The 112,398-nt window shown below is 71.2% G+C and carries 107 protein-coding genes and 1 tRNA gene (2 of these 108 cut by a window edge); 56 read left to right on the top strand and 52 right to left on the bottom strand.

Annotated elements, in window-relative coordinates; all coding sequences use genetic code 11:
- From KZC56_RS04165 to KZC56_RS04145, 5 genes are all read left to right on the top strand, one after another.
- Positions 1-460 carry the 3' end of a sugar ABC transporter ATP-binding protein gene (locus tag KZC56_RS04165; RefSeq protein ID WP_136029713.1) on the top strand. 1,040 nt of this gene lie to the left of the window's left edge, so only the last 460 of its 1,500 coding nucleotides appear in the window; its start codon lies off the left edge, out of view; it ends in the stop codon at positions 458-460.
- Positions 457-1,500 (top strand): ABC transporter permease, encoded by a 1,044-nt coding sequence (locus tag KZC56_RS04160; RefSeq protein ID WP_240744513.1) that lies wholly within the window; start codon positions 457-459, stop codon positions 1,498-1,500. Before KZC56_RS04165 ends, KZC56_RS04160 begins: the two co-directional genes overlap by 4 nt.
- A 47-nt stretch (positions 1,501-1,547) precedes the next feature.
- The gene (locus KZC56_RS04155) at positions 1,548-2,558 is read left to right on the top strand and encodes a sugar ABC transporter substrate-binding protein (protein ID WP_136029715.1); all 1,011 of its coding nucleotides are present in this window, start codon (positions 1,548-1,550) and stop codon (positions 2,556-2,558) included.
- Between the two features lie 76 nt (positions 2,559-2,634).
- Entirely contained in the window at positions 2,635-3,249 is a 615-nt protein-coding gene (locus KZC56_RS04150; protein WP_136037151.1) for a nucleoside/nucleotide kinase family protein, read from the top strand.
- Positions 3,246-4,016 (top strand): SDR family NAD(P)-dependent oxidoreductase, encoded by a 771-nt coding sequence (locus KZC56_RS04145; protein WP_136037150.1) that lies wholly within the window; start codon positions 3,246-3,248, stop codon positions 4,014-4,016. Before KZC56_RS04150 ends, KZC56_RS04145 begins: the two co-directional genes overlap by 4 nt.
- A gap of 62 nt (positions 4,017-4,078) precedes the next feature.
- Here KZC56_RS04145 and KZC56_RS04140 read toward each other — a convergent pair whose 3' ends face one another.
- Complete coding sequence (locus tag KZC56_RS04140) at positions 4,079-4,300, bottom strand: multidrug transporter (protein WP_247637942.1); 222 nt, start codon at positions 4,298-4,300, stop codon at positions 4,079-4,081.
- Positions 4,287-5,642, bottom strand: a complete 1,356-nt coding sequence (locus KZC56_RS04135; RefSeq protein WP_136037149.1) for an APC family permease — start codon at positions 5,640-5,642, stop codon at positions 4,287-4,289. Before KZC56_RS04135 ends, KZC56_RS04140 begins: the two co-directional genes overlap by 14 nt.
- A 254-nt stretch (positions 5,643-5,896) precedes the next feature.
- Here KZC56_RS04135 and KZC56_RS04130 point away from each other — a divergent pair, with 254 nt between their 5' ends.
- Together KZC56_RS04130 and KZC56_RS04125 are read left to right on the top strand one after the other, a co-directional pair.
- Positions 5,897-6,547 (top strand): MIP/aquaporin family protein, encoded by a 651-nt coding sequence (locus KZC56_RS04130; RefSeq protein WP_136037148.1) that lies wholly within the window; start codon positions 5,897-5,899, stop codon positions 6,545-6,547.
- A gap of 195 nt (positions 6,548-6,742) precedes the next feature.
- Positions 6,743-8,062 carry a hypothetical protein gene (locus KZC56_RS04125; RefSeq protein ID WP_247637941.1) on the top strand — a complete coding sequence of 440 codons (1,320 nt, stop codon included), beginning with the start codon at positions 6,743-6,745 and terminating at the stop codon, positions 8,060-8,062.
- A gap of 59 nt (positions 8,063-8,121) precedes the next feature.
- Here KZC56_RS04125 and KZC56_RS04120 read toward each other — a convergent pair whose 3' ends face one another.
- Entirely contained in the window at positions 8,122-9,159 is a 1,038-nt protein-coding gene (locus KZC56_RS04120) for an FUSC family protein (protein WP_247637940.1), read from the bottom strand.
- Between the two features lie 53 nt (positions 9,160-9,212).
- Here KZC56_RS04120 and KZC56_RS04115 point away from each other — a divergent pair, with 53 nt between their 5' ends.
- The 7 genes from KZC56_RS04115 (at position 9,213) to KZC56_RS04085 (ending at position 16,143) form a co-directional block, all read left to right on the top strand.
- Positions 9,213-10,025, top strand: coding sequence for a sugar nucleotide-binding protein (locus tag KZC56_RS04115; RefSeq protein ID WP_136036552.1), 813 nt, complete (start codon positions 9,213-9,215; stop codon positions 10,023-10,025).
- 203 nt (positions 10,026-10,228) lie between these two features.
- Positions 10,229-11,608, top strand: coding sequence for an ABC transporter substrate-binding protein (locus tag KZC56_RS04110; protein ID WP_205814372.1), 1,380 nt, complete (start codon positions 10,229-10,231; stop codon positions 11,606-11,608).
- 55 nt (positions 11,609-11,663) lie between these two features.
- Positions 11,664-12,551: a carbohydrate ABC transporter permease gene (locus KZC56_RS04105; protein WP_136036553.1), complete on the top strand. Its 888-nt coding sequence runs from the start codon at positions 11,664-11,666 to the stop codon at positions 12,549-12,551.
- Entirely contained in the window at positions 12,551-13,387 is an 837-nt protein-coding gene (locus KZC56_RS04100; RefSeq protein ID WP_247637939.1) for a carbohydrate ABC transporter permease, read from the top strand. The genes KZC56_RS04105 and KZC56_RS04100 overlap by 1 nt, the downstream gene beginning before the upstream one ends.
- Entirely contained in the window at positions 13,384-14,550 is a 1,167-nt protein-coding gene (locus KZC56_RS04095; protein ID WP_247637938.1) for a Gfo/Idh/MocA family protein, read from the top strand. The genes KZC56_RS04100 and KZC56_RS04095 overlap by 4 nt, the downstream gene beginning before the upstream one ends.
- 45 nt (positions 14,551-14,595) lie before the next feature.
- Positions 14,596-15,480: a helix-turn-helix transcriptional regulator gene (locus KZC56_RS04090; RefSeq protein ID WP_247637937.1), complete on the top strand. Its 885-nt coding sequence runs from the start codon at positions 14,596-14,598 to the stop codon at positions 15,478-15,480.
- Between the two features lie 33 nt (positions 15,481-15,513).
- Positions 15,514-16,143: a DUF1684 domain-containing protein gene (locus KZC56_RS04085; RefSeq protein WP_247637936.1), complete on the top strand. Its 630-nt coding sequence runs from the start codon at positions 15,514-15,516 to the stop codon at positions 16,141-16,143.
- Positions 16,144-16,155: 12 nt separating this feature from the next.
- Here KZC56_RS04085 and KZC56_RS04080 read toward each other — a convergent pair whose 3' ends face one another.
- From KZC56_RS04080 to KZC56_RS04065, 4 genes are all read right to left on the bottom strand, one after another.
- A complete protein-coding gene (locus KZC56_RS04080) occupies positions 16,156-16,548 on the bottom strand; it encodes a hypothetical protein (protein WP_136028765.1) in 393 nt (130 codons plus the stop codon).
- 46 nt (positions 16,549-16,594) lie between these two features.
- The gene (locus KZC56_RS17775; protein ID WP_247637935.1) at positions 16,595-17,791 is read right to left on the bottom strand and encodes a M23 family metallopeptidase; all 1,197 of its coding nucleotides are present in this window, start codon (positions 17,789-17,791) and stop codon (positions 16,595-16,597) included.
- A 402-nt stretch (positions 17,792-18,193) separates the two neighbouring features.
- Positions 18,194-18,267, bottom strand: a tRNA-Gly gene (locus KZC56_RS04070).
- 72 nt (positions 18,268-18,339) lie between these two features.
- Complete coding sequence (locus KZC56_RS04065) at positions 18,340-18,717, bottom strand: winged helix-turn-helix transcriptional regulator (protein WP_136037273.1); 378 nt, start codon at positions 18,715-18,717, stop codon at positions 18,340-18,342.
- A gap of 85 nt (positions 18,718-18,802) precedes the next feature.
- On the opposite strand from KZC56_RS04065, the gene KZC56_RS04060 reads away from it, so the two are divergent.
- Genes KZC56_RS04060 through KZC56_RS04050 form a run of 3 tightly spaced genes read left to right on the top strand, consistent with a single transcriptional unit; the run spans position 18,803 to position 21,384 of the window.
- Entirely contained in the window at positions 18,803-20,155 is a 1,353-nt protein-coding gene (locus KZC56_RS04060) for an MFS transporter (RefSeq protein WP_247637934.1), read from the top strand.
- Between the two features lie 55 nt (positions 20,156-20,210).
- Complete coding sequence (gene dcd, locus KZC56_RS04055) at positions 20,211-20,816, top strand: dCTP deaminase (RefSeq protein ID WP_136028727.1); 606 nt, start codon at positions 20,211-20,213, stop codon at positions 20,814-20,816.
- Between the two features lies 1 nt (position 20,817).
- Positions 20,818-21,384 carry a hypothetical protein gene (locus KZC56_RS04050; RefSeq protein WP_247637933.1) on the top strand — a complete coding sequence of 189 codons (567 nt, stop codon included), beginning with the start codon at positions 20,818-20,820 and terminating at the stop codon, positions 21,382-21,384.
- A gap of 93 nt (positions 21,385-21,477) precedes the next feature.
- Here the strand turns inward: KZC56_RS04050 and KZC56_RS04045 are convergent, their stop codons facing one another.
- On the bottom strand, positions 21,478-22,539 hold the full coding sequence (locus KZC56_RS04045) for an alpha/beta fold hydrolase (RefSeq protein WP_247637932.1): 1,062 nt from the start codon (positions 22,537-22,539) through the stop codon (positions 21,478-21,480).
- 73 nt (positions 22,540-22,612) lie between these two features.
- Between KZC56_RS04045 and KZC56_RS04040 the strand changes: the two genes are divergently transcribed.
- Positions 22,613-23,266 (top strand): TetR family transcriptional regulator C-terminal domain-containing protein, encoded by a 654-nt coding sequence (locus KZC56_RS04040; protein WP_136036424.1) that lies wholly within the window; start codon positions 22,613-22,615, stop codon positions 23,264-23,266.
- Between the two features lie 58 nt (positions 23,267-23,324).
- On the opposite strand, the gene KZC56_RS04035 is transcribed toward KZC56_RS04040, so the two are convergent.
- Positions 23,325-24,083, bottom strand: coding sequence for a winged helix DNA-binding protein (locus tag KZC56_RS04035; protein WP_247637931.1), 759 nt, complete (start codon positions 24,081-24,083; stop codon positions 23,325-23,327).
- A gap of 142 nt (positions 24,084-24,225) precedes the next feature.
- Between KZC56_RS04035 and KZC56_RS04030 the strand changes: the two genes are divergently transcribed.
- Positions 24,226-24,807, top strand: a complete 582-nt coding sequence (locus KZC56_RS04030; protein WP_240745364.1) for a MarR family winged helix-turn-helix transcriptional regulator — start codon at positions 24,226-24,228, stop codon at positions 24,805-24,807.
- Between the two features lie 96 nt (positions 24,808-24,903).
- On the opposite strand, the gene KZC56_RS04025 is transcribed toward KZC56_RS04030, so the two are convergent.
- The 3 genes from KZC56_RS04025 to KZC56_RS04015 all read right to left on the bottom strand — a co-directional run bounded on the left by KZC56_RS04025 (position 24,904) and on the right by KZC56_RS04015 (position 27,864).
- Positions 24,904-25,821: a cation diffusion facilitator family transporter gene (locus tag KZC56_RS04025; RefSeq protein WP_136028733.1), complete on the bottom strand. Its 918-nt coding sequence runs from the start codon at positions 25,819-25,821 to the stop codon at positions 24,904-24,906.
- 39 nt (positions 25,822-25,860) lie between these two features.
- Positions 25,861-27,267, bottom strand: coding sequence for an MFS transporter (locus KZC56_RS04020; RefSeq protein WP_247637930.1), 1,407 nt, complete (start codon positions 27,265-27,267; stop codon positions 25,861-25,863).
- An 87-nt stretch (positions 27,268-27,354) separates the two neighbouring features.
- A complete protein-coding gene (locus KZC56_RS04015; RefSeq protein ID WP_136044336.1) occupies positions 27,355-27,864 on the bottom strand; it encodes a DUF3253 domain-containing protein in 510 nt (169 codons plus the stop codon).
- 108 nt (positions 27,865-27,972) lie between these two features.
- On the opposite strand from KZC56_RS04015, the gene KZC56_RS04010 reads away from it, so the two are divergent.
- Positions 27,973-28,548 carry an ATP-dependent endonuclease gene (locus KZC56_RS04010; protein ID WP_247637929.1) on the top strand — a complete coding sequence of 192 codons (576 nt, stop codon included), beginning with the start codon at positions 27,973-27,975 and terminating at the stop codon, positions 28,546-28,548.
- 54 nt (positions 28,549-28,602) lie between these two features.
- On the opposite strand, the gene KZC56_RS04005 is transcribed toward KZC56_RS04010, so the two are convergent.
- Positions 28,603-29,499 (bottom strand): Lrp/AsnC family transcriptional regulator, encoded by an 897-nt coding sequence (locus KZC56_RS04005; protein WP_136028719.1) that lies wholly within the window; start codon positions 29,497-29,499, stop codon positions 28,603-28,605.
- A 219-nt stretch (positions 29,500-29,718) separates the two neighbouring features.
- Here KZC56_RS04005 and KZC56_RS04000 point away from each other — a divergent pair, with 219 nt between their 5' ends.
- From KZC56_RS04000 to speB, 4 genes are all read left to right on the top strand, one after another.
- On the top strand, positions 29,719-31,062 hold the full coding sequence (locus tag KZC56_RS04000) for an MFS transporter (RefSeq protein ID WP_136028718.1): 1,344 nt from the start codon (positions 29,719-29,721) through the stop codon (positions 31,060-31,062).
- 62 nt (positions 31,063-31,124) lie between these two features.
- Positions 31,125-32,813, top strand: coding sequence for an amidohydrolase (locus tag KZC56_RS03995; protein ID WP_247637928.1), 1,689 nt, complete (start codon positions 31,125-31,127; stop codon positions 32,811-32,813).
- 14 nt (positions 32,814-32,827) lie between these two features.
- Positions 32,828-34,444, top strand: a complete 1,617-nt coding sequence (locus tag KZC56_RS03990) for a thiamine pyrophosphate-binding protein (protein WP_247637927.1) — start codon at positions 32,828-32,830, stop codon at positions 34,442-34,444.
- 34 nt (positions 34,445-34,478) lie between these two features.
- Positions 34,479-35,426, top strand: coding sequence for an agmatinase (gene speB, locus KZC56_RS03985; RefSeq protein WP_136028715.1), 948 nt, complete (start codon positions 34,479-34,481; stop codon positions 35,424-35,426).
- Between the two features lie 9 nt (positions 35,427-35,435).
- Here speB and KZC56_RS03980 read toward each other — a convergent pair whose 3' ends face one another.
- Entirely contained in the window at positions 35,436-36,308 is an 873-nt protein-coding gene (locus KZC56_RS03980) for a serine protein kinase RIO (RefSeq protein WP_247637926.1), read from the bottom strand.
- Between the two features lie 251 nt (positions 36,309-36,559).
- Here KZC56_RS03980 and KZC56_RS03975 point away from each other — a divergent pair, with 251 nt between their 5' ends.
- On the top strand, positions 36,560-37,756 hold the full coding sequence (locus KZC56_RS03975; protein WP_247637925.1) for an MFS transporter: 1,197 nt from the start codon (positions 36,560-36,562) through the stop codon (positions 37,754-37,756).
- A 187-nt stretch (positions 37,757-37,943) separates the two neighbouring features.
- Here the strand turns inward: KZC56_RS03975 and KZC56_RS03970 are convergent, their stop codons facing one another.
- Positions 37,944-38,861 (bottom strand): helix-turn-helix domain-containing protein, encoded by a 918-nt coding sequence (locus KZC56_RS03970; RefSeq protein ID WP_247637924.1) that lies wholly within the window; start codon positions 38,859-38,861, stop codon positions 37,944-37,946.
- Positions 38,862-38,976: 115 nt separating this feature from the next.
- Between KZC56_RS03970 and KZC56_RS03965 the strand changes: the two genes are divergently transcribed.
- From KZC56_RS03965 to KZC56_RS03940, 6 genes are all read left to right on the top strand, one after another.
- The gene (locus tag KZC56_RS03965; protein ID WP_247637923.1) at positions 38,977-39,438 is read left to right on the top strand and encodes a DUF3817 domain-containing protein; all 462 of its coding nucleotides are present in this window, start codon (positions 38,977-38,979) and stop codon (positions 39,436-39,438) included.
- A gap of 215 nt (positions 39,439-39,653) precedes the next feature.
- Positions 39,654-41,519: a molecular chaperone DnaK gene (dnaK, locus tag KZC56_RS03960; RefSeq protein WP_247637922.1), complete on the top strand. Its 1,866-nt coding sequence runs from the start codon at positions 39,654-39,656 to the stop codon at positions 41,517-41,519.
- Positions 41,520-41,521: 2 nt separating this feature from the next.
- Positions 41,522-42,178: a nucleotide exchange factor GrpE gene (locus tag KZC56_RS03955; RefSeq protein WP_247637921.1), complete on the top strand. Its 657-nt coding sequence runs from the start codon at positions 41,522-41,524 to the stop codon at positions 42,176-42,178.
- Between the two features lie 7 nt (positions 42,179-42,185).
- A complete protein-coding gene (locus KZC56_RS03950) occupies positions 42,186-43,169 on the top strand; it encodes a DnaJ C-terminal domain-containing protein (protein ID WP_136028705.1) in 984 nt (327 codons plus the stop codon).
- Between the two features lie 34 nt (positions 43,170-43,203).
- Entirely contained in the window at positions 43,204-43,617 is a 414-nt protein-coding gene (locus KZC56_RS03945; protein ID WP_136028704.1) for a heat shock protein transcriptional repressor HspR, read from the top strand.
- Between the two features lie 111 nt (positions 43,618-43,728).
- A complete protein-coding gene (locus KZC56_RS03940; RefSeq protein ID WP_136035959.1) occupies positions 43,729-44,169 on the top strand; it encodes a DoxX family protein in 441 nt (146 codons plus the stop codon).
- Positions 44,170-44,173: 4 nt separating this feature from the next.
- Here the strand turns inward: KZC56_RS03940 and KZC56_RS03935 are convergent, their stop codons facing one another.
- Genes KZC56_RS03935 through KZC56_RS03920 form a run of 4 tightly spaced genes read right to left on the bottom strand, consistent with a single transcriptional unit; the run spans position 44,174 to position 48,026 of the window.
- Positions 44,174-44,602, bottom strand: coding sequence for an ATP-binding protein (locus KZC56_RS03935; RefSeq protein ID WP_136028702.1), 429 nt, complete (start codon positions 44,600-44,602; stop codon positions 44,174-44,176).
- Complete coding sequence (locus tag KZC56_RS03930) at positions 44,592-44,924, bottom strand: STAS domain-containing protein (RefSeq protein ID WP_025102664.1); 333 nt, start codon at positions 44,922-44,924, stop codon at positions 44,592-44,594. Before KZC56_RS03930 ends, KZC56_RS03935 begins: the two co-directional genes overlap by 11 nt.
- Positions 44,908-46,872 carry a glycosyltransferase family 2 protein gene (locus KZC56_RS03925; RefSeq protein WP_206252372.1) on the bottom strand — a complete coding sequence of 655 codons (1,965 nt, stop codon included), beginning with the start codon at positions 46,870-46,872 and terminating at the stop codon, positions 44,908-44,910. Before KZC56_RS03925 ends, KZC56_RS03930 begins: the two co-directional genes overlap by 17 nt.
- A complete protein-coding gene (locus tag KZC56_RS03920) occupies positions 46,869-48,026 on the bottom strand; it encodes a PP2C family protein-serine/threonine phosphatase (protein WP_136028700.1) in 1,158 nt (385 codons plus the stop codon). The genes KZC56_RS03925 and KZC56_RS03920 overlap by 4 nt, the downstream gene beginning before the upstream one ends.
- Positions 48,027-48,321: 295 nt before the next feature.
- Here KZC56_RS03920 and KZC56_RS03915 point away from each other — a divergent pair, with 295 nt between their 5' ends.
- The 3 genes from KZC56_RS03915 to KZC56_RS03905 are packed head-to-tail and all read left to right on the top strand — an operon-like array spanning position 48,322 to position 51,590.
- Positions 48,322-49,242, top strand: a complete 921-nt coding sequence (locus KZC56_RS03915; RefSeq protein WP_136028699.1) for a carbohydrate ABC transporter permease — start codon at positions 48,322-48,324, stop codon at positions 49,240-49,242.
- A complete protein-coding gene (locus KZC56_RS03910) occupies positions 49,242-50,195 on the top strand; it encodes a carbohydrate ABC transporter permease (protein ID WP_136028698.1) in 954 nt (317 codons plus the stop codon). The genes KZC56_RS03915 and KZC56_RS03910 overlap by 1 nt, the downstream gene beginning before the upstream one ends.
- A gap of 30 nt (positions 50,196-50,225) precedes the next feature.
- Positions 50,226-51,590: a type 2 periplasmic-binding domain-containing protein gene (locus KZC56_RS03905; RefSeq protein WP_247637920.1), complete on the top strand. Its 1,365-nt coding sequence runs from the start codon at positions 50,226-50,228 to the stop codon at positions 51,588-51,590.
- A 61-nt stretch (positions 51,591-51,651) separates the two neighbouring features.
- Here KZC56_RS03905 and KZC56_RS03900 read toward each other — a convergent pair whose 3' ends face one another.
- The 10 genes from KZC56_RS03900 to KZC56_RS03855 form a co-directional block, all read right to left on the bottom strand.
- The gene (locus KZC56_RS03900; protein ID WP_247637919.1) at positions 51,652-51,882 is read right to left on the bottom strand and encodes a hypothetical protein; all 231 of its coding nucleotides are present in this window, start codon (positions 51,880-51,882) and stop codon (positions 51,652-51,654) included.
- A gap of 20 nt (positions 51,883-51,902) precedes the next feature.
- Positions 51,903-52,487 (bottom strand): hypothetical protein, encoded by a 585-nt coding sequence (locus KZC56_RS03895; protein ID WP_247637918.1) that lies wholly within the window; start codon positions 52,485-52,487, stop codon positions 51,903-51,905.
- Positions 52,488-52,521: 34 nt separating this feature from the next.
- The gene (locus KZC56_RS03890; protein WP_247637917.1) at positions 52,522-53,037 is read right to left on the bottom strand and encodes a hypothetical protein; all 516 of its coding nucleotides are present in this window, start codon (positions 53,035-53,037) and stop codon (positions 52,522-52,524) included.
- The gene (locus tag KZC56_RS03885) at positions 53,022-53,423 is read right to left on the bottom strand and encodes a hypothetical protein (RefSeq protein ID WP_247637916.1); all 402 of its coding nucleotides are present in this window, start codon (positions 53,421-53,423) and stop codon (positions 53,022-53,024) included. The genes KZC56_RS03890 and KZC56_RS03885 overlap by 16 nt, the downstream gene beginning before the upstream one ends.
- Before the next feature lie 121 nt (positions 53,424-53,544).
- Complete coding sequence (locus KZC56_RS03880) at positions 53,545-54,126, bottom strand: hypothetical protein (RefSeq protein ID WP_136035968.1); 582 nt, start codon at positions 54,124-54,126, stop codon at positions 53,545-53,547.
- Positions 54,098-54,796: a hypothetical protein gene (locus KZC56_RS03875; protein ID WP_247637915.1), complete on the bottom strand. Its 699-nt coding sequence runs from the start codon at positions 54,794-54,796 to the stop codon at positions 54,098-54,100. The genes KZC56_RS03880 and KZC56_RS03875 overlap by 29 nt, the downstream gene beginning before the upstream one ends.
- 11 nt (positions 54,797-54,807) lie before the next feature.
- Positions 54,808-55,080: a hypothetical protein gene (locus KZC56_RS03870; protein ID WP_247637914.1), complete on the bottom strand. Its 273-nt coding sequence runs from the start codon at positions 55,078-55,080 to the stop codon at positions 54,808-54,810.
- A 55-nt stretch (positions 55,081-55,135) separates the two neighbouring features.
- Positions 55,136-55,699, bottom strand: a complete 564-nt coding sequence (locus KZC56_RS03865; RefSeq protein ID WP_136028688.1) for a DUF2247 family protein — start codon at positions 55,697-55,699, stop codon at positions 55,136-55,138.
- Between the two features lie 258 nt (positions 55,700-55,957).
- Positions 55,958-56,200, bottom strand: a complete 243-nt coding sequence (locus tag KZC56_RS03860) for a hypothetical protein (protein ID WP_206252394.1) — start codon at positions 56,198-56,200, stop codon at positions 55,958-55,960.
- A 190-nt stretch (positions 56,201-56,390) separates the two neighbouring features.
- The gene (locus KZC56_RS03855; protein WP_136035974.1) at positions 56,391-56,909 is read right to left on the bottom strand and encodes a hypothetical protein; all 519 of its coding nucleotides are present in this window, start codon (positions 56,907-56,909) and stop codon (positions 56,391-56,393) included.
- Between the two features lie 337 nt (positions 56,910-57,246).
- Here KZC56_RS03855 and KZC56_RS03850 point away from each other — a divergent pair, with 337 nt between their 5' ends.
- From KZC56_RS03850 to KZC56_RS03825, 6 genes are all read left to right on the top strand, one after another.
- Positions 57,247-58,398 carry a glycoside hydrolase family 183 protein gene (locus tag KZC56_RS03850; RefSeq protein WP_247637913.1) on the top strand — a complete coding sequence of 384 codons (1,152 nt, stop codon included), beginning with the start codon at positions 57,247-57,249 and terminating at the stop codon, positions 58,396-58,398.
- 155 nt (positions 58,399-58,553) lie between these two features.
- Positions 58,554-59,876 carry an ABC transporter substrate-binding protein gene (locus tag KZC56_RS03845; protein ID WP_205812626.1) on the top strand — a complete coding sequence of 441 codons (1,323 nt, stop codon included), beginning with the start codon at positions 58,554-58,556 and terminating at the stop codon, positions 59,874-59,876.
- The gene (locus KZC56_RS03840; protein WP_205828199.1) at positions 59,869-60,795 is read left to right on the top strand and encodes a carbohydrate ABC transporter permease; all 927 of its coding nucleotides are present in this window, start codon (positions 59,869-59,871) and stop codon (positions 60,793-60,795) included. The genes KZC56_RS03845 and KZC56_RS03840 overlap by 8 nt, the downstream gene beginning before the upstream one ends.
- Positions 60,792-61,694: a carbohydrate ABC transporter permease gene (locus KZC56_RS03835; RefSeq protein WP_206252399.1), complete on the top strand. Its 903-nt coding sequence runs from the start codon at positions 60,792-60,794 to the stop codon at positions 61,692-61,694. Before KZC56_RS03840 ends, KZC56_RS03835 begins: the two co-directional genes overlap by 4 nt.
- On the top strand, positions 61,691-62,476 hold the full coding sequence (locus KZC56_RS03830; protein ID WP_247637912.1) for a hypothetical protein: 786 nt from the start codon (positions 61,691-61,693) through the stop codon (positions 62,474-62,476). Before KZC56_RS03835 ends, KZC56_RS03830 begins: the two co-directional genes overlap by 4 nt.
- Complete coding sequence (locus KZC56_RS03825) at positions 62,473-64,959, top strand: GH116 family glycosyl-hydrolase (RefSeq protein WP_247637911.1); 2,487 nt, start codon at positions 62,473-62,475, stop codon at positions 64,957-64,959. The genes KZC56_RS03830 and KZC56_RS03825 overlap by 4 nt, the downstream gene beginning before the upstream one ends.
- A 51-nt stretch (positions 64,960-65,010) precedes the next feature.
- On the opposite strand, the gene KZC56_RS03820 is transcribed toward KZC56_RS03825, so the two are convergent.
- Entirely contained in the window at positions 65,011-66,144 is a 1,134-nt protein-coding gene (locus tag KZC56_RS03820) for a glycoside hydrolase family 172 protein (RefSeq protein ID WP_247637910.1), read from the bottom strand.
- A gap of 102 nt (positions 66,145-66,246) precedes the next feature.
- Between KZC56_RS03820 and KZC56_RS03815 the strand changes: the two genes are divergently transcribed.
- From KZC56_RS03815 to KZC56_RS03805, 3 genes are all read left to right on the top strand, one after another.
- Positions 66,247-67,233: a LacI family DNA-binding transcriptional regulator gene (locus KZC56_RS03815; protein WP_136036300.1), complete on the top strand. Its 987-nt coding sequence runs from the start codon at positions 66,247-66,249 to the stop codon at positions 67,231-67,233.
- A 122-nt stretch (positions 67,234-67,355) separates the two neighbouring features.
- Complete coding sequence (locus tag KZC56_RS03810) at positions 67,356-68,873, top strand: FGGY-family carbohydrate kinase (protein WP_247637909.1); 1,518 nt, start codon at positions 67,356-67,358, stop codon at positions 68,871-68,873.
- Entirely contained in the window at positions 68,870-70,504 is a 1,635-nt protein-coding gene (locus KZC56_RS03805) for a fucose isomerase (RefSeq protein ID WP_247637908.1), read from the top strand. Before KZC56_RS03810 ends, KZC56_RS03805 begins: the two co-directional genes overlap by 4 nt.
- Positions 70,505-70,519: 15 nt before the next feature.
- On the opposite strand, the gene KZC56_RS03800 is transcribed toward KZC56_RS03805, so the two are convergent.
- Together KZC56_RS03800 and KZC56_RS03795 are read right to left on the bottom strand one after the other, a co-directional pair.
- A complete protein-coding gene (locus KZC56_RS03800) occupies positions 70,520-70,798 on the bottom strand; it encodes a hypothetical protein (protein ID WP_136036303.1) in 279 nt (92 codons plus the stop codon).
- Between the two features lie 123 nt (positions 70,799-70,921).
- Positions 70,922-72,841 (bottom strand): heavy metal translocating P-type ATPase, encoded by a 1,920-nt coding sequence (locus tag KZC56_RS03795; RefSeq protein ID WP_247637907.1) that lies wholly within the window; start codon positions 72,839-72,841, stop codon positions 70,922-70,924.
- Between the two features lie 144 nt (positions 72,842-72,985).
- Here KZC56_RS03795 and KZC56_RS03790 point away from each other — a divergent pair, with 144 nt between their 5' ends.
- Complete coding sequence (locus KZC56_RS03790) at positions 72,986-74,191, top strand: endo-beta-N-acetylglucosaminidase H (RefSeq protein WP_247637906.1); 1,206 nt, start codon at positions 72,986-72,988, stop codon at positions 74,189-74,191.
- Here KZC56_RS03790 and KZC56_RS03785 read toward each other — a convergent pair.
- From KZC56_RS03785 to KZC56_RS03770, 4 genes are read right to left on the bottom strand one after another with little or no spacing between them, the layout of a single operon-like run.
- Entirely contained in the window at positions 74,175-77,408 is a 3,234-nt protein-coding gene (locus tag KZC56_RS03785) for a GH92 family glycosyl hydrolase (RefSeq protein WP_247637905.1), read from the bottom strand. The two genes, KZC56_RS03790 and KZC56_RS03785, sit on opposite strands and share 17 nt — an antisense overlap.
- Complete coding sequence (locus tag KZC56_RS03780) at positions 77,405-78,334, bottom strand: carbohydrate ABC transporter permease (protein ID WP_136036573.1); 930 nt, start codon at positions 78,332-78,334, stop codon at positions 77,405-77,407. Before KZC56_RS03780 ends, KZC56_RS03785 begins: the two co-directional genes overlap by 4 nt.
- Entirely contained in the window at positions 78,331-79,218 is an 888-nt protein-coding gene (locus KZC56_RS03775; RefSeq protein ID WP_136035139.1) for a carbohydrate ABC transporter permease, read from the bottom strand. The genes KZC56_RS03780 and KZC56_RS03775 overlap by 4 nt, the downstream gene beginning before the upstream one ends.
- A 41-nt stretch (positions 79,219-79,259) precedes the next feature.
- The gene (locus KZC56_RS03770; RefSeq protein ID WP_168387281.1) at positions 79,260-80,543 is read right to left on the bottom strand and encodes an ABC transporter substrate-binding protein; all 1,284 of its coding nucleotides are present in this window, start codon (positions 80,541-80,543) and stop codon (positions 79,260-79,262) included.
- Positions 80,544-80,776: 233 nt separating this feature from the next.
- Here KZC56_RS03770 and KZC56_RS03765 point away from each other — a divergent pair, with 233 nt between their 5' ends.
- The gene (locus KZC56_RS03765) at positions 80,777-82,087 is read left to right on the top strand and encodes a glycoside hydrolase 5 family protein (RefSeq protein WP_247637904.1); all 1,311 of its coding nucleotides are present in this window, start codon (positions 80,777-80,779) and stop codon (positions 82,085-82,087) included.
- 19 nt (positions 82,088-82,106) lie between these two features.
- Here KZC56_RS03765 and KZC56_RS03760 read toward each other — a convergent pair whose 3' ends face one another.
- Positions 82,107-83,132, bottom strand: coding sequence for a LacI family DNA-binding transcriptional regulator (locus KZC56_RS03760; RefSeq protein WP_136035143.1), 1,026 nt, complete (start codon positions 83,130-83,132; stop codon positions 82,107-82,109).
- A gap of 133 nt (positions 83,133-83,265) precedes the next feature.
- Here KZC56_RS03760 and KZC56_RS03755 point away from each other — a divergent pair, with 133 nt between their 5' ends.
- Positions 83,266-86,259 carry an alpha-mannosidase gene (locus tag KZC56_RS03755; protein WP_206252419.1) on the top strand — a complete coding sequence of 998 codons (2,994 nt, stop codon included), beginning with the start codon at positions 83,266-83,268 and terminating at the stop codon, positions 86,257-86,259.
- A gap of 55 nt (positions 86,260-86,314) precedes the next feature.
- Positions 86,315-86,725, top strand: a complete 411-nt coding sequence (locus KZC56_RS03750; protein ID WP_247637903.1) for an MmcQ/YjbR family DNA-binding protein — start codon at positions 86,315-86,317, stop codon at positions 86,723-86,725.
- A gap of 35 nt (positions 86,726-86,760) precedes the next feature.
- Here the strand turns inward: KZC56_RS03750 and KZC56_RS03745 are convergent, their stop codons facing one another.
- Positions 86,761-87,348, bottom strand: coding sequence for a hypothetical protein (locus KZC56_RS03745; protein ID WP_206252422.1), 588 nt, complete (start codon positions 87,346-87,348; stop codon positions 86,761-86,763).
- Positions 87,349-87,473: 125 nt separating this feature from the next.
- On the opposite strand from KZC56_RS03745, the gene KZC56_RS03740 reads away from it, so the two are divergent.
- Together KZC56_RS03740 and KZC56_RS03735 are read left to right on the top strand one after the other, a co-directional pair.
- Entirely contained in the window at positions 87,474-88,700 is a 1,227-nt protein-coding gene (locus tag KZC56_RS03740; RefSeq protein ID WP_247637902.1) for a glycosyltransferase, read from the top strand.
- 4 nt (positions 88,701-88,704) lie between these two features.
- Entirely contained in the window at positions 88,705-89,937 is a 1,233-nt protein-coding gene (locus tag KZC56_RS03735; protein WP_247637901.1) for a glycosyltransferase, read from the top strand.
- 19 nt (positions 89,938-89,956) lie between these two features.
- Here KZC56_RS03735 and KZC56_RS03730 read toward each other — a convergent pair whose 3' ends face one another.
- Entirely contained in the window at positions 89,957-90,598 is a 642-nt protein-coding gene (locus KZC56_RS03730) for a hypothetical protein (RefSeq protein WP_247637900.1), read from the bottom strand.
- A 51-nt stretch (positions 90,599-90,649) separates the two neighbouring features.
- Complete coding sequence (locus KZC56_RS03725; RefSeq protein WP_168387248.1) at positions 90,650-90,811, bottom strand: hypothetical protein; 162 nt, start codon at positions 90,809-90,811, stop codon at positions 90,650-90,652.
- An 85-nt stretch (positions 90,812-90,896) separates the two neighbouring features.
- Here KZC56_RS03725 and KZC56_RS03720 point away from each other — a divergent pair, with 85 nt between their 5' ends.
- Positions 90,897-91,868 carry a GlxA family transcriptional regulator gene (locus KZC56_RS03720; protein ID WP_247637899.1) on the top strand — a complete coding sequence of 324 codons (972 nt, stop codon included), beginning with the start codon at positions 90,897-90,899 and terminating at the stop codon, positions 91,866-91,868.
- A 117-nt stretch (positions 91,869-91,985) separates the two neighbouring features.
- On the opposite strand, the gene KZC56_RS03715 is transcribed toward KZC56_RS03720, so the two are convergent.
- Positions 91,986-92,684, bottom strand: coding sequence for an NRDE family protein (locus tag KZC56_RS03715; RefSeq protein WP_247637898.1), 699 nt, complete (start codon positions 92,682-92,684; stop codon positions 91,986-91,988).
- Positions 92,685-92,820: 136 nt separating this feature from the next.
- On the opposite strand from KZC56_RS03715, the gene coaBC reads away from it, so the two are divergent.
- Together coaBC and KZC56_RS03705 are read left to right on the top strand one after the other, a co-directional pair.
- Entirely contained in the window at positions 92,821-94,020 is a 1,200-nt protein-coding gene (gene coaBC, locus KZC56_RS03710) for a bifunctional phosphopantothenoylcysteine decarboxylase/phosphopantothenate--cysteine ligase CoaBC (protein ID WP_206252432.1), read from the top strand.
- Between the two features lie 121 nt (positions 94,021-94,141).
- Positions 94,142-96,358, top strand: coding sequence for an ATP-dependent Clp protease ATP-binding subunit (locus KZC56_RS03705; protein ID WP_136035153.1), 2,217 nt, complete (start codon positions 94,142-94,144; stop codon positions 96,356-96,358).
- A gap of 57 nt (positions 96,359-96,415) precedes the next feature.
- Here the strand turns inward: KZC56_RS03705 and KZC56_RS03700 are convergent, their stop codons facing one another.
- The 4 genes from KZC56_RS03700 to KZC56_RS03685 form a co-directional block, all read right to left on the bottom strand.
- A complete protein-coding gene (locus KZC56_RS03700; RefSeq protein ID WP_136045401.1) occupies positions 96,416-97,927 on the bottom strand; it encodes an APC family permease in 1,512 nt (503 codons plus the stop codon).
- 124 nt (positions 97,928-98,051) lie between these two features.
- Positions 98,052-98,639, bottom strand: a complete 588-nt coding sequence (locus tag KZC56_RS03695; RefSeq protein WP_206252433.1) for a nitroreductase family protein — start codon at positions 98,637-98,639, stop codon at positions 98,052-98,054.
- 106 nt (positions 98,640-98,745) lie between these two features.
- Complete coding sequence (locus KZC56_RS03690) at positions 98,746-100,233, bottom strand: glycosyltransferase (RefSeq protein ID WP_247637897.1); 1,488 nt, start codon at positions 100,231-100,233, stop codon at positions 98,746-98,748.
- A gap of 60 nt (positions 100,234-100,293) precedes the next feature.
- A complete protein-coding gene (locus KZC56_RS03685) occupies positions 100,294-101,202 on the bottom strand; it encodes a LysR family transcriptional regulator (protein ID WP_247637896.1) in 909 nt (302 codons plus the stop codon).
- A gap of 138 nt (positions 101,203-101,340) precedes the next feature.
- On the opposite strand from KZC56_RS03685, the gene KZC56_RS03680 reads away from it, so the two are divergent.
- The gene (locus tag KZC56_RS03680) at positions 101,341-104,802 is read left to right on the top strand and encodes a proline dehydrogenase family protein (RefSeq protein ID WP_247637895.1); all 3,462 of its coding nucleotides are present in this window, start codon (positions 101,341-101,343) and stop codon (positions 104,800-104,802) included.
- A gap of 66 nt (positions 104,803-104,868) precedes the next feature.
- Here KZC56_RS03680 and KZC56_RS03675 read toward each other — a convergent pair whose 3' ends face one another.
- The 5 genes from KZC56_RS03675 to KZC56_RS03655 all read right to left on the bottom strand — a co-directional run bounded on the left by KZC56_RS03675 (position 104,869) and on the right by KZC56_RS03655 (position 110,098).
- On the bottom strand, positions 104,869-105,972 hold the full coding sequence (locus KZC56_RS03675) for an ABC transporter permease (protein ID WP_136044416.1): 1,104 nt from the start codon (positions 105,970-105,972) through the stop codon (positions 104,869-104,871).
- On the bottom strand, positions 105,969-106,853 hold the full coding sequence (locus KZC56_RS03670) for an ABC transporter ATP-binding protein (protein WP_247638853.1): 885 nt from the start codon (positions 106,851-106,853) through the stop codon (positions 105,969-105,971). Before KZC56_RS03670 ends, KZC56_RS03675 begins: the two co-directional genes overlap by 4 nt.
- Positions 106,854-106,944: 91 nt before the next feature.
- On the bottom strand, positions 106,945-108,117 hold the full coding sequence (locus KZC56_RS03665) for a benzoate/H(+) symporter BenE family transporter (RefSeq protein ID WP_136028484.1): 1,173 nt from the start codon (positions 108,115-108,117) through the stop codon (positions 106,945-106,947).
- 38 nt (positions 108,118-108,155) lie between these two features.
- Positions 108,156-108,848: a response regulator gene (locus tag KZC56_RS03660; RefSeq protein ID WP_247637894.1), complete on the bottom strand. Its 693-nt coding sequence runs from the start codon at positions 108,846-108,848 to the stop codon at positions 108,156-108,158.
- On the bottom strand, positions 108,845-110,098 hold the full coding sequence (locus KZC56_RS03655; protein WP_206252442.1) for a sensor histidine kinase: 1,254 nt from the start codon (positions 110,096-110,098) through the stop codon (positions 108,845-108,847). Before KZC56_RS03655 ends, KZC56_RS03660 begins: the two co-directional genes overlap by 4 nt.
- Before the next feature lie 103 nt (positions 110,099-110,201).
- Here KZC56_RS03655 and KZC56_RS03650 point away from each other — a divergent pair, with 103 nt between their 5' ends.
- Genes KZC56_RS03650 through KZC56_RS03640 form a run of 3 tightly spaced genes read left to right on the top strand, consistent with a single transcriptional unit; the run spans position 110,202 to position 111,554 of the window.
- Positions 110,202-110,606 (top strand): VOC family protein, encoded by a 405-nt coding sequence (locus KZC56_RS03650; protein ID WP_247637893.1) that lies wholly within the window; start codon positions 110,202-110,204, stop codon positions 110,604-110,606.
- Positions 110,603-110,914, top strand: a complete 312-nt coding sequence (locus tag KZC56_RS03645; RefSeq protein ID WP_247637892.1) for a winged helix-turn-helix transcriptional regulator — start codon at positions 110,603-110,605, stop codon at positions 110,912-110,914. Before KZC56_RS03650 ends, KZC56_RS03645 begins: the two co-directional genes overlap by 4 nt.
- A 1-nt stretch (position 110,915) precedes the next feature.
- Entirely contained in the window at positions 110,916-111,554 is a 639-nt protein-coding gene (locus KZC56_RS03640; RefSeq protein WP_136028511.1) for a dihydrofolate reductase family protein, read from the top strand.
- Positions 111,555-111,560: 6 nt separating this feature from the next.
- On the opposite strand, the gene KZC56_RS03635 is transcribed toward KZC56_RS03640, so the two are convergent.
- Positions 111,561-112,364 (bottom strand): HAD family hydrolase, encoded by an 804-nt coding sequence (locus KZC56_RS03635; protein WP_247637891.1) that lies wholly within the window; start codon positions 112,362-112,364, stop codon positions 111,561-111,563.
- A gap of 14 nt (positions 112,365-112,378) precedes the next feature.
- On the bottom strand, positions 112,379-112,398 hold the 3' portion of the coding sequence (locus tag KZC56_RS03630) for an exodeoxyribonuclease III (RefSeq protein WP_136036466.1). 826 nt of this gene lie beyond the right edge of the window; 20 of the gene's 846 nt are visible here — the last part of the coding sequence; the start codon falls outside the window, past its right edge; its stop codon occupies positions 112,379-112,381.

Below are 112,398 nucleotides of genomic sequence, written 5' to 3'. Positions count from 1 at the left end.
GAGCATCATGAAGAACGCCACGCTGGCGAGCCTGCGCAAGGTCATCCGCGGGGGCTTCGCGCGGCGCCGCGAGGAGGAGAAGCTCGTCACCGAGTACTTCCAGAAGATGAACGTCAAGGCGCCCAGCCTGCAGACGCGCATCGCGAACCTCAGCGGCGGCAACCAGCAGAAGGTGCTCCTCGCCCGCTGGCTGATCGCCGACCCGAAGGTGCTGCTGCTCGACGAGCCCACCCGCGGCATCGACGTCGGCGCGAAGTTCGAGATCTACAAGATCATGACCGAGCTCGCCCGCCAGGGCCGCGGCATCCTCATGATCTCCTCCGAGCTGCCCGAGCTCATCGGGATGTGCGACCGCATCTACGTGATGTCGGCCGGACGCCTCACCGCGGAGCTGACGCCCGATCAGTTCTCGCAGGAAACCATCCTCACCTACGCCATGAATGAAATCGAGGTGGCATGACAATGCTCCAGAACCTGAAGAGACTCGAGGTGAACCGCTTCTCGATCTACATCATCCTGCTGGTGGTGATCGTCGCGGCGAGCTTCCTGAGCCCGAACTTCCTGAGCTCCGACAACATCTTCAACGTGCTCCGCCAGGTCGCCGTGATCACGATCCTCGCGTTCGGCGCGATGACGCTCATCATCGGCGGCATGATCGACCTGTCGGCCGGTGCCGTCATGGCGTTCGCGGGCGTCGTGTCGGTGCTGGTCTACAAGTCGACGGGCAACCTGCTGCTCGCGATCCTCGCCGGCATCCTCATCGGCATGCTCTGCAACCTCGTCAACGCGTTCCTCGTGGCGACGCTGAAGACCCCCGCGTTCATCGTGACCCTCGGCATGATGCTGATGGCGCGCGGCGCGGTGCTCGAGCTCACGCAGGGGCAGAACGTGCTGCAGCTGGGCGACTTCATCCTCATCGGCCAGGGCAACCTCGGCTGGCTGCCCATCCCGGTGCTGGTGCTCATCGGCGTCACCATCGTGATCTGGTACCTGATGAACCAGACGCGCTACGGCCGCTCCGTCTACGCGGTCGGCGGCAACGAGGAGGCGGCTCGCGCTGCCGGCATCTCGGTCGAGCGGGTGAAGTACCAGGCGTTCCTCGTCAACGGCGCCCTGGTCGGCATCGCGGGCGTGATCTTCATGTCGCGCGTCAACGCCGGGCTCCCCAACGCGGGCGTCGGCTACGAGCTGCAGGCCATCACCGCCCCGATCATCGGCGGCACCAGCTTCTCGGGCGGCGTCGGCACGGTCATGGGCACCCTCGCGGGCGCGCTGATCGTCGGCATCCTCGGCAACATCATGAACCTCATCGGGATCGGCTCGTACATCCAGCAGATCGTGATGGGCGCCATCATCGTCGTCGCCGTCGCCTACGACGTCTTCAGCAAGCGCGGCAAGGCGAAGACCACCATCCTCAAGTCCGACGCGAAGGGCGACCCCTTCCCCGTCGGAGCCTCCTCGTCCGCATCCGATCCGGGAGGCGGCAGGACCTCGTCCTGACCCCTCCGTCCATCGCTTCACCCACCCACAGAAAACAGGAGAAGACAATGAAGAGTCTTACCCGCAGGATCATCGCGCTCGGCGCCGCTGCCGCCGCGGCGATCAGCCTCGCCGGCTGCGCCGTCACCACCGGGAACCCGGCCGGGAACGGCGGCGGAGGCGCCTCCGAGGACAAGGACGAGTACCGCGTCGCGTACATCGCCCGCGCCCAGGCCGACTCGTTCGCCGCGTGGCTCGCGAACGAGATGAAGCAGGAAGCCGGCAACTACGACGACATCACTCTCGAGGTGTTCGACGGCCAGGCCGACGACGAGATCGAGAACAAGATGATCGAGAACGCGATCGCCAACCGGTTCGACGCGATCATCATCCAGGCGAACAACGCCGACGCGCAGCTGCCGTACATCCAGCAGTCCATCGACGCGGGCATCGTGACCATCACCACGAACCCGCGCGTCGAGGGCCTGAGCGGCGGCAACTCGGTCGACGCCGATCCGTACAAGCAGGGCGCCGTGGTCGCCGAGCTCGCGGTCGAGCAGATCCCCGACGGCGCCAACGTCGTGGTGCTGAACGGCCCGGCGGGCAACTTCCACAGCACGGCCCGCCGTGACGCGTGGCAGAAGGAGTTCTTCGAGAAGCGCACCGACGTGAACATCGTCGCGGAGGACATCGCGAACTGGAACAAGGACGAGGCCATGACCCTCATGGAGGACTGGTCGCTCGCGAACCCGCAGATCGACGCGATCATCTCGATGAACGACAACATGGCGTCGGGCGCGCTCGAGGCCGTGAAGGGCAAGAGCGGCTTCGACGGCATCCTCGCGTTCGGCGTGGACGGCACCCCCGAGGCCACGCTGCTCATCGAGGCGGGGACCATGACGGCGACCTCGCTGCAGAACGCCCGCGAGCTGGCGCAGCTGAACCTCAAGGCCGTGCACGACCTGCTCACGGGCGCCGAGGACGAGGTCAACGTCGACATCGGCAACCCGCTGATCACGAAGGACAACGTGCAGGAATACATCGACCTGTACAAGGAGGCCGGTCTGCTGGACCAGTGACACCGCGTCGGGGGAGCGGGCGACCGCCCGTTCCCCCGGCCCGTGCCCCCGCCCGTCCCCTCCCCGAAAGACCCCGATGCGCGCACTGACCGCCGCCGACGCTCCCGTCCGGGTGCGCGAGCTCTCCCGCGACGCACGTCCGTTCCTGCTCGGCGTCGTCGGGCCGCCCGGCGCCGGCAAGTCCACGCTCGCCGCCGCCCTGGGGCAGCCGGTGCTGCCGATGGACGGGTTCCACCTCGCCAACGAGCACCTCGACCGTCTCGGACTGCGCGACCGCAAGGGCGCCCCGGAGACCTTCGACGTGCACGGCTTCGCCGCCCTGCTCACCCGACTCCGCGCGGGCGAGGCCGTGCTCGCCCCGCGCTTCGACCGCGACCTCGACGCCGCGGTCGCCGGCGCCCTCCCGCTCTCGCCCTCCGACCGCGTGATCGTGGTGGAGGGCAACTACCTGCTGCACGACGCGGGCGGCTGGGAGCGCGTGCGCCCGCTGCTCGACGAGGTCTGGTACCTCGACGTGCCCGACGGACTGCGCGTGCGCCGCCTCGTCGCCCGTCACGAGGCCCACGGCCGCTCCCACGACGACGCCGTCGCCTGGGCGACCCACGTCGACGGCCCCAACGCCGACCTCATCCGCGCGACCCGCCACCGGGCCGACGCGATCCTCACCCCGACCGAAGGAGACGACGCATGAGCGTCATGGACACATTCGCCCTCACCGACCGCACCGCCCTCGTCACGGGCGCCACGCGCGGCCTCGGACGGGAGTTCGCCCGCGCGCTCGCCGAGGCTGGAGCCGACGTGGTCGTGCACGGCCGCGACGAAGCGGCGGCACGCGAGACCGCGGCGGAGATCGAGGCCGTGGGGCGCCGGGCCTGGGTGGTGCTGGGCGACCTGACCGACCGTGCGTCGGTCGACCGCATCGCCGCCGAGGCCATCGACGCCGCGGGCGGACGCCTCGACATCCTCATCAACAACGCCGGGGCGTGCATCCACCGTCCGGCGCTCGAGGTGACCGACGACGAGTGGTCGCACGTGATCGACACGAACCTCACGGCCCTGTGGCGGATGTCGCAGACCGTCGGCGCGCACATGGTCGCCCGCGGCTCCGGGTCGATCGTGAACGTGGGCTCGATCTCGGCGCAGATCGTGAACCGTCCGCAGTTCCAGCCGGCGTACAACGCCTCCAAGGCCGCGGTGCACCACCTCACCAAGTCGCTCGCGGCGGAGTGGGCCCCGTCCGGCGTGCGGGTCAACGCCGTCGCGCCCGGATACATCAAGACCGACATGTCGCCGGTGGACGAGCCGCGCTTCCGCCGCTTCTGGATCGAGGACTCGGCTCAGCAGCGCTACGCCACGCCGAGTGAGGTCAGCCCGTCCGTCGTGTTCCTCGCCTCCGACGCGGCGAGCTTCATGTCGGGCACCGTGCTCGTGGTCGACGGCGGCTACACGCTGTTCTGATCGCGGCGCACACGCGAACGCCCGCTCCCGGGGGAGGAGAGCGGGCGTTCGTGCGTGCGGGGTCAGTCCTCGCCGTCGGCCTCGGGCATGCCGGGGCCGGGGCCCGGGCGCACTTCGGCGTCGTCGCGGATGTCGACGCGCGTGGTGCCGTCGTGCTCGCTCACGTCGATGCGGGGGGCGGCGTCGGCCTCGGTCGCGTCGGGAGCCGCGGTGAGCTGGTCGTGCCGGTTCTCCTCGAAGCTCTCGCGGTCGTCGCCGGTGCGGTCGTGGTCAGGCGTGCTCATGATGCTCCTTCTGGTCGTCGGTCGTCGAACGGGAACGCGTCCAGCGTGCCACGGCGTACAGCACCCCGCCCACCGCGAGCAGGATCGCGCCGAACAGCCACACCTGCGGACGCTGCTGGGTGAGCAGCAGGATGCACGACCCGACGCCCAGCACGGGCACGAAGGTCCACACGCGGAAGTGGTCGTGCTCCACGCGGTCGCGCCGCAGCACCAGCACCGACACGTTCACGCTGAGGAACACGACGAGCAGCAGCAGCACCACGGTCTCGGCCAGAGTGGCCAGGTCGCCGACGAGCGTGAGGCCCATCGCGACGAGGGTCGTGGTGAGGATCGCGACCCACGGGGTCTTCCGCTTCGGCAGCACGCGTCCGAGCACGGACGGCAACAGGTTCTGCTCGGCCATGCCGTACGTGAGGCGGCTGACCATGATCATGGTCAACAGGGCGCCGTTGGCCACGGCGATGAGGGCGATGAGGCTAAACAGCCACGACGGCACGTTCACCCCGGTGGCCTCCACCACGGCGAGCAGCGGGCCGCTGGACTCCTGCAGTTCGGACGACGGGAGGGCGATCGCGCTCGCGAGCCCCACGAGCACGTACACGACGCCGGCGGTGATCAGGGCGGCGAAGAGCGCCCGCGGGTACGTGCGGCGCGGGTCCTTCACCTCTTCGATCATGTTCGCCGAGGTCTCGAACCCGACGAACGAGTAGTACGCGATCACGGCTCCGGAGAGCACGGCGATCGCCACGTTCGACCCCTCGGGCGCGGCCATCGCGCGCGACACGTCGCCACCGCCGCCGCCCACGAAGATCGCGACGACGACGATCACGATCACCAGACCGCTGAGCTCGATCGCGGTCATCACGAGGTTCGCGCCCATCGACTCGCGGATCCCCCGGGCGTTCAGCAGGCCGACGAGTGCGAGGAAGGCGATCGCGACGGGGATGGTCGGCAGGTCGACGAAGGTGCTGAGGTAGTCGCCGGCGAAGGCGATCGCGAGCCCGGCGGCACTGGTCACCCCGGCCGCGAGCATGCTGAAGCCCACCAGGAACGACACCAGCGGGCTGTGGAAGGCACGCTCCGCGAACACCGCGGCGCCGCCCGCGCGCGGGTATTTCGTGACGAGCTCGGCGTAGGAGCCCGCCGTGAGCAGCGCGAGCAGCAGCGCCAGCACCAGGGGTGCCCACAGCAGGCCGCCGACCTTGCCCGACAGCACGCCCATGAGCGCGTAGATGCCCGCGCCCAGCACGTCGCCGAGGATGAAGGCGTAGAGCAGGGGCCCGGTGATGGCGCGCCGCAGCTTGGTGGGCGCCTCGGTCGCGGGCGCAGTCTGGGAGGTCATGCTCGCACGCTAGGGGTGCGGGCGGCGACGGGCGACGGGCTTGACAGGGGTGCGGAACATGCGCGAAGACCGCGGACGGGCACCGTCCTCGGGTGTGACAGCGCCCCGTCCAGCGTTTTCCCAGAAAAGACCGCGCGGCTCCGCCTCCCGGCCCACCGCGGCCGCTATCCTCAGTGCCGCAAGGCGGGTCGTCGGCTACGAATTGCCGAGCGGACGGGGTGGCCGCCTTCGGTTCCACAGAAAAGGGCACACTCATGACCGGTACACCGCGGAAGGCCATCGCCGAAGCGATCGCCACCTTCCTCTTCGTCCTCGCGATCATCGCGGCCATCAACAGCGGCAGCCCGCTGACGCCGCTCGCGATCGGCTTCACACTGATGGTGCTCGTGTACTCCACGGGCCACATCTCCGGCGCTCACCTGAACCCCGCCGTCTCGCTCGGCGTCTTCCTCCGCGGCGGCCTGAGCGTCGCCGACTTCATCGCCTACCTGATCGCCCAGTTCGTGGGTGGCGCGCTCGCCGCCCTCGCCGCGCTCGCCGTCTGGCCCGCGGGCGACAAGGCCATGGTGATCGAGGTCGGCCCGGCGTTCCTGGTCGAGGCGCTGTTCACGCTCATCCTCGTGTGGGTCGTGCTGAACTCGGCCACGTCGAAGGACACCGCGGGCAACTCGTTCTACGGCCTCGCGATCGGCGCCACCGTGTTCATCGGCGCCGCGACCGTCGGCTCCATCTCGGGCGGCGGCTTCAACCCCGCCGTGGCCCTCGGCCTCTCGGTCAGCGGCCACTTCGCGTGGAGCTCGCTGTGGCTCTACATCGTGGCCCCGGCCGTCGGCGCGATCATCGCCGCGGTGCTGTTCCGCGTGCTCAACACCGACGACGCGAAGAAGATCGCCGCCGCCGAGTGACACCGTGACACCGGAGCGCCGCATCCCCTCGGGGGTGCGGCGCTTCTGTGTGTCAGGGGTCAGGGGGCGACCGTCCGGAGAATAATCAGCGAGCGATCAGGTGGGCTCTCTAACGCCGTGGCATCCTGCGGAGGCCGAGCGGGGGCCGGTCGAACGCGACCGGCGAAGATCGACCCGAGATAGGGGGACCCTCGCATGGGAACCGAAGGAATCAGCAGACGGACTTTCGCCAAGAGCGCGGCCTGGGTGGCCATGGCGGCGCTCGCCTCCACCGCCGCACCGGTCTCCGCGGCCGCGGACTCCGTCCCGGATGGAGTGACCGTGTCGTTCGTCGGCTTCGACTCGCCTCCGGCGGGGAGCGATCGCGATACCGGCGATCCGACATGGCCGGAGAACTACCTGCTGGAGGCGCGCTTCCGTCTGCAGCTGGCGCCCGGGGTCTCGCTTCCTGCGGGATCCCGCCTGTTCATCGGCGCGGACGCCGGGATCTTCCCGTCGGGCTTCGCCTTCTTCCGCGGTCCGGCCGCCGGAGCGAGCACCTCGGACGGCCTCTGGGTGCGAGACCCCGACGAGTACTACACGGAGAACTACAACCCGAACACCGGCTCGCGGAAGTTCGCGTACGCGGTCTACCGCCTCGCGCGCGACCTCGCAGCGCCGGCGGACCTGACGTTCTCGGTGGCGGGGGTGAGCAACGCCGCCCTCCCGACGGGATGGAACGCGCAGACGGTGCTCGTGGCCGACCTGGTGTCGGCCAGCTCGTTCAGCGCCGGTCCCGCGCATCACCGGGCGCTCTCATCGCCCTTCCGGATCGTGGACGTGCCCCCGGACCCGAAGGCCGACACGAACGGAACCGGAGTGCCCGGGCTGTACGCGTACCCCCGCGCGACGGCCGCGGGCCGAGTCGCCGAGTTCAGCACGCTGCTGCGGGTGATGCCGACGATGACCGCGAACATCTTCTGGAGCCACCAGTTCGGGATCTCTGGAACGTCGGGCGGCTACACCGGCGTGCAGACCTACGGGAACACGAACGGAAGGCAGTGGCTGTTCTCCCTCTGGGGGGCGACCGATGCCGAGGTCAATCCGAGCCTGCACGGGGTGATGGCCGGCGACACCGACGGTGCGCCCGGCCGATCCGTCCGGGTGTTCCGTCCGTGGACCACCGGTCGGACGTATGTCTTCCGCGTCGCGGAGATCCCCGGACGCCCCGGCTGGTGGAACTCGACGGTGACCGACACGGCCGACGGCACGAGCTTCTCGATCGGCAACCTGTTCGTGCCGCAGCAGGGTGCGCTCATCTCACCCCAGGCGTCGTGGGTCGAGTACTGGAACTGGAACGATTCCACAGCCCAGTGTCTCGATCAGGAGAACAGCGACGCCGTGTATGCACCGCTGAGGCTCGATGGCCTGCTCGTGCCGTACGTGGTGGGCAAGTCCAATCCGCCGTGCTCGGGCGGCTCGGTGACGATCGCCCCCGATGGGTCCGCTCGCCTGCGGGCCTACCCCGGCACCTGACGGCACCGACACCGGAGCGCCGCATCCCCTCGGGGTGCGGCGCTTCTGTGTGTCAGGGGTCAGGGGCGGGTGAGGCGGCGGCCGAGGCGGCGGCGCAGCGCGGCGGACACCACGGCGACCACGGTGCCGCCCGCGACGCCGATGAGGGTCTCGAGCACGCGGTCGGTCAACAGCGCGTCGACCGGGGTGGGGGCCGCGAGGTGCACCATCAGCAGCGCGAGCGGGGTGACGAACACCATCGCGATGCCGTAGTTGCGGCCGATGAACAGCTCCGCGACTCCCTGCAGCACCACGACCAGGGCGATCACGGCGATCGGCGGAAGGTCGAGCGCCAGCACCCCGGCGGCGACGAGCACCCCGAGCAGTGTGCCGACCAGGCGCTGGATGCCGCGGATGATCCGGGCGTTGAGCTGTGCGCCGCTCACGGCCGCGACCGCACCGACCGCCGCCCAGTACCAGTGCGTGCCGCCGAGCAGCAGCCCCGCGATCCCGGCGCCCACGATGGCGACGGCGACCGAGACCGCCATCTCGACCGCGACGGGACCCACGGTGGGGCGCACCTTCGGCGCTCCCTCTCCCGTGGTCCGCGTGGCGACGGCGACGAGCGCGGTGAGGGCCAGGCCGAACAGCACGCTCGCCCCGCCCACCAGCAGCACGGAGCCGAACGAGCCGGCGGTGGCGGGGATGGTCGCGCACGCCCCGGTCGCGAACACCGTGAACAGCGGCCCTGGTGGGTGCCACTGCATCGTGTACGCCAGCAGGGTGACGGCGGCGGCGACGAGCGCGACCACGACCACGCTGACGACCGTCGGGGCGGCCAGGACCGACAGCGCCGTGCCGATCAGCATCGCCGCGAGCAGCACCCCGCCCGCGCTGGCCTGCATGCGGATGCGGTCGCGGAACCCGTCGTGGCGGCCGTAGAGCGCGGCGAAGGCGCCGAAGCTCGCGTAGATGCTGAGGTCGAGCCGGCCGAGCGCCCAGAGCACGAGCAGCGGGACGGCGACGCTCACGGCGGCTCGGATCGCGACGCGATGGTCGCCGCGGTGCGGGCCGACGCGCAGGACCCCCGTCCACACCCGCCCCTGCGATTCCGCCACCGATCCAGCCTACGTCCGCGCCCGCGGCCCCCGCGCCGTGGGAGGCTGGACGGGTGACCGCCCCGCAACCTCCTCACCGCACGCTGCTCGTCGGTTTCGGCAAGCTCGGCGCGCGGCTCGCCCCGCGGCTGGTGGCGGACGGGGGAGAGGTCGTCGCCCTCCGCCGCAGCGACGGGCCCCTGCCCCAGGGGGTGACCGGCGTCGCGGGTGATCTCGCCGCCCCGCTGCCCGAGCCCCTGCCCGCGGTCGATGCCGTGGTGGTCACGCTGCCGCCGGGCACGGGCGCCTCCGCGTACCCGTCCGTGCTCGCGCACCTCGCCGCGGCCCTGCTCTCCCGGCCCGCGCGCACGGTCTTCGTCTCGTCCACCGGGGTGTTCGACGGTGCGGGCAGCCCGACCCCGCTCACCGAGCGCGACGCCCCGGAGCCGGTCACCGACCGCGGTCGCGGGCTGCGGGAGGGTGAGCGCGCTGCGGTCGACCTCTTCGGCGCCGTGGTCGTGCGGCCCGCGGGCATCTACGGTCCGGGGCGCGACTTCCTGGTGCGCCGCGTGCGTGAGGGGGCACCCGTGAACCCCCGGCGCCGCACGAACCGCATCCACGAGACCGACCTCGTCCGCACGCTCGACCTGCTGCTGCGGATGCCCGAGCCGCCGTCGCTCGTGCACGCGGTGGACGCGGCTCCCGCCCCGCTGGGCGACGTCGTGGCGTTCCTCGCCGCGCGCCTCGGGCTGCCGGTGCCGCCCGACGACGGCGGCAGCGTGAACGGTTTCGTCTACGACGGCGCTCTGCTTCGTTCGCTGCTCGGCCACCTGGACTACCCGTCGTTCGAGGACGGCTACGCCGACATGCTCGAGCGCGGCGCCTGACCCCCGCCAGATCGGGGCTCTGGGGTGTGGACCGGCCGGGAGGCCGACCCCAGGACGCGCCAGGGTGACCGTCTGGTGCTAGCACAGAACGGTCACCACCCGCCGTGATCGAGCGATCTCCGTGCGCTCGGATTGACTTGTCTGACGTCTGATATCTAGCGTCGGAGTGTCCGAGCTATGCACCAGCAACAAAGGAGTTCCTCATGGCTTTCCCCTACCCCGATAAGGGAACGCGCGCCCGCCTGCGCACCATGACCCTCGCCGCGGCCACCGCGGTGAGCGTCATGACTCTCGCCTCCTGCGCCGGCACGAGCCCCGACTCCGATGCATCAGCAGGAGACGGCGAGCTCAGCGGCGACGTGGTCTTCTGGCACAGCTTCACGCAGGGCCCGCGCGCCGAGTACATGGAGCGGATGGCCGAGGAGTTCGAGGCCGAGCACCCCGACGTCGACATCACCATCGAGACCTTCAGCTGGGGCGAGTTCCAGACCAAGTGGACCACCGGCCTCGCGGCCGGGCAGGTGCCCGACCTGTCGACCGCCCAGCCCAACCAGGTCGTGCAGATGATCGACGTGGGCGCTCTCGCCCCGGTCGACGACGTGATCGACGCGATCGGGCGCGACCGGTTCACCGAGGCGGCGCTCGGCGAAGGCACCCTCGACGGTGTCTCCTACTCGCTGCCGATCTACTCGCACGCCCAGGTCATGTGGTACCGCGCCGACCTGCTCGAAGCGGCTGGCCTCGACGTCCCGGAGACCTGGGACGAGCTGAAGGAGGCGGCCGTCGCGCTCACCACCGGTCCCGACCAGTACGGGCTCGCGGTCCCGATGGGCACGAACGACCTGATGGGCACGCGCTTCCTCAACTTCTACCTGCAGTCGGCGGGCGAGAGCCTGCTGAACGAGGACGGCCGCGCCAACCTCACCTCCGACGCGGCCATCGACGGCATCGAGTACTGGGTCGACATGTACGAGAAGACCTCGCCGGAGGGCAGCGTCAACTACAACGTGCTCGACCAGGCGACGCTGTTCTACCAGGGCAAGACCGCGTTCGACTTCAACTCCGGGTTCCAGATCTCCGGCGTCGTCGGCACCTCGCCGCAGCTGGAGTCGGTGATCAAGGCCGCGCCCCTGCCGCGCCTGAAGGCCGGTGACGAGGTGTACGGCGGAGAGACCTCCAACATCGCCACCGTCGTCTGGGAGAAGAGCGACGTGCAGGAGGAGGCGAAGGCGTTCCTGGAGTTCCTCTACCGCGACGAGGACTACATCGACTTCCTCCACTCGGTGCCGGGCGGCATGCTGCCGTCCCTGCAGGACATCGCGGAGAACGAGGCCTACCTCGACGACGAGACCCTGCAGCGGCACGCCGACAGCGTCGCCGTGATCAGCGAGGCCGTGCCGGCCGGGACCGCCATCGGCATGGAGACGGGTCCGCTCGTGCAGTCCGGCATCCTCACCAGCCAGGCCGTCATCGAGAAGATGCTGCAGGACATCGTCCTCAACGGCACCGACGTCGAGACCGCGGCGAAGGCGGCGGAGGATCAGCTCAACCAGCTGTTCGTCTCGTCCGGTGTTTCGTTCTGAGCCCCGCCCCGGGTCCGGTCGCCCCGCGCGACCGGACCCCGGGTCCTCCGTGATCATGCGCTCCCGCCGCACCGTCCATCTCACCGGCGTGCTGTTCGTCGCGCCGTCGCTGCTGATCGTCGTCCTGCTGCTCTTCTACCCGGTGGTGTCGAGCGTCGTCTACAGCTTCACCAACCGCCACCTGCTGCGCCCCGCCGTCGACTTCGTCGGCATCGACAACTTCGTCGCCGTGCTGCAGAGCGAGCAGTTCTGGAACGCCTTCCGGGTGTCGTTGCTGTGGACCGTCGCGTCGATCGCCGGGCAACTCCTCGTGGGGTTCGTCGCCGCGATCGCCCTCAACCGCATCCGCCACCTCACCGGCCTGTTCCGCACGCTGCTGATCATCCCGTGGGCGTTCCCGGCCATCGTGATCGCGTTCGGCTGGCGCTGGATCCTCAACGACGTGTACGGCTTCCTGCCCAACCTGCTCACGCGGCTCGGCCTCACCGCGCAGAACGTGAGCTTCCTGTCCAACCCCGACGCGGTGATGCTGACCGTGCTCGCCATCAACATCTGGTTCGGGGCGCCCCTGTTCATGGTGAACATCCTCGCGGCGCTCAAGACCGTCCCGGCGGAGCAGTTCGAGGCCGCCACCGTCGACGGCGCGAACGCCTGGCAGCGGTTCGCGTTCATCACCCTCCCGCACGTGAAAAAGGTGGTCGGACTGCTCGTGATCCTCCGCAGCATCTGGGTGTTCAACAACTTCGAGCTGCTGTTCCTGCTCACCGGCGGCGGCCCCGCCGGGCTCACCGAGACCCTGCCGATCTTCGCGTACCGCACCGGCTGGGGGCTGCAGCAGCTCGGCGTCGCCTCGGCCATCACCGTGCTGCTGCTCGTGTTCCTGCTGCTCCTCGGAGGCCTGGCCTTCCGACTGCTCAACCGCTGGGACCGGAAGGACGCCTGATGTCGACGAGAACCCTGCGGCGCCTGTCCGCCGCCCCCGCCTATCTGTTCCTCACCGTGCTCGCGGTCGTGTCGGTGTTCCCGCTCGTGTGGATCATCACATCGAGCTTCAAGAGCTCGGGGGAGCTGGCCACCGACCCGATCGGCTTCTGGCCCGACTCGTTCACGATCGACCACTACACCCGCGTGCTGTTCGACCTGGGCATCCTGAACAACCTCGGCAACAGCCTGTTCATCGCCCTGTCGACCACCGTCGTCACGATCGCGGTGAGCTCGACGTGCGCCTACGGCATCGTGCGCTTCTTCCCGCGCGTCGGGCAGAGGCTCACGCAGATCCTCATCAGCACCTACATGTTCCCGCCGATCCTGCTCGCGGTGCCGTACACGCTGATCATGATCTCGCTCGGCCTGATCAACACCTATGCCGGGCTCGTGCTCGCCTACCTCTCCTTCTCGATCCCGTACGCGGTGTGGATGCTGACCGCGTTCTACCAGACCGTCCCGGTCGAGATCGAGGAGGCCGCGCAGGTCGACGGCGCCGGAAGGTTCCGCGTGTTCGCGACCATCGCCACGCCCATCGTCGCGCCCGGCATCGTCGCCACCGCGATCTACACGTTCATCAACTCGTTCAACGAGTTCCTGTTCGCGCTGCTGTTCATCAACAGCAGCGACCGCATGCCCATCACGGTCGCCCTGTACTCCCTCAGCGGCTCCGAGGTGCTCGACTGGGGCGCCATGCTCGCGGCGTCCGTGGTCGTGGTCGTGCCGTCCGTCGTCTTCTTCCTCGTCATCCAACGCCACATCGCCGCCGGGCTCTCGGAGGGGTCCGTCAAATGAACACATCCGTCGCATCGTCAACCGCCCGCCCCGAGCCCCGCGAGGAGGTGCGCTACGGCCTGGTCGGGTCCGGCTACTTCGGGCTCGCGCTCGGCCGTGGCTTCGACCGCCTCCCGGGCGCCTCGATCACCCGCGTCTTCGACCCGGAGAACGCCGCCGGGGCCGTGCGGGCGTTCGGCGCGGTCGCCACCGCGAGCATCGAGGAGCTGTGCCGCAGCGACGACGTGGACGCGGTGATCGTCGCGTCGCCGAACTGGGCGCACCGCGAGGCCGTGGTCGCGGCGGCGGAGGCCGGCAAGCCGATCTTCTGCGAGAAGCCGATGGCGCTGTCGTTCGAGGACTGCTCGGCGATGGTCGACGCGGCGGACGCGGCCGGCGTGCTGCTCATGTCGGGCCACGTGATGAACTTCATGAACGGCGTGCGCCGGGTCAAGCGGCTCGTCGCCGACGGGGTGCTGGGGGACATCGTGTACTGCCGCGCCGCGCGCAACGGGTGGGAGGAGCCGCAGCCGTCCATCTCGTGGAAGAAGCGGCGCGAGCTGTCGGGCGGACACCTCTACCACCACATCCATGAGCTAGACGTGGTGCAGTTCCTCCTGGGTGTCCCTGAGACGGCGACCATGGTGGGCGGCAACGTGGCGCACCGCGGCGAGCAGTTCGGCGACGAGGACGATCTGCTCCTCATCACGCTCGAGTTCCCCGGCGGGGCGTTCGCCACGCTGGAGTACGGCTCCGCGTTCCGCTGGCCCGAGCACTACCTGCTGGTGCAGGGCACGCTTGGCGCCGCCCGCATCGACATGACCGACACGGGTGTGACGGTGCGGCACTCCGGCCGGGAGGAGCGCTTCCTGCTGCACCGCAGCGAGGAGGAGGACGCACAGCGCACGGCGATCTACGCCTCCAGCTCGACCGACGGCGGCATCATGTACGGCAACCCGGAGACCACGCCGCCGCTGTGGCTGAGCGGCATCGTCGAGGAGGAGACCGCGTACTTCCACGGGCTGCTCACCGGTGCCGCGCCGGAGCCCGAGTTCGCCGCGCTCACCGACGGCTCCGCGGCGCGGTCGTCGATCGCCACCGCCGACGCCCTCACGCTGTCGCTCGCCCAGGACCGCAAGGTGCGCATCGCCGAGATCCTGGAGGGCGCCCGTGCGCACGCGTGACCTGCCGGCCCGATACGATCGCGACATCGAGGTGGGGTCGGCGGCGTGACGGAGTCGGCCTGGTCGTCGCTCGGAGCGGCTGCCGCGGAAAGGGTGACGGTGGGAGCGATCCGGCTCAGCGTGCTGCACGCCGAGGCGTTCCGTTTCCCCGCTCCCTGGACGTTCCCGCCGTCGGAGCTGCCGTACTCGATCCTGCGGCTGGTCCACTCCGGCACGGGGGAGATCGCGTTCGACGGGGCGCGGCACAGCGTGTCCGCCGGTGATCTGGTGTTCATCCACGAGGGCGCCGTGCTGAGCTGCCGTGCCACGTCGTCGGACTTCGCGTTCGGCTCGATCCGGTTCTCCGCCTCGCTCGACGCGCAGGGCAGCGTCGCGGTCGGCATCGCGGTGCCGGCGGTGTCGGACGCAGGGGCGCACCCCGTCGTGCGCGCGAACTTCGACGCCGTGATCGACGCGTGGGAGGGGGCGTCCGCGGGCCGGGCGCTGCTCGCGTCGGGTCACCTGGCCGTCGTGCTCGGCACCACGGCCGAGTTGATGGCCGACCGGGGGGTGACGGTCGCGCCCCCGTCGCGTCGCCGCGGGGTGCGGGCGCCCGTCCGCGCCAGGGATCCGCGCATCGCCCGCGTGGTCGACCACCTGCTGCTGGACGTGCGCCGCACGCCCGACGTCGCGACCCTGTGCGCGCTGGCCCACATGAGCGAGTCCACGCTGCGCCGCACGTTCAAGGAGCAGACCGGGAAGACGATCGTCGCGTTCCTGCGCGAGGCGCGCATCTCGATCGCCGCGCGGCGGCTCGCGTTCGGCGACGACCCCATCGCGCGCATCGCGGAAGACGTCGGCCTGCCCGACGCGAACTACTTCTCCCGCAGTTTCCGCGAGGTGCTGCGGGTCACCCCGACCGAGTATCGCCGCCTGACCGCGCAGACCTGATCCCGCCCGCGCGACGCGAACTAGCCTGGGGTGATGACGAGCTCGAGCGCCCGTGCGGCGGTGGACGTGGTCGACTGGCGGCGGCGGGTGTTCGCCCTGTACGAGGCCGTGCGCCGCGCGGACTCCCCGGAGGAGGCGCACGAGCTGTGGCGCATCGAACGCGATGAGCTGATGCTGCACCACCCGGCCACCCCGCTGCTGCCGGAGGATCGGGTGCTGTTCGAGGGGCTGCCGATCGCGCCGTACGACCCGCAGTGGCGGTTCGCACTGCCGATCCTGGAGGCGGAGCCGGCGGCGTTCGAGTTCGCGACGGGTACCGACGGCCTGGTGCCGTTCGAGCGCGTCGGTGTGGTCGAGGTCCCCGACGCCGGAACCCTCGACGTGTGGCGGCTGCGCTCGTACGGCGGCGGGCTGTTCGTGCCGGTGCGCGATGCATCAGCCGGGCATCCGGGCGGCACGTACGGCGGTGGGCGCTACCTGCTCGACACGATCAAGGGTGCCGACCTGGGCGGGGATGCCGCGAGCGGCACGATCGTGCTCGACTTCAACTTCGCGTACAACCCCTCGTGCGCGTACGACCCGGCGTGGGCCTGCCCGCTCGCACCTCCGGGGAACGTGCTGCCCGTGGCCGTTCCGGTGGGGGAGCGGTACGACGGGGCGTAGACCGCGCCCGCGTCAGCCGAGGAACAGCGGCACGAACGAGCCGATCAGCCCGAGCACCCCGACCGCGCTGAACACGATCCCGAGCGTGCGCACGACGCGCCGGGCGTGCGGCGGTTCGCCCACCCGTGCCCTGGCGGGGTTGTGGCTGCTGACGACGCCCGTGGTGAAGCCGTCGTCCGCGGTCGACGATTCGCCGTGGCGCAGTGGTCGCTCGTGGAAGTCGCCGCCCGCGAACCACCGGGCGATCGTGGTGCCGTCGCGTTCGATGATCGCGATGTCGACCGGGAGCCACGGGCCCTCGGCCAGCCGCATGAGCAGGGCGATCAGCAGCAGCGGCACTCCCACGCCGAGCCCGATCCAGGACAGCACCTCGCCGACGAGGGCGAGGGTGTCGACGGGCGGCATGATCCCATCGTAGGGACGCCGGACCGCGCGAGCGTGCGCGCCGCGGTCAGCTCACGTTGTCCCTGAGCCACGGCAGCGGGTCGATCGCGACCGTGTTGATGTGCACCTCGAAGTGCAGGCACGAGCCGAACACGTAGCCGGTCGAGCCGACGTCGCCGAGGTACTGGCCGGCCTCGACGCAGTCACCGACCTCGACGGCGCGCGTGCCGTTCTTCATGTGCGAGTACACGGTGCTCACGGCCTGGCCGTTCACGATGCTCTCGACCTGGATCGTGACGCCGTAGCCCTGGTAGCTCTCCGTGGAGCGCGAGACGCAGCCCTTCATGGCGGCGTTGATGGGGGTGCCGATGCCGGCGGCGAAGTCCTGACCCAGATGCGACCGGCCCGGTCGGGCGGCCCCGAAGCCATCGGTGAACGAGTACGAGCCGTCGGCCATCGGCATCACGACCCGGTCGGCGATCGGGATGTCCATCGCGCTGCTGAGCGGCATGCCCGCGGCGATGGCGGCTGCGGCCGCGCGGGCGTGGGTCTCCTTGATCTCCTCCGGCGTGGTCGCCGCGAAGGAGCCGCGCGCGGAGATGGTGGCGCGGATGGCATCGGTGGCCGTGTACGACTGGGCGGCGTCCTTCAGCGCTGCCGCACCGGCGACGGTCGCCACGGCGTGGTCGCCCCCGGGGGCGAGCACCGGGAGGGCGGCCCCGGTGACCATGACGCCGACGGCGAGGACGGCACCGAGCGCCTTGATCTTCGATGCGCCCCGGCCCCGCGGGCGGTCGGTCCGCCGCGGACGCCGCGAGACCCGCGGGATCCGTGGGGTGCGGGCGGTGCGGGATCCGGTCGGTGAGGGGGTGGTCGGCTCGGCGGTGGTGTCAGGCTCGGCGGTGGTGTCAGGCTCGGCGGCCGTGTCAGGCTCGGCGGTCGTGTCAGGCTCGGCGGCGGCGGCGGCGGCGGCGGCGGTCGGCTCGGCGGCGATGGCAGGCTCGGTGGTAGCGGTCGGCTCGGCGGCGGTGGTCGGCTCGCTGGCGACGGAAGTCTCTGCGGGGGAGGCGGGCGCGTCGGCTGCGGCGAGGGTCGGCTCTGCTCCGGCGGCGACCGGAGTCGCTGCTGCGGCGCGGGTGGGGTCTGCGGCAGCAACGGTCCGCGCGGCGGCGGTGGCAACGGTCGGTGCACCCTGCGGCTCGGGACGGAGGGCCCGGGAGCGGATGGCGGCCCGAGTGGCGGGCGGGGACGGGGTCGGCGTCACGGTCGCCGCGGGGGTCGGCTCCTCCGGCGGGGTCGGAGCGGACGTGCGACGTCGGTCGCGGCGCAGCAGGGGCCGGGGGTCGATCGCGGATGCTGCGGGGTCGAGCGGGGCGTTCTCGAGCGAACGTCCGGAGGGCAGAGCAGTCGTGACGGGGTCCTTCCGCGAGCAGATGATCTCGGGTCACGGCCCCTTCGGGAGGACCGTTACCGTCCCGTAACCTACGTTGCCGTTCGGGGAGGCGTCAAATCCTCCGTGCCGGAATTCCTGCTGCGCAGGCTCCCGATGTCGTTGCGCCGCCTGGGCCCGTGGACGAGGGCGGAGTCGTCGCGGAGCATCAGAGTGGCATCGACGAGATCGCACCGGAGGGCGACACCGTGCCGGTGCCGATCGTGCGAAGGGTGGTGGAGGGGCTGACGGGAATCGAACCCGCGCTGTCTGCTTGGGAAGCAGAAGTTCTACCATTGAACTACAGCCCCGAACCCGCCCGAGAGCAGGTGAGGGCAAGCCTACCCGTCTCCGGGGCGATGGCCAAAGCGTGAACCGCGGCGTCAGGCCGTGGCGTCCGCCGTCGCGGGGGTGTCGCGCTGCTGCCCCGCGTACATCGTGCCCCACCGCGTGAGCGCGTCGACGAGCGGGGTCGCGGTCGCACCCAGCTCGCTCAGCCGGTACTCCACCTTGGGCGGGACCTCGCGGTAGACCGTGCGGGTGATCAGGCCGTCCGCCTCCAGCTCGCGCAGCTGCCGGGTGAGCACGCGCGACGTGGGGTCCTGCAGCAGGCGCCCGAGCTCACCGAAGCGCAGCACGCCGTGCTCGGCGAGCAGCGACAGGATGCTCGGCTTCCACGCGCCGCCGAGCACGGCGATCGAAACCTCCGCGTCGCAGGTCTCGGTCCACTCGCGGACGATCCTGGCCGTCTTCTCGCGCATCGTGCCTCCACAGTATCCAAACGGTAAGTACGTGACGACAATGTCGGTACTTGTGGCCTTTGCCTGTACTTTACAGACTGAGTCCGTGACCACCAGCCCCGTCGTCGTCCCCGTCCGCTCCTCTCTCCGGCTCTGGATGGCGATGGTGCCGCTCCTGCTCGGCGTGCTCATCGGCGCCCTCGCCATCAGCAGCGTGTCCACGGCGCTGCCCGCGATCCGCGACGACCTCGCGCTGACTGACACCGAGGGTCTCTGGCTCGTCGACGTCTACGCGCTGTCGCTCGCGGCGACGCTGATCCTGGCGGCGCGGATCGGCGACGCGTTCGGGCGCAAGACCATCGTCGTGATCGGGCTCGTCGGATTCGCGGTGCTCAACGGCATCGGCGGCGTCGCCACCAGTGGCCTGCTGCTCATCGTGATCCGGGCTCTGCTCGGCGTTGCGGAGGCCTTCGTGGTCGCGGGTGTCGTGGCCACGATCGGTGCGACCTTCCAGGCGAGGGAGCGCGTGCTCGCGTACGGGCTCTGGACTGCCACCTTCGGCACGGGCAGCGCCCTCGGACCCGTGCTCGGCGGGCTCCTCGCGGAGGGGCCCGGCTGGCGATGGTTGCTGCTGGGCAGTGTGCCGCTCGCGGTGGCCGCCGCCCTGCTCGCCCTGTGGCTCGTGCCGGACTCGCGCAGCACGCAGCCGCCGTCGTGGGACGTGCCGAGCATCCTGTCGTCGATCGTCGCGCTCGGCGCCCTCGTTTTCGCGCTGCACGAGGTGCTGGCCGCTCCCGTGTCGGCCGCGGTGGCCGCGGTCGTGTCGGTCGCCAGCCTCGTGTTCTTCGTGCGGCGGCAGCGTCGGCTGCCCCTCCCGCTGCTCGACCTGGCGCTGTTCCGGGTGCCGGGATTCAGCCCGGCGATCGTGCGCATCATCGTCAGCAGCGGGGCGTCGTCGGCGTCGGTGCTCCTGGTGAGCCTGCACCTGCAGGATGCGCGGGGACAGAGTGCCGCCGAGGCGGGCATCGCGCTGCTGCCGCAGGCCGCGGCGATCGCGATCGGCGGGGTGCTGGCGCCGCTCGCGCTGCGCTGGCTGTCGGCGAACGCACTCACCGTGCTGGTGCTGCTGCTGCAGGCGCTCGGGCTCGTGTGGCTCGCGTTCGACCCCGGCATCGTGGCGCTGCCCCTCGTGCTGGTCGGGCTCGGGTTCGGCATCGCGGGGACCCTCGCCGCCGCGACGCTGTTCGAGGTGACGACCGAGGATCAGGCGGGACAGGTCGGGGCGGTGCAGGAGGTGGGCTTCGCCCTGGGCGGCGGACTCGGCATCGCGGTGTTCGGCACGATCGCGGCCGTGCTCGTGACGGGCGGCTTCCCGGTGGCGGTGGTCGCGGCGGCGGTGACCGTGACGGCGGCCGCGCTGCTCCCGTTGCTCTCGCGTCGCAGTGCCCCGGCCCTGTGACGCGGATGCCGCAGGTCGCGTGAGGCGCGACCCGTGCGGTGACTAGGCTGAGGCCGTGCTTCTCAGCGATCGCGACATCAGGGCAGAACTCGCGTCGGGCCGTGTCGGCCTGGCTCCGCACGAGCCGGAGATGATCCAGCCGTCCAGCATCGACGTGCGCCTGGACCGCTACTTCCGCCTCTTCGACAACCACAAGTACCCCTTCATCGATCCGTCGGTGGATCAGCCCGAGCTCACCCGGCTCATCGAGGTCGATCCCGACGAGCCGTTCATCCTCCACCCCGGCGAGTTCGCGCTCGGGGCGACGTTCGAGCAGGTGACGCTGCCGGACGACATCGCCGCGCGTCTCGAGGGCAAGTCCTCGCTCGGGCGCCTCGGCCTGATCACGCACTCCACGGCCGGGTTCATCGACCCCGGGTTCACGGGTCATGTGACGCTGGAGCTGGCGAACGTCGCGACCCTGCCGATCAAGCTGTGGCCGGGGATGAAGATCGGGCAGCTGTGCTTCTTCCGGCTCACCTCGCCCGCCGAGAACCCCTACGGCTCCGGCCCCTACGGCAACCGGTACCAGGGGCAGCGCGGGCCCACCGCGTCGCGGTCGTTCCAGAACTTCCACCGCACCGACGTGGGCGTGACCGATGTGGGAGCGATCGGAGGCTGACATGAGCGACGGCGACGGGCGGACCCCGGAGGAGCCCGGAACCCCGGGTGGACCTGTGGCCGCGGACGGCCCGGTGCCGCCCGAGCCCCTGCTGCCTCATGAGCCCGCGGCCCCGGACGAGCCGGTGGCCCCGGATGACCCGGGTGCCGCCGGTGCGGCCGTCCCGACGGAGTCCGCGGCGATCCGCCCGGCCGACGACGTGATCCCCCCGGCCCCGCCGGAGACCCCGATCCCGGACGGCCTGCTCGACCCGCCGCCCGCCGACATCCCGCCCGCGAACGCCGTGCTCCCGCCGCCTCCGCCGCCCACGCGCCGCTCGGAGCGCGAGCGCCCGACGCCCGCGATCCTCGAGGGGGAGCCGCCCGCTGCGGCGGCCGACGACTGGTCGCAGCCGTCGCTCGCTCCGGAGGTGCCGGAGGGCGGCAGCTACCGCGTGCTCGCCGGCCTCATCTTCGTGTTCCTGTTCCTGCTGCTCGTCGCCGCCGTGGTCGCGCTCGTGGTCCTGGTGAATGCCGGGTTCCCGACCCTCGCCGACGCGGCGGCCGCGCTGACTCCGCTGCGGGTCTGACGCCGGATCTTCGGGCTCGCCGCACTCCGGCGCCATCGGATCGGTGTCCCGGTCTGCGTGCGGTCGCCCGCGGTGTCGGTCGAGGGCCTGGACTCAGGCGCGGGCGGCGGACTCCGCGGTCGAGTGTGCGGCGTGCGACGGCTCGGAGGTCGGGTGTGCGGCGTGAGCTGACCCGGGGGTGGGATGTGCGGCGTGCGTGGACTGCGCCGTGGGGCCCGGGGCGTGCGCGGGCTCTGCGTCATCGGCCACGTGCGACCGCGTCGGCGGCGTCGCTGCCGTGGCGGTGCCGAGGGCATCGACCGCGGGCAGCCCGCCCGTGACGAGAGCCACGACCGCGTCGAGGGTGGGGTCGGCCGAGAGCACCTTCGTGTGACCGAGGCCCACCGTGCGCAGCATCCGCGAGCGGCCGGGGTGCGCGGCGTGCAGGCGCAGGGCGTCACGGTCGGGCAGGCGGCGGTCGCCGCGGTCGTGCACCACGAGCAGCGCGGTGCCGTCGGGCAACGGGTGTCGTCCGGCGTCGAAGCGCTCGGCCGCCGTGGCCTCGTCGATCGCGAGGCGGCGGTGGAACCGCTCGCGGAGGTTCTGCGCGGTGGGCTCGTCGAGGCGCAGGTCGCTGGCGAACTGGGCGAGGAAGGCCTCGGGCGCCGCGGCACCGGCGAGCACGGCCACAGCGGGCACCGGCACGGTCGTGCGGGCGGCGGTGAGGGCGCCCAGCGCGCCGAAGGAGTGGCCGATCAGCGCCTCGAACGGGCCGTGCTCGGCCTGCAGTCGCTCGGCGACCGTCACCCAGTCGCGCACGTCGGTCGCGCGGCCGCCGGACGATCCGTGTGCCGGCCCGTCGAAGGCGAGCACGCGGAACCCCTCGGCCACCAGCTCGCGCACGAGCGGCGCGAACTGCGACGCCCGGCCGCGCCAGCCGTGCAGGAGCAGCAGGGTGCGCGGCCCGCGACCCCACTCGTACGTGGTGACCTCGATGCCGCGCACCGTGACGGTGCCGCGGCGGGCGTCGCTGTGGGTCGGCGCATCGGCGGGGCGCACGCGCATGCGGGGCCCGGTGGTGAAGAACAGGCGGAGCGCCACGGCGCCCGCCAGCCGTGGCGAGACGCGGGCGAGCAGGGGGACGGTGCGGGCGAGCAGGACGGGCAGGGACGGCATCGTGACTCCTTCGCCGGAACAATACGAACGATCATACGTATACTAGGCGAACGATCGTTCGTATACTAGGGGGATGTCCGAGAGCCCGATCCTGGACGGCCGACGGGTACGGGGTGATGCCTCCCGCCGCGTCGTGCTCCACAGCGCCACGAACCTGGCGTCGGTCGAGGGTCTCGACGGCCTGACGATCGGTCGGCTCGCCGCGGCGTCCGGATCGAGCAAGAGCAGCATCGCCACGCTCTTCCGCAGCAAAGAGGGGTTGCAGCTCGCCACGATCGAAGCCGCCAGGGAGATCTTCCTCGCACGGATCGTCGAGCCCGCCCGTGCCGAGCCCCGCGGCGTGCGACGCCTCGCGGCGCTGCTGCGCCACTCGCTGCTCTATTCGAAGGACCGCGTGTTCACCGGAGGCTGCTTCTTCGCCGCGACCTCCGCCGACGTCGACTCCAAGACCGGGCCGGTGACCGACGCCGTGCGCGCGGCCCTGACCGACTGGCACGGATACATCGAGGCCCAGCTGCGTCACGCCATCGCGGTCGGAGAGATCGCGGTCGACGACGTGGACGTGCTGGCGTTCGAACTCGTCGCGCTGAACGAGGAAGCCAACTCGCGCTCGCTGCTCCTCGACGACGAACGGCCCTATGCCCTCGCCGCGGCGGCGATGCGCGGACGCCTCCGTGCTGTCGGCGCCCCCGACGACGCCGTGGCGCTCCTCGACCTCGAGATGTAGAGCCCCGGCGCGCGACAGGGCGCCTTCCCAGACGGGAAGGCGCCCTGTGGTGCGGCGGTCAGGCGGCGCGACCGCGGCGGAACCCGGCGTCGTAGCCGCGCTCGAACGCGTGACGTGCGCGGCGCTCACCCGGGTGGCCGTGACCGCACGGCCCCTCCGGCATCGCGTGGCCGTCGTGGCCGTGGCCGTGCCCACGGCTGTGGAAGCCGTGGCGGCCGTCGGCCTCGTGACGGTCGTCGAACGCGTGGCGTTCGCGTTCGCCGAAGCCGTTGCCGCGCTCGAACCCACGGGGACCGAAGCCCCGTGGCCCGTAGAAGCCGTGGCGACCGAAGCCGTGGTGGCCGAACGGGGCGCGGAAACCGTGACCGTGCCGGTGGCCCCGCGGGCCGCGGTGCGTGCGGGGGAGGGGCGTGCCCTCCTCCCACCCGAACGCGCGGGCGATGGCCTCGAGCGATGCGAGCGTCGTGGCGAGGTCGTCCGTGGGGACGGCGTCGACGACCTTGGCGCGGATGCCGTCGACCAGGGCGCCGAGGCGCTCCTTCGCGGCGCGGCCGTCGTCGGTGAGGGACCAGCCCTCGCCGTCTGTGACGACCCACCCGCGGTCGATCAGGCGGCGCAGCTTGTGCGCACGGAGCGGGCGTTCGCGTTCGACCGAACCGTCGACGACGTTGAGCAGGCGCCACTCGCGCCGGGTGATGCCCTCGTCGTCGAACGCGGCGGCGAACTCGGCCGCCATGAGGCGGTCGACGGCCTTGAGCCAGTAGCCGAAGGGGCGCGGCGGCTGCGGAGTCTCTGTGGTGTCTGTGGTGGTGTTCATGGGGTTGTCCTCTGTTCAGGGGCGGCTGGTGGGCCGCGGTGGTGGCCGGTGGATGTCAGGTGACATATCCATGTGATCCGGCATGTACATGTAGTGTGACATGCAGATCTAAAGCATGTCAAGTCGCATGTAAAATCGAGGTATGGCCACCCGTTCCCGCGACTCCGAACCGCACGACCCCGCCGAGGCGATCGCCCAGGCGCTGTCTCGTCTCCGCGGGCGTCGGCCCGGTCAGCGCGAGCACGGACCGCGCGGACGCGGCGGACCCCACGGCTGGCCCGGCGGAGGTCACGACGGCCCGCACGCCGACGGTGCCCACGAGCACTTCGGCCATCACCGCGGGCACCCCGGGATGCCGCCGTGGATGGCCGACCCCTCCGGACGCCTCGGCGGCCCCGCCCGTATGCGGATGCTCGAGGCACTGGCCTCGGCGCCCGAACCGCTGAGCGTGAGCGCGCTCGGCCAGGCGATCGGCGTGGATCAGCCCCGCGCGTCGCGCCTCGTGCAGCAGGGCGTGCAGGGCGGCTTCGTGCGTCGTGAGGCCGACCCGGACGACGCGCGCCGCACCCGGATCGCGCTGACCGACGAGGGCCGCCGGCTCGCGCGCGGTCTGCGCGGGGAGAGGAGGGAGCTGCTCACCCAGGCGCTCGCGCCCTTCACCGACGACGAGCGCACCGAACTCGCGCGTCTGCTCACCAAGCTCGCCGACAACTGGCCGCGCTGACGCCGCGACGATTCCTGCTCCGCCGGTCTCGCTCCGCCGGCCTCGCGCCTCCGACCTCGCTCCGCGGGTCTCGCTCCGCGGGTCTCGCTCCGCGACTCAGGCGCGCGCGAAGTCGAGCGAGGGCTCGTCGTCCACCGAGAGGGACAGCACGACCGCCTCGATCGCGTCGTGCGCCTCGATCCGCCGCTCCACCTCGCGCAGCCGACGCGCCACGTCGTGCTCGCGCGCGTCGCCCGACAGGTCGACCTCGGCCACGAGGAACAGCCGGTTCGGCCCCACGTACTCGATGTGCAGGTAGGTCACCCGTTCGATGTCGTCCAGCCCCAGCAGAGCCGTGCCGACCCGCGAGCGCAGGGTGGGGGAGACGCTCGTGCCGACGAGGAATGCGATGTTGCGTCCGATCAGGATCACCGCGACCACCCCGAGCAGCACGCCCACCAGGATCGAGCCGATCGCGTCCCAGGCGGCCACGCCGGTGAGCTGGTGCAGCAGGATCGAGCCGCCCGCGAGGACCAGGCCGACGAGGGCTGCCGAGTCCTCGAAGAACACGGCGCGGAGGGTCGTGTCGCTCGTCTCCAGCACGAAGTCCCACGTGGAGCTGCCGCGCTCGCGCGCCAGGCGGCGGGAGCGGATCATCGCCTGCGTGAACGACGCCCCCTCGAGCACGAACGCGATGCCGAGGACGACGTAGGCGACGACCGGGCTCTCCACCGGCCCGGTGTCGGACAGCTCCTGGATGCCGTGCATGATCGACACGATCGAGCCCGCGGTGAAGATGCCGAACGCGGCGATCAGCGACCACACGAAGGCGTTGCGGCCGTAGCCGAGCGGATGCCGCGCGTCTTTCGTCTTCGCGCCGCGCCGGTCGGCGATCAGCAGGAACACCTCGTTGCCCGCGTCCGCCCAGGAGTGCGCGGCCTCGGCGACCATCGACGCGGACGAGGTGATGACCGCGGCCACCGTCTTCGCGATCGCGACGAGCACGTTGGCGAGGAAGGCGAGCAGCACGGTCACCCCGGTCACGCTACTCCTGCCCCGCGGGGCGGTCGCGTCCTAGCGTGGAGCCTTCACCGGCAGCAGCAGGAGGAACCCGGCGATCAGCACGATCACGATGCCGAGGATGCCGAACGCCGTCTGCGCGGTCAGGGCGATGAGCACGGTCCAGGCGGCAGAGGCCATCCAGCTCGCCGCCCGTCCCGTCGTCGCGTACAGGCCGAAGATCTCGCCCTCGCGGCCGGCCGGGGTGACGCGGGCCAGGAAGGACCGCGCGGCGGCCTGCGCCGGTCCGACGAACGCGCACAGGATGAGTCCGCCCACCCAGAACACGATCGCGCCGGCGTCGCGCAGCAGGAAGACCGCGAGCCCCGCGACGATCATGGCCGCGATCGAGCCGAGGATGATGCGCTTCGGGCCGAGGCGGTCGTCGAGTCGTCCGGCCAGGATCGTCGACACCCCCGCGACGAGGTTCGCCGCGATGCCGAACACGATGATGTCCTGCGTGCCGAACCGGAACACGGCCGTGCCGATGATCGCGCCGAACGCGAAGACGCCGCCCAGGCCGTCGCGGAACACCGCGCTGGCGAGCAGGTACCAGAAGGTCGAGCGGGTCTCCGGGTCGCGGTACAGCCCCACGACGTCCTGCACCAGCAGCAGGTACGACCGGAAGAAGCCAACCTTCCGCTCCGGGCGGCCGAGCGACGGTTCCGGCACGTTGAGGAAGATCGGGATGGCGAACACGATCGCCCAGACCGCGCAGCCGACCGCGATCAGGCGGTACGCGAGTCCGTTGTCGGTCGGCATCCCGAACCAGTCGAAGGTGTCGAGCACCACCACGATCACGAGTGCGATGATGCCGCCGAGGTACCCGAAGCCCCAGCCGAGGCCCGAGATGCGTCCGACGTTCTTGGGGTTCGCGATGCCGATCAGCATGGCGTTGGAGTTGACCGCTGCGATCTCGCCGAACACCGACCCGGCGGAGATCAGCGCCACGCCCACCCAGAACAGGGCGGGGACCGGCTCGACGAACCACAGCCCGAACATGCAGAGGATCAGTGCGCCCGTGCCGATGCCCAGCCACAGCTTCTGGCGTCCGGCGGCATCCGCCCGCTGACCGAGCACCGGGGCGAGCAGGAGGATGCCGAAGGCGGCGACCGTGAGGCCGAGACCGAGGCCGGACGCGAGGTCGGCCTCCGCGGCGATCCGTACCGGGTCGTTCTCGTCGAGCGCGGCGACCTCGGGCGGCAGGAACGAGGGGCTGACGAGGTAGAGCGCCGTGAACACGAACGTGAGGATCACCGTGTTGAACGGCTGGGTCGCCCAGTCCCACAGGGCCCACGAGTACACCTGCTTCTTCGGGGCGGGGGTCTCGCCGCGCAGGTCGAGGCCGACCACGGCGACGGCTCCGCTGTTCGCGGTCGCTGCGGGCTCCGGTGCGCCGCTGCGGGATTCGGGTTCGCTCATGCTCGCAGTCTGGCGGGGCCCGGTGAACGCCCGGTGACGGCGCGCCGTGTCCCGCGCGGCACCCCGCCTCGACGCACTCCGCCCGGGTCAGAGGGCGGGGCCGCGGCGGATGCGCACCGGGCCGCGCGCGGAGGCGATGTCGACCGGCTCGCCCTTCTGGGTCACCACGACCTCGTCCCGGTCGGCGAGCGCGGCGGTCACGCGGCGCACCTCGTCCATCCGGTTGCGCCAGGCCTCCCCGCCGACGGCTCTGGCGACGTCGCTCGGGCAGATCGACGACCCCTCCCTCTTGCGGGTGAGGGTGCGGATGGCGGCCGCGATGCGCTCCGCGGACTCCTCGGGCGTCGGCTGCTCCCACCACGGGGCGCCGCGTTCGCCGAGGGCGGTCTTCGCATCGTGCACGCGGCGCCGCGCCTCGGGCTCCGCCGCCTTGACGGCGCGCCGCGCGGCCATCAGCTCGTCGACCAGCTCCTGGCGCAGTTTCTCCGGGATGGCCGGGTCGGTCGCCCGCCACCGGCGTCCGTTCACGACGATGTGGTGGCCATCGGGCGTGCGCTCCGGTGCCGTGGCCGCGTCCGGCTCGTCGGGCTGCTCCATGTCGGCAGTGTGCCGCGGCGGGCCCTCCAACGGCAGACCCTTGACGTGCGGCCCTCCGCGTCGGGTGCGGTCGAAGCGCGACGGACACCGGGTGCGTAGGGTCGAGGGATGGCGGCGAGTGCGGGGCGAGGAGGCGGCACGGTCGTGCTGTTCGAGGGGGCGAGCGACCGGCTCGCGTTCCTCGCCGCGGCGCAGCGCCTCGGCGAGACGCTCGACGACCTCGACCTGGTCGACCTCGACGGCATCACGAACCTCCGTTCCCGGCTCGCGGCCCTCCGCGCGGTCGAGCCTGCCGTGCGGGTGCTCGGCCTCTACGACGCGGCGGAGGGCGCGTACGTGACCCGGGTCCTGCGCGACGACGGCGCGATCGACGCCACGGGCGTGCCCGCCGATGCGGGGTTCTTCGGCTGTGAGCGCGACCTCGAAGACGAGGTGATCCGTGCCGCCGGGGTTCCGTTGGTGGAGCAGGCGCTGGCGGCGCGGGGCGAGCTCGGGCGGTTCCGCGTGTTCCAGGGGCAGCCGGCGCAGCGGGGCAGGGTCGTGGAGGATCAGCTGCATCGCTTCGCCGGGACGGCCGCGGGCCGCAAGGCGCGGTTCGCCGCGGACATCGTCGGCCTGCTCCCGCTCGACCGGATGCCGCCCGCGCTGTCGGCCCTGCTCGACGCGGTCCACCCCGCCGCCTGACCCGGGCTCGACGCGGTGCATGCCGCGTGACCCCCGACCCGGGCGACTTCGCGCTCACTCCGTGCGGAGCGGGCGGAGCGTGCGGGCGTAGTCCTCCTTGAGCACCGCGAGGTGGAGCCAGGCCTCGATCCGGGTCACTCCGGGCAGCGCGCGCAGGCGCTCCAGGCTCGCGTACAGGGCGCCGGCCGAGGGCTCAACGAGTGTCGCGACCGCGTCGAAGCGGCCGAGCGTGCGGGCGGCGAAGTCGACACCGCGACCGCGGCGCAGCTCCTCGATCACGGCCTCGTCGTCGTCGCCGAGGGTCATGCCCACGCCCATCGACAGCTGCCGGTGCGCGAGGCCGCGTGCCTCGACCGCGCTGATCTTGATGACGCCCGCGTCGATGAGCCGCTGCACCCGGGTCGCGACGGCGCTGGGGGAGAGGCGCACCTCTTCGCCGAGCGCGCGGAAGCTCATGCGGCCATCGGCCTGCAGGTGCTCCACGAGGGCTTCGTCGATCGCGTCGAGCGTGACCCCGCCGTGGTACTCCGACACGAAGAACCCCTTGATCACGGTCGAGTAGATGATGGTGTTGATGTCGAGCACGCCTGCGCTGCCGCGGATGCGGGCGAGCAGGTCGTGCAGTTCCGACATCGACCCCACGCGCACCTCGGTCACGATGTCGTGCGCGCCGCCGACGGCCGACACGAGCACGGTCTCGCTCATGTCGCGCAGGTGCTCGGCCACGACCTCGACGGCGCCGTCGGTGCGGATCGACACGTGCGCGAGGACGTGCTGGCCGAGGAAGACCGGGTCCACCGCGGCGACCACGCGCACGGTGCGGTCGGCCAGCAGCGTGCGCAGTCGTGCGGCCACCGCGGCCCTGGACTGCCCGAGCCGCTCGGCCAGGGCGCGGATGCTCGCGCGCCCGTCCTCCTGGAGCGCGCGGATGAGTTCGGCGTCGAAATCCATGGCTGCGTCCCGATCCGTCAGTTTCCCCGGTCTGCACGACGACGCGCGCAGAACCTCAGCGTAACCCCGTATGCGACCGGCGGGAAGGCCCGCTTTGCGTGCCCGAGGGACCAGAAGTCCAGTGAATCCCCGTTCTCGCTGGAGTTCTGCCCTTGCCGCCGGGTCGTCACGTCCCTAGCATCGATCGCTATCCGACACCATCCGCGAAGGAGCGGGTCCATGACCACCACCCCCACCCCCCGAAGCGGCGTCCACAGCCGCGCACGCCGCGCCGGCATCGCCGCCTTCGTCGGCACCACGATCGAGTGGTACGACTTCTACGTCTACGCCACGGCCGCCGCCCTCGTCTTCGGCCCGCTGTTCTTCCCGAGCGACGACCCCCTCGCCGAGACCGCCGCGGCGTTCGCGACGTTCGCGGTCGCCTTCCTCGTCCGTCCCCTCGGCGGCATCGTCTTCGGCCACATCGGCGACAAGCTCGGCCGCCGCGTCTCGCTCGTCATCACCCTGCTGCTGATGGGCGCCGCGACCGTCCTCGTCGGCTGCCTCCCCACCTACGAGAACATCGGCATCCTCGCGCCGATCCTCCTGATCCTGCTGCGCGCCATCCAGGGCCTCGCGGTCGGTGGCGAGTGGGGTGGCGCCGTGCTCATGAGCGTCGAGCACGCCCCGGAGAAGTCGAAGACGTTCTACGGCGGCTTCACCCAGCTCGGCAACCCCGCCGGTGCGCTGCTCGCCTCGGGCATCTTCGCGATCATGGCCCGCGGCGGCGACACGTTCATCATCGACGGCGGCTGGCGCATCCCGTTCCTGCTGTCGATCGTGCTGATCGCCGTCGGCCTGTGGGTCCGCTACCGCGTGGAGGAGTCGCCGGTCTTCGAGGAGAAGATCGAGGGCCGCAAGCAGTCCATGCCCCTCGCCTTCGCGCTGCGCGTCAACTGGAAGCCGATCCTGCTCGGCATCGGCATCCTGCCCATCTCCACGGGCGGCTACTACCTGGCCACGACCTTCGCCACCGCCTACGCGACCGGCGAGCCCATCGCGATCAGCGAGCAGGTGATCCTCGACGCCATGACGATCGCCTCGTTCGTGGAGTTCGTGGTCACGCTGCCGGTCGCCTGGCTCGGCGACAAGTGGGGCCGCAAGAACGTGATGTACATCGGCCTGATCACCTCGGTGCTGACGTTCGCGCCGTTCCTGCTGGTGATGCCGGGACGGGTCGAGCCGCTCATCTTCCTGCTCGCCTCGCTGGTGCGCATCGCGATGAGCGCGACCTACGCCCCGATCGCCGCGATCCTCGCGCAGATGTTCCGCCCGCAGGCGCGGTACACCTCGATCGCCCTCTCCTACGGCGTGGGCGCCGCGATCTGGGCCGGCTTCTCGCCCTGGTTCGCGACGCAGCTGATCGCCTGGACCGGCAGCGTCTGGTCGGTGATCGCGATGTTCGTCGGCATGGCCGTGATCGCCGGGATCTGCACGCGCCTCGCGCCGCAGCACTCCGACGAGGCACCGGTCACGGCCTCGTTCACCGCCCGGACCGACACCACGGCGAACCGCCTGCCCTGATCGGCTCCGCCTCCCCACCCGCACGACCCCACCCGCACGACCCCACCGCGAACAGGCTCCTCATGCGCAAGCTCACCCCCTTCGACCGCTCGGCCCAGGCCGCCCCCGCCCTCGTCACCGCCCGCGCCATCCACACCGCGGACGCGGCGGACACCACCGCGACCGCGATGCTCACCGACCGGGGGCGCATCGTCGCCCTCGGCACGGTCGCGGAGTGCGAGGACGTGGCGGCCAGGGCCGGGCTGACCCCGGAGCGCGTCGAACTCGGCGACGCGGTCGTGGTGCCCGGGTTCGTCGACGCGCACGCGCACCCGCTCATGTTCGGGCAGATGATGACGTGGGTGGACTGCGGGCCGGAGAAGGCGGGCAGCATCCCCGAGATCGTCGCCCTGCTGAAGGCCGCGGCGGCCGGGCTCCCCGCCGGTCGCCCGGTGCGCGGCTACGGCTACGAGCAGCGCAACCTCGCCGAGAAGCGCCACCCCACCCGGTTCGAGCTCGACGAGGTCGCGTCCGACCGGGAGGTGTACCTCATGAACGCCTCGGGTCACGGCGGCGTCGTGAACTCGTACACGCTCGACATCAACGGCGTGGACCGCGACACCCCGAACCCGGACGGCGGCGAGTTCTTCCGCGACGCCGACGGCGAGCTCACCGGGGAGCTGTCCGACGCGGCGTGCAACATCCTGACGGGCGTGCACGGGGTGAAGATCGGTCACCACGGCCCGAACTTCCACCTGGCCGATGAGCCGGAGGAGCACCTGCGGCAGCTCGACGCCGCGACGCAGCGGTTCCTTGCGGGCGGTGTCACCTCGATCGGCGACTGCCAGGTCACGCGCCGCGAGTTCGACATGTACCTGCGGCTCGCGGAGGCCGGGCGGCTCGAGCTGCGCGTGTCGATGTACCTGCTGTCGCATCTGCTCGACGAGGCGCTCGAGATGGGGCTCGTCGGACAGTTCGGCAACGCGCACCTGAGCTTCGCCGGCATCAAGTTCTACGCCGACGGCACCCTCGGCGGCTGGACCGCGTACTTCCCCGACGGCTACGTGGGCGACCCGTGCCGCACGGGCCAGCTGTACCACGAGCCCGCCGACTACGCCGAGCTGATCCGCAAGGCGCACGCCGCGGGGCTCCAGACGGCGACGCACGCGCAGTCGCCCACCGCGATCGAGATGGTCGTGTCGGCGATCGAGGCCGCGCTCGCCGAACGTCCAGATGCCGACGCCCGGCACCGCATCGAGCACTGCGGCCTGCCCACGCCCGGGCAGATCGCGCGCATGGCGACCGCGGGCATCCGTCCCGTCAACCAGACCCAGCACTACTTCAACTGGGGCGAGGGCGTGGAGGAGGCCATCGGCACGCCGGGCGAGCGGTTCAACCCGCTCGGCGAGTTCGAGCGGGCGGGCGTGCCTATGACGATCTCCTCCGACGCCCCGGTCGCCGAGCCGATCCCGCTGGAGGCCATCCAGACGGCGGTCACCCGCGTCACCCGCCGCGGCCACCGGCTCGGGCCCGACGACCTGCGCATCTCTGCGCTCGCCGCACTGCGCGCCCACACGATCGAGGGGGCCGTGTCGATCGGGCGGGAAGACGACCTGGGCTCGCTGGAAGTGGGCAAGCTCGCCGACTTCGCGGTGCTCTCGGACGACCCGCTGGCCGTGCCCGCCGAGGAGATCGCGGCCATCGAGGTGCGCGAGACCTGGGTCGACGGCGTGCGCCGCCACGTCGCCGCCCGCACCACGGCCGGCGTCTGAACGAGGATACGAGCATGAGCGCCGACGCGAACCCCGCCGCCCCGTACGCCGACACGGCGGGCCGCGCGGTGCTGGAGACCATCCGTGGCTACGGGGTGACGGCGGTGTTCGGCATCCCCGGCACCCACAACCTGGAGCTGTACCGCCCCCTGGCCGACCTCGGCATCCGCGCCGTCACCAACCGGCACGAGCAGGGCTCCGGCTACGGCGCCGACGGCTGGGCGCAGCAGACCGGGCTCCCCGGCGTCGTGATCACCACGTCGGGCCCCGGGCTGCAGAACGCCCTGAGCGCGATCGGCACCGCGTTCTGCGAGTCGCGTCCGCTGATCGTGCTGTCGCCCGGGGTGCCGCTCGGCGCGGAGTTCGCCGACGTGGGCACCCTGCACGAGACGAAGGACGCCACGGCCATGGTCGGCGCGATCGCGGAGTGGTCGCGCCGGGTGACCACGGCGGCCGAGGGGGTGGAGGCCGTGCACGACGCCTTCCACCTCTTCCGCACCGGTCGCCCGCGCCCCGTGCACATCGAGATCCCGCTCGACGTGCTGGAGGCCCCGGCCGACGTGCCCGCCGCCGCCCGGGCGCCCCGTCCGATGCCCGAGCGCGTGGCCGGTGACCCGGTCGCGCTCGCCGAGGCCGGGCGACTGCTCTCTGCCGCCGAACGTCCGGTGATCGTCGCCGGCGGGGGAGCCGTGGACGCGGTGCATCAGGTGACCGCGATCGCCGAGCGCCTGGGCGCCCCGGTCCTCACCACCCTGAACGGCAAGGGCGTGCTCGACGAGGGCCACCCGCTGTCGCTCGGCTCGAACCTGCGCCTCGCGGCGGCCCGTGCGGTGGCCGAGGCCGCGGACGTGCTGCTCGTGGTCGGCTCGAAGCTCGGGGAGGCGGAGCTGTGGGCCCCGCGCCTCGAGGCCCGCGGAGCCGTGATCCGCATCGACATCTCCCCGGCGCAGCGCGACAAGAACCTCACCGCGACCGTCGGGATCACGGGTGACGCGGCCGCGGTGACCGATGCCCTGCTGCCGCTGCTGCCCGACACGGCCCCGACACCGCGCGACCTGTCGGCCGAACGGGCCGCGATCGAGGACGAGTCCCGCGCCACGGCCCCCGAGACGGTGGCGCTCGCGGAGGTGATCGCCGCGGCACTGCCCGACGACGCGATCGTGGCGGGCGACTCGTCGCAGATCGTGTACATGGCGCTGGGCAGCGTGCTGCGACAGGAGCATCCGCACTCCCTGCTCTACACGCCCACCTATGCCACGCTCGGCTACGGGCTGCCCGCCGCGATCGGCGCCGCGGTCGCGCAGACCGAGCGCCCCGTGGTCACGGTGATCGGCGACGGCGCGCTCATGTTCTGCGTGAACGAGCTCGTCACCGCGGTCGAGCAGCGCCTCGACCTCACGGTCGTGTGCGTCGACAACGGCGGCTACGCCGAGATCCGCCAGAACGAGGTCGACCGCGGCATGACCCCGATCGGCGTGGATCTGGTGCAGCCCGACTGGGCCGCGCTCGCCACCGCGTTCGGCGCGACCGGGCATCGCGTCGAGAGACGCGACGACATCGCCCCGAGCATCCGCGCCGCCATCGCCGCGGGCGGCGTGCAGCTCGTGCACCTGCCGCAGCACGCCCTCTGAGCCCTTCGACACCCCGAACGAACAGGAACGAGAAATGACCGACACCATCGGCCCCGTCGACGCCTCCGTGAACCCGCGGTACTCCGGCATCGCCACCTTCGCCCGCCTGCCCCGCATCGAAGACGTGCCGCGCGCCGACATCGCCGTGGTGGGCATCCCGTTCGACTCCGGTGTGAGCTACCGCCCCGGCACGCGGTTCGGTCCGTCGCACGTGCGGGAGTCGTCGCGTCTGCTGCGCCCGTACAACCCGGCGCAGGACGTGTCGCCCTTCCAGCTCGCGCAGGTCGTCGACGCGGGCGACATCCCCGTGAACCCCTTCGACCTCACCGAGGCCGTGACCGAGGTCGAGCGCGCGGCGACGGCGCTCGGCGAGCAGGTGCAGCGCATCGTGACGATCGGCGGCGACCACACCGTGGCCCTGCCGCTGCTGCGCGCCGTGGCCGCGAAGCACGGGCCGGTCGCGGTGCTGCACTTCGACGCGCACCTCGACACGTGGGACACCTACTTCGGTGCGCCCATCACGCACGGCACGCCCTTCCGCCGCGCGAGCGAGGAGGGGCTGATCGACCTCACCGCCAGCTGCCACGTGGGCACGCGCGGACCCCTCTACTCCAAGCAGGACCTGGAGGACGACGAGCGCCTGGGGTTCTCGATCGTGTCGAGCGAGTACATCGAGGAGCACGGCGTCGAAGCCGCGATCGACCGGATCCTCACGCGCATCGGCGACAAGCCGCTGTACGTGTCGATCGACATCGACGTGCTCGACCCCGCGCACGCCCCCGGCACCGGGACCCCCGAGGCGGGAGGACTCACGAGCCGTGAGCTGCTGCGCATCCTCCGCGCGCTGCGCGACCGTGACATCGTGGGCGCCGACGTCGTGGAGGTGTCGCCCGCCTACGACCACGCGCAGATGACCGGGATCGCCGCGAGCCACGTGGTGTACGAGCTCGTGACGCTGCTGGCCGCCCGCCTGGCCTCCTGACACGACGGGTCAGTACAGCGCCGCGAGCAGGTCGGCGAACAGCTCCTCGGCGTCGCACTCCACGCGGCGCCGCGCGAACCAGTCGCACACGTTCACGCAGTCGCGGTGCAGCAGGTCGAGCCCCTGCGGGTTCGCGATCACGTCCACGATCTGCGGCAGGTCGATCACCCGCACCCGCCCCTGGTGCACGAGCAGGTTGTACGCGGACAGGTCGCCGTGCGCGAAACCCGCCGCGGCGAACACCCGCATGAGGTCGACCACCTGCGCGTAGTGCTCCTGCAGGGTGTCGCGGTCGGCGCGCACCTGCGCGAGGCGCGGGGCTGCGGTGCCGTCGTCATCGCCGAGGAACTCCATGAGCACCTCGGTCCCGCTCACCTGCACGGGGTAGGGCACCGGGGCGCCGAGCTGCCACAGGCGGCACAGCGCCTCGAACTCCGCGAACGACCACTGCGCCGCAGCCACCGCGCGACCGTGCTCCGACTTGCGGGCCAGGGCCCTGGTGTCGCGGGTGTTCCGGGTGCTGCGGCCCTCCGTGTACACGGCGGAGCGGTGGAAGCTCCGGTTCTCCTCGCCGCGGTAGCGCTTCGCCGCCAGCAGCGTGCGCTGCGCGGGGTCGTCGGGAACGGCGCGTTCGAGCAGGAACACGTCGGCCTCCTTGCCCGTCTTGAGGATGCCGAGCTCGGTGTCGAGCGCGCCCGCCGAGGTCACGACCCACGCGGGCCGCGGCTCGGGGCCGCGCTCGGTCGGGGTGGCGGACGGCCAGGTGGTCCAGCGCTGCCCGTCACCGGGTTCGACGTCGGCGAAGGACAGGGAGGTCTCGAGGGAATCGAAGGGGGAGGCGTCGAAGGACGCGGCTTCCGGGGAAGCGGAGGGATCGGTCACGGTGTGGCTCCGGGAAGGGAGGCCGCACGGCGATCAGGAGCGGGCGGCCTCGAGGGGAAGGTGGTCGGCGAAGGGCGCGACGACGACGGTGTTCATCTCATCGCCTCCTTCCGCTCGGGCTTCCCGGGCGACTCCCGGTGCGACGACGAGCCTACGGGGGTGCGCGGGCGCGTGTCCAGGGTCGGACGATCGGTCGGACGCGGCGGACGACCGGTCGGGCGCGGACGCACGGGCGCCGGAAGGGTGGAAGCATGACCACGACTGCCCCCGTCCCCACCGCGGCGCCCACCCGGGCCGACCGCATCCGCTACGGCGGACTCATCGCGCTCATGATCATGGGCTTCCTGCTCGTGACCGCCGAGTTCCTCCCCAACGGCGTCCTCACCGAGATGGCCGAGGGCCTCGGGGTCACCCCGGGTCAGGCGGGGCAGACGGTCACGGTCACGGCGCTGGTGGGACTCGTCGTCGCGCCCACGATCGGGCTGATCTTCCCGCGCCTCGACCGCCGGTCGCTGCTGGTGTGGATGGCGCTCGCCGCGGCCGTGTCGAACCTCGTGGTCGCGATCGCGCCGAACCTGCTGCTCGTGCTCGCCGCCCGGTTCCTGCTGGGCGCGGCGATCAGCGCCTACTGGACCATGTCGATCACGGTCGCCGCACGGCTCGCGGGGCCGGAGCACCTGGGCCGCGGGGTCATGTTCACCTCGGCCGGGGTGTCGCTGGCCACGGTCGCCGGGGTGCCGATCGGCGTGATGCTCAGCGAGGTCGTCGACTGGCGGATGGTGTTCGCGCTCGCCGGCGTGCTGATGGTGGTGCTGGCGGTCGCGCTGCGCTGGGCGCTGCCGTCGGTGCCGGCCGAGCGGGCGTCGAGCCTGCGGCTGCTCGTCGACACGGTCCGCCGCCCCGGTATCGGGCTGGGCATGGTCGGGCACGTCCTCGTGGTGCTCGGGCACTTCCTCGCCTACACGTACGTGCGGCTGGCGCTCGAGCGCATCCCCGACGTCGACGCCTCGACCATCGTGGTGCTGCTGGCGCTGTTCGGCGTCGGCGGTCTCCTCGGCAACATCTCGATCGGGCTGGTGATCGACCGGTCGTTCGCGTTCTTCGCCGTGTTCGCGCCGCTCGTGATCGCCGCCGCGGTCATCTCGATGATCCTCTTCTCCGGGTCGATCATCGGCGTCGGCGTGGTCGTGCTCGTCTGGGGCTTCGTCTTCTCGTCGTGGCTGATCGTGATCAACACGTGGGTCGGGCACCGCATGCCGGATCGCCTGGAGGCGGGCGGCAGCCTCGTGGTCGTCGGGTTCCAGGGGGCGATCACCCTCGCCGCGGGTCTGGGCGGGCTGCTCGTCGACACGCTGAGCGTGGAGCTCGCCTACGTGATCGGCGCGGTGTCGCTGCTCGCGGGTGCGGTGCTGTTCGGCCTGTCGAACCGGCTGAGCACGCGGGGCTGACGGAGCACAGGGCGGCGCCGCCTCCCGCGGTCCCGGTTCACAACTCCGCGGTTTCCCGGCGATGTGTCGCCTGCCCGTAGCCCGAGCAGTCGCATCGCCGCGGATCTGCGGAGTCGTGGGCGGCACGCCATCGAGATCGGGCTGAGACGCGATCGGTCACCGGGACGTCGGCGGCGGGGGTCGGCGCTCAGACCAGGGCGGGAGTGCGGGCGGCGGAACGCCAGGACGACGGGGTCATACCCGTGCGGCGGCGGAACGCGCGACTGAAGCCCTCGTCGGACGCGTAGCCGAGCTCGCGCGACACGTCCGACACGGAGCGCCCGGCGTCGAGCAGGCGCTTGGCCGCGTCGATGCGCACCTCCGTGACGTAGTCGGCGGGGGAGCGGCCGACCGCGACGCGGAACCGCTCGGCGAAGGTGGAGCGCGACATGGCGCCGATGGCCGCGAGGCGCTCGACCGTCCAGTCGCGTCCTGGCTCCTGGTGGATGGCGTCGACCACGCGGTCGAGGAACGGGTCGTTCGACAGCGAGGGCCAGCCCGCGGGTGCGCAGCCGTTGGCGGCCCAGGCGCGGATGACCGACATCAGCACGGTCTTCGCCATCATGCGGCAGATCACGGGGTCGCCCTGCCGGGCGGGGGAGGCCGCGGGGTCGACGAGGCCCATGTTCTCGGCGAGCGCGGCGGCCGCGGGCTCGAGCGCGTCGAATCCGGTGACGGTGAGAAACGGCGGCAGGAGGGCGGGCAGCGGTGAGGTCGCGTCGGCGAACTCGAGGTCGACCACCATGAGCGTGGTGTCGCGGTCGGCTTCCAGCACGAACGCGGTGCGGCCGAGGGTGAGGAACGCGTCACCGGCGACCAGGTGGTCGCGGCGCTCGCGGGTCTCGAGGGTGAGGCGGCGGGAGTCGGGGTCGACGCCGAGGCGGCAGCCATCGCCGAGGGGCGGATGCCCCTGCACGCTGCCGGATGCGAGGTAGACGAGCGTCGTGGGCCCGGCCGGGATCGGGAGCAGCCCTCCGGCGGCGAGCGGGATGCGCCGCGCCACGCCGACCCGAAGCTCCGCGGCGTCGAGCACGTGCGAGAGCGCGTCCGGGTCCACTGTCACCATGCCTTCGGCAACGCCCCTCCCTCGTCCGGTATTCCGGTGGGAACGGCGGGTGCTGCGATTCGGCGCCCGCGGACGGCGCGGATACTCTGGAGGGGTACCCCACCCGAGGAGTCCCGTGTTCCGCACCCCTGGCCGTCTGTACCGTGTCCTGGCGATCGCGGAGGCGATCACCTGGACGATCCTGATCGCCGCGATCATCGCCAGGGCGGTCGGCGCCCCCGGGGTCGTGGTCACGGTCGGCGGCGGCATCCACGGCTTCGTGTTCCTCGCCTATGCCGCCACCGCCGTCCTGGTCGCGCTCAATCAGCGCTGGCACCCGGGCGTCGGCGTACTGGCGGTGGCGAGCGCCGTGATCCCCTACGCCACCATCCCGATGGAGATCTGGCTGCACCGCTCCGATCGGCTGCGCGGCGACTGGCGGCTCGACCCCACCGACGACCCCCGCGACCGCCGCTGGTACGACCGGCTGATGCGCTGGTTCCTCCGCCGCCCGTGGGTGCTCGCGGTGCTGCTGGTCGTGGGCATCGTCGCGCTCTACGTGATCCTGCTGCTGATCGGTCCTCCCGGCGGCAAGTGAGCCGGATCCGGACTGGTTCCGGATCCTCTCCCTCCGGCCCCATGGGGGTCCGGACACTCCGTCGACCCCGGCGATACAAAGTTGAGCCGAGCCATATCAAGTTTGTTTGACACGGTCGTGCGCCGGGAGTACACTTGAGCCATCGCGACTCAGGTTTCCCTGATCGCCGCAGGTTTTCCGAACCACAACAGACTTCCCAACAAAGGAGAGAACACATGGCACGTGCTGTCGGTATCGACCTCGGAACCACCAACTCCGTCGTCAGCGTCCTCGAGGGCGGCGAGCCCAAGGTCATCGCCAATGCCGAAGGCTTCCGCACGACCCCCTCGGTCGTGGCCTTCACCAAGGACGGGGAGGTGCTCGTCGGCGAGACCGCGAAGCGCCAGGCCGTCACCAACGTCGACCGGACCATCGCCTCGGTCAAGCGCCACATGGGCACCGACTGGACCTTCGAGGTCGACGGCAAGAAGTGGACGCCGCAGGAGATCTCCGCGCGCATCCTCCAGAAGCTCAAGCGCGACGCCGAGTCGTACCTGGGCGACACCGTGACCGACGCGGTCATCACCGTCCCCGCGTACTTCAACGACGCCGAGCGCCAGGCCACCAAGGAGGCCGGTGAGATCGCGGGCCTCAACGTGCTCCGCATCATCAACGAGCCGACCGCGGCGGCCCTCGCCTACGGCCTCGACAAGGGTAAGGAAGACGAGCTCATCCTCGTCTTCGACCTCGGTGGCGGAACGTTCGACGTCTCCCTCCTCGAGGTGGGCAAGGACGACGACTTCTCCACCATCCAGGTGCGCGCCACCGCCGGTGACAACCGCCTCGGTGGAGACGACTGGGACCAGCGCCTCGTCGACTACCTGATCAAGCAGTTCAAGGAGACCACGGGCGTCGACGTCTCGGGCGACAAGATCGCGCTGCAGCGCCTCAAGGAGGCCGCGGAGCAGGCCAAGAAGGAACTCTCCAGCTCCACCTCGACCAGCATCAACCTGCCGTACCTGTCGCTGACCGAGTCCGGTCCGGTGTCGCTGAGCGAGACCATCACCCGCGCGAAGTTCGAGGACCTCACGAAGGACCTGCTCGACCGCACCAAGAAGCCGTTCGAGGACGTGATCCGCGAGGCCGGCATCAAGGTGTCCGACATCGACCACATCGTGCTCGTGGGTGGATCGACCCGCATGCCCGCCGTCGCCGAGCTCGTCAAGCGCGAGACCGGCAAGGAGGCCAACAAGGGCGTGAACCCCGACGAGGTCGTCGCCGTCGGTGCCGCACTGCAGGCCGGTGTGCTGAAGGGCGAGCGCAAGGACGTCCTGCTCATCGACGTCACCCCGCTCTCCCTCGGCATCGAGACCAAGGGCGGCATGATGACCAAGCTCATCGAGCGCAACACGGCCATCCCGACCAAGCGCAGCGAGACCTTCACCACGGCCGACGACAACCAGCCGTCCGTCGCGATCCAGGTCTTCCAGGGCGAGCGCGACTTCACGCGCGACAACAAGCCGCTCGGCACGTTCGAGCTGACCGGCATCGCCCCGGCGCCCCGCGGCATCCCGCAGATCGAGGTCACGTTCGACATCGACGCCAACGGCATCGTGCACGTGTCCGCGAAGGACAAGGGCACCGGCACCGAGAAGTCGATCGTCATCTCCGGCGGCTCGTCGCTGTCGAAGGAAGACATCGAGCGCATGGTGCGCGAGGCCGAGGAGCACGCCGCCGAGGACAAGGCGCGCCGTGAGGCCGCCGAGACCCGCAACCAGGCCGAGACCCTGGCGTACTCCATCGAGAAGCTGATCTCCGAGAACGAGGACAAGCTCCCCGACGACGTCAAGACCGAGGTCAAGGGCGATGTCGATGCCCTCAAGACGGCCCTGGCCGGCGACGACGACGAGGCCGTGAAGACCGCGTTCGAGAAGCTCAACCAGTCGCAGTCCAAGCTCGGCGAGGCGATCTACGCCTCCTCGCAGGCGGATGCCGCCGCCGGCGCTTCGGCTGACGGCGAGACCCCGGCCGGTGACGCCCCCTCCTCCGAGGAAGACGTCATCGACGCCGAGGTCGTCGACGACGAGGACGAGAAGAAGTAACCATGACCGACAAGAACTTCGACGAGAACCAGAATCCTGAGTCCGCCGAAGGTCGCAGCGAGGGGTCGGACGCTCAGGCGTCCGGCCCCGCGCCGCAGAACCCGGACTCCCGCGAGGCGCAGGCCGCCGAAGGGTCGGACGAGACGCCGGTCGACGGTGCCCCCGACGACCTGACGGTGAACGACATCCTGGGCGCGACGCAGACCGGCGAGGCCGCGGCGGAAGACGCCGTGCTCGCCGACCTCGAGTCGACGCTGCTGAACGACCTCAAGCGCCTGCAGGCCGAGTACGCCAACTACCGCCGCCGCACCGAGGAACAGCGCCAGATCGAGATCGAGCGCGCCAAGGGCGAGGCCGCCAAGGGCCTCATCCCGGTGCTCGACGACCTGGGCCGCGCCGAACAGCACGGCGACCTGGTGGAGGGCACCCCCTTCGCCGTGATCGCCGACAAGGTGCGCGCCGTGGTGGAGCGTCTCGGAGTCGTGGCCTACGGCGACAAGGGCGAGGAATTCGACCCGCAGCGCCACGAGGCCATCTTCCAGCAGCCGACCCCCGGCGTCGAGAAGGCCACGGTGCTCGAGGTCGTCGAGGTGGGGTACCGCCTGGGCGACGTCGAGCTGCGTCCCGCGAAGGTCGTCGTCGCCGTCCCTGCGGAGTAGGTGATCGATGGCCAGCCAGGATTGGTTCGACAAGGACTTCTACAAGACCCTCGGGGTCACGAAGGACGTCAGCGACGCTGACCTCAAGAAGACGTACCGCAAGCTCGCGCGCAAGTATCACCCCGACTCCAATCAGGGCGATGCGAAGGCCGAGGCCAAGTTCAAGGAGATCAGCGAGGCCTACTCGGTGCTCTCCGACCCCGAGCAGCGCAAGGAGTACGACGAGATCCGCGCCATGGGCTCGGGCGCCCGCTTCACGGCCAGCGGTTCCGGGGCGGGCGGGTTCGAAGACGTCTTCAGCCGGTTCGGACAGCAGGGGCGAGGCCAGAGCGCCGACTTCGAGGACATCTTCGCGATGTTCAACCAGGGGCAGGGCAGCGGCTTCGGCGGCGGCCGGTTCGGTCAGCCGAGCGGCGGGTTCCGCGGCTTCGGCGGACCGCAGCGCGGCGCCGACGTGACCGCCCGCACCACGCTCGACTTCACCACCGCCGTGCAGGGTGAGACCATCACGCTGCAGGGCGAGGACGGCAAGCCGTTCAAGGTGAAGATCCCCGCGGGCGTCGCCGACGGGCAGAAGATCCGGCTGCGCGGCCGGGGTCGTCCGTCGCCGGACGGCGGAGAGAGCGGTGACATCGTGGTGCAGATCACGGTGCGACCGCACCCCGTGTTCACGCGCGACGGCCTCAACCTCCGCGTGGTCGTGCCGGTCACATTCACCGAGGCCACGCTCGGTGCCACCATCGAGGTGCCGACGCTCGGCGGCGACGTGGTCAAGCTGCGCGTCGCCCCTGGCACTCCGTCCGGGCGCGTGCTGCGCGTCAAGGGCCGCGGTGTCGCGACCTCCAAGGGCACGGGCGACCTGCTCGCCGAGCTCCAGGTCGCGGTGCCGACGCACCTCGACGACGCCGCGCGTGAGGCGCTGGAGAAGTTCCAGCAGCTGGAGCCGCAGGAGAACCCGCGGGCGGAGTTGATGGCGAAGGCCCGCCGATGAGTGCGAACGCCGAGGGACGGGGGTGGAGTGCGTGATGGACGCCGACACCCCCGTCTTCGCGATCGCCGCGGCCGCCGAGCTGTCGGGCCTGCACCCGCAGACCCTCCGCCAGTACGACCGCATCGGGCTCGTGGTGCCCGGCCGCACGCCGGGCGGCTCCCGGCGGTATTCGTCGCGGAACATCGAGCAGCTGCGGGAGGTCGCGCAGCTCTCCTCCGAGGGGATGAGCCTGCCCGCGATCGCCAAGCTCCTCGACCTGGAGGACGAGAACCGGATGCTGCGCGGGCGCGTCGTCGCGCTCGAGGCCGCGCTGCGCGCCGAGCGGGAGAACCGCCCGGGCGTGCGGGTGTTCGCGGCCGGCTCGTCCGGCGTGGTCCCGATGCCCGGTGGACGACGGCTGCGTCGCTCGACCGAGCTGGTGCTGTGGCACCCGCGCGGCTCGGCGTGACCTGCGCCCGACACGTTCAGGGGATGGAAAGCCGCTCTTCCTAGCGTGGAGGCAGGGAACCCCCTGGTCCGCGCCGCGCGCGGGTGTCCTGCCACGACGGAAGAACTCCTCATGACGAACACCACTGCCCACCGCCCCGCCCCCTCGCTGGGACTCCTGATCCTCCGGGTCGTCACCGGTGCGATCTTCGCCGCCCACGGCGCCCAGAAGATCTTCGAGTACACGATCCCCGGAACCATCGGCAGCTTCGCCGGCATGGGTGTGCCGTTCGCGGAGATCGCCGCGCCCGTGGTCGCCTTCGTCGAGCTGATCGGCGGCATCCTGCTGATGCTCGGGCTGTTCACCCGCCCGGTCGGCGTGGTGCTCGCGATCGACATGCTGGTCGCGCTCGTGCTCGTGCACCTGCCCGCCGGTCTCTGGGTGGGCGAGGGCGGCTACGAGTTCGTGGCCGTGCTGGGCGCGGCCGCTCTGGCCCTCGCGCTCACCGGTGCCGGGCGCTTCTCGATCGACGGGGCCGTGCTGCGGGGCCGAGCTCCCGCCTGGCTCGCCTGACCGCTCAGCCCTCGCCCCGGTCGACGCCGACCCGCCGCACCAGCACCCACGTGTTTCCGGCGTCGCCCGGCACGTGCCGGAACTCGTCGAGCGCGGCCTGCGACAGCGCCAGGCCGCGCCCGCTCTCGCTGTCCTCGCCCGGCATGGACACGGTGTCCCAGTCGATCGGGGCGGGCGGCGCGGTGTCGCGGATGTAGGCGCGCAGCTCGTCCGCCGAGACACGCACGTCGACGCTGAACACCACGTCGGTGCGCTCGTTGTGCTGCGCGATGTTGGTGGTCACTTCGCTGACGGCCAGCGCGAACAGCACCTGGTCCTCGGCGGGGATCTCCGGACCATCGGCCCAGAGCCGGTCGAGCGCGTCGAGCGCGCTGTCGACCAGGGCGAGCCCGGCGGGCCCGTCGACGTGGAACGCCCGGACCTCAGCGGCCATCGAACGCCGATTCCGGCGTCGGGTAGTCGCGCAGCACGCGATCCAGGTTGGTCAGGTGGAGCACCGTGCGCACGGCCTCCGGCACGGCCGCGATCCGCAGGTCGCCCCCGGCCACGCGGGCGCTCTTGAGCCCGCCGACGAGGGCGCCGAGGCCCGAGGAGTCGACGAACTCGGTGCCGCTGAGGTCGATCGCGATGCGCGGCTGCCCCGCGGCGACGAGGTCGCTCACGGCGTTGCGCAGCAGGGGTGCGCCAGACGCGGTGAGGCGCCCCGTGATGGCGACGACGGCGTAGCCGTCCCTGGTGTCAGTGCTGACGTTCATTCGACTCCTTCTCGAGGATGGCCGCGGCGGGACCGCGGTACCGGGCGGCCTGGATGATGACGCTGAGCACGACGAGGTCGTACAGCACCCAGGCGGTGTTGACGAGGGTGCCCGTGCCGTCGGCCGTGCCGAGGAACACCCGCACCACCCCGATCACGAGCGCGACGGCGAGCACGATCATGGCGGTGAGCTGCGGCCAGATCTCGCCCCACGGCACGCCGCGCGGGTCGCGGCCGTCCTTGCGGGTGACGGCGAACGACAGCGGCCGGCCGAGAACGACGTTCGCGAAGGCCGTCCAGCAGGCACGGATCCACACCGGGAACAGGGCGAGCGAGTACTGCTGGCCGCGCCAGGTCTTCACGCCCTTCGCGACCACGAGGAACAGCGCCTGGTTGATGAGGAAGTACGGCAGGAACCGCGCGAAGAAGTCCACCGACCACGCGGTCACCGGGAGCACCCCGAACACCAGGTAGATCACGGGCGCGGCGAGGTAGACGATCGCCGCGAAGCCCGACAGGTAGCTCCACATCGTGGCGAAGTACATCAGCCGCTGCCCGACCGAGAGGCCGCGCTTGGCGAGCGGGTTGTCGCGCAGCATCACCTGCAACGTGCCCTGTGCCCACCGCAGGCGCTGCGTGAGCATGGTGCGCAGGTCTTCCGGGGCGAGCCCGTGGGCCAGGATCTCGTGGTGGTAGACGCTGCGCCAGCCGAGGGCGTGCAGCTGCATCGCGGTCGCCATGTCTTCCGTGACCGAGATCGTGGCGAGCGGGAGGATCGGCTGCGCCTCGTCGCCGCGGTCGAGCCGCAGCGTGTCAAGCAGTCCGCGCACGGCCTCCACCGCGGTGATGGGCGACAGGTCCGACGCCGCCAGGGCGTCGAGCCCGGCCTCGTCGACCACGACGAGTCCGAGCTCGGCGTCGTGCTGCATCGGCAGCGCGCCGATCTCGGCCAGGTCGGCGCGGATGCCGTCCAGGTCGTGCGCGACCAGGATGCGGGAGGCGTTGTCGACGGCGTCGCCCACGCGTGCCGCCACCTCGGCGACCGACTCCCCGGCGGCGAGGTCTTTCCGGCCGCGCGAGATCGCGATGCGCAGCGCCCCGAGCTCGGTCGCCAGGGCGGGGTCGGTCGCGGCCTCCGCCTCCTTCGCGATCAGGGTCTCGGAGGTCTTGAGCGCCTTCGCGGCCGACTCCGTCACCTCGCGCACGTAGCCGACGATGCCGAGCTGCATGAGCGCCTCACGTCGCAGCACGGCGTTGGAGCCGCAGAAGAACGCGGCGTTCCAGCCGTCCTTGCCCTGCTGGATGGGGCCGTAGAACAGCGGTGCCTGACTGCCGAGCGGGTCGGCCTCGTCGACGTTCACGAACCACTGCGGCGTCTGCACGAGCGCGACCTCGGGGTCGTCGGCGAAGTAGCCGAGCGTGCGGTGCAGGATCAGCGGGTCGGGCACCTGGTCGGCGTCGAGGATGAGCAGGAACTCGCCGTCGGTCTGGAACAGGGCGCTGTTGAGGTTGCCGGCCTTGGCGTGCCGGGGCTTTCCCGTCCAGTCCTCCGAGCGGGTGAGGTAGGCGACACCGGCGGCGCGGGCCTCGGCTTCGAGCTCGGGGCGCGCCCCGTCGTCGAGGATCCACGTCGTGTGCGGGTAGGCGATGCGCTTCGCCGCCCGCGCGGTGGTCATGACGAGCTCGATCGGCTCGTCGTACGTGGTGATGAACACGTCGACCGTGCCCTGCGGCGGCGACACCGGGGCCGGGCGCTCCTTGGCGCGCCACATCGTCAGGCAGAACAGGAACGTGTCGATGAGGCTGTAGGTCTCGGCGATCACGAGCGGCACGGCGATCCACCATGCCGACCAGTTCACCGACTCCAGCCAGCGCCAGGCGACGTAGTTGACGCCGAGCAGCACCGACAGCAGCGCGAGGATGCGGATGGTCGCGAACCGGGCGGTCACGAGTCCCTCCGCACCACCACGACGGTGATGTCGTCGGTGGCGCGCTCGTCCGAGTTCGCCAGCCGCAGCGCCTCCTGCACCGCGCCGTCGGGGCCGAGTGCGGCGAGCACGCGGTCGACGTGTGCGAAGGGGTCGTCCTCGTCGAGCACGTCGAGCAGGCCGTCGCTGCAGCAGATGAAGGTGTCGCCCGCCTCCAGCGTCGTCGTGATCGGCTCCCGCGGGTCGGCGACGCCCATGCCCATGCCCAGCGGCAGGTTGGTGGAGCGCAGCGGGGTCCAGGAGCGGTCGGCGCGGATCACGAACGCGAGACTGTGCCCCGCATCGATCACCTGCAGCTCACCGGTCGAGGGCTGCAGCTCGGCGACCACCGCGGTGACGAACATCGAGGTGTCGGCGAGGTCGTCCTCCAGGAGCCGGTCGACGTCGGCGACGGCCGTGGTGAGCGGACGCTCCGGGGCCGTGCGCAACGACGCGCGCACCGTGGCCGCCACGAGCGCGGGACCGGTGCCCTTGCCCATCGCATCGGCCAGGGTCACGCGCAGGGCGTCGCCGTGCCGCGAGAAGTCGAAGTAGTCGCCGGCGAGCATGCCCCGCGGGGCCGCGCCGGCCGCGATCGTGTAGCCCTCGACCTCGGGCAGTACGCGGGGCCGCAACGCCTGCTGCACGACCGCGGCGTGGTCGATGTCGGCGTCCTGCGCGAGCTCCGTCTGCACCCAGAACGCGAGGTCGCGGAGCAGATCCTGCTGCGAGTCGGTGAGCACGTGCGGCTCGGTGTCGAGCACGCACAGGGTGCCGATGGGCTCTCCGCCCGGGGCGTGCAGCGGGTGCCCGGCGTAGAACCGCAGGTGCGGGTCGCCCGTGACGAACGGGTTCTCGGCGAACAGGTCGGTGGCGCTCGCGTCTTCCACCACCACCGTTCGATCCTGCGACACGGTGTAGTCGCAGAACGAGTCCTCGCGCGGGGCCTCGTTCCCCCCGAGGCCGATCTGCGCCTTGCGCCATTGCCGGTCCCGGTCGATCAGCGAGACGCTGACCATCGGTACCCCGAACATCTCTTTCGCCAGTCGCGCCACCCGGTCCACTCGCTCGTCCGGTGGTGTGTCAAGGATCCCCAGTTCCTCGAGCGCTGCCTGGCGCCGTCGCTCGTCGAACATCGCCCGCCCCTCCTACGGTCACTTCCGGTCATCCTAGGCGGAATATCGGCGGCGTGGTGCGGCCGTCGAAGGCGCGTCCAGGTGAACCACAGGAAACGGTTCTGCGCAAGCCCCGTGGCGAAACGCTTCTCCGGTCCTACTGTCCGATTCAAGGCTCGGACCGCTGACTGCGCCTCCCCCCGTCGCGCAGCACGGGCGGCCCCGATCCGGCATCGCGCGTGCCCCGCAGCCCGGGCACCACGGTCTCTCCGGCGTGCCCCCGTACGCCGGATCATCGCAGGGAAGGAGCGGGTGGATGGCACGGACGCCACGCACGCGCGATCGCTACAACCGCCGCGAGGCCCTCGCGGGTTACCTGTTCATCTCGCCCTGGATCATCGGGTTCCTGGTGTTCACGGCCGGCGCGATGATCTACAGCCTCTACATCTCGTTCAGCAGCTACAACCTGGCCACGAACACCGCCCGCCCGATCGGCATCGACAACTACGCCAACCTGTTCGACGACCCGCGGGTGGGGGTCTCGCTCGCGAACACCCTCTTCTACGTGGTGATGGCCGTGCCGCTGGAGATCGTGTTCGCGCTGGTGCTGGCGATGCTGCTCAACCGGGTCGGCCGGGGCGCCGGGTTCTTCCGGGTGCTGTACTACCTGCCGAAGATGACCCCGGCGGTCGCGACGGCGGCGGTGTTCTTCCTGCTGCTCAACGGCAACTCCGGCGCGGTGAACCAGTTCCTCCGGCTGTTCGGCATCGAGGGGCCGCAGTGGCTCGTCGACCCGGCGTGGGTGAAGCCGAGCATCGTGATGATGACGCTGTGGACGGTCGCGGGGACGATGGTGATCTTCCTCGCGGCGCTGAAGAACGTGCCCGTCGAGCTGTACGAGGTGGCGTCGCTCGACGGCGCGGGGCCCGTCCGCAAGTTCTTCTCGATCACCCTGCCGATGATCTCCGGGGCGATGTTCTTCAACGTGATCGTGCTGTCGATCGCCGCGTTCCAGATCTTCGACCAGGCGTACCTGCTGTTCTGGCGCGACCAGAGCAACTCCTCGCCGGAGGCGTCGCTGTTCTACGCCATCTACCTGTTCCAGCAGGCGTTCCGGCAGTTCAACTTCGGATTCGCGGCGGCGATGGCGTGGCTGCTGTTCGTGATCATCATGCTGATCACCCTGATCCAGGTGAAGGTCGGCAACCGCTTCGTCTACTACGAGGGAGACCGCTGATGTCGCAGACACTGCGCCCGGAACCCGTCGAGGTCGAGCGGGAGAAGAGCCCCGGCACGTTCACCACCACGGTCCCCACGCGCGGGCGCTGGCGCCGCCGGCTCCACCAGCCGAAGAGCCTCGCCGGCCGCATCGTGCTGAACGTGATCCTCGTGCTGTTCGGGTTGCTGTTCCTCTACCCGTTCGTGTGGCTGATCGCGGCGAGCCTCAAGCCGCGCGGCGAGGTGTTCGACAACGCCCTCATCCCGAAGACGTTCGTGCCGGAGAACTACGTCGAGGTGTGGAACCAGCTGCCGCTGCTGAGCTGGATGGGCAACAGCATCGCCATCGCCCTGCTGGCCGCGGGGACCGTGGCGATCTCCAGCTCGATCGTGGCGTTCGGCTTCGCGTACTTCCGCTTCCCCGGCCGCGGCCTGCTGTTCGGCCTCGTGCTCGCGACCATGATGCTGCCCGGCGCGGTGACCATGATCCCGATCTACCTGATCTGGAAGGAGACCGGGCTGCTGGGCACGTGGGTGCCGCTGTGGGGCATGAACCTGTTCGGGTCGGCGTTCTACATCTTCCTGCAGCGGCAGTTCTTCCTCGGGCTGCCGCGGGAGCTGTTCGAGGCGGCGCGGCTCGACGGGGCGAGCGCGTGGGGGCTGTTCTGGCGGATCGCGATGCCGCTGTCGATCCCGTCGTTCGTGATCGTGTTCCTGTTCGAGTTCCAGGCCAGCTGGAACAACCTGCAGGCCGCCCTCATCTACCTCAACGCCGGGTCGGTCGACCAGTTCACCGCCCCGCTCGGCATCGCCTACGCCATGACCAAGTACAGCCCCACAGCGGGAGGCCACGGCGACTACCAGTACGTCATGGTCGCTTCGCTGCTGGTGACGCTGCCCATGCTCATCCTCTTCGCCTTCGGGCAGCGCTCCTTCATCGAGGGCGTCGCCACCCAGGGGCGCAAGGGCTGACAACGCACCACCGATCGAAAAGGAGCAGTCATGCGCACACGCATGTGGGGAATCACCGCGGTCACCGCCGCATCCGTCCTCGTCCTCGCCGGCTGCGGCGGGGGAGGAGGGGGAGACCAGGCCGCCGACGCCGACTTCGGTGCGGAGCCGAGCGGCACGCTGAAGGCGTGGGGGTTCGAGAACGCCGACGACGTCGGCACCTCGCGCATGGACTATGCGGCAGAGCAGTTGAGCGACGTGAAGGTCGACCTCGACGCGACGGCCTTCGACGCGCAGAAGTTCACCACCCGCATCGCGAGCGGTGACGTGCCCGACGTGGTGCAGATGGACCGCCGCTACGTCACGACCTACGCCGCGCAAGACCTCATCATGCCGCTCGACGAGTGCTTCGCCGCGCAGGACGTGACGCCGCGCGACCACTGGTACCCGTTCGTGGTCGACGACGTGACCTACGAGGATGCGGTGTGGGCGGTGCCGCAGTTCTACCAGCCGCCGGCGATCCTGCTGAACAAGGCCGTGCTCGACGAGGCCGGGGTGACCGCGGAGGAGATCGACACCTCGCAGCCCGACGTGCTGCTCGGAGCGATCGCGAAGATGTACCAGGAGTCGGGCGGCGTGCCGTCGCGGCTCGGCTTCGACCCGGTCGCCACCGGCCAGGCGGGGCTGTGGATCCTCGGCATGGGCGGTCAGCTCAACGACGCCGACGGCGCCCCCACCCTGGACGACCCGAGCAACGTCGCGGGCATCGAGATGCTCAAGCAGATCACCGACGCGCAGGGCGGCTTCGCGGCGGTGAAGAGCTTCACCGACTCGTTCGACGCGTTCGGCGACCAGAACCAGTTCGTGGCGCAGCAGGTCGGCTCGCAGGTGAACGCCCAGTGGTACCCCAACGTGCTCAGCCCCTACGCCGACCAGATCCAGTTGGAGGCGGTGCCGTTCCTCAACAGCGACGGGGAGCCGTTCTCGGTCGCGTCCGGCACGGCGTTCGTGATCCCCGTCGGGGCGAAGAACCCCGCGGCGGCGTGCGCGTGGATGGTGAACCTCACCTCGGACGACGCGTGGATGGCGGCGGGCGACGCGCGGGCGAAGACCATCGAGGAGGAGGGCGGCATCAACACCGGGCTGTTCACCGGCTCGCCCTCGGCCGACCAGGCCATCCGCGAGAAGTTCGTGACCGAGAGCGGCAACGCGGGCTTCGACCAGGTGATCTCCACGTACTACGACGTCGTGGACTACGGGAAGTCGTTCGGCTCCTCGCCCGCGGGGCAGGAGATCCAGAACGAGTTGAACAACGCCATCACCGCGGCGCTGCTCGGCGACAAGTCTCCCGAGGACGCGTTGAAGGATGCGCAGGACGCCGCGATGCGCGCCTACGAGAACGCCACGGCGGGCTGAACCCCGGAGGGGCGTGGGTGGGGGCGGACGTCGCCCCCACCCACGGTTGTGTCGGTGATCGCTAGGAGTGCCCGACAACGGTGACGACGATCTGCACGATCCCGAACACGATGAATCCGGCGCCGCCAACGATGATCCCCTTCTCTCCGCGATGCTCGAACGTGTCGGCCACGGGCTGACCGTAGAACCGTCGGAACCACCGCAGGGCGAACCGCAAGAACGCGTGCCTGGCGAGAAGAAGTGCGGCTCCGACCGTCACGATCACGAGCCCGATAACGACGCCGAGGATCATTCGACGGTGAGTCCTTTCACCTAGATCGCCTTTCCATCGGTCGATGTCACCGTCCCTGCCGAGGGCCAGGTCTGAGACCTCGTCGAGGGTGATTCTCCACGCACGCCATCATCTCCGCCGGCGGCGCGGTGGTTCGCCTCTGTCGCTCGCGTCGGATACTCCGGGTCGAACGAGAGCAGGTCGCGGTAGCGGCGGTTGGTGAGGAGGCCCGGGTGCCGTCCCTCCACTTCCGCGCGTAGTCGAGAGAGCATCTGATCCGATGCCTCGACCAGTTCCTGTGCCGAGACGAAGGCCGGCCGTTCGCTGTCGTCGGCGACGATCTCGATCCGAGTGCCTCGCGGGGCGAAGTGGAGGCACCGCTCCGATCCGAGGATCTCCAGCGTGTGCGGTTCACCGCGCTGGATCACGTGGGCCGCGTTCGTCATCTGGAGCGCGAAGCCGAGTATCGGCAACCAGCCCCACCGCATGCTTTGGTCTGCGTCGTCCGTCATGAGCACGATGTCACCGAGGAAACGCCAGTAGCCCAGCGACACGTCGTCGATCCGATCCCACGCCACGTCGTCTGCGCTCGCGTCCCGATGTATCCGGTAGTCGAGGGTCAGCATGGTTCCCTTCCTTTCACGACGGCGAGGCAGTCGGTCATGTGATGGCCGAGAAGAGAAAGAGCACGCCGCCCACGAAGGCCACCGTTCCGATCAGGAGAAGGCCACTCCCGCCGTAGAGCAGGCGGCGGTCGCGACGTGGCAGCCCTGACAGGCCGCGATCGGTGTGCCACGTCGCACGGTGCGACCAGCATCGGCTCAACAGGAGTGCACCAGTGATGCAGGTGGCGAGACCGACGGCGACCACGCCGACGGTCAGTACCTCACCCCACGGCGGCCCTATCTCCCCGAGACGCACGAGTGATGCCTCACCTCGGCCATCGCCCAGCCGTCGAGGCAGAGAGACGGCGAGAACGAAGCAACCGATCGCGACGAGGAACTGAATCAGGCTCACGCCCAGACCGACGGTGGATGCAGGCAGTGTGAGCCGCCCCGCCATGCCCGCGGCTATCACATTCCGCCCCACGCGTTCGCGATGAACTGCGACGACGGTAGCGGAGGCCACCAGAAGCGCACCCATTGTCAGGAAGGCGACCGTCAGGAGCGTGGACATTCGTCCGGCCTGATCATTCGATCGATGGTGAGCACCGGCGCCGAGGATTCCGTCTTCGCGATGTGAATCTCGCCCGGAATCACACCGCGCAGGATGACGGAGCCCGGATGCTGCGTCACGCGGTCCAGCACGATCGTGCCGAGTCCCTCCGGATCGTGGACGTGGAAGTGGCTGGCGCCGGTGATCGTCACGGTGAAGGGAAATCGCTCCCAGCTCGCCCTCCGAAACGAGGGGAATTTGCGTCCGCCGGTCTTCCTCGCTTCGTAGAGAAGTCGTCCGCCCTGAAGATCCGCGCAGCCCGCCACCTCGAAGACGCCGGCGTTGACGCGCGCCGTATGAAGGTCGAGGACGGGCTCGTCGACGTCGTCGAGGGTGGTTGTCTCCACGACCCCATCATTCCCGACCGTGAGGTCGGTCAACCAGTGGCAACGGCCTGCGGGCTTCCGGGAGGGAGAAGCACGCATTCCTTCCCGCCCCGGGGTGTTCGTCGCCGGCACACCGCTGAGGTCAATGGATACTCAGGCCCAGCGCCGCGCGCATCGTCCTCGCGAGCCGGAGGACGCCGTTCCGCCTGCCGATGGTCGAGGGTAGCCACACGCGCCGACCGCTCGTCATCTCGACCTCAATCATCCGGACGGACCCGACGACAGGCAGCCATCCGACGGAGGCACCGCCCATGCCGAAGTAGGGGACCAGCTCCACAGCCGACACCTCGCCGGCCCTGAAGCGCTGCGTACGGAACCAGGAGACCACCTTCACCGCTCCAGGCGAGACCCAGACGCCGAGCCAGGCGGAACGCACGAGCGCGGCGGCGACGAATGCGTAGACGGGAAGCCCGATCCACCACATGCTGCTCTCGTGCCCCAGTAGCACGAACAGTCCGGTCGCCGTTGCTCCCCACAGAAGTGCCCCGATCCGTGCTCCGGTCGATGCGCTCTGTGCATCAGCCGCCTCCGCGGGCGCGGACGAGAACGACGCGATCATCATGACGGCCCGCCCGTCAGTCCAAGGGCGACGGTCGCCCATCGAACGGGCGAGTCGATGGAGTTCTCTGGAGCGTTCATCGTTGCCCCGCTGCTGCAACAGCACCGCGAGATTGTGGGCCGCTGTGCGCGTCACCGGTGGCGATCCCGAGCCAGTACGCCGCTTCGGCCGCGTCGGTGCTGTCCGGCGTTTCGCTCAGGAGGTTGCCGAGGAGGAGCGCCGCTCCGTATACCTCGGCCTCGCCGGCCCACTCCGTCCATGCCCGCCCCTCCTCGACCAGCCCCTCACTCAGCAGGAGCCGCGCCAACGGAAGCGCGAACTCCGGAGACTCCTGGAGGCCCGCCGTGAGGAGGCGCTCGATCTCTCGTGGATCGCCGGGTTCCGTAGTGAGGACCAGGCTCTCCCCGAGTAGACCCTCCAGCCGTGCGTGACCGTCCGGGCGAAGATCGAGTGCGGCTCGAAGGTGCACCACCGCCTGGTCGTGATCACCCAGCCAGTTCTCGCCCTCGCCGAGAGCAGCGAGGGCATCCCACGACCCGGCGCTCGCGGCCTCACGGAACATCGACAGCGCCAGACGTTCATCGACATCCCAGAGGATCGCTGCCAGGTGAAAGAGACCATCCGCGTTGGGGTCGATCCGTTCGGGAAGGTGATCGATACTGAGGTCCGGAATCGGTGCCCGGAGAAGCTCACGATCGACGTCACCGGAAGGGCGCGCGTTGTCGCGAAGGAAAGACAGGAAGCCGCGCTCGCCGAATCCCTGTGCCCCGTACATCCGTCGACGTGTCACAGGACGATGTTCTGGATCGCGCCGGCAACTCCGGCTGCCGTCATCGCCAGTCCGATACAGATGATGCCGACCCCGACCGTGCCCATCATCCACGGCGTCTGCCGACCTGCCGACGCCCGCGCATACCGCTCGCCGAGCATTGACTTCTGCGCGGAGAACATGAACCCGTTGAGACGGGCGCGGTGACGAATCACCACAATGCCCAACACGATCACCAGCACTCCGACCAGCAGATTCGGAACGACGGTATCGACACCGATGTCGGGCATTCTCACCGCTCCTGTCGATGGTGGCGTTTCTTCCGACACTGTGGCATAAATCCGCTCATGCGGGAAAGGTCCGACGGGGAGCATCCAACATCCGCTCCGGTGCGGAATACACCTCGCGGCGTGACGCCACATACCGTTCCCAGTGGCGCATCAGAGCATCGATCCCCACTTCCTCTCCTTCCGGTGGCGGCATCCACCTCACCATTCCGGAGATCTCGGGCGGAAACTCCAGATCTGCGGCCAGAAGTTCGACGATGCCGAGCACGTCGGCGAATCTGTCTCGATTGTCGTAGAGCCACGCCATGAAAAGGTAGGTCCAGATACCCAGGGCACTTCGGTCGCTTTCCTCCGTGGGCGTGGGGACGAGTCGGCTCACCTTCTCCGCGAAGTTCCACTCGTCGGCCGCTGTCAACTCGAAAACCTCGGGTCGCATACGCTGATCCTCGCGAATCGCCTGATCCACGAGCCGTATCCCCTCGGAAGGGCGGACCCACCCCTTCCGCAAGCCGAGATCCAACTCGGGCAGCGTCATCCGCGACCGGCGTGAGATGTCATCGCCATCCAGATCGATGCTGAGGAGGTCCTCGCTCATGGCACTCCAATCAATCTCTGCGGTCATGCCAGCACTCGAAACAACCCCAGGGTCAACAGGGCGCCACCGAAGAGCAGGAACCCGGTCGCGATGACGATGATGGCGCGCATTCGGGGCATTCTCCGGGAGACCTCCCGCGGGGAGAGCTGGTCCTCGCTCAGAACAACGGCGTAGCGTGCGCGTACGAACCTCAGCAGGCGCTTTCGTGCCAGGAGCATGGTGGATCCCGCCAGGAGGATGGCGATGCCACTGGCGATACACGCCACCGCGAACGTGTGCATTCCCTCACACCCGCACGAACACGCCCGCGAGGAGTGCGATGACCCCGAATGCGATCATCGCGATGCCGCACGCGCCCACCCACGCGGCGCTGCCACGTTTGGCGACCTCGCGGCCCGGGGCGCCACCGAGGGCGCGATTGGCGTCCGCGGTGATATCGAAGAGCCTTTGACGGTGGCGCACCACGAGCGGGCCGAAAACAAGGAGGACGACCCCCAATCCGAGCGAGAAGTAGTTATCCGCAGACATCAGGCCCCCTTGCTATCGACCAGGAGTGGCTCCAATTGAGATTCAAGATCCCACAGCACGGTAGCGCTGGCATCATCGAGGCCGGGTAGGCCTCTCTCATGGGTCGACGCCAACCAATCGTAAAGAACCAGTGCTTCGCTCGAGCTCAGGTAGAGCTTCAGTTCCCCTTCCGGCATTGCGTACCTTTCACTCAACGGGGAGCCCTGCCGGGTCCCAGCGCCAACGGTGTCGTACGGACGACGCGGGCGGCGGAGTCCCACCGTGGGGACATGCTGCGCACCTCCTGATCCGTATGCGAGCCGAAGTCGGGAATCTCTCCGAGCGCCGCCACGTCGAGCGAGTGGAAGACAGCGCTCCTCCCACGGACCCGGAGATCTGCCCCCGGAGTCAATGCGAGATGAAGTTCCAGTCCCGCGTCGAGTGACCGGGCCGAAGAGCCCACCACTTTCCACGACGTCCTGTGACGGTCGGTGACACCGGACCACTCCAGCAGACCCACGCCTCTCAGAACGAGAAGCCCCGTGTTCGTTTCGTCGAGCTGTAGAGCGGTCCGCAGATCGCACAGGATGCCCAGAGTGGCGGTGATGGCGTCGAAGTGCACGGCATTCACCTGGGCTTCGAGAAACGCATCCTCTTCGGAAATGAAGGGGTCTTCGTCCTTCGTGTCTTCTGGAGCGTCGGCGAAAAGCAGCTCACTGAGCGTGATCACGGGGAAGCGATCGGTGCGACGGAGTGTGAGTGCGGTGTCAGATGCTCGGAGAAGGGCGCGACCGCCTGCCCGTGTCTGGTCATCGAATGCGTAGCCCTTCGGGTGAGGACGCCGCCACGTCGTCGTCGGCGGCCAGGTTCGGACTGAGGTCAAGCGCGGATCCAGGATCGGCGAACCTGGACGGGGAGATTATGTCATGCCCCCGCGGCGGCTGGTGGAGCCGCGACGCCGCTGACCGTGCACGATGCGCTCCGCCCCCCGAACAAAAGCCCTGGTGCACTGAAATCGATTTCGGTATCGTCGGCCTCCACACCCCTGTCGCTCGCCGAGGAGCCGCATGTCTGCCACCCGTGCCCGTCGCTCGACCACCCTGCTCGCCGCTGCCGCCCTGGCCGTCACGGTCACCGCATGCGCCGGGGGAGGGGCGCCCGTGGAACTCGATTCCGACCCCGACAAGCCGTTCGTGCTGACCGGGATCTCCGGGCTCACTGAGGTCGCGCAGCTGACGGGACCGGCGGGCATCAACGACACCGAGGCGGTCGGCGTGGCCGGCACCGATCTCGGCTCGATGACCACCGTGGGCGACCGCACCTGGTTCTTCTTCGGTGACACGTTCGGCGAGCGCGCACCGGGCACGACCGGCGGTCAGGGCGGGCAGTGGCGCTCCAACGTGGCCGCCTGGACGACCGACGACGACCCGACCGACGGCATCTTCTTCGACGGCTGGGTGGCCGACGGGATCGGGCTCGCGGCCCCGCTGATCGAGGGCGACCACGACCCCAACGACGGCTCCGGCGAGGTCACCAAGATCCCCACCGCGGGCTTCGCGATCGGCGACACGATCTACGTCTCCTACATGTCGGTGAGCTACTGGGGTGACCCCGGCGCGTGGGATGCGAACCGCTCCGCCCTCGTCGTCTCGCGGGATGACGGGCAGACCTGGGCTCCCGTCGAGGGCATCGAGTGGCCAGGGGACTCCGGCTTCGTGCAGTTCGCGACGGCCCCTGTCACCGCCGACGGCGAGGACTGGATCTACCTGTGGGCGATCCCCTCCGGGCGGTTCGGGGAGGTGCGGCTGATGCGGGTGCCGGCCACCGAGGAGGCTGTGGAGGACCAGGGCTCCTACTCCTACTTCGCGGGCCTCGACGGCGACGAACCGGTGTGGTCGGACGACCTGGACGACGCGCAGGTCGTGGTCGAGGGCACGATCGGCGAGCTGTCGGTGATGTGGTCGACGTACCTGGAGCGCTGGATCATGACCTACTCCGACGCCGGCAACGCCTACATCCGCGAGGGCATCACCCCGTGGGGCCCCTGGGGCGAGCCGATCGAGCTCGTGCCCGGCGACGACTACCCGGGGCTCTACGGCCCCTACCTCGACCCGCGGTACGTCTCGGACGACGGTCGGCGCATCTACTTCACGCTCTCGCTCTGGGATCCGTACAACGTGTTCTGGTTCGCCGCCGACCTCGACCGTGCCGACGGATGAGCAGCCCGTCGCCGACTATTGCGCATGAAATCGATTTCGCCTAACCTGGCGCATACCCGATCAGAGTGGATCGACGCGAGCTGGTCGGCACCCCCACCCGGCGGCAGCCGGGACACAGCATGACTCGAAGACGAGTGACGTCCTGAGGAGGACCAATGCGCAAGACACGCAGTCGCATGTGGAAGGTCGCAGCATCCGTGGTGGTGGCGGGCATCGCCCTCAGCGGATGCTCCGGGGGCGGCGGCGGGGGCGGAGGCGCCGGAGCCGAGGGGGAGCCCGACAGCGGCGAGCTCAACTTCGTCTACATGGGAGACGCCGACCAGCAGAAGGCGTTCAACGCGCTGTTCGCCGAGTTCAACAAGCAGTACCCCGACATCAAGCTCAAGGCCGTCGGCATCCCCAGCGGCAACTGGGCCACGTTCTCCACCACGGTCGCGACGCGTCTCGCCGGCGGACAGAAGATCGACATCATCCAGGTCGCCACCGAGGGGCAGCGGCTGTTCGCCTCGAAGGGCATCCTGGCCGACCTCGCGCCCTACATCGAGCAGGACCAAGACGTCGTCGACGACTACTGGGACGACATCAGCCCCAACCTGCAGAAGTTCAACGAGGAGTTCGCGGCGGGCCCCGACGGCGAGACCGTGTTCATCCCCGGCGGGTTCAACACCATGGCCATGTACCTCAACAAGGACGTGTTCGAGAAGGCCGGAGTCGCCATCCCCGAAGACGGCAACTGGACGTGGGACGAGTTCGTCGCGGCCGGGAAGCAGATCAAGGAGAAGACCGGCGCCTACCTCGTCGGCGCGGGCTCCGGCTACTTCGTCGACGTGATGCCGTGGCTCACCACCAACGGCGGCAGCACGTTCAACGCCGACTGGAGCGAGCCCACCTACAACTCCCCGGAGGCGGTCGAGTCGGCCGAGTTCGCCCGCAGCCTCGTCGAGATGGGCCTGGCACCGAAGCCCGGCGGCCAGTTCGACGGCAACACCGCGTTCAAGCAGGGCAAGCTCGCGATCCTCAGCGGCGGACGCTGGCCCGTGCTCGGTGTGCGCGAGCTCGACATGGTCGACAAGACCGTGGTCGTGAACTGGCCCACCAAGACCGGCAACGGCTCGCCGGTCGGCTGGGACGCCTGGAACATCGCCAAGAACAGCGACAACAAGCAGGCCGCGTGGACCTTCATCAAGTTCCTCATGTCGGAGGAGGCCGGCAGCTACTTCGCCGAGATCGGCGGCACCATCGTGCCGGCGCGGGAGTCGGTCGCGAACTCGCCCGCCTTCACCGACAACGCCCCCGAGGGCACCATCCGGCTGAGCGAGGCGATGGACTTCGCCACCCCGATCCCCTCGATCGACCAGGGCGCCGAGGCGCAGAAGGTCATCGAGGAGGCGTGGGGCACGATCATCGCCGGTCAGGGCGAGGCGCAGAAGACCCTCGACGCGGCGCAGGCGGAGCTGGAGCAGCTGGTCGGTGAGTAGCATCGCCGCCGCCCCCACGGTGCGGCGCCCGGGAGCAGAGCTCCTGCGGCGTCGCACCGCGACCGCGGGCTGGATGTTCGTCAGTCCCGCGCTGCTGCTGTTCCTCGTCTTCGTCGCCGGGCCGTTCGTGTTCGCGATCGCGCTGGCGTTCCTGAAGTGGGACATGCTGACCACCCCGGAGTTCGTCGGCGCCGACAACTTCGTGCGCCTGTTCTCCGACCCGATCCTGCCGCAGGTGCTGCTGAACACGTTCGTGTTCGCGTTCGCCTCGATCGTCACCCACCTGGTGTTCGGGCTGCTGCTCGCCCTCGCGGTCAACCGGGTCGCGAGCCGCGTGCTCGGCTACTTCGCCCGCGTCGCGATCTTCTTCCCGTTCCTGATCTCCTGGGCCGCGGTCGCCCTGCTGTGGAAGTACGTGCTCGACCCGACGTTCGGCTACGTGGCGCAGTACGCGGCGACGTTCGGCATCGAGCTGCCCAACTTCTTCGCCGACCCGGCCTGGGCCATGCCCGCGATCATCTTCATCGACCTGTGGCACACGGTCGGCTTCACGTTCATCATCATGCTCGCCGGACTCCAGACCGTGCCCACCGAGCTCGTCGAGGCCGCCCGCACCGACGGCGCGACATCGTGGCAGATCTTCTGGAACGTGACGCTGCCGCTCATGTCGCCCACCATGTTCTTCGCCACGATCATCACCTTCATCGGTGCGTTCCAGATCTTCGACCCGATCCAGATCATCACCAAGGGCGGACCGCAGAACTCCACCACGACGATCATCATGTACCTCTACGAGAAGGGCTTCCAGGCCTTCGACATGGGGTACGCCGCCGCGGTCGCCCTGCTCGTGTTCGTCATCATCATGGGCGTCACCGTGCTGCAGTTCCTCGGCCGTCGGAAGTGGGTGCACGAATCATGACCGTTCTTCCTCCCACCGTGGAGCCGCGGACCGACGTGCTCACCCGCGTCGAGCGGCAGCGCCGCCGCCGCCGCCACCGTCCCACCGTCGGCGGCGTGATCGTCGACGTGGTGCTCGTGGTGTTCGGCATCCTGATGCTGTCGCCGCTGTTCTGGCTGATCGTGCAGAGCTTCACCGAGCCGGAGTTCGCGTTCGCCGACCCGCCGCGCTGGCTGCCGATCCCGTTCACCACGCAGAACTTCGCCGACGTGTTCGAGTACATGCCGTTCTTCCAGCAGTTCGGCAACTCGCTCGCGCTCGCGCTCATCTCCACCGTCGGAGCGCTGTTCTTCTCGGTGCTCGCCGCCTACGCGTTCGCGCGCATCGACTTCCGCGGCAGCCGCGTGCTGCTGGTCGTGATGCTGTCGGCGCTCATGGTGCCGGGACAGCTCGTCATCATCCCGATCTTCATCATGATGCGGCAGCTCGGACTCGTCGACACCCTCGCGTCGCTGTGGCTGCCCGCGCTGATCAACGTGTTCCAGATCTTCTTCCTGTCGCAGTACTTCAAGACGATCCCGCGCGAACTCGACGAGGCCGCGCGACTCGACGGCGCCGGACACCTGTGGATCCTCTTCCGGATGCTCATCCCGCTCTCGGCCCCCGCGGTCGCGGCCCTCGCGATCCTCGGGTTCGAAGCCTCGTGGAACGGGTACTTCGGGCCGCTCATCTTCCTGTCCAGCCCGGAGAACATGACCCTGCCGCTCGGGCTCGTCACGCTGCAGAACGGCTTCGGCGCCGCCCCCGCCGTGATCGTGTTCGCCGCCATCACCATGGTCGTGGTGCCGCTGCTCGCGGTGTTCCTGGCCTTCCAGCGGCAGATCGTGGAGAGCGTCGCATCGACGGGGCTGAAGGGATGAGCAGGGTGGATCCGCGTACTCGCACGGCGGGGTCTGGTGCTGCGGGCTCCGCGGGCGTTGCCGACGCGACGGCGGCCGCCCGTGCCGCCGGTTCCGCTCCCGCTGCGGTCGACCCGGTGCTGCTGCGCCTTCCGGCCGCGGCGTGGCGGGCTCTCGCGCCGCTCGGGGTGACCGGAGCCGCGGCGCTCGCGGCCTGGGCGTTCGGGGCGGCACTGCTCGGGCCGGCGTCGCCGCTGGTGCCGCTGCTCGTGGTCGCCGCGTGCGCGGTTCCGGCCGCGTGGGCCCTCGGCGCGCTGCACGACCGGATCTTCGACCACGCGGCCGTGCGCCTCCGCCGCCGCGTGCTCGCGGTCGCGGTCGGTGCCGGTGCGCCCGCGGTGCTGCTGGCGTGGTCGCAGGTCACGAGCGCGATCGCCGCCTCCGCCGCGGTGCCCCTGTTCGCCGTGCTCGCATTCGCGGCGCTGCTGCTGTCCGCCGCGGTCGCGCTCGTCGCGGTGGTCGCGGTGCCCGTCGCCGCCCTCCGCGACGACGTGGGGCTGCGCACGGTCGCGGTCGTCTGCGCCGTCGCGGCGGTGCGTCGCCCGCTCGGACCGCTGGCCGCGCTCGCCGCGTCGGCCGCGGTCGCGTGGCTCGGGCTCACCTGGTTCGGCGGGCTGCTGCTGCTCGCGGCACCCCTGCTCGTGCTGCTGTCCGTCGCCGCGGCCTGGCCGGTCGCCGCGGCATCCGGAGTGGCGCTTCCGCCGCTCGTCCCCGGCCGTCGACCCGCACGAGGAGAATCATGACCGACCGCCTGTCCCCGTCCCGTCCGCACACCGAGGCCCCCGCGCTGGCGATGCCCGTGGGCGGCATCGGCACCGGCGGCTTCGCGGTGAACGCCGACGGGTCGCTGCGCCAGTGGCAGCTGCAGGGCATGCCGAACCACCTGGGCGCTCTCCCCGGCACCGGGTTCTGGCTGCGGGTCACGCAGGTCGAGCCGCCGCTCAACGTCATCTCGATGGTGCAGGGCACCCCGGTCCCGGATCCGCAGGCCTCGCTCACCACCGACGGCTTCGTGCCCGAGTGGATGACCGCGGCGGCCGAGAGCTTCAGCACGTTCGACAGCGCCGCGTTCCGGGGCACGTACCCGGTGGCCGAGGTCGAGCTGACCGATCCGCGGCATCCGGTCGAGGTGCGCATGCGCGTGCTCAACCCGATGGCCCCGCGCGACGTCGAGCTCAGCTCGATCCCGACCGGGATGTTCGAGTTCACGCTCACCAACACCGGCTCGATCGGGGTGCACGGCACGCTCGCGGGGTCGCTGCTCAACGCGATCGGGTGGGACGGCATCACGCCCATCGCCGACAGCACTCCGGGGCTGGGCGGCAACGTCAACCGCCTGCGCCGCGGCAGGGGCTGGTCGCGCGTGGTCATGGACAACCCGAGCCTGGACGAGAGCGACCGCCTGGCCGGGCAGCTCGTGCTCGCCGCCGACGACGAGACAGCGGCCGTGCTCACGCGGTGCAGCGGTCTGGAGCACCTCGACGCGTTCCTCCGCTCCCGCGCCGGGAACGACGGACGCTCCCGGCTCGCGCTCGCCCCCACGATCGGCGACCCGCAGCTCAACGCCCCGCAGGGCGGGTCCGGCCCCAGCCCGCAGGGACGGTCGTGGCTCGGGGTGGTCGGCGTGCCCTTCGCCCTCGCCCCCGGTGCCTCGCGCACGATCCGCTTCTCGATCTCGTGGCACCTGCCCAACCGGTTCGTCGACATCGAGCAGTTCGGGGCGCCGCACCCGGAATGGGGAGCGTCCACCTTCTACCTCGGCAACGCGTACGGCGTGCGCTACCTCGACGCGCTCGACGTGCAGGCCACGGTCGAGCGCCGGTGGGACGAGCTCGTCGAGCGCACGCTCCGGTGGACCGGCACCCTCGCGGGGTCGAGCCTCGACGCGCGGGAGGTCGAGCACCTCGCCGCCCAGGCCGCATACGTGCGCAGCCCCACGTGCTTCATCGGCGCCGACGGCCGGTTCTACGGCTACGAGGGCTCGCTCGGCGACTCGACCTGGATGTGGTCGGGCGTCTTCGGCGGCTCCTGCCCGCTCAACTGCACGCACGTGTGGCAGTACGAGGCCGCGCTCGCCGGGCTGTGGCCGAGCCTGGAGCGGAACATGCGCGACACCGAGTTCGACGTGATGCAGGCGGCCGACGGGTCGATCCCGCACCGGTTGCGCGTGCCCACGTATCTGCACCAGATGACGGACGAGTTCATCGGCGGACCGGAGGAGCCCGCGCTCGACGGCATGCTCGCCACGATCCTCAAGTCGCTGCGCGACGTGCAGCGCGGGGCGGGATCGGAGTGGCTCGAACGCCGCTGGCCTCAGCTCGTGCGGTTGTACACGCACATCCGGGAGAAGTGGGACGCGGACGGTGATGGCGTGCTGCGCGGCATCCAGCCCAGCACGCACGACATCGACCTTGCCGGGGTCAACCCGTTCATGGGCACGCTGTGGCTCGCGGCGCTGCGGGCGTACGAGGAGCTCGCGCGGCGGGTGGGCGACACCGACGCCGCGGCGGAGGCGGCCGAGAGGTTCCGCTCCGGCTCGGCGGGGTACGACGAGCTGCTGTTCGACGGCACCCACTACGTCCAGGTGCTCGACGAGGGCGACCCGGAGGACTTCCAGTGGCGCACGGGTGTGCTGTCCGACCAGGTGATCGGGCAGTGGTGGGCGCATCAGCTCGGGCTCGGGCCGATCCTGCCGCCCGAGCACGTGCGCAGCGCCCTCCGGCACGTGGTCGCCTCGAATCTGCGGCACGGCTTCGCGGACTTCGCGCACCCGTACCGCGTCTATGCCGACACGGCCGACGACGTCGGGCTGCTGATGTGCACGTGGCCCGAGGGCGGACGACCCGAGGTGCCCACGCGCTACGCCGACGAGGTGTGGACGGGCATCGAGTGGCAGGTCGCGGCGCACTGCTTCTTCGAGGGGCTGGAGGAGGAGGGTCGTGCGGTGCTCGAAGGACTGTGGGACCGGCACGACGGCCGCCGCCGCAACCCCTACAACGAGATCGAGTGCGGCGATCACTACGCCAGGGCCATGGCGGGGTGGACGCTGCTGCAGGCGCGCTCCGGCGTGCGCGTGGACGAGGGGACGGGCGAGCTGCACGTCGCTGCCGAGGGCCGCTGGCCGTGGGTGAGCGCGGCGGGCTACGGCACCGTCACCGTGGGGGAGCAGGTGGAGGTCGACGTGGTGGAGGGCGACTGCCCGTTCACCGTGGTGCGCGCGGAGTGAACGCACCGAAGGGCGCCCGCGGGAAGCGGGCGCCCTTCGTCGTGCTCGGTGTCAGCCCTGCGGCGGGCGCGACGGGGAGGCGCCGATGTCGGGCACGGCCGCGCTGCCCAGGTGCACCTCCAGGTCGTCGGCGCTCGGTGTGCGCGGGCGGCGCGCGGTCGGCCGGTCGAGGTAGAACAGCGCGGTGGAGGCGATGTCGTCCCGCAGCGGCAGGTATCGCCAGCCGCTGCGCCAGCCGAGCGCCTGGATGTCGACCCTCGGGATGCCGGTGGTGAAGTGGATCGGGTCGAGCACGTGCCAGCGGTACATGCCGAAGCGCTGCTGCGACACGTAGAGGCCGTCGGGCCGGATCACCTGCGGCATCCCCAGATACGGGGTGGAGAAGGCGGTGTAGCCCTGGCCGGGGATGTCGAAGTTCCACGCGCCGCCGAAGTAGTCTTCGGTGCCGGTGCCGCAGATCGTGGGGTGGTCGGTGTCGTCGTCGAGGTAGAACTTGATCTCGCCCTCACCCCACCAGCCGTTGGAGTTCACGCCCCACGCGATGTAGGTGCCGACGTACTGCCCGCGCCCCTCGATGCCCTCCAGCAGGACGTGCGGGGTGCGGTCCTCCAGCGGGTCCGAGCGTCGCCACTGCGCGTGGAAGTAGGCGTCGTCGGAGTGATCGCCCCCGACCTCGTAGGTCACCTGGTAGTAGACGCGCACGTCGACGGTCGACGTGTTCTCGAGCGTGAGCCGGGCGCCGTCGCGGAACGGCATCGGCCAGTAGGAGTTGAAGCCGCCGTGCGGGTTCGCGGCGATGGTCTGCGAGTTCACCTGCGCGAACACGCCCCACCCGTTGCAGAAGAAGTCGCCGTAGGGCACCTCGACCGCGGGCTCCGCGGCGCCGTCCCAGTACGCGCGCAGCAGCAGGGTGCGCCAGTTGTCGGTGTGGGTGGTGATCCAGATGTGGGTGATCTTGCCCGGACCCTCGATCGCGGCGAGCTCGAAGGTCTCTCCGGCCGGGATGTCGACGCTGGGGGAGATCTTCCAGCCGGGGCCGAGGTCGCGCGCGCTCGCCGCACCGGTGCCCTCGGTGGCGCGGCCGCCGCCGCCCGGCGAGCCGTCGAAGTTCTCGGGGGAGATGGACCGGGTCTGCACGGTGCGCAGCGCTGCGAGCGTGGACAGAGAGGAGGGTGCAGGCGTCATGGCCGCCAATGTAATCGATTTCAGATCGATGCACCAGAGACCTCGCGAGCGCGCGATACTGTTGCTTCACGTCCGGGGCCACCGGACAGGCAGTGAGGGTGCATGGCCACGATCTACGACGTCGCGGAACTCGCGGGCGTCTCGCCCGCGACGGTCTCCCGCGTGTTCAACGGCACGAGCGTCTCGGAGGAGAAGGTGGCCGCGGTGCGCGAGGCCGCCGCCCAGCTGCACTTCACGCCGAACCGCGCGGCCCGCACCCTGCGCACCCAGAGCTCCGAGGTCATCGCGCTCGTCATCCCCGACATCGAGAACCCGTACTTCACCGAGATGGCGCGCGGCGTGGAAGACGTCGCCTCCGAGGCCGGGTACTCGGTGGTGCTGTGCAACTCCGACGCCCAGCTGGAGAAGGAGGCCACGTACCTGCGCATCGCGATCGCCGAGCACATGTCGGGCGTCATCATCGCGACCGCCGACGAGCACAGCGATCTGAGCGGCATCCTCGCCACCGGGCGCCCCGTCGTCGCGGTCGACCGCAGCACCACGTACGACATCGACGGCGTGGTGATGGCCAACCGGGCCGCCGGCACCTCCGCCACGCAAGACCTCATCGCCGCGGGCTACCGTCGCATCGCCTACATCGGCGGGCCCGAACACATCGACACCGCGGCCGAGCGCGCGGCCGGCTGGCGCTCCGCGCTCTCCGCCGCAGAGCCCGACCTCGACCTGGACGAGCTCGTGCGCTTCGCGACGTTCCGGGTCGACGGCGGCCGCGCGGCCATGGAGGAGCTGCTGGCGCTGCCCGAGCCGCCCGATGCGGTGGTCGCGGGCAACAACCTCATCGGGGTCGGCGCCCTGCAGGTGCTCACCGAGCGGGGGCTCACGCCGCCCGCGGTCGGGGTCGCGGTGATCGGATCGCTGCCCTTCACCACGCTCTCGCCCACGGCGGTCACCGTCGTCCGGCTCCCGGCGCGGCACATGGGGGTCACGGCGGCGCGCATGCTGCTGGAGCGGATCAAGGGCGACACCCAGCCCGCGCGCACGGTGGTGCTGCGCAACGAGGTGCAGTCCGCGAGCACGCCCCGCGCCTGACGCCCCTGCGGACGGGCGGGCTCTGCCGGGGAAACGCCCACGCATCGGCTTGCGGCTTGAAATCGATTTCGCTTACCATGGCGAAAGGTCGGATCACCGGCCGCCCTGCGTCGAGGAGGACCATGCGCTGCACCATCGGTGTCGACATCGGCACGTCCAGCAGCAAGGGCGTGCTCGTCGACGAGGCGGGGACGATCCTCGCGACCGCGACGCGCGCGCACGAGGTGAGCCGCCCCCGCACCGGCTGGGTCGAGATGGACGGCGACGTCTGGTGGGACGAGTTCGTCGGCCTGGCCCGTGAGCTCCTGGCCGCAGTGCCGGAAGCCGAGGTGGCCGGGGTCGGCGTCAGCGGCATGGGTCCCTGCATCCTGCTCGCCGACGAGCACGACCACCCCGTCCGTCCCGCCATCCTCTACGGCGTCGACACCCGCTCCACCGCGCAGATCGCACGGATGACCGCGGAGCTGGGCGACGAAGACATCACCCGCGTGGGCGGCTCGACGCTCACGTCGCAGGCCGGCGGCCCCAAGATCGCCTGGGTCGCCGACGAGGAACCGGAGGCGTGGTCGCGCGCCCGCCGCCTCTACATGCCCGCGTCCTGGCTCGCCCGCAGGCTGACCGGCGCCTACGTGCTCGACCACCAGTCCGCCAGTCAGGTGTCGCCCCTGTACGACATCGAGCACGAGCGCTGGCACGAGCCGTGGTGGCAGCGCTACGCGGGCACGATCGAGGCCCCGGAGCTGCGGTGGGCGGGCGACGTGGCGGGCACCGTGACCGACGCGGCCGCCGCCGCCACCGGCATCCCCGCAGGCACCCCCGTGGTCACCGGCACCATCGACGCCTGGACCGAGGCCGTCAGCGTGGGCGCGCACGAGCTCGGCGACCTGATGCTGATGTACGGCACCACGATGTTCCTCGTCGCGACCGGCGCCGAGACCCTGCGCACGCCCTCGATGTGGACGACCGCCGGTGCCTTCGCCGGCACGCGCAACCTCGCCGGCGGACTCTCGACCTCCGGCGCGCTCACCGCCTGGCTGAAGGACCTCACCGGCGCGGACTACCCGGAGCTGCTCGGCGAGGCCGCCACGTCCGGCCCCGGCGCCCGCGGGCTCCTGATGCTGCCGTACTTCGCGGGCGAGCGCACGCCCATCCAGGACCCGGATGCGCGGGGCGTGATCGCCGGCCTCACGCTGGAGCACACCCGCGGCGACCTGTACCGCGCGGCGCTCGAGGCCACGGCACTCGGCGTGCGCCACAACGTCGAGACCATGCGGGCCGCCGGCGCCGACATCCGGCGCATCGTCGCGGTCGGCGGCGGCACCCAGGGGCGCCTGTGGCTCCAGATCGTGTCCGACGTCACGGGACTCGTGCAGGAGGTGCCCGAGACGACCATCGGCGCGAGCTACGGCGCCGCGTTCCTCGCCGCCGGAGCCACCGCGACCCCGGGTGCTGCTCCCGCCATCGACGACTGGAACCCGATCGCCGAGACCGTGCGGCCCGACGCGGCGCTGCGCCCCTTCTACGACGCCCTGTTCGACCGCTACGTCCGGCTGTACGAGGGGACCACATCCGTCGTCCACGACCTCGCCGCGGACCAGCGCGACGCGACCCCGACCACCCCGACCCCGGAGGCACCATGACCACGTACACCCTGCCCGCGCCCGCCGCGCGCCCGACCGCGGCACCGAAGACCGCGTACCTCATCACCTCGGGCGATCTGCGCGAGTCGGCGAACGTCGCCGGGTGGCCGACCCAGGTGGAGCTCGAAGCGGGTGTGACGGGCGTGCTGAACGACCTCGGCTGGGAGGTGATCCGGCCGTTCGGCGTCGACCCCGAGACCGGTCACGGCTTCATCTCCAGCCAGCGCATGGGCCTCGAGGTGTTCCGCGACATCCCGGCCGATGCCCCGCTGGTGGTCGCGATCGCCAACTGGCAGTACTCGCACCACGTGCTCGCCGGGCTGCGCACGCACGAGGGCCCGATCCTCACGGTCGCCAACTTCGCCGGTGACTGGCCGGGGCTGGTCGGTCTGCTCGGCCTGAACGCCGGGCTCACGAAGATGGGCAAGCCCTACGCCACCACCTGGTCGGTCGACTACACCGACGACTGGTTCATCGACGGCATCCGCGAGTGGACCGAGACCGGCGCGATCACGCACGACCAGTCGCACGTGCGTCCGCTGCCCGCGCTGGCGGACAGCCCGGAGAAGCAGCTCGGTGAGGCCCTGGCCGCGCAGCTGCGCGCCGACAAGGCCATCATCGGCGTGTTCGACGAGGGCTGCATGGGCATGTACAACGCGATCTTCGACGACGAACTGCTCAACCACACCGGCATCTACAAGGAGCGGCTGTCGCAGTCGGCGCTGTACGCCGAGATGCTGACCGTGACGGAGGACGAGGCCGACGCCGCGTACGACTGGCTGATCGACCACGGCATGACCTTCCGCTACGGCGACGACGCCGCGACCGAGCTCACGCGCGAGCAGGTGCAGTGGCAGCTCAAGATGTACATCGCCGCGCTGCGCATCGCCGACGACTTCGGGCTCGACGCCGTCGGCATCCAGTACCAGCAGGGTCTCAAAGACCTGGTGCCCGCGTCCGACCTCGCCGAGGGCATCCTCAACACCACGGAGCGCCCGCCGGTCACATCGCGCGACGGCTCCCGCGTGCTGCACGAGGGCCGAGCGTTCCCGCACTTCAACGAGGCCGACGAGGGCGTCGCGGTCGACGCACTCGTGACCGATCGGGTCTGGCGGGCGATGGGCCTCGTGCCAGACAACACGCTGCACGACGTGCGCTGGGGCGAGGACTTCGACGGGCAGTTCGTGTGGGTGTACGAGATCTCCGGGTCCGTGCCCGCCTCGCACCTCGGCGGCTGGGAGCACGCGGAGGGCTGGCGCCAGGGCCACGTGTTCTTCCCCGCGGGCGGCGCCACCATCAACGGCGTCTCGAAGCCCGGCGAGGTCGTGCTGTCGCGCGTGTTCATCGCGGACGGTGTGCTGCAGGCCGACATCTTCCGCGCCTCGGTCGTCGAGCTGCCGGAGGAGGAGACGCACCGCCGCAAGGACGCCACCAACCCGGAGTGGCCGATCGCCCACGTGGTGCTGCACGGCATCTCGCGCGACCAGTTCATGGCGCGGCACAAGGCCAACCACGCGCAGCTCGTCTATGCGCCCGACGCCGAGACCGCGGACCGGGCCCTCATCGCGAAGGCCGCCATGTTCGACGGGATGGGGATCCGGGTGAACCTCGTGGGGGACGTGCGCGTCTGAGCCGGGCGCGGGGCGTCACTGCGAGCGCCAGAACCGCACGGCGAGGTTCGTGAGCTCCTTGTCGAGGTCTTCCACCTTCGACTCGATCCGACCGAGGCGGGCGTCGATCCCGTCGATGCGGGCCGAGAGGGTGCCTTCGACGCGGTCGATGCGGGCGGAGAGGGTGCCTTCGACGCGACCGACCTCGGAGCGGATGACACGACTGAGCTGCGTCGTCAGGAGGGTCATCCCGCCGAGCATCACGGCGGCGAAGACGCCGAGCAGCGTCCAGATCTGCGGGTCGTTCACGGGCATGCCTCCAGTGTCTGCCAGGACATCCACGGTGTCACGGTATTCCGCAGGCGCCCGCGCGCGAAGACCCCATCGGTGCGGTGACCGTCGTCGGACGGCGTCGTGGAGGAGGGGTGAGCGCGCCGGTCAGCGGCCGGGCGCGGGCGTCGCGGCGACCGCAGGGATCGCGTCCGCACCCGTGCCGTCGGCACCGGGGCGCAGTCCGCTGGGCGGACCGCTCAGCGCGCGGAGGGCGTAGAGGATCGTGGCGAGGTCGACGAGCTCCTGCACGAGCGCCCCGGCGACCGCGGGGATCAGGCCCGTCATCGCCACGACCATGAGCCCGACGCTCAACCCGATGCCGATCCAGATCGCCGTGAGCGCGACGCGCAGGGTGTGCCGGCCGATGGCGACCGCGTCGACGACCTTCGCGAGCGAGTCGACGAGGATCACCACGTCGGCCGCGTCGCCCGCCGCGGTCGCCCCCTTGGCGCCCATCGCGATGCCGATGTCGGCTGCCGCGAGCACCGGGGCGTCGTTGACGCCGTCGCCGACCATCAGCACGGGCCGGGGTTCGAGCTCGGCCGCGAGCCGCACCTTCTCCGGCGGGAGCAGTTCGGCGTGGACCTCCTCGATGCCCAGCTGGTGCGCCACCGACTCGGCCGTCGACCGCACGTCGCCGGTGAGCATCGCGACCCGTTCCACCTCGTGCAGCCGCAGCCACGAGACGACCGCGGCGGCCTCCGGCCGCGCCGCATCGGCGAGCAGGAGCGCTCCGGCGAAGCGTCCGTCCACCGCGACGTAGGCGGCCGCCTCGCCCGTGCCCAGCTCGGCGCGCACGGTGTCGGGCGCCAGCGACGCGACGTAGGCGGGCTTGCCGACCACGACCGTGCGGCCCCGGATCGTCGCGGAGACGCCGTTGGTCGCGGTCTCGCTCGCCTCCGCGGCCGCCTCGAGGGGCAGCCCCCGCGCCTCGGCGGCGGTGCGGATGCCCGCGGCCAGCACGTGCGACGAGTACTGCTCGGCCGAGGCGGCGAGCTGCAGCACCTCGTCCGCGTCGAAGCCGGGCGCCGGTCGCACGTCGACCAGCTCCGGGCGGCCCTGCGTGAGCGTGCCGGTCTTGTCGAACGCGGCCGACCGGACGTGCGCGATCTGCTCGACCACGGCCCCGCTCTTCATGATCACGCCCGACTTCGCGGCCCGGGACAGGCCGCCGAGGAACGCCACGGGTGCCGCGATCAGCAGCGGGCACGGGGTGGCGAGCACGAGCACCTCCGCGAAGCGCGTCGCATCGCCCGACAGCGCCCACGCGGTGCCGGCCAGGACGAGCGCGACGGCCGTGAAGGGGATCGCGAACCGGTCGGCGAGACGGACGATGGGCGCGTGCGAGGACTCGGCCTGATGCACGAGGGCGACGATCTGCTGGTACTGGCTGTCGGCTCCGGTGCGCAGGGCGCGGAGGCGGATCGCCCGGCTGCCGTTGATCGCGCCGGACAGCACCTCCTCGCCCGCGTGCCGCGAGACCGGCAGGCTCTCACCGGTGAGCGAGGACTCGTCGAACTCGCCCTCGGCCGTCAGCAGCGTGCCGTCGACCGGCACGATCTCGGCCGGACGCACCAGCAGCACATCACCGACCGCGACCTCGTCGACCGGCACGTCGTGCGCCTCGTCCGACTGCGCGTCGCCGGGGTCGTGCAGCACGTGGGCGATGCGTGGCGACCGGTCGAGTAGGGCCGACAGGTCGCGGCGGGCGCGGCGGCCGGCGAAGTCCTCCAGCGCCTCCCCGCCCGACAGCATCAGCACGATGATGAGCGCCGCGATGTACTCGCCGACGGCGAGCGTCGCGACCATCGCCACGACCGCGAGGATGTCGAGGCCGACGTGGCCGCGGAGCACGTCGCGCACCATCCCGATCAGGGTCCACACCACGACCGCGGCGACGTACACCGTCGCGATCCAGCGCCCGACCTGCTGCTGATCGACCGCGTGCAGCACGCCCACCAGGGCGAACGCCAGCACGGTGAGGGTGATGACCGGATACCGCCACAGCAGGCCGAGCGAACGCATGCCCCCAGCATCCCGCGGAACGGCGGCGGAGGCCAAGGGCGGATCGTCCACTCTTTCACCCGCAGAACTTAAGCGATATAGTCGGCCGCGAGTCGCGCCGATGCGGCTCGCGCTCGACAACGATGCCGAAGGAGACGAACCCCCATGTATCCGTCCTCATCCAGAAGTCACCGCCATCGGCGCGCCTTCACGGCCGCCCTCTCCGCCGCTGCGGTGGCCCTCACCGCGGTCGCCGCGACGGGCCCGGCCGCTGCGGACGCCACCGTCGACGAGGCGAAGCTGGCGGTCTACGTCGAGGTCAACTCGAACGATTTAGCGAACGTCGCGGACTACACCCTGGCCGATTCGGGTCGCCCCGCCGTGGATCTCGCGATGATCTTCGCCGCGAACATCAACTACGACGGCCAGCAGGCGTACCTGCACCTGAACGAGCGGGTGACCGAGACCCTGCAGGATGCGGAGAACCAGATCCGGCCGCTGCAGGCGCAGGGCACGAAGGTGCTGCTGTCCGTGCTCGGCAACCACCAGGGGGCCGGGTTCGCGAACTTCACCTCGTTCGCCGCCGCCGACGCCTTCGCCGCGCAGCTCGCGGACGCGGTGACCACGTACGGCCTCGACGGCATCGACTTCGACGACGAGTGGACGGAGTACGGCGCCAACGGCACACCGCAGCCCAATACCCAGTCGTTCGGGTGGCTGGCGACCGCGCTGCGCGACCGGCTCGGCCCCGACAAGCTCATCACGCTCTACGCGATCGGCCCGTCGTACACCACCACCGACTTCACGCAGTTCGACGTCGACGGGGTGCTCGACCACGCCTGGAACCCGTACTACCCGACGTACGACGCCCCGACCGTGCCGGGCCTGGACGATCGCGCGCGGCTCGGCGCCGCGGCGATCGACCTGTCGAACACGAGCGCCGCCACCGCGGCAGACTTCGCGCAGCGCACGGTCGCCGACGGGTACGGCGTCTACGTCGCCTACAACCTCACGGCGACCGACCAGTCCGCCTACCTGTCCGGGATCACGCAGGCGCTGAAGGGAGAGGCCACGGTCTTCCAGGCGCCTCCGGCCGACACGACCGCGCCCACCGTGACGTTCAAGAGCGGCGCGCAGTTCACCAAGCAGAAGGACGACGGCTACAAGCGGGTGAGCTTCCGGCTGCACGACGAGGGGCTCATCGACCGGATCGTGCTGAACGGCGTGCCGACCGACCTGGAGAACGGGGAGTCCCGCGACCTCGACGTGCTGAAGCCCGGCGTGCTCGGTGCCGTCCTCGGGGCCAACACGCTGCAGGTGGTCGACGTCGCCGGCAACAGCACCGAGGTGACGTTCACACTGACGAAGTGACCGGCGCGAGGGCGAACAGCTCGAGCTGACGGATCGTGACCTCGGCGTCCGCGCACAGGCGGATCGCCGGGGTCACGGTCCGTGCGGCCAGGGTGAACGGGGTCGTGCGATCCGGCCGCAGCGCCTCGGCATGGGTCCCGGCCACCCGCTCCCACCCGCCGTCCGCCCGCTCGACCTCCCAGTGCCACCCGGACGCGGGCGTCGCGGTGACCGCGGTCACGCTCACGTCGGTGATGTCGCGCGCCGCGGGGAAGCGCCACCCCACCCACTCGCCCGGCCGCAGGCTCACGCCGTCGGTCCCCGCGGGGTCGCCGTCGTCGAACAGTCGCGCCGCGTGGTCGAGGCCCCGGGAGGCGATCGACTCGCCCGCCTCCGAGGTCAGGTCCGGGTGCCACGGCTCGACGGCGACGTCGGGCCCCGGGGCCTCCAGCGCCTCCGCGGGGTCGAGCGTGAAGGTCAGGTCGAGCACCGCATCGCCGGTCAGTCGTTCCACGGGCAGGTCGGCCGTGGGGAGGGGGTCGCCGTCGAGCAGCGCCGACCGGAGCACGTGGGCGCCCGGCTCGCTCCGCTGCACGCGGATCCGCAGCGTCGACCCGTCACCGCGATCGACGCGGACGTCGTCGAACAGCGGGGAGCCGATGCGCAGCCGCCCGGAGGCGAGCTCGAGCGGATACAGGCCCAGCGCCGCCCACAGCCACCAGGCGCTCATCTCGCCGTTGTCCTCGTCGCCGGGGAAGCCCTGCCCGATGTGCGCGCCGGCGAACAGACGCCCCGCGAGGTCGTGCACGATCGCAGCGCCCGCCCACGGGCGGTCGGTGAACGCATACAGGAAGGGGATGTGGTGGGCGGGCTGGTTCGAGATCGCGCACATGCCGGAGCGCAGCGCGCGGGCCTCCCGCTGCTCGTGGATGACCGCGCCGTAGGCGCCGCCGAAGCGTTCGTCGGCGGTCTCCGGCTCGGCGAACAGCGCGTCGAGGTGGCGGCCGAGCCCGGCCGGGCCGCCGTACAGCGCCGCGAGCGCGGGGCCGTCGTGCACCGCGCCGACCGACATCCCCCACGCGTTGGTCTCCACGTTGTCGCCACCCCACACCCGGGGGTCGAAGCCGGGCGCGAACGCCCCGTGCGCGTCGCGGCCGCGGAAGAACCCCGAGTCGGGATCGAACAGGGTGCGGTACGACCGGGCGCGGTTGGCGAGGTAGCGGGCGAACGCGCGGTAGCGGGCGGCGTCCGTGGCGGTGGCGGCGTCATCGGCGAGCTGCCGCGCGAACCGCCCGAGGGCCGCGTCGCTCACGGCGTTCTCGATGCTCCAGCTCATGCCCTCCGGCACGTCGGAGGAGATGTACCCGGTGAAGCGCCCGCGACCGATGCCCTTGCGGCCGCGACGGGCGTCCGGCCCCGGCTCGCACGCGTGGCGCCAGCCGCTCTCGAACGCGGCCTCCCGGTCGAACGCCACACCCCAGCGCGCGGCGTCGGCGAAGATCTGGTCGCTCGACGTGCCCACCATGCTGTCGACGTACCCCGGGGCGCTCCACCGCGCCATCCACTCGCCCCGCCGGAACTGGGCGAGCTGGCCGTCCAGCAGCTGCCCGGTCAGGGCGGGGTCGAGCAGCGCCAGCGCGGGCCACTCCGTGCGGTAGGTGTCCCAGTAGCCGTTGTTCACCACGAGCTCGCCCTCGGCCACGGGCGCACTGGTCTCGGTCTCCCCGAACGGCGCGCGCGGCGCGAACACGTCGGCGAAGCGGTGGTCGGGCGCGGTGGTGGTGCCCGCGTTCTCGCTCGCCGTGTTCGGGTACAGGTGCATGCGGTGCAGGGCCGCCGCGATCCGGGCGCGATGCTCCTCGTCGGCGAGACCGCGGTACGGCCGCTGCCGCGGGTCGAGCGGAGGGAGGGTCACGCGGCCGAGCAGGCGGTCCCACGCGGCGGCTGCGGCGGCGCGCAGCTCCTCGAAGGATCGGGACGGCGGAGCCTCCTGGGCGAGGCTGCGCCGGGCCTGCGCGATCGACAGGAACGACACCGCGATGCGGACCTCCAGGCTGCCGCGCCCGTCGAGGTGCCCGGCGACGCGCCCGCGCCCGTCGTCGTCGAGCCGGCCGCGCGCCTCGGTCGCGCCGACCGTCGCCCCGGCGAAGTAGCAGCGGGGCGCGTTGCCCCAGTCCTCCGCGCCCTCCGGGATCCAGCCCTCGAACTCGCCGTCGTCGGTCCAGGTCAGGCGCCCGTCGTCGGTGAGCTGATCGATCACGAAGCCGACGGTGGCCGTGGGGTCGTCGGCGGCCACCCGGAACGCCGCCGCGTGCGAGGTCGCGGTCATCGCCACGTGCAGTCCGTCGCCGAGGTCGGCGGCGTACTCGTGGGGGCGCGCCCGTTCGCTGCCCGGCACGATCCACCGTCGCCGTGCCGCGCGCTCCGAGCGGGCGCGGCCGAGGAACGGCATGAGCTGCAGCACCGAGCGATCACCGATCCACGGGCTCGGCTGGTGCGAGAACTGCAGGGCCTCCAGGCGGCGGCCCTGCGGATCGTCGTGCACGAACGGGCGGTACGGCCAGCGGGCGTCTGCGGCGTCGGTCGCCGGCGTGACGAACGTGAAGCCGTGCGGCACCGCCACCGCCGGGATCGTGTTGCCGCGCGAGAACCGCGGTCCGGAGTGCGTGCCGCGGCGGGTGTCGACGCGCTCGACCGGCGGCAGGTCGGGGTCCGCCGGTCGGCGTTCCTCCACACGGACCTGCACGAATCCGGTCGCGCGGGCGGGCAGACCCTCCGCGCCCGTGAGCGACGGCGCGCCCAGCACCAGCTCGACCGTGGCCCGCACCGCGCCTCCGGTCGACAGAGGGGCGAGCGCGACCGTATCGGCGTTCCACTGCTCCGGGAGGCTCCAGCGGGCGGCGAACTGCGCCTCGGGCGTGAGCGGCACGTCGTAGCGGTCGCGGACGGCGGTGTGGTCGCTCAGCCGGGTCCCGTCCGCCGTTCGCACGTCCACCGTCACCGCGAGCGCCGCGTGCGGAGCCAGGGTCGCGTCCGGCCCGTCGGCGTAGAACGCCCAGTGCAGCACGGTCTCGGGGGTGACGGTGAGGTCGGAGAGCCCCGGCACGTCCAGCCGCTGCGGCCCCAGGGCGGGATCGAAAGCGAACGCGAACACGTCGCCGGGCAGCACCCCGGCGTGCGGGCGCGACGACGGGGGATCGGCCGGACCGGCGGCCGGGGTCAGCGGCGCCGCGGTCACCCCTTCAGCGCACCCTCCTGCACGCCCTTGAAGAAGAACCGCTGCGTGAAGGAGAACATGATGATGATCGGCACGAGGGCGATCATGGTGCCCGCGGCGATCAGGCGCGGGTCGACCGAGAAGCTGCTGTTCAGGTACGCCATGCCGACCGTGAGCGTGTACTTCGCGGGGTCGGAGAGCACGATCAGCGGCCACAGGTAGTCGTCCCACGCGCCGATGAACGCGAAGATCGCGACGACCGACACCATGCCGCGGATGTTGGGCCACACGATGTGCCGGATGCGCTGCCACGTGGTCGCGCCGTCGACGGTCGCCGCGTCGAGCACGTCCTTCGGGATCATGCGGCACGCGGTGGCCACGAGCAGCACGTTCATGGCGCTGATCGCTCCGGGCAGGAACACGCCCCACAGCGTGTCCGCGAGCCCGAGGGCGCGGATGGTGAGGAAGTTGCTGGTCACGGTCACCTCGCCGGGGAACAGCAGGGTGGAGAGCAGGATGCCCATCACGATCCACTTGCCGCGGAACCGCATGCAGCCCAGCGCGTAGCCCGCGAAGGTCGCCAGGATCACGTTGCTCAGCACCGTGCCGAGCGAGACGAGCAGGGAGTGCCACGCGTACAGGTACACCGGCACGATGTCGGCGACGCGCGTGTAGTTCTGCAGGGTGGGGTCGCGCGGGATCAGCTCCGGCGGGAACGAGTAGATGTTCTCCTGCGGACCCTTGAACGACGTGGACAGCTGCCACACGAACGGCCCGATCACCAGGAAGAGCACCAGGAGCAGCAGCGCGTAGCGGCCGATCAGCCCGCCGAGGGTCGGCTTGCTGAAGTCGCCGGAGCCGCGGTGCCGGAAGATGCGCTCGCGCGCGGGGCGGACCGGGGCGTCGTCGGCGCGGTCGTCGGCGCGCGGTGGAGTGAGCGTGGTCATGCGGAGACCTTCGCCTTCTTCTCGCGGTTCATGAACGCGATCGCGGCCAGGGGCACGAGCGTCAGGAGGAACAGGGCCACGCTGATCGCGGAGGCGTAGCCGATGTTGCCGTTGAGTCCGGAGCCCACCTGGCGGATCAGCATCACGAGCGACATGTCGTAGCCGCCGGGGCCGCCGGTGCTCTTGGAGAGCACGTCGAGCTCGGCGAACACGCGCATGGCCGACACCGCGATCAGCACCGAGATGAGGAGCATGGCGCCGCGCACGGACGGGATCGTCACCGAGAGGAAGCGACGGAACGAGCCGGCACCGTCGAGCATCGCAGCTTCGTGCAGCTCCTTGCCCACGTTCCCCAGCGCCGCGAGGTACACGACCATGTAGTAGCCCAGGCCCTTCCAGACCGTGAGCAGGATGGCGCAGCCCAGCAGCAGCCAGCGGTCGACGAGGAACGCCATCGGCTTGTCGATCAGACCGAGGAACTCCAGGGTCTGGTTGATGATGCCGCGACTGTCGAACAGCCAGGTCCAGATGAGGGCGACCACCACGACCGAGGCGATCACGGGGAAGTAGAAGGTGGTGCGGAAGAACGAGATGCCCGGCAGCTTCTTCTGCACCAGCAGGGCGAGCAGCAGCGGCAGGATCGTGAGCAGCGGCACGCACACGACCACATAGATGAGGCACGTCGTCAGCGCGTTCCAGAACATCTCGTCGCCGAACATGCGCTCGTAGTTCGCGCCGCCCACGAACTCGGGGGTGCGCAGCGGGCGGGCGTTCGTGAAGCTGAGGACGACCGTGTTGAGGAACGGCCACAGCGCGAACACCAGCACCCAGATCACGGCGGGGGCGAGGAGCAGCCACGGGGTGAACCACCGGTGGGACCTCATCGTCGTCCTTCGCTGCCGGGTGCCGGTGCTCGCGCTCATGGTCACTGGTCCACGCGGTTCGCGTTGGCGTACTCGACGATCTTGTCGAGCTGGGCCTTCGGGTCGGCCTCGCCGTTGACCGCGAGCGCGATCTGCTGCGTCATGTAGGTCGCCATGTCCGACGTCCACTGGAACGGCAGGGCCTTGGCGTCCTTCATCGCGCCGAACACCGTGTCGATCGCGGCGAGCTGCTTCTCGTCGGTGACGGAGGAGGCGATGTTCTCCACGACCTGGTCGCCGCCCTCGGCCGTTCCGGGCGCGGTCCCGACCGCGAGCGACGAGAACGCCACCTGGTTCTCCTGGTTCGTCGCGAACTCGGCGAACGCGAGCGCGGCTTCCTTGTTGTCGGAGTCGGCGGAGACGTTCAGGCCCTGCACGTAGAGCGGCGCGATGCCGAGGCGCGGGGTGGCGACGGTGTTCGCCAGCAGCGACGGGGCGTCCTTCTGCAGATCGGTCGTGAAGCCGGTGCCGCCGGTCGTGAAGGCGACCTTCTCCTGGATGTAGGCCTCGGCGTTGCCGCCGTAGTCGCCGGTGAGGGCCTCGGCGGGCATGGCGCCCGCGGCGTACGCGTCGGCGTACTTCTGGATGATCGCGGCGGCCTCGTCGGTGTTGAAGTCGAACTCGCCCTTGTCGTCGATGACCTCCATGCCCGCGGCCGTGAAGGTGTCGAGCGCGGGGATCGAGGAGAGCAGCTGCACCTTGCCGCCCGACTCGGTGGCCACGTCGGTGGCGAGCGTGAGCAGCTCGTCGACCGTGGTCGGCAGGTTCTGCTCCGTGACGCCGTAGGGGGCGAGCTGGGCCAGGTTCCACCACGACGCATCGCTCGACAGGTACCACGGCAGACCGTAGGTGCCGTCGACGCCCGGGTACTGGCTGTAGGCCTCCCACGCGCCCGTGTTGTACGCCGACTTCAGGTCGGGGTCGGCCGTGTCGAGGTCGACCAGCTTGCCCGCGGCGACCAGCGGGTAGGCGATGTCGGGCGGCAGGTTGAGCACGTCGGGGAGGGTGTCGGCGTTGGCCTGGCTGAGGATCTTCTCCTGGTAGCCGTCGCCGGGCTGGTCGAGCCACTCGACCTTCACGTCGGGGTGCTCCTTCTCGAACGCGTCGATCAGGTCTTCGAAGTACGGCGTGAACTTCTCGTTCTTGAGCGACCAGGTCTGGAACTGGATCGTGCCGCTCAGGTCGCCGGAGGTGTCGATCGGCCCGGCGTCTCCGGCGCCGGCGCCACCGCCGGTGCAGCCGGCGAGCGCGAGGGCGCCGATCGTGAAGGTTGCCAGTGCAGCCATGCGTGCGGGAACTCTCATCGTGCTTCTTCCTCGAGGCGGGCGATTCGGCGCGGGTCCGACAGGACGGGACTACAGCGCTTTAGCTGATGAAACCATCCGAATCCACCGGTGTCAAGAGAGGGCGCGGGGAGCGCAGGCGGCGAGCGGAATCTCGTGCCGCGGTCTCGCTGCTCAAGCGTTATAGTGGTGCGATCCGCCCTCGTCGGGGGGCTCTGTCCGAAAGGTGCGAACACATGACGCAGCGTGGCGCTCTCGACGCTCCCCTGAGGTTCGGGGCGAACTACACGCCGTCGAAGGACTGGATGCACTCCTGGCTCGACTTCACGCCCGACGACGTGCGCCGCGACTTCGCCGCCCTCGCCGAACTGGGCCTCGACCATGTGCGCGTGTTCCCGCTGTGGACCGTGCTGCAGCCGAACCGCACCCTCATCCGCCCGAAGGCTCTCGACGACGTGCGGGCGATGGTCGACATCGCCGCCGAGTTCGAGCTCGACGCGAGCGTCGACGTGATCCAGGGCCACCTGTCGAGCTTCGACTTCGTGCCCGCCTGGCTGTACACCTGGCACGACCGCAACATGTTCACCGATCCGAGGGCGCTCGACGGGCAGGTCGCCCTGGTGCAGCGGCTCGCGGAGGCGCTGCGCGATGCCCCGAACTTCCTCGGCCTCACGCTCGGCAACGAGGTCAACCAGTTCTCGGCGCACACGCACCCCGCGCCGTGGCCGGTCACGGTCGACGAGGCCGGGGCGTGGATCGAGACCCTGCTCGCGGCCGCGGGGGAGGCCGCTCCCGGACTCCCTCACGTGCACAGCGAGTACGACGCGGTCTGGTACATGGACGAGCACGGGTTCACCCCGGCGCACGCCTCGCGCCTGGGCGCCATGACCACGATCCACTCGTGGATCTTCAACGGCACGGCGCAGCGCTACGGCGGTCGCTCCGTCGCCGCCGACCGGCACGCCGAGTATCTGATCGAGCTGTCGCGGGCGTTCGCGACCGACCCGCAGCGTCCGGTGTGGCTGCAGGAGGTGGGGGCGCCGTCGAACTGTCTGGAGGCCGACGAGATGCCCGGGTTCCTGGAGGCGACGCTGCGCTCCTCGGCGCGGACCGAGAACCTCTGGGGCGTCACGTGGTGGTGCTCCCACGACGTGAGCCGCGACCTGGGCGACTTCCCCGACCTGGAGTATTCGCTCGGCCTGGTCGACCAGTCCGGCGCGGCCAAGCCGATCGGCCGGCGGTTCGCGGAGCTGATCCCCGAGCTGCGCGCGCGCACGGCTGCCCCGGCGCGGCCGACCGGGATCGTGGTCGAGGTGGACGAGCGCGACGTGCCGGTGAGCCGGGCCGCGCTGAGCCCGGGAGGGGCGGTGTTCCAGGCGTGGGTCGATGCGTGCACAGCCGGACTCGACCCGGCCCTGGTCACCTCGGCCGACGCGGCAGACCCCGCGGCGCTGGAGGCTCGGGGCATCCGGGAGCTGATCCGCCCCGACCTCGCGGGCGACGCGGTCGGCCGCTACGGCTCGGTCAACACCGTCGTCGACGCCTGACACCATCCGTCGGCGCGCGTCAGGACGCGGGCGGCGCCGTGCTCTCGCGCGCCGTGAGGGTGGGGGTGGGACCGGCGACGCTGGGCAGGGTCGCGCCCGCCTCGATCTGCTGCAGCAGGAGGGTGGCCGCCTGCTCGCCGAGCTCGAACGTGTCGCGCGTCATGGCGGTGATGGACGGGTTGATGAGCCCGGCGATCACCGAGTCGTCGAAGGAGGCGAGGGACACGTCGCGCGGCACGGTGCGCCCCATCTCCTGGGCGACGCGGAGTCCGGCGACCGCCATCACGTCGTTGTCGTAGACGATCGCGGTCGGGCGCTGCTTGCCGGAGAGCAGAGTGCGCGTGACCGCCGAGGCGCGTGCGGGGGAGAAGTCGGTCGCGATGACCTCGCCCGCGATGCCGTCCGCCGCGAGGCGCTCCAGCACCTCGGCGCGCAGGCGCGTGTGCTCGAGCTCGGCGGGTCCGGCGACGTACGCGATGCGGGTGTGCCCGAGGGCCGCGAGGTAGGAGAACAGCGTCTCGGCCACCTCCTCGTCGCCGATCCAGACGCTCGGCACGTCGCCCTCCGCGGACGGCTCCGACCCGATCATCACGGCGCGGGCGTCCAGCGACGCGATGTTCGCCGCGCGCGGGTCGTCGTCGCGCGGATCGATGTAGATGATGCCGTCGACCTGATTCGACGACCGCCACTGGCGGTGCACCTCCATCTCCTCGTCGATGTCGGCGACCAGGCGCAGCTGCAGGCTGACCTTGCTCTCCGACAGCCGCGACTCGATGCCGGCGATCAGATCGGTGAAGAAGGCCTCGGAGCCCAGCGAGCGGGCGGGGCGGGCGAGTGCGAAGCCGACCGCGTTGGCACGGGCACCGACCAGGGCGCGTGCCGCGGAACTGGGCTGCCAGTGGTGCTCCTCGATGATCGCGAGGATGCGCTGCCTGGTCTCCTCGCTCACGCCGGGGCGACCGTTCAGGGCGAAGGAGACGGCACCGGGGGAGACGCCGGCCAGTCGCGCGATGTCCGCGATCGTGACGCGTTTCCCCGAGGCCATAGGCATCACCCTACTTGATCGGTTTAGCCTCGCGGGAGCGTCGTGGGTGTGCCGTAGACTCGAAACGCTAGATCGTTTTAGTAAATCGGATAGCATCAGAACGCCCCCTCACCGTCGAGCCCGGAGAACAGCCATGCATGACGACACCTCGCTCACCGTCGGCCGCGTCAAGCGCGTGCTGGAAGAGCGCATCCGTCCCGCGATCCACTCGGCCTCCGTGCCGCTGACCGTCGAGCTGCACGAACTGCCAGGGGAGCCGATCCCGCCGGCCGAGGGGCTGGCGCTCGACTTCGCGCCGGGCGCGGTCGGGTCGCTGTGGGGCCCGGCCTGGGGCACCACGTGGTTCAAGCTCACGGGGCGCGTGCCGGCCGACTGGAAGGGGCGCCGTGTCGAGGCGCTGATCGACCTCGGCTTCGACGTGAACATGACCGGCTTCCAGTGCGAGGCCCTCGCGTACCGCCCCGACGGCACCCCGATCAAGAGCATCAACCCGCGCAACCAGTGGGTGCCGATCGCCGAGAACGCCCACGGCGACGAGCCCGTCGAGCTGTACCTCGAGGGGGCGTCGAACCCGGTGCTGCTCGACTACCACCCCTTCCTTCCGACGCAGGAGGGCGACATCCTCACCTCGTCGAAGGAGCCGCTGTACCGCCTGCGCCGCATGGACCTCGCGGTGTTCGAGCCCGAGGTGTTCGACCTGTCCCTCGACATCGAGGTGCTGTTCGAGCTGCAGGCCGAGCTGCCGGCGACCTCGCCGCGGCGCATGCGCATCCTCCAGGCGCTCGACGACGCCCTCGACGTGCTCGACCTCCAGCGCCTCGTCGAGACGGCCGCCGACGCCCGCGCCCGACTCGCCGACGTGCTCGCGGCCCCGGCCGAGGCGAGCGCGCACCGCATCTCGGCGGTCGGCCACGCTCACATCGACTCCGCATGGCTGTGGCCCGTGCGCGAGACCATCCGCAAGGTCGCCCGCACCACCTCGTCCATGACCACGCTCATCGACGAGCAGCCCGAGTTCCAGTACGGCATGTCCAGCGCGCAGCAGTACGCCTGGATCAAGGAGCACCGCCCCGAGGTGTGGGAGCGGGTCAGAGCCGCGGTCGCCGCGGGGCGCTTCCTGCCCCTGGGCGGCATGTGGGTCGAGTCCGACACCGTCATGCCCACCGGCGAGTCGCTCGTGCGGCAGTTCTCGCACGGCCAGCGCTTCTTCGAGCGCGAGTTCGGCATCCGGTCGAAGGGCGTGTGGCTGCCCGACAGCTTCGGCTACTCGCCCGCGCTGCCGCAGCTCATGCGCCGCGCCGGGTTCGAGTGGTTCTTCACGCAGAAGATCTCGTGGAACCAGCAGAACGTCTTCCCGCACCACTCGTTCCTGTGGGAGGGCATCGACGGCTCCCAGGTGTTCACGCACTTCCCGTCGATGGACACCTACAACTCGCAGCTCAGCGGCATGGAGGTCGCCAAGGCCGCGCGGCAGTTCAAGGAGAACCGGGTCACGTCGCGGTCGATCGCCCCGGTCGGCTGGGGTGACGGCGGTGGCGGCACGACCCGGGAGATGACGGGCAAGGCCGCGCGCCTGCGCGATCTCGAGGGCAGCGCGCAGGTCGTCTGGGAGCACCCGGACGACTTCTTCGACGCCGCGAAGGCCGAGCTGCCGCACCCCGCCGTGTGGGTGGGCGAGCTGTACCTCGAGCTGCACCGCGGCACCCTCACCAGCCAGCACGCCACGAAGGCGCTGCACCGCTGGGCCGAGCACGCGCTGGTCGAGGCGGAGCTGTGGGCCGCGACCGACGCCGTGCGCACGGGGGCCGCGTACCCGCAGGCGGAGCTCGACCGGCTCTGGCAGGCCGTGCTGCTGCACGAGTTCCACGACATCCTCCCCGGCACCTCGATCGCCTGGGTGCACCGCGAGGCCGTCGCCGTGCTCTCCGACGTGCTGTCGGAGGCGCGCGACATCGCGCAGCGCGCACGCCGGTCGCTCGCGGGGGAGGGCGACCGTGAGCTGCGGTTCGAGCCGACCTCGGTCGCGGGCGGACGGGCGCTGGGCGCGGCATTCGTCGGGGAGCCGACCGCGAGCCCGGTGACGCTCACCGAAACGGACGGCGGCTGGCGCCTGGAGAACGCGCTCGTGTCGGTCGTGGTGTCGGCGGAGGGCCTCATCGTGTCGGCGGTCGACAGGGCGTCCGGCCGCGAGACGGTCGCGCCGGGCAGGGCCGCGAACCTGTTCCAGCTGCACCAGGACTTCCCCAACATGTGGGACGCGTGGGACATCGACCGCTACTACCGCAACAGTGTCGAGGACCTCACCGCGGTGTCGTCGATCGAGGCCTCGGTGGTGCACGGCGTCGCGACCATCGTGGTCGAGCGGCGGTTCTCGGAGTCGACGATCACGCAGACCATCCTCCTCGCTCCCGACTCGCGCACCGTGGTACTCCGCAACGAGGTCGACTGGCACGAGACCGAGAAGCTGCTCAAGCTCGCGTTCCCGCTCGACATCCAGGCGTCGCACACCGAGGCAGAGACTCAGTTCGGCTACCAGGCCCGCGTCACCCACACGAACACGAGCTGGGAGGCCGCGAAGTTCGAGACCTCGATGCACCGCTTCGTGCTGGTGCGCGAGCAGGACTTCGGCGCCGCGCTCGTCAACGACTCGATCTACGGCTACGACACCTCGCGCGAGGTCGGTGACGACGGGGTGACCACGACCGTGCGGCTCTCGCTGCTGCGCGCGCCGCGGTTCCCCGACCCCGACACCGACCACGGGCACCACGCCATCGAGGTCGGCTTCGTGATCGGTGCGGACGCCGCGATCGCCACGGCCGAGGGAATCCGGTTCAACGCGCTGCCCACCGTCGTGCGCGGTGCCCGCGAGGTCGAGCCCCTGGTGAGGGTGTCGGGCGAGGGCATCGTGGTGTCGGCGGTCAAGCTCGCCGACGACGGCTCGGGCGACGTGATCGTGCGCGTCTACGAAGCTCTCGGGCGTCGGACCACGGGCGAGCTGGCGGTCGGCTTCGAGCATCGCGAGGTGCGCGAGGTGAGCCTGATCGAGGACGACCTCGACGACGCGCGGACGGGTGGAGCGCTGCACCTGCGTCCGTTCGAGGTGCGCACCCTCCGCATCGCGCGCTGACCCCCGCGCGGGCCCGGGCGTTGTGCGCGGGCGGGGCGTGCGGGAGCATGACGGGATGGCGACGATCGACGACGTGCGGCGGATCGCGCTCGGGCTGCCCGGGGTCACCGAGGCCGTCAACGGTCACACGGGTCTGCCCGGGTGGCGCGTGACGCAGGGGCAGTTCGCGGGGCTGCGCGGCCCGACCGGCGCCGATCTGCGCCAGCTGGCCGAGCTCGGTCGGCAGTGGCCCGACGGCGAGGTGCTGTCGGTGCGCGTGGCGGATCAGGGCGAGAAGGAGGCGCTGCTGGCCGCGGAGCCGGAGGCGCTGTTCTCGATCCCGCACTTCGACGGCTACCCGGCGCTGCTCGTACGCCTGGACGTGGTGGACGCGGACCGGCTGGCGGAGCTCGTCACCGACGCCTGGCTCGCGCGTGTTCCGGCCTCCGTCGCGAAGGACTGGCTCGCCGCGCACGGCCTCGCGTGAGTCCTCCCCGCACCCGGCGGTGGACGTCGAGGGTGTCAGGCCGGAGGCAGCCGCAGCACGTCGGGCGACTCGCCGCCGGTGAGGTCGTCGGCGATGCGGATGCTCCGGGCGAGGTCGTCGAGCGCGGTGCCGAGCGTGCCGAAGCGCTCCCGGTCGGCGCACACCGCCGTCAGCGTGATCAGGTGCGTGCCGGTGTCCCACGTGTACGTCGTGAACGGGGGCGTCGCGGGCGAGGGCGGCATCGCGACCACCAGCTTCTCGCCGACCCCGAGCCGCGTCGGGAACGAGGTGGTGTCGTCGTACTCCATGGGCATCGATGCCCGGGCGATGCGCACATCGGGCGTCAGCACCTGGGCGGTCGCCATCGCCACCACCAGCTCGGGCTCGGCCTTCCACGTCCACACCAGCACGCGGCCGTCGGCCTTCTTCATGAGCATCGGGGCGGCCTGGCTCATGGCCCACGCGCCGAAGCGCGATCCAGGGCGCTCGGTCGCCCCCACCGCCGCGTTCACCTGTCCCAGCAGCATGCGGATCGCGGCCTTCCGGTGCCGGCGCCCCTTCCAACCGAGGGAGTCGGTGACGGGGATCCACAGCTGGGGGTCGGCGTCGGCAGTCAGTCGCATGCGCCAACGCTAACGGCTCCGGCTGGGCGGATGCCGGTATGCCTCGGCGGCCCGGCCAGGGCCCTCGGGTAGAGTTGCGTGCGCCCGACCAGGGCTTTCCCTTGGCCGCCCCATCGTAAGGCAGCATGTCTGTGACCCCCTCCGACGATCCGACCGAGGCGTCCCCCGACGCCGCCGAAGCCCCCCGCCCGCTGAAGATCCTGATCGGCTGCGACACCTTCGCGCCCGACATCAACGGTGCCGCCCGCTTCGCCGAGCGTCTCGCGGCCGGCCTCGTCCAGCGCGGACACGACGTGCACGTGGTCGCCCCCAACCAGGCGTACCGCCGCTCGGCACCGCACACCGAGGTGATCGAGGGCGAGCCGATGACGCTGCACCGGCTGCCGTCCGTGCGCTGGGCCCCGCACGACTGGCTGCGTTTCGTGTGGCCGTGGCGCTCCAAGCACTACGCGCGGAAGGTGCTCGACCGCGTGCAGCCCGACGTCGTGCACATCCAGTCGCACATCGTGATCGGACGCGGCCTCGCGCGCATCGCGAAGCAGCGCGGCATCCCGGTCATCGCGACCAACCACGTGATGGCCGAGAACATCCTCGATCACACGACCATGCCGAAGTTCATCGACGACCTGGTGCTGAAGTTCGCCTGGGCCGATGCGAAGCGCACGTTCGACCTCACCCGCGCCATCACGACCCCGACCCGCCGCGCCGCCGACTTCCTCGAGAAGACGGTCGAGGTACGCAACGTCATCCCGGTGAGCTGCGGCATCGACCGCTCGCAGTACACGCCGGTGATCGCGCCGCGCGAGGAGAACCGCCTAGTGTTCGTCGGGCGCCTCACGGCCGAGAAGCAGGTCGAGGTCATCCTCAAGGCGATGACGAAGCTCGACCCCGCGTTGAACACGACGTTCGACATCGTCGGCGGCGGAGATCAGCGCAAGCAGCTCGAGAGCCTCACCGCGCGGCTCGGTCTCGCCGACCGGGTCACGTTCCACGGCCGCACGACCGACGAGGAGCTGCGCGCCCTGCTGTCGCGCGCGAGCCTGTTCGTGATCGCGTCGATCGCCGAGCTGCAGTCGATCGCGACCATGGAGGCCATGGCGTCGGCGCTGCCGATCGTCGCCGCGGACGCGGTGGCCCTGCCGCACCTGGTGCACGACGGCGAGAACGGCCACCTGTTCGAGCCGGGCAACGTCGACGAGCTCGCCGCGCGACTGACCGATGTCCTCACCGCCTCGCCGGGCGAGTACGAGCGGATGCAGCACGCCTCGCTCGACGGCGTCGCGATCCACGACATCAACCGCACGCTCGACACCTTCGAGGCGCTGTACCGCGACGAGCCGCTGCCGGAGTAACCGCATGCACATCGTCTTCTTCGGCGATCAGCACCTGGACTCCCTCGGCGGCGCGCAGGTGTCGATGCGGCTGCAGCGGACCTTTCTGGAGCGGGCGGGGCATACCGTGACGGTGGTCGCGCCGCGCATGCACGCGCACCGCGTTCCCGAGGGCGACGTGCCGGCCGGTGCCTACGTCGACCTCCCGTCCGTCCCGATCACACTCGACCGCGAGTACGCGATGAGCTGGCCGGGCCGCGCCACCGACCGCGCCCTCGACCGCGCCATGACGCAGCGCCCTCCCGTCGACCTCGTGCACGTGCAGGCCGACTTCTGGGGGGCGTTCATCGGACACCGCTACGCCCAGCGGCACGGGCTCCCGGTGGTGCACACCATGCACAACCGCGTCGATGTGGGCCTCGCGGCGGTCACCCCGCTGCACCGTCCCGTGCTCGCGGTGCTCAACGCGTGGCGCCGCCGCGCGTTGCGGGGCATCGGGATCCGCGTGGGGGGCAGTGACGGCTGGTCGTACCTGCGCGGGCTCGCGGCCGGGGCCTCGGCAGTCACCGCGCCCTCCGGTCACTTCGCCCGGCGTCTGGAGCAGAACGGCGTGTTCCCGCACGTCGACGTGATCTGGAACGGCATCGACGACGACGTGCGGGCGAGCACCCTCGCCGCGGCGCCCGCCGAGCGCCGCCCGGGGCGCCCGCGCTTCGTGTGGCTCGGACGGATGAGCCCGGAGAAGCGCCTGCTGCCGTTCCTGGAGGCGTTCGTGGCCTCGGGCGTCGACGCCGACCTGGAGGTCATCGGGGGCGGCGCGCAGCGCGCGGCCGCGGAACGGATCGTCGCCGGTCGCGACGGCGTGACCTTCGCGGGGCGCCTCACCTACGCGCAGACGCTCGCGCGCATCGCCGACGCCGACGCGCTCGTCCAGACCTCCATCGGCTTCGAGACGCAGGGCATGACCCCGTTCGAGGCCGCGACGCTCGGCACGCCCTCGGTGGTGTGCGACCCCGACATCGCGGCCGAGCTCGAGGGCGGGCTGTGGGCCGTACCGGAGGCGGACCCCACCGCGTCGGAGCGCGAGCGCGAGGCGCAGCGGACCGCCGCCCTCGCGGAGACACTGCGTCGTGCCGCCGCCGACATCGCCGCGGGCGCCGCTCCGTCCCCCGTTCCGGCGGTCGCCGAGGCGTTCCGCCAGTCGTCGCGCACCGCCGCCATAGTCGCGGTGTACGAGCGCGTGCGGGACGGCCGGTGAGCGGGACCCTCGGCGTCGATCAGACGAAGCGGTAGAACATCGAGGCCAGCCAGATGGTGACGATCCCGAGCAGTCCGGCGCCGGAGATGCCGATCGCGATCCCCGCGAACAGCCGGGAGCCGGGGCGGCGCGCGGCGACGATGCCCAGCACGAGCGCGACCGCGTAACCCAGGAAGCCGACGACGGACGACGCGCCCTCGACGAATCCGATCAGCGAGTAGCCGCGGTCGCCCATGTAGAGGAACGGGCGCCCGAGGATCAGGAGCAGGTCGAGGGCGAACACCACGACCGCGACGATGAACGCCACCCGGCCGAGCGAGCTGCCACGGTCGGCGGCGGTGCGGGGCGGGGCGCCGACCGGGAACTGCGGGTACCCGGGGCCTCCCGGCGTGACGGCCGTGGGGTACGCGGGCGGGTAGGGGGTGCCGTCCGGGGCCGCGGACGGGGCGGTGGCGTACGGGTGCGCGGTCGGGCCGGTCGCACCGGGAGCCGCGGTCGTCGAGGCGGGGGCGGCCGGCGATGCGGCGGGGTGGGGGAAGGAGGGCGCGGCGCTCGGGTACCCCGGGGGCGGCGCGGCGGGGTAGCGCGGCTCGGCCGTGAGGGGAGGGGCGGGCGGCGGTGGCACGGGTGCGGACTCGGCGGGCTGCTGGGGGTCGCTCATGCCCCGAGCGTAGCCGCGCCGCCGTGGCGCGACGAGGGGGTTGTGCGACGGTCAGCGGTAGCCGTGACCCGGCTCGGCCTGCTGGTGCACGTCGCGACCGGAGACCCGGCTCCAGTCGGTCGGGGTGGGGCGGTAGCCGTCGCGGCGCAGTTCGACGATCGTGGCGACGACCGCCCACCCGGCGATGGCGAGAAGCGCGATGATGAGTATCATGGCAGAAAAGCTACGCGCAGCGGGTTACGGCCACGAGTGGCAGAAACGACCCTCTACGACAGAAAACTGCCAACCAGGAGAGTGCATGAAGACGGTCGCCTGCGTCATCCAGGACGGATTCGCCCCCTTCGAGTTCGGTGTCGCGTGCGAGGCGTTCGGCCTCGACCGCTCGGACGACGGCGTGCCGAACTTCGACTTCCGCATCGTCGCGCCCGAGCCCGGGGTCGTGCGCTCCAAGATCGGCTTCTCGGTCAACGTCGAGCACGACCTGACCTTCGCCGACGAAGCCGACCTCGTGGTGTTCTGCCCCGTGCCCCGCTCGACCTGGGGTCGTATCGACGAGCGTCTGACCGATCTCGCCCGCGCCGCGGTCGACCGGGGGGCCTGGGTCATGAGCGTGTGCAGCGGATCGTTCATCCTCGCGGCGGCCGGGGTGCTCGACGGGCGCCGTGCCACGACCCACTGGATGTACGCGCACACCATGGCCGAGATGTACCCGCGGATCGACATCGACCCCGACGTGCTGTTCGTGCAGGACGACCGCATCATCACCAGCGCCGGGACCGCCGCGGGCATCGACGCGTGCCTGCACCTGCTGCGCCAGGAGCTCGGGGCCGAGATCACCAACCGCATCGCCCGCCGCATGGTCGTGCCGCCGCAGCGCGACGGCGGTCAGGCGCAGTTCATCGACCGCCCCATCCCGGTGGCGCCGTCGGACTCCCTCGCCGCGGTCGCCGACTGGGCCGCGGAGAACCTGCGCGAGGAGCTCAGCGTCGACCACCTCGCGGGCCGGGCGCTCATGTCGCCCCGCACGTTCGCGCGGCGCTTCAAGGCCGAGTACGGTGCGACACCCGCCGCGTGGCTCGCCCGGCAGCGCATCATCCACGCGCAGCGTCTGCTGGAGCGCACCGACCTGCCCCTCGAGCACATCGCCGGCGAGTGCGGCTTCGGCTCGGCGGCCGTGCTGCGGCAGAACTTCGCCAGGGTGCTCGGCGTGACGCCCACGGCCTATCGGGCGCGGTTCTCCTGCGCGGACGACGCGGTGCCCGCGGCCTGAGTCGCGGCGTGCCGGGTCGGTGCGGGTCGTGCGGCGTGGATAACGGGCCGGGGGAGGCGCGGGGAGGCGCGGTTTCGATCCGGAAGGCCAGGGCGCCGCGGGTCAGGGCGCCGGGGGTCAGGCGGTCCAGTGCGCGGGGGACGGGAGGGTGACGTCGCGCACCTCGACCCCCGCGGGGGTGACCGCGGCCACGGCGTACAGCAGCGACTGAGTCGGATACCCGTGCGGACGGTTGTCGCGGATGATCGCGCGGTCGTCCTCGGGTGACAGCTCCGCGGAGGCCCCGAGCAGCGCCGTCCACTCCGCGACCCAGTCGGCGCTCGCCGCGGCGGGCCCGAGGGCGCGGAACTCCGGCAGCCACGCGGTGATGCGCGGCGTCTGCTCGTCGTCGAGGTCGTCGTGCGCGATCATGTGGGTTCCGGGCGTCACCGGGGTCTCGCGCATCGTCGCGCCGTCCCACGACACCACCCGCGCGCCGTCGGGCCCGACCTCGAGCAGGTTGAACCCGTGCATGCGGGGGAGGCCCTGCGGCGAACGGCCCGACACCGATTCGAGCGGCAGCGATCCGCGCGATGCCGCGGGGCCGGGGAGGTCGTTCACGTCGGCACGGTTGAGCAGCACCGCGAGGCGGCGCTCCTGCGGGTTCACCGCGAGCCAGGCCCCGCCCGCCCGGCGGTCGCGGATGCCGATCACCCCCGGATACTGCTCCGGCCACCACGGGCCGAGCGCGTCCCACTCGCGGTGGGGATCCTCGTCTCGCACGGCCAGGAGCCGTGCCGAACCGGCAGTCTCGACATCGATCACGACCGTGCACACCCTCCCGAGTCTAGGTCGCCCGCGCGCGCCGGGGCCCTCCCGGCGCGGCGTCGAGGACGTGCGTGGGACCGGGCGTGCCCGGCCCCTCTGCGATCCTGCAGGCCCGGGCGGGGGCGGGCTGGGGCAGAATCGAGACGTGAACATCGTGGTGGGGGTCACGGGCGGCATCGCCGCCTACAAGACGGTGCACCTGGTGCGCCTGCTGACGAAGGCGGGTCACGACGTGACAGTGGTGCCCACGGCGGACGCCCTGCGTTTCGTGGGGCTGCCGACGTGGGAGGCGATCAGCAGGCACCCGGTCACCACGAGCGTGCACGACGATGTGGCGAAGGTGCGCCACGTCGCGCTCGGACAGGCCGCGGAGCTCGTGGTGGTGGCGCCCGCGACCGCCAACACGCTCGCGAAGATGGCCGCCGGGCTGGCCGACGACCTCCTGGGCACCACGCTGCTCGCGACCGAGGCGCCGGTGCTGGTGGCCCCGGCGATGCACGCGGAGATGTGGCGGCACCCCGCCACGCAGGCGAACATGGGCACGCTCCGTGAACGCGGCGTGCACGTGGTCGGTCCGGCCGACGGCGAGCTGGCGGGTGGCGACAGCGGTCCGGGGCGGATGGCGGAGCCGGAGGAGGTGTTCGCGGCGGCGCAGACCCTCCTCACGCCCGGCGACCTCGCCGGCGTCCGGGTGGTGGTGTCGGCGGGTGGCACGCGCGAGCCGATCGATCCGGTGCGCTTCCTCGGCAACCGTTCCAGCGGGCGGCAGGGGGTCGCCCTGGCCGCTGAAGCCGCCGCCCGCGGAGCCGAGGTGACCCTGGTGGCGGCGAACGTGTCGGGCGACGTGCGCGAGGCCGCGCGGCATCCGGGCATCCGGGTGGTCACGGTCGGCACGGCCGCGGAGCTGTCCGCCGCGATGGCCGAGGCGGGCGCGGACGCCCAGGTCGTGGTCATGGCGGCGGCGGTGGCCGACTACCGCCCGGTCGAGGTGTCGGCGCGCAAGCTCACGAAGGACACCGGGGGCGTGCCGCCGATCGAGCTCGTGGAGAACGAGGACATCGTCGCCGGGCTCGCGGCCGCTCGGCGCGCGGGGCAGCTCGTGATCGCGTTCGCCGCGGAGACGCCGGAGGACGAGGCCGAGATGCTCGACCGCGCCCGCGCGAAGCAGCAGCGCAAGGGGGTCGACCTGCTGGTGGTGAACGAGGTCGGCTGGGACCGCGGCTTCGAGCGCGCGGAGAACACCGTGCACATCCTCGGTCCTGGCGGTACCGCGGCCGGCACCGCGTCGGGGTCGAAGCGCGAGGTCGCCGCCGCGGTCTGGGATGCCATCGTCCGGGAGAGGTGACGACGGGCTGGAGGCGCGACCCCCGGAATGGTAAACTTGAGCCAACACGGCTCAACTTTTTATCCCGTCCCCGGACTTCGGCGGCGGGGCCGACCAGAAGGAGTACCTCCAGGAGGAGCGCATGACCACCCCGCAGACCGGATCCCCGAACCAGGAACAGCAGTCCGCCCTCGAGCAGTTCGGCATCAACCTGACCGACCGCGCCCGCGAGGGCAAGCTCGACCCCGTCATCGGACGGGACAGCGAGATCCGACGCGTCAGCCAGGTCCTCACGCGTCGCACCAAGAACAACCCGGTGCTGATCGGCGAGCCCGGCGTCGGCAAGACGGCCGTCGTCGAAGGGCTCGCGCAGCGCATCGTCGCGGGCGACGTGGCCGAGTCGCTGAAGGACAAGGAGCTCGTCACCCTCGACATCTCCGCCCTCGTGGCCGGTGCCATGTACCGCGGGCAGTTCGAGGAGCGGCTGAAGCAGGTGCTCAAGGAGATCACCGAATCGGACGGGCGCGTCATCACCTTCATCGACGAGCTGCACGTGCTCATGGGCGCGGGCGGCGGGGAGGGCTCCGTCGCGGCCTCCAACATGCTCAAGCCGATGCTGGCCCGCGGCGAGCTGCGGCTCATCGGCGCGACCACGCTCAACGAGTACCGCGAGTTCATCGAGAAGGACGCGGCCCTGGAGCGCCGGTTCCAGCAGGTGTACGTGGGAGAGCCCTCGGTCGAGGACACGATCGCGATCCTCCGCGGCCTCAAGGGTCGCTACGAGGCGCACCACGGGGTGACGATCTCGGACAGCGCCCTCGTGGCGGCCGCCGCCCTGTCCAACCGGTACCTGCCCGCTCGGCAGCTCCCGGACAAGGCCATCGACCTGATCGACGAGTCGATGTCGCGGCTCAAGATGGAGATCGACTCCTCCCCGGTCGAGATCGACCAGCTCAAGCGTCAGGTCGACCGGCTCAAGCTGGAGGAGCTGGCCCTCAAGCGCGAGAAGGATGCCGCCTCGAAGGAGCGCCTCGGGGCGCTGCGCGAGCACCTGGTCGAGCTGGAGAAGGAGCTCGCCGGTCTCGAGGCCCGCTGGGCGCGCGAGCGTCAGGGGCTCAACCGGGTCGGCGAGCTGAAGAAGCAGCTCGACGACGCCGTCACCCAGCGCGACCTCGCGATGCGCAACGCCGACTACACGAAGGCGTCCAAGCTCGAGTACGAGACCATCAAGCGGCTGGAGCGCGAGATCGCCGAAGCGGAGCAGGCGGAGGCGACCACCTCGACCGAGCCGCGCATGGTGAACGAGCAGGTGACCGAGGAGGACATCGCCGCGGTGATCGCCGCCTGGACGGGCATCCCCGTCGGGCGTCTGCTCCAGGGCGAGAGCGAGAAGCTGCTGCACCTGGAGAACGAGCTCGGCAAGCGGCTGATCGGCCAGAAGGACGCCGTGAAGGCCGTGTCCGACGCGGTGCGCCGCTCCCGTGCGGGCATCAGCGACCCCGGTCGTCCGACCGGATCGTTCCTGTTCCTCGGGCCGACCGGTGTCGGAAAGACCGAGCTGGCCAAGGCGCTCGCCGCGTTCCTCTTCGACGACGAGCACGCCATGGTGCGCATCGACATGTCGGAGTACGGCGAGAAGCACTCGGTCTCCCGGCTCGTCGGCGCCCCTCCCGGGTACGTCGGCTACGAGCAGGGCGGCCAGCTCACCGAGGCCGTGCGGCGGCGCCCGTACAGCGTGGTGCTGCTCGACGAGGTGGAGAAGGCGCACCCCGAGGTGTTCGACGTGCTGCTGCAGGTGCTCGACGACGGCCGCCTCACCGACGGCCAGGGTCGCACGGTCGACTTCTCGAACGTGATCCTCATCCTCACCTCGAACCTCGGCTCGCCGATCCTCATCGACCCCGTGCTCTCGCCCGACGAGAAGCGCGAGCAGGTGATGGCGCTCGTGCGGCAGGCGTTCCGCCCGGAGTTCCTCAACCGGCTCGACGACATCGTGATGTTCAGCGCGCTGAGCGAGGACGACCTCGCGCAGATCGTGGAGCTGTCGGTCGACCAGCTGCACGACCGGCTCAAGGACCGCCGGCTCACGCTCGCCGTCACCCCGGACGCGCGGGCGTGGCTCGCCGAACGCGGCTACGACCCGATGTTCGGTGCGCGGCCGCTGCGCCGGCTCATCCAGACCGAGGTGCAGAACAAGCTGGCCACGGCGCTGCTCTCCGGTGGCGTGCGCGACGGCGACACCGTCCGCGTGGACGTGGCGGCCGACGGCTCGGGACTCGTGCTCACGTCGACGACCCCCGAGCCCGAGCCCGCGGAGGACGACGACGACGTGATCGAGGCCGAGCTGCTCGACGACTGAGACTCCGTCACCACACGAGAGCCCCGTCCCGGAAACCCGGGGCGGGGCTCTTCGCCGTCAGTCCGACGGCCGGCTGCGGAGGCCGCCGAGGGCGTCGCGCTCCAGCTCCCGGCCGATCAGCGAGTGCCGGCGGGAGTAGGCGAAGTAGATCACCAGGCCCAGCGCGAGCCAGATCGCGAACCGCACCCAGGTCTCGGTGCTGAGGTTCAGCATCAGCCAGAAGCAGGCGATCGCGGAGATCCACGGGAGCCAGGGCGACAGCGGCACCGTGAACGGCCGCTCCAGGTCGGGGCGGCTCTTGCGCAGGATCGGCACCCCGATGCTCACGAGCACGAACGCCGAGAGGGTGCCGATGTTGATCATGTCGCCCAGCACCTGCACGTCGGTGAATCCGGCGATGATCGCGATCACCACCCCGACGATCAGCTGGATGCGGATGGGGGTGCCGCGCTTGGCGTCGGTCACGCTGAGCGAGCGGGGCAGCAGGCCGTCACGGCTCATCGCGAAGACCACGCGCGCCAGACCCATGAGCAGCACCATGACCACCGTGGTGAGCCCCACGAGGCTGCCGATCGCGATCACCTGCGCCGCCCACGTCGCCCCGACCAGCTCGAACGCACTGGACAGCGACGGCTCGTCGAGCTTGGCCAGCTCGGTGTACGACACCATCCCGGTGATGACGATCGCGACCAGCACGTAGAGCACGGTCACGATCACGAGCCCGAGGATGATGCCGCGCGGCACGGTGCGCTTGGGGTCCTTCGTCTCCTCGGCGCTGGTGGCGACGACGTCGAACCCGATGAACGCGAAGAACACCAGGGCAGCGCCGCTGAGGATCCCGAACACGCCGTAGATCGACGGGTCGGCGCCGGTCATGAAGGAGAACAGCGACTGCGTCCAGGCGCTCTCCGAGGCGACGCCCTGCTGCGCCGGCGGCACGAACGGGGTGTAGTTGGCGCCGTTGATGAAGAACAGCCCCACGACGATGACGAACAGCACGATCGCGACCTTGATGACCGTGAACACGCTGTTGACGCGGCTGGACAGCCGCGTGCCGAGCGCGAGCAGCACGGTGAAGATCGCCACGATCACGACGGGACCCCAGTCGAAGCTGAGCGGGCCGAGCTGCAGCGTCATCGGGATCTGCAGGTCGAACAGCGACACGGCGTCGCCCAGGTAGACGCCCCAGTACTTGGCGATCACCGCGGAGGCCATCAGCATCTCGAGGATGAGATCCCAGCCGATGATCCAGGCCAGGAACTCGCCCAGCGTCGAGTACGTGAACGTGTATGCGGACCCGGCCACCGGGATGGAGGAGGCGAACTCCGCGTAGCAGAGGATCGCGAGACCGCAGACGGCCGCCGCGATGATGAACGAGATGATGACGGCCGGGCCCGCGTGTCGCGCGGAGGCCTCGGCGCCGACGGAGAAGATGCCGGCGCCGACCGCGACCGCGACACCCATGACGGCGAGATCCCACACGCCGAGGGATCGCTTCAGCGATCTCTGCTCGTCGTGGGTCTCGGCGATCGACTGCTCGACGGACTTGACCCTGCGCTGGAATGCCATGCCGACGATTGTAGGTGCGGGGGGTCGTGCCGCACCCCTCACAAAAGGCCGCCCCGATACGGCGAGGCCCGGCCCCGTACGGGGACCGGGCCTCGTCGCGGCGGAGCGCCGGCGTGCGCGCGACTCAGGCGCTGAGGAGCACGGTCTCCGCGATCGGGCGACGCACGCGCGGGGCGACCTCGCGCTCCTGCAGCGGCTCGGGCAGCGCGGCGATGTCGCCCAGCTCGCCGAGCGCGATGACGGTGGTGGGGGTGAAGCGCGGCTCCAGGTCGGCGAACTCGCGCACGACCTCCGGGTCGAAGCCGCTCATCTGGTGCACGATGAGGCCGTCATGGTGCGCCTGCACGGAGAGGTGGGCGACGGCCTGGCCGAGGTCGTACAGGGCGTGGGTGAGCGGCGTGCCGTCGGCGGTCTCGGTCTCGGCGATCGCGACGATCAGCGCCGCGGCGTTGCCGGCCCACGCCTGGTTGAAGCCCATCAGCGCGTCGACGATCTGCGCGTGGAGCGCGGTGCCGCGCCGGGCGACCAGGAAGCGCCAGGGCTGGGTGTTGTTGGCGGAGGGGCTCCAGCGGGCGGCCTCCAGGGCAGTGGCGAGCTTGTCCTCGTCGATCGCGTTCTGCGCGTCGTAGGCGCGGGGGCTCCAGCGACCGGCGAGGACGTCGAGGACGGGGTGCTCGGTCGGGGCGGTGCGGTCGATGACGGGAGTGCTCACGGAAGTGCCTTTCGGACGGTGGGATGGATCGGACGCCGTCGTCCGGGCTACTCCCCACCCAACTCATACATGCGCATGCATATTCCCGCGCGTCAGCGGCGGATGCTCAGCGGCCGAGCGCCCACCGGGCCCGGCGCCGCACCACGCCCGCGAGTCGCCGCGCCCGCACGCCCATCGGCTGCTCCCGTGCGGCCGTCAGCAGCTTCGCGTCGTACGCGGCCCGGAGTTCGCGCGCCCACCGTCGGGTGATCGCCCGGTCGGAGAACTCGGCCGCCCTGGCCCGCGCCTTCCTCCGCATGCCCTCGACCCGCCCGGGCGGCATCGCGGCGAGCTCCGCGATCCGCCGGGCGAGCCCGTCCACGTCGCCCTCGGGGAGCAGGAAGCCGTTCACGCCATCGCGGATCAGGTCGGCCGGGCCGTAGCGGATGTCGTAGGCGAGCGGGATGCACCCGGCCGCCATGCTCTCCACGAGCACGAGGGGCAGCCCCTCCGACGTCGACGTGAGCAGGCTGAACCCGGCGGTCGCGAACTCCTCCCGTGCGTGCGGGTCGAAGCCGCGCAACCGGATCCACTCCTCGGCGCCGAGATCGCGGATGCGCGCGGCCAGCTTCGGCTCGTCCGGGCCCTCGCCGATGACGTCGGCCTCGATCCGGGCGTCCGCGGTGTGGGCCTTCGCGAGCGCCTCGATCGCGTGGCCCAGGCGCTTGCGCTTGTCCAGCGACGCGACCACCACGCCGCGGGTGGCCGGACGGGGTGCGGAGACCGCGGGCGGCAGCGTCACCTCGTTCGGGATCGTGCGCACGCGGGCCTGCACGCCCAGGGCGGCCAGGTCTTCCACGAGGTCGCTGCGCTGCCGCTCGGTCAGCACCACGATCTCGTCGAAGTCTCCCGCGCGTCGCAGGACGCCCTCCCGGGAGGCGCGGAGCGTCCGCGGGCGTCCGGCCACCCGGTGCGAGGCGTGCACGACGTGCAGGGTCGTCACGTGGTCACGGCGGTATCCCGCGACCGGTCGCGCGGCGGTCTTCGAGTCGACCAGCAGGAAGCTCGCGCGCCCCGCCGTCAGGCGGTCGAACCACCAGCGGTACAGCCCCCAGCTGGTGCGCCAGGAGCGCAGCGGGGTCCCGTCGACGCCGTACACGACCACGCGCCGCTCCGCCCCCTCGCGCTCGGTCGCCAGGAGGGAGCCGTCGCGGCGGAACCGGTCGACCGACAGGTGTCCGTCCCCGTCTCGGCGTGCGCGGCTGAGCACCACGCCGTCGTGCGCGCGCACGGTGTCGTCGTCTTCCGGGGTCAGCAGCGGCGGCAGCGTCGGGATGACGCCCCGGGGTGCGGGCGGGGTGGCGCGCAGCTCGTCCCACAGGTTGCGGATGCGCAGCCCGTCGATCAGCTCGCCCTTCGCCCGCAGCTGCTCCGAGAGCTCGGGGTAGTCGGGGCCGTCGTCGAGCGTCAGCAGGTCGACGTCGACGCCCCCGATCCGGCGGAACGAGCGGGACCGCCGCAGCATCGCGCTCGTCATCCCCCCGAACTGCTCCGTGATGCCCCAGGTGAGGGCGAAGTGCCGGGCGGCCGGGAGGCGGGGAGGGAAGAGCGACATCTTGCCGAGGATAGCCCGGGGCTCTCCGGGGCGCGTCCTCCTCGCGGATGACCGGGCGGATCAGTCGAGGAGGTTGTGCGAGGCGGCGTCGGCGAGGGCGGCCCGCACGGCGCGGATCGACGGGGCGGCGGCCGACACCCGTCGCGCGGAGGAGAAGATCTCGCGGCGCGGGGAGCGCGGCAGCGGGGAGAGGTCGACGGTCGGGGTGTCGCCCGCCCACACCAGCTCGGGGAGCAGCCCGACGGCCAGCCCGGCGTGGATCAGGCGGATGTGCGCCGTGAGGTCGGCGAGCTCGAAGCGCACGTCCGGCTCGAACCCCGCGGTGCGGCACAGCTGCTCGGCCCAGGCGCGCGAGGCGGTGCCCGCCGGCTCCAGCACCCAGGGGGCCGTGCTGGTCGACCTGAGCGTCGTCGCGGGGTCGCCGTGCGCGGGGGAACCGGGGCACCGGGCGAGCGCGATCGCGTCGTGCGCGAGCGCCACCCGGTCGAGATCGGCGTGGATCGGACGGCTGTGCCCGGGATACTGCTCGGCGAGGATGAGGTCGTCCTCCCGGCCGGAGACCGCGTCGAGGGCGGACTCCGGGTCGCGCTCGGTCACCTCGACCCGGAGGGCGGGGTGACGTTCCGCGAGCGCGGCGAGGGCGCGGGGCAGGAGCGAGTGGGCGGTGGACTGGAACACGGCCAGGCGCACGGTCCCCGTCACCTCGGTGAGCGATTCCGCGACCGCGACCCTGGCGTGCTCGAGCTGGTCGAGGATGCCGATCGCCTCGGTCACCAGCACGGTGCCCTGCGGGGTGAGCTGCACGCCGCGCCCCACCCGGCGCAGCAGGGGGACGCCCACGTCGCGCTCGAGGGCCGCGAGCTGCTGCGACACCGAGGCCTTGCTGTAGGACAGTGCGTCGGCGACCGCGGAGAGCGTGCCACGACGCGACAGCTCCACGAGCATGCGCAGGCGGGTGATGTCGAGCACGGGGCCTCGCGTCCGTTAAGCCTGAGTGAACAGAATCCACTCGAATCGGTTGATAGACGGAGTCTACCGAGCGGCTGGACAATGATCCAGCCGCACACGTCACCCGGGTGTGCGCTGCCGAGGAAGGTAACCCCGCCCATGACCGTCATCGACGACACCACGCCCCGCACGGAAGAGGTCGCCGCACTCGTGCAGCGCTGGCTCGCCGAGAGCGAGACCCACCCCGTCGAGCCCGCCGCTCAGCGCCTCTCCGAGGTGCTCAAAGACCCGAACGGTCTCGACTTCACGGTCGGCTTCGTCGACGGCGTCATGCGTCCGGAAGACCTCCGCGTCGCCGGCCGCAAGCTCGCCGAGCTCAGCGACATCACCCCCACGCTGCTGCCCGGCTACCTGCGTGCCGCGATCAAGGCCGGCGGCTTCTGGGCGCCCAAGCTCCCCGGCGTCGTCGTCCCCATCTCGCGTCGCGTGCTGCGGGCGATGGTGGGCCACCTCGTGCTCGACGCCACCCCGTCGAAGCTCGGGCCCGCGATCGCGAAGCTGCGCAAGACCGGCAACCGCCTGAACCTCAACCTGCTCGGCGAGGCCGTGCTGGGCGAGCGCGAGGCCGGCCGCCGCCTGCAGGGCACGTACGACTTCCTCGCCCGCCCCGACGTCGACTACGTGTCGATCAAGGTGTCGAGCGTCGTCAGCCAGCTGTCGATGTGGTCGTTCGACGAGGCCGTCGCCGACGTGGTCGAGAAGCTCACGCCGCTCTACCGGCTCGCCGCGAAGGCGGAGGCTGCGGGCAAGGCCAAGTTCATCAACCTCGACATGGAGGAGTACCGCGACCTCGACCTGACGATCGCGGCCTTCACGAGCATCCTCGACCAGCCCGGGCTGGAGGACCTCGAGGCCGGCATCGTGCTGCAGGCCTACCTGCCCGACGCGCTCGGTGCCATGCAGCGCCTGCAGGAGTGGGCCACCGCCCGCCGGGCGAAGGGCGGGGCGCCCATCAAGGTCCGCGTCGTCAAGGGCGCCAACCTCGCGATGGAAGAGGTCGACGCGACCGTGCACGGGTGGCCGCTCGCGACCTACGGCACCAAGCAGGACTCCGACACGAACTACAAGCGGGTGCTCGACTGGGCCATGACCCCCGAGCGCCTCGACGCGGTGCGCATCGGCGTCGCCGGACACAACCTGTTCGACATCGCCTACACCTGGCTCCTCGCGAAGGCGCGCGGCGTGACCGACGCGGTCGAGTACGAGATGCTGCTGGGCATGGCGACCGGTCAGGCCGAGGCCGTGCGCAAGGACGTCGGCCGCCTGCTGCTCTACACGCCGGTCGTGAACCCCGCCGAGTTCGACGTCGCGATCGCCTACCTCGTGCGCCGCCTGGAGGAGAACGCGAGCCCGGAGAACTTCATGTCGGCCGTGTTCGAACTCGCGTCGAACCCGACCCTGCTCACGCGTGAGCGCGAGCGGTTCGAGCGCTCCCTCGCCGCCCTCGCCGCCGACGCCGGGCTGCCGGAGTCGCTGCGGGTTCCGGCACCGCACCGCACGCAGAACCGGGCGGACGAGCGCCCCGCCGGCGTGACCGAGGGCTTCGCGAACCAGCCGGACAGCGACCCCGCGCTCGCCGCGAACCGCGCCTGGGGTCGCGACATCCTGCGCCGTTCCGTCTCCACGACGCTGGGGCGTGACGCGATCGCCGCCGCCCGCATCGAGACCGAGGCCGAGCTCGATGCGGTCTTCACCGCCGCGACCGCCGCCGCCGAGCGGTGGGCGGCGCTGCCGGCCGCCGAGCGTGCCGCCGTGCTGCACCGCGCGGGCGACGAGCTCGCCGCGCGCCGGGGACAGCTCATCGAGATCATGGCCAACGAGGCGGGCAAGACCATCGCGGAGGCCGATCCCGAGGTGAGCGAGGCCATCGACTTCGCCCACTACTACGCCGAGCGCGCGAAGGACCTGGAGGCCGTGACGGGCGCGGAGTTCGTGCCGTCGAAGGTCACCGTGGTCACGCCGCCCTGGAACTTCCCCGTCGCGATCCCCGCGGGCGGCGTGCTGGCCGGCCTCGCGTCGGGCTCCGGTGTGATCATCAAGCCCGCCAAGCTCACGCAGCGCTGCGGTGCCGTGATGGTGGAGGCGCTGTGGGCCGCTGGTGTGCCGCGCGACCTCCTCGCCCTCGTCGACCTGGCCTCGCGCGACCTCGGCACCCGCCTGGTCGCCAGCCCGCAGGTCGACCGGGTCATCCTCACCGGCGCCTACGAGACCGCGCAGCTGTTCCGCTCGTTCCGGGCCGACCTGCCGCTGCTCGCCGAGACCAGCGGCAAGAACGCGATCATCGTCACGCCCTCCGCCGACCTCGACCTGGCCGCCGCCGACGTCGCCCGCAGCGCCTTCGGCCACGCGGGACAGAAGTGCTCCGCCGCCTCCCTCGCGATCCTCGTGGGCTCGGTCGCGGACTCGAAGCGGTTCGAGCGGCAGCTCGTCGACGCCGTGACCTCGATGCGCGTGGGGCTCCCCGACGACCCCGCCACGCAGATGGGCCCGATCATCGAACCCGCGAACGGCAAGCTGCTCACGGCGCTCACCACGCTCGACAAGGGCGAGCGCTGGCTGGTCGAGCCCCGCAAGCTCGACGACGAGGGGAAGCAGTGGACCCCCGGCGTGAAGACCGGTGTGCGCGAGGGCTCGTACTTCCACCTCACGGAGTTCTTCGGCCCCGTGCTCGGCATCATGCACGCGAAGGACCTCGACGAGGCCATCCGCCTGCAGAACGCCGTGGACTACGGCCTCACCGCCGGCCTGCACTCGCTCGACTCCGCCGAGGTCTCGACCTGGCTCGACCGGGTCGAGGCGGGCAACCTGTACGTGAACCGCGGCATCACCGGCGCGATCGTGCAGCGGCAGCCGTTCGGCGGGTGGAAGCGCTCGGCCGTGGGCGCCGGCGCCAAGGCGGGCGGCCCGAACTACCTGTTCGGCCTCGGCGAGTGGCGGGCGGCCGAACTGCCCGCCGCCGCGCCCGGTGCCGCCATGACCCCCGCGGTGTCGGGGCTGCTCGAGGCCGCCGCGCCCGAGCTCGACCCGGCCGCGATCGAGTGGCTGCACCGCGCGGCCGCCTCCGACGAGCGCGCCTGGGTGGACGAGTTCGGGGCGGTCAGCGACAAGTCCGGCCTCGGGGTCGAGCGCAACGTGTTCCGCTACCGCCCGGTCGCCGTCGACGTGCGCCTCGCGGAGGGCGCGACGCTCGTCGACGGTGTGCGTGTGCTCGCGGCCGCCCTGCGCAGCGGCAGCCCGTTCACCGTGTCGGCCGCGGCGCTGCCGTCGCGCGTGGCGAAGGCCCTCTCCGGCGCCGGTGTCGCCGTGAAGACGGAGTCCGACGCGGCCTGGACCAAGCGCTACGCGAAGGGCGCCCGGTCGTGGCAGCGCGTGCGGCTCGTGGGCGGCGACGCCACGGCGCTGTACCAGGCGCTCGAGGGCTCGCCCGATGTGGCCGTGTGGTCGCACGCGGTGACGGGTGCGGGTCGCGTGGAGATCCTGCCGTTCCTGCACGAGCAGGCCGTGTCGATCACCAACCACCGTTTCGGCAACCCGACCTCGCTGTCCGACGGCGTCATCTGACCCGCCGCCGCACACACGCCGAAGCCCCCTGCACCTCCGCGGTGCAGGGGGCTTCCTCGTGCGGGATCAGCCGCGCAGGGCCTCGGAGAGCTTGACGCGCGAGCCCATCCGCAGCAGCGAGTTCTCGTAGATCTTCGCGCCGATCACGATCGCGGCCACGCAGCTCGCGAGCAGGATCACGAGGCTCAGCAGCGGCTCCCACCACTGCGCCTCGCCGACGAACAGCCGCATGGGCATGCCGACCGGGGCGGAGAACGGCACGTACGACATGATCGTCAGCACCAGCGGGTTGTCGTTGAACACGATCACCAGGATGTACGGCGCCATGATCAGCATCGTGATCGGGGTGGTCGTGGAGCCGATGTCCTCCTGGCGCGACACCATCGAGGCCGCCGCGGCGAACATCGCCGCGAGCAGGATGAACCCGAACAGGAAGAACACCGCGAACCAGAGGATCGGGGCGCCGAGCGTGGTCAGCACCTCGCGTTGACCCGTGACGATCAGGCCGATCGTCGCCACGGCCGCCAGCGCGAGGATCTGCCCCATCGCCAGCACCGTGTTGCCGACCACCTTGCCGGCGAGCAGGGTGCGCGCGGGGATGGCCGACAGCAGCACCTCCACCACGCGGGTCTGCTTCTCCTCGACGACGCTCTGCGCGATCGTGCCGCCGAACGTCGCCGCGGCCATCATGAACACCAGGCCGAACGCGATCGCGATGAAGTACCGCAGCAGCGGGTTGGTGGTGACCGGTTCCAGGATCACGACCTCGGGCGACAGAGACAGTGCCGACACCAGCGAGCCGGGAGCATCCTGCAGGGCGACGATCGAGTAACCCGTGTGACCCTCGGTGCCGCTCGCCGGGAGCACGGCCGCGTCGACCTTCTCCGCGCGGACCAGTTCCTCCGCCTCGGCCTCGTCGGCGACCGTGGTGACCTCGACGTTCGGGATCGCCGAGACGACCGAGGCGGTGTCGGCCGTCGCCGCGACCGGCATGGTGTCGGTGTTCTTGCTCGCGAAACCGCCGAACAGGACACCCGCGAGGGCGAGCACGAGCAGGATCCCGGTGGAGATCAGGAACGCCTTGCTGCGCAGCTTCGAGCCGATCTCACGCTCCGCGACGAGCCAGATGCCGCTGGGCGTGCGCGTGGGGGAGGGGGTGGGGGCGCTCACTGGATGACCTCCTTGAAGATCTGGGCGAGGGACGGGTGCTTGGGGGCGAAGCTCGCGACGTCGCCCCGGGCGACCGCCGACTGCAGCACGCGCTGCGCCGTCTCCGGACCGTCGGCGTCGAACAGGGCGTAGCCGCCCTCGAAGTCGATCACGGTGACGCCCGGCTCGGTGCGCAGCCAGCCCGCGTCACCCGCCGACACCAGCTCGTAGCGGTCGCGGGCGTGCTCGGCGCGCAGGGAGTCACGCGAGCCCGCGGCGCGGATCGTGCCACCGGCGAGGATCACGAGGTCGTCGCACAGGCGTTCCACCACGTCGAGCTGATGGGAGGAGAACAGGATCGAGGCGCCCTTCGCGGCGCTCGACTGCAGCACGCCGGCGACCACGTCGACCGCGAGCGGGTCGAGCCCGGAGAACGGCTCGTCGAGGATCAGCACCTCGGGGTCGTGCACGAGGGAGGCGGCGATCTGCGCGCGCTGCTGGTTGCCGAGCGACAGCGACTCGATCGTGTCGTTCAGCCGCTCCCCGAGCCCGAGCTCCGTGAGCAGCGCGGTCGCGCGCGCGGTGGCATCCTGCTTGGCGAAGCCGTGCAGTCGCGCGAGATACACGATCTGCTCCAGCACCTTCATCTTCGGGTACAGGCCGCGCTCCTCGGGCATGTAGCCGAAGCGGCGGCGGTCCGCGGTGGTGAGCGGGGCGCCATCGAGGTCGACGCGGCCGCCGTCCGACGACAGCAGTCCGAGGACGATCCGCATGGTGGTGGTCTTGCCGGCGCCGTTGCCGCCGACGAAGCCCGTCAGGCGCCCGGGGGCGACCGTGAAGGAGACGTCGTCGAGCACGCGCCGAGAGCCGTAGCTCTTGGTGATGCCGGAGAGTTCGAGCAGTCCTGTCATGCCCCTCACGCTACGGAGCCCCGTGTTCCAGGGCATCCCCCGTGCGGCGGACCTTCCCTCCTCGGCCGTGGGGCGGAGGGGATCAGCGGTGGAAGGCGTGCAGCACGGTGCGCACCAGGAGGCCGGCGACGAGGGCCCAGAACGCGGCGCTCACACCCAGCACCGCGATGCCCGACGCGGCGACGAGGAACGTGACCACGGCGGGCAGGCGCTCGCCCGGGTCGTCGATCGCCTGCTGCACCGCGGAACCGAACGCGGCGAACAGCGCCAGTCCGGCCACGGCGGGGATCACGGCCTCGGGGGCCAGCACCACGAGCGTCGCGAAGGCCGCCGAGAACCCGCCGAGCACCAGGTACGACACCCCGGTCGACACTCCGGCGACCCAGCGGCGCCGCGCATCGGGATCGGCATCGGGGGAGGCCGCGAGGGCCGCGCTGATCGCGGCGAGGTTGATCGCGTGCCCGCCCGCGGTGGCGCCGAGCGCCGTGCCGAGCCCGGTCACGAGCATCGCGGGACGCCACGGCACCTCGTAGCCGAAGCTGCGCATGATCGCGATGCCCGGTACGTTCTGCGAGGCCATGGTCACGATGAACAGCGGCAGCGCGACGCCCACCAGCGCCCCGACGGTGAACACCGGAGCGGTCAGCTCCACCCGGGGCAGCAGCACCGCGGGGTCGACCGCGTCGCCCTCCGCCACCAGGGTCACCGCGACCACCGCGGCCGCGGCGAGGAACGCGAACGGCACCGCCCAGCGCGGCGCGAGGCGCGCGAACACCAGCCACGTGAGCACGACCGGGACCACGCCCCACGGGTTCGCGACGACGCCCGTGATCGGTGCGAGGCACAGCGGCAGCAGCACCCCGGCGAGCATGGCCTGCGCGATCGACGGAGGGATGCGGGCGATCAGGGCGCCGAGCGCGGGCCACAGCGCCGTGAGCAGGATCAGGGCCGCGGTGACCAGGAACGCCCCGACGGCCGCCGGCCATCCGCCCTCGATCGCCCCGGTGGAGGCCAGCAGCGCGGCGCCGGGGGTCGACCACGCGACCGTGATCGGCATCCGGTAGCGCCACGCCAGCACCACGCACGCGATGCCCATGGTCACCGTCACCGCCAGCAGCCCGCTGGCCGCCTGCGCCGCGGTCGCGCCCATCGCGTCGAGTCCCGCGAGCACCACGGCGAACGAACTCGTGAAACCGACCAGTGCCGTGACCACCCCGGCCAGGATCGGGCGCGACAGGGGAGCGGTTTCCGGCATGGCTCAGAGGCTATCGCGGAGCCCGGTCCCCGGCCGCGTCAGGCGAGCCCGAGCCGGTGCGCGAGCACCACGGCCTGCACCCGGTCGCGCGCGCCGAGCTTCTGCAGGATGCGCGACACGTGCGTCTTCACGGTCGCCTCGCCGATGTACAGCGCCCGCGCGATCTCGCCGTTGCTGCGGGCATCCGCGAGCAGCGCGAGCACCTCGGCCTCCCGCTCGGTGAGCGGCTCGGCGAGCGCGGGGTTCGTGCGTGCGGAGCTCGGCACCGGCGCGGGCGACGCGGGGGCCGGCGCGGGCACCGCGGAGAACCGGGCGAGCACGCGCCGCGTCACCTCGGGCGCCAGCATGCCGTCACCCGCGGCGAGGGCGCGGACCGCGGCGATCAGGTCCTCCGCCCCGGCGTTCTTCAGCAGGAAGCCGCTGGCCCCGGCATCCAGCGCGCGGTACAGGTAGTCGTCGCGGTCGAACGTCGTGATGATCGCGATGGCCGCGCGGACCGCCGGATCCGCGACGATCCGCTCGGTGGCCTCGATGCCGTCCATGTCGGGCATCTGCACGTCCATCGTGATGACGTCGGGGAGCAGGGCGGACGCCTGGGCCACGGCCTCCGCTCCGGTCGAGGCCTCGCCCACCACCGTGATGTCGGGCTGTGTCTCCAGGATCGTGCGGAACCCGGTGCGCAGCAGCGCATGGTCGTCCACGAGCAGCACGCGGATGGCGCCGGCGCTCATCGGCTCGCTCCCGCCGCGACCGGGGCGAGGGGCACCCGGGCCCGCACGCGCAGCCCGCCGGACGGCCGCGGCGCCACCTCCAGCGTGCCCCCCGAGGCCGTCGCGCGCTCCCGCATCCCGAGCTGCCCGAGGCCCGGTCGCAACTGGGCGATCGCGCGGCCGGTGTTCACGACCTCCACCTCGACGCCGTCGTCGTCGTAGCGCACCCGCACATCGGCCGTGGCTCCCGGTCCTGCGTGACGGCGGGCGTTCGTGAGCGACTCCTGGGCGATGCGGTAGAGGTTCACGGCGACCACCGAGGGCACCGCGGTCGGAGTGCCGACGACCGTGTACGCGGTGGGGAGTCCCGCGGCCGTCGAGGCCTCCGCGAGTTCGGCGATGTCGTCGAGCCCGAGCGTCGAGGCGCCGTCCGCGGTCTCGCCGCCGGGCGTGCGCAGCGTCTCCAGCAGCTGCCGCAGCTCGTGGATCGCGTCGCGCGCCGAGCCCTCGACGCCCGACAGGATCTCGGCGGCCCGCGCGGGGTCCTGGGCCAGCACCAGGCGCGCCGCGCCGGCCTGCACGCCCATGACCGAGACGTGGTGGGCGACCACGTCGTGCAGCTCGCGGGCGATGCGCACCCGGTCGAGGGCGACGGCCTGCGCCGCCGTCACCTCGCGCTCGCGCTCCAGCTCGGTCGTGCGCTGCTCCAGCACCGACCGCTGCTCGGCGGCGGCCCAGGACCGTTCGCCGAAGTAGTAGGCCCCGCCGAAGTAGAGCCCGTTGAGCAGGATCTGGATCAGCATGAAGGCGACGTAGGGCGACATCGCCCCGGCCACCACCTCGGCCTTGTCCGCCTCGCTGATCGCGTCGCGGTACATCGTGAGGAGCAGCCACACGAACATCCCGACGATGATCGCCACGCGCACGATGAGGGCGCGGCGCCGGTCGTTCATCCACGCGCCGACGGTGTAGAGGCCGATGAACATCGCGATGTTGCCGACGTAGATCTCCGGTACCCGGATCGTGACGGCCGCGAAGTAGGCGACGGATACGACCACGGCCACGGTGCCGGGCCAGCGTCGACGGAACGCGAGCGGACCGGACACCACGACGGCGTAGAGGAGGGCGGTCCACAGCGGGGCCTGCTCGTCGCCGTACACCTGGGCGATGGAGGAGAGCGCGGCGCTCAGGATCGCGCCGACGAACAGCACCCCGGCGAGCAGCAGGTCGCCGCGGCGGTCGCGCTCGGTCGGCGTGCGGGTGAAGGGCATCCCTCCACCGTAGGGCGGCGTTCGGCGGGGCCGCATCCCCCGGACGGCGGAGGTGGCGCGGAGGGGTCTTGACCGCGCACTTGTTTTTTGCAAGTATCACCGCATGAGCCTCTTCCTCACCTGCCCGGTCGAGAGCGTCGAACGCGCGACCGCCTTCTACACGGCCATCGGCTGGACCCTCAACGAGGAGATGTCCGACCACAACGTGTCGTGCTTCGCCATCGCGCCCGGGCAGTACGTCATGCTCGGCAGCCGCGAGATGTACGCCAGCGTCGGCGGCATCGACGAGCTCGTCGGCGGCCCCGACACCCCGTCCAAGGTCACCGTCTCGTTCGACCTCGGCAGCCGCGAGGCGGTCGACGAGCTGGTCGAGCGCGCGAGAGCGGCAGGCGGGCGCATCGGCGACACCGACGACTACCCCTTCATGTACCAGCGCCAGTTCGACGACCCCGACGGCTACCACTACTCGCCGTTCTGGATGAAGCCGGACGCCGACGCCGACGCGTGAGCGACCTCGGTGCCGCGCTCGGCGTGGTCGGGGCGCGCTGGGCGCTGCTGATCGTGGAGCGGCTGCTCGACGGACCCCAGCGCTACGGCGATCTGCAGCGCGACCTCGGAGTCCCTACGAACATCCTCGCCACGCGCCTGCGCGAGCTGGAGGCCGCCGGGGTGCTCGCGCGACTGCCGCTCCGGCACAACACCCGGGCGTACGCGCTCACCGCCCGCGGGCTCGCACTGCGGGAGGCGATCGAGGCGCTGCGGGCGTGGGGTGCCGCGGAGGAGGATGAAGTTCCCTCGACGAGAACGGAGAAGTGACATGAGCGACGACGCACCCGGTCGCATCCTGATCGACCTGTTCAGCACCCTCGACGGCGTGGCCCAGGGCCCCGGCGGCGTGGGGGAGGACACCTCGGGCGGATTCCGGTTCAGCGGATGGCAGGCCGGTTACCCCTCACCCGGCATGGGCGCCGAGGTCGACGCGGGCATGCGGGGCCTCGACGCGCTGCTGCTCGGCCGCCGCACCTACGACATCTTCGCCTCGTACTGGCCGCAGCACACCGACGGCGAGGAGGGCCACATCGGCCGGCTCTTCGACGCGGTGCCGAAGTACGTGGCGTCGCGGAACCCCGACCTCGCGCTCGACTGGCAGGGCAGCTCGCGCGTGGGCGACGACCTGGCCGCCGAGATCGCTCGCCTGCGCGCGACCCACCGCGAGGTGCACGTGATCGGCAGCATCGACTTCGTGCACACCCTGCTCGCCGAGGGGCTGTTCGATCAGCTCAACCTGTGGGTGTACCCGCTGCTGCTCGGCACGGGGAAGAAGGTGTTCGACGACGCAGCGCTCCCGTCGGTGCTGCGACTGCTCGAACCGCCGGTCGTCGACGACGCGGGCGTGATGCTCCTCCGCTACGGCCGCACCGATCGAACCCCGGAGGTCGGCACGTTCGGCGCCTGAGGCGGGTCAGCTCAGCAGTCGCTCGATCACGCGCGCGACGCCGTCCTCGTCGTTGGTCGCGGTGACCTCGTCGGCGGCGTCCCGCACCACGGGCTCCGCGTGCGCCATCGCCACCCCGCGCCCCGCCCAGCGGAGCATCTCGACGTCGTTCAGCGCGTCGCCGAACGCGACGACCTCGGCGCGGTCGATGTCCAGGTGCGCACACAGCCGCGCGAGCCCGGTCGCCTTCGTCACGCCCTCGGCCATCACCTCCACGAACGGCGCACCGGACAGGGTGGCTTCGAAGCCGGTGAGCCCGAGCGAGCGCAGCGTGTCGAACAGTGCGGCGGGTGCGAGCTCCGGGTGGCGGATCACGAGCTTCAGGCTCGGCGCCGCGAGCACCTGCTCCAGCGGCACGCCGCCCATCGTCGCCGGATCGCGCTTGTGGTCGGACAGGCTCGCGATCGCCGCGTAGCCGTCCTGCGCGACGAAGGTCTCGCCGCCCTCGCGCACGCTCGCGAACAGCAGCCCGGGGATGCTCGCGCGGAGGGCATCGGCGAGCGTGCGGATCGTGTCGGACGGCAGCTCCTCGGCGAACAGCATCCGTCCGTCGCCGAGGTGCACCGCGTAGGCGCCGTTGCTGCACAGCGCCCACCCGTCGAATCCGGCGTCGGCGGCGATCGCGCGCAGTCCGATCGGCTGGCGCGCGGTGACGGGCACCACGGGGATGCCCCGTTCCCGCGCCGCGTCGAGCGCCGCGCGGGTGCGCGGTGTCACGGAGGAGGAGGGGTCGAGCAGCGTGCCGTCGAGATCGGTCGCGATCAGTCGCACGTCGTCGCGCTCCGTCAGGAGAAGATCATCGGCA

Origin of the sequence: Microbacterium sufflavum, from assembly GCF_023091155.1 — a bacterium.
Lineage (GTDB): Bacteria > Actinomycetota > Actinomycetes > Actinomycetales > Microbacteriaceae > Microbacterium > Microbacterium sufflavum.
This window is presented reverse-complemented; position numbering and strand designations above follow the sequence as displayed.

Bases quoted from the DNA above. Each gene is read 5' to 3' on its own strand.
- KZC56_RS04160 (WP_240744513.1), top strand. From the start codon at position 457: ATGACAATGCTCCAGAACCTGAAGAGACTCGAGGTGAACCGCTTCTCG.
- KZC56_RS04155 (WP_136029715.1), top strand. From the start codon at position 1,548: ATGAAGAGTCTTACCCGCAGGATCATCGCGCTCGGCGCCGCTGCCGCC.
- KZC56_RS04150 (WP_136037151.1), top strand. From the start codon at position 2,635: ATGCGCGCACTGACCGCCGCCGACGCTCCCGTCCGGGTGCGCGAGCTC.
- KZC56_RS04145 (WP_136037150.1), top strand. From the start codon at position 3,246: ATGAGCGTCATGGACACATTCGCCCTCACCGACCGCACCGCCCTCGTC.
- KZC56_RS04140 (WP_247637942.1), bottom strand. From the start codon at position 4,300: ATGAGCACGCCTGACCACGACCGCACCGGCGACGACCGCGAGAGCTTC.
- KZC56_RS04135 (WP_136037149.1), bottom strand. From the start codon at position 5,642: ATGACCTCCCAGACTGCGCCCGCGACCGAGGCGCCCACCAAGCTGCGG.
- KZC56_RS04130 (WP_136037148.1), top strand. From the start codon at position 5,897: ATGACCGGTACACCGCGGAAGGCCATCGCCGAAGCGATCGCCACCTTC.
- KZC56_RS04125 (WP_247637941.1), top strand. From the start codon at position 6,743: ATGGGAACCGAAGGAATCAGCAGACGGACTTTCGCCAAGAGCGCGGCC.
- KZC56_RS04110 (WP_205814372.1), top strand. From the start codon at position 10,229: ATGGCTTTCCCCTACCCCGATAAGGGAACGCGCGCCCGCCTGCGCACC.
- KZC56_RS04105 (WP_136036553.1), top strand. From the start codon at position 11,664: ATGCGCTCCCGCCGCACCGTCCATCTCACCGGCGTGCTGTTCGTCGCG.
- KZC56_RS04100 (WP_247637939.1), top strand. From the start codon at position 12,551: ATGTCGACGAGAACCCTGCGGCGCCTGTCCGCCGCCCCCGCCTATCTG.
- KZC56_RS04095 (WP_247637938.1), top strand. From the start codon at position 13,384: ATGAACACATCCGTCGCATCGTCAACCGCCCGCCCCGAGCCCCGCGAG.
- KZC56_RS04085 (WP_247637936.1), top strand. From the start codon at position 15,514: ATGACGAGCTCGAGCGCCCGTGCGGCGGTGGACGTGGTCGACTGGCGG.
- KZC56_RS04080 (WP_136028765.1), bottom strand. From the start codon at position 16,548: ATGCCGCCCGTCGACACCCTCGCCCTCGTCGGCGAGGTGCTGTCCTGG.
- KZC56_RS04065 (WP_136037273.1), bottom strand. From the start codon at position 18,717: ATGCGCGAGAAGACGGCCAGGATCGTCCGCGAGTGGACCGAGACCTGC.
- KZC56_RS04050 (WP_247637933.1), top strand. From the start codon at position 20,818: ATGAGCGACGGCGACGGGCGGACCCCGGAGGAGCCCGGAACCCCGGGT.
- KZC56_RS04045 (WP_247637932.1), bottom strand. From the start codon at position 22,539: ATGCCGTCCCTGCCCGTCCTGCTCGCCCGCACCGTCCCCCTGCTCGCC.
- KZC56_RS04040 (WP_136036424.1), top strand. From the start codon at position 22,613: ATGTCCGAGAGCCCGATCCTGGACGGCCGACGGGTACGGGGTGATGCC.
- KZC56_RS04035 (WP_247637931.1), bottom strand. From the start codon at position 24,083: ATGAACACCACCACAGACACCACAGAGACTCCGCAGCCGCCGCGCCCC.
- KZC56_RS04030 (WP_240745364.1), top strand. From the start codon at position 24,226: ATGGCCACCCGTTCCCGCGACTCCGAACCGCACGACCCCGCCGAGGCG.
- KZC56_RS04020 (WP_247637930.1), bottom strand. From the start codon at position 27,267: ATGAGCGAACCCGAATCCCGCAGCGGCGCACCGGAGCCCGCAGCGACC.
- KZC56_RS04015 (WP_136044336.1), bottom strand. From the start codon at position 27,864: ATGGAGCAGCCCGACGAGCCGGACGCGGCCACGGCACCGGAGCGCACG.
- KZC56_RS04010 (WP_247637929.1), top strand. From the start codon at position 27,973: ATGGCGGCGAGTGCGGGGCGAGGAGGCGGCACGGTCGTGCTGTTCGAG.
- KZC56_RS04005 (WP_136028719.1), bottom strand. From the start codon at position 29,499: ATGGATTTCGACGCCGAACTCATCCGCGCGCTCCAGGAGGACGGGCGC.
- KZC56_RS04000 (WP_136028718.1), top strand. From the start codon at position 29,719: ATGACCACCACCCCCACCCCCCGAAGCGGCGTCCACAGCCGCGCACGC.
- KZC56_RS03995 (WP_247637928.1), top strand. From the start codon at position 31,125: ATGCGCAAGCTCACCCCCTTCGACCGCTCGGCCCAGGCCGCCCCCGCC.
- KZC56_RS03990 (WP_247637927.1), top strand. From the start codon at position 32,828: ATGAGCGCCGACGCGAACCCCGCCGCCCCGTACGCCGACACGGCGGGC.
- speB (WP_136028715.1), top strand. From the start codon at position 34,479: ATGACCGACACCATCGGCCCCGTCGACGCCTCCGTGAACCCGCGGTAC.
- KZC56_RS03975 (WP_247637925.1), top strand. From the start codon at position 36,560: ATGACCACGACTGCCCCCGTCCCCACCGCGGCGCCCACCCGGGCCGAC.
- KZC56_RS03970 (WP_247637924.1), bottom strand. From the start codon at position 38,861: ATGGTGACAGTGGACCCGGACGCGCTCTCGCACGTGCTCGACGCCGCG.
- dnaK (WP_247637922.1), top strand. From the start codon at position 39,654: ATGGCACGTGCTGTCGGTATCGACCTCGGAACCACCAACTCCGTCGTC.
- KZC56_RS03955 (WP_247637921.1), top strand. From the start codon at position 41,522: ATGACCGACAAGAACTTCGACGAGAACCAGAATCCTGAGTCCGCCGAA.
- KZC56_RS03950 (WP_136028705.1), top strand. From the start codon at position 42,186: ATGGCCAGCCAGGATTGGTTCGACAAGGACTTCTACAAGACCCTCGGG.
- KZC56_RS03945 (WP_136028704.1), top strand. From the start codon at position 43,204: ATGGACGCCGACACCCCCGTCTTCGCGATCGCCGCGGCCGCCGAGCTG.
- KZC56_RS03940 (WP_136035959.1), top strand. From the start codon at position 43,729: ATGACGAACACCACTGCCCACCGCCCCGCCCCCTCGCTGGGACTCCTG.
- KZC56_RS03935 (WP_136028702.1), bottom strand. From the start codon at position 44,602: ATGGCCGCTGAGGTCCGGGCGTTCCACGTCGACGGGCCCGCCGGGCTC.
- KZC56_RS03930 (WP_025102664.1), bottom strand. From the start codon at position 44,924: ATGAACGTCAGCACTGACACCAGGGACGGCTACGCCGTCGTCGCCATC.
- KZC56_RS03920 (WP_136028700.1), bottom strand. From the start codon at position 48,026: ATGTTCGACGAGCGACGGCGCCAGGCAGCGCTCGAGGAACTGGGGATC.
- KZC56_RS03915 (WP_136028699.1), top strand. From the start codon at position 48,322: ATGGCACGGACGCCACGCACGCGCGATCGCTACAACCGCCGCGAGGCC.
- KZC56_RS03910 (WP_136028698.1), top strand. From the start codon at position 49,242: ATGTCGCAGACACTGCGCCCGGAACCCGTCGAGGTCGAGCGGGAGAAG.
- KZC56_RS03905 (WP_247637920.1), top strand. From the start codon at position 50,226: ATGCGCACACGCATGTGGGGAATCACCGCGGTCACCGCCGCATCCGTC.
- KZC56_RS03900 (WP_247637919.1), bottom strand. From the start codon at position 51,882: ATGATCCTCGGCGTCGTTATCGGGCTCGTGATCGTGACGGTCGGAGCC.
- KZC56_RS03895 (WP_247637918.1), bottom strand. From the start codon at position 52,487: ATGCTGACCCTCGACTACCGGATACATCGGGACGCGAGCGCAGACGAC.
- KZC56_RS03890 (WP_247637917.1), bottom strand. From the start codon at position 53,037: ATGTCCACGCTCCTGACGGTCGCCTTCCTGACAATGGGTGCGCTTCTG.
- KZC56_RS03875 (WP_247637915.1), bottom strand. From the start codon at position 54,796: ATGTACGGGGCACAGGGATTCGGCGAGCGCGGCTTCCTGTCTTTCCTT.
- KZC56_RS03870 (WP_247637914.1), bottom strand. From the start codon at position 55,080: ATGCCCGACATCGGTGTCGATACCGTCGTTCCGAATCTGCTGGTCGGA.
- KZC56_RS03865 (WP_136028688.1), bottom strand. From the start codon at position 55,699: ATGACCGCAGAGATTGATTGGAGTGCCATGAGCGAGGACCTCCTCAGC.
- KZC56_RS03860 (WP_206252394.1), bottom strand. From the start codon at position 56,200: ATGTCTGCGGATAACTACTTCTCGCTCGGATTGGGGGTCGTCCTCCTT.
- KZC56_RS03850 (WP_247637913.1), top strand. From the start codon at position 57,247: ATGTCTGCCACCCGTGCCCGTCGCTCGACCACCCTGCTCGCCGCTGCC.
- KZC56_RS03845 (WP_205812626.1), top strand. From the start codon at position 58,554: ATGCGCAAGACACGCAGTCGCATGTGGAAGGTCGCAGCATCCGTGGTG.
- KZC56_RS03835 (WP_206252399.1), top strand. From the start codon at position 60,792: ATGACCGTTCTTCCTCCCACCGTGGAGCCGCGGACCGACGTGCTCACC.
- KZC56_RS03830 (WP_247637912.1), top strand. From the start codon at position 61,691: ATGAGCAGGGTGGATCCGCGTACTCGCACGGCGGGGTCTGGTGCTGCG.
- KZC56_RS03825 (WP_247637911.1), top strand. From the start codon at position 62,473: ATGACCGACCGCCTGTCCCCGTCCCGTCCGCACACCGAGGCCCCCGCG.
- KZC56_RS03820 (WP_247637910.1), bottom strand. From the start codon at position 66,144: ATGACGCCTGCACCCTCCTCTCTGTCCACGCTCGCAGCGCTGCGCACC.
- KZC56_RS03815 (WP_136036300.1), top strand. From the start codon at position 66,247: ATGGCCACGATCTACGACGTCGCGGAACTCGCGGGCGTCTCGCCCGCG.
- KZC56_RS03810 (WP_247637909.1), top strand. From the start codon at position 67,356: ATGCGCTGCACCATCGGTGTCGACATCGGCACGTCCAGCAGCAAGGGC.
- KZC56_RS03805 (WP_247637908.1), top strand. From the start codon at position 68,870: ATGACCACGTACACCCTGCCCGCGCCCGCCGCGCGCCCGACCGCGGCA.
- KZC56_RS03800 (WP_136036303.1), bottom strand. From the start codon at position 70,798: ATGCCCGTGAACGACCCGCAGATCTGGACGCTGCTCGGCGTCTTCGCC.
- KZC56_RS03795 (WP_247637907.1), bottom strand. From the start codon at position 72,841: ATGCGTTCGCTCGGCCTGCTGTGGCGGTATCCGGTCATCACCCTCACC.
- KZC56_RS03790 (WP_247637906.1), top strand. From the start codon at position 72,986: ATGTATCCGTCCTCATCCAGAAGTCACCGCCATCGGCGCGCCTTCACG.
- KZC56_RS03780 (WP_136036573.1), bottom strand. From the start codon at position 78,334: ATGACCACGCTCACTCCACCGCGCGCCGACGACCGCGCCGACGACGCC.
- KZC56_RS03775 (WP_136035139.1), bottom strand. From the start codon at position 79,218: ATGAGGTCCCACCGGTGGTTCACCCCGTGGCTGCTCCTCGCCCCCGCC.
- KZC56_RS03770 (WP_168387281.1), bottom strand. From the start codon at position 80,543: ATGGCTGCACTGGCAACCTTCACGATCGGCGCCCTCGCGCTCGCCGGC.
- KZC56_RS03765 (WP_247637904.1), top strand. From the start codon at position 80,777: ATGACGCAGCGTGGCGCTCTCGACGCTCCCCTGAGGTTCGGGGCGAAC.
- KZC56_RS03760 (WP_136035143.1), bottom strand. From the start codon at position 83,132: ATGGCCTCGGGGAAACGCGTCACGATCGCGGACATCGCGCGACTGGCC.
- KZC56_RS03755 (WP_206252419.1), top strand. From the start codon at position 83,266: ATGCATGACGACACCTCGCTCACCGTCGGCCGCGTCAAGCGCGTGCTG.
- KZC56_RS03750 (WP_247637903.1), top strand. From the start codon at position 86,315: ATGGCGACGATCGACGACGTGCGGCGGATCGCGCTCGGGCTGCCCGGG.
- KZC56_RS03745 (WP_206252422.1), bottom strand. From the start codon at position 87,348: ATGCGACTGACTGCCGACGCCGACCCCCAGCTGTGGATCCCCGTCACC.
- KZC56_RS03740 (WP_247637902.1), top strand. From the start codon at position 87,474: ATGTCTGTGACCCCCTCCGACGATCCGACCGAGGCGTCCCCCGACGCC.
- KZC56_RS03735 (WP_247637901.1), top strand. From the start codon at position 88,705: ATGCACATCGTCTTCTTCGGCGATCAGCACCTGGACTCCCTCGGCGGC.
- KZC56_RS03730 (WP_247637900.1), bottom strand. From the start codon at position 90,598: ATGAGCGACCCCCAGCAGCCCGCCGAGTCCGCACCCGTGCCACCGCCG.
- KZC56_RS03725 (WP_168387248.1), bottom strand. From the start codon at position 90,811: ATGATACTCATCATCGCGCTTCTCGCCATCGCCGGGTGGGCGGTCGTC.
- KZC56_RS03720 (WP_247637899.1), top strand. From the start codon at position 90,897: ATGAAGACGGTCGCCTGCGTCATCCAGGACGGATTCGCCCCCTTCGAG.
- KZC56_RS03705 (WP_136035153.1), top strand. From the start codon at position 94,142: ATGACCACCCCGCAGACCGGATCCCCGAACCAGGAACAGCAGTCCGCC.
- KZC56_RS03700 (WP_136045401.1), bottom strand. From the start codon at position 97,927: ATGGCATTCCAGCGCAGGGTCAAGTCCGTCGAGCAGTCGATCGCCGAG.
- KZC56_RS03690 (WP_247637897.1), bottom strand. From the start codon at position 100,233: ATGTCGCTCTTCCCTCCCCGCCTCCCGGCCGCCCGGCACTTCGCCCTC.
- KZC56_RS03680 (WP_247637895.1), top strand. From the start codon at position 101,341: ATGACCGTCATCGACGACACCACGCCCCGCACGGAAGAGGTCGCCGCA.
- KZC56_RS03665 (WP_136028484.1), bottom strand. From the start codon at position 108,117: ATGCCGGAAACCGCTCCCCTGTCGCGCCCGATCCTGGCCGGGGTGGTC.
- KZC56_RS03660 (WP_247637894.1), bottom strand. From the start codon at position 108,848: ATGAGCGCCGGCGCCATCCGCGTGCTGCTCGTGGACGACCATGCGCTG.
- KZC56_RS03655 (WP_206252442.1), bottom strand. From the start codon at position 110,098: ATGCCCTTCACCCGCACGCCGACCGAGCGCGACCGCCGCGGCGACCTG.
- KZC56_RS03650 (WP_247637893.1), top strand. From the start codon at position 110,202: ATGAGCCTCTTCCTCACCTGCCCGGTCGAGAGCGTCGAACGCGCGACC.
- KZC56_RS03640 (WP_136028511.1), top strand. From the start codon at position 110,916: ATGAGCGACGACGCACCCGGTCGCATCCTGATCGACCTGTTCAGCACC.